The sequence below is a fragment of the Streptomyces sp. NPDC031379 genome (assembly GCF_055569615.1).
In genome coordinates, this window is record NZ_JBVIIT010000003.1 from 168,342 (window position 1) to 278,118 (window position 109,777).

Below are 109,777 nucleotides of genomic sequence, written 5' to 3' on the forward strand. Positions count from 1 at the left end.
CACGGTCTGCAGGAGCAGCGGGGCCGGGCCGCCGGGGCGCACGCGAGCACGGAGGAACGGGCCGTTTTCCATGGGGATCGGGCTTCCTGGGCGGGGAAGGATGGGCCAGCCGCGTCTTGACCGGAGGCATCACTGTGCCCTCGGCGCGCTCCTGTTACAACGACAAGACCTGGGCGTGTCGGGGGCGGCACCGCGGGATCAGGCCGACGTACCGCCGTGCGGGTGATGTCCCGCGCCGCCCGTCCCGTTGCGGCCGGGCGGCGCGGGCCGGCGGGCCGGTCGCGGGTGATGACGGACGGCGACCCGGGGTCGCCTGTGGTGGGGCGGCGGGTGCGGCGGGGGCCTGGTCAGTGGAGGCGGGCCGTCTCGGTTCCGGCCTGCCGGGGGTCGTCGCGGACCGGCCGGAGCAGGGTCAGACAGGCCGCGGCGACGTCGTCGGTGCGGATGCGCAGGAGGCGTGTGTCGGGGGTGCGGCCGTGCGGGTCGCCGGGCGGGCCGGGCTTCCACAGGGCCAGGTGGTGCGGGCTCGGGGGCGGGCCCCACAGGCGTGGGGATATGGGGCCGAACAAGGTCACGGAGCGGGTGCCGTGGGCGACCGCGAGGTGCGCGACGCCGGTGTCGCCGCTGAGCACCAGGGACGCCTCGGCCACCAGCGCGGACAGCTCCCCGGGGGGCAGGCCGCCGGTCAGCACGTCACGCGCGCGCTGTCCGCCGCGCTCGGCGACCGAGCGGACCAGGGCGTCCTCGTCGGGGCCACCGGTGAGCACCACGTGGTGTCCCGCGGCGCGCAGGCACCGTACGACGGCGGCGAACCGCTCCCCCGGCCAGCGGCGCGCGCCCGAGGCCGCTCCCGGGTGCACGACCACCGCGCCCGGCGCCGGAGACGGTGTGCCGGGGCGGGGCAGCCGCAGGTCGAGGGGGTCGGCGGGGATGCCGTAGCCGTGCAGGAAGGCGCACCAGCGGTCCCGTTCGTGGACATGGGCCTGCCAGGGCGGCCCGTCCGGGCAGGCGTGGGCGAGCAGCCGGCGCGGGCGCAGGGCGGCGAGCGCGTCGCGGCTCTCGGGACCGTTCCCGTGCAGGTCGATCGCCACGTCGGGCGGCGGCCCGGTCCAGTGCGCGAGGGACGGCACGGCCCGCCCGGGCGCCTCGGCCGGGAACACCTCGTCGAGCGCACCGGTGGCCAGGGCGAGTCCGGCGAGCCCCGGCGGCTGCGCGAGCACGACCCGGTGGCCCGGAAAGGCCCGCCGGACACCGCGCAGCGCGGGCACTCCGGCCAGCAGATCACCGAGCCCCAGCGCGCGCAGCACCAGGACGGTCGGGGGGTGCGGGGTCAGGTCACCGAGCGGTTCCTCCGGTGGGTACGGGAGCCGGAGCCCCGCGGTCACGGTGTCCGCCCGGAGGGGGACGCGGGGGACAGCGCCGCGCGGCGGGCGAGGACGGTGGTGGAGCGGCCGTCGAGGTAGGGCAGCAGCAGGACCTGTCCGCCCCAGCTCTCCACCAGGGGCTGTTCGGGCAGCCGGGTGCGCGCGTAGTCGCCGCCCTTGGCCCAGATGTGCGGGCGGAGTTCGCCGAGGATGCGTTCGGGTGTGTCCTCGTCGAAGACGGCGACGGCGTCCACGCACTCCAGGGCGCGCAGCACCCGTACCCGGTCGGCGGCCGGGACGAGGGGCCGGCCCTCGCCCTTGCGGCGGCGCACCGAGTGGTCGGAGTTGACGCAGACGATCAGGCAGTCGCCGGCCCGGCGGGCGGCCTGGAGCAGGGCGACGTGGCCGGCGTGCAGCAAGTCGAAGCAGCCGCCCGCGGCGACGACCGTGCCGCCGGCGGCACGCACCCGGGTGGCCGTGCGCACGGCGTCCGCGGTGGTGTCCCCGTCGGACGAGGCCGCGGGCCGGTCGGGTCGCTCCGCGGCGGCGACCGCGCGGGCGCCGCCCTCGGCGACATAGCGGGTGGCGGCGTGCACGGCGGCCTGGACGGCGTCCTCGGTGATCGTGCCGTCGGCGAGCAGGGCGGCGGCGGCCGCGGCGAACCGGTCACCGGCCCCGCACGGGTCGCCCGCCGCGGCAACCGGGGTCGGCACGAGCAGCGGGGTCTCGCCGTGGGAGAGCAGCGCACCGCGCTCGCCGAGGGTCACGGCGACGGCCTGGACCCGCCAGGCCCGGACGAGGGTGCGGGCGTCGCGGGCCGCGGTGCGCAGCCCGGCCTCGTCGCCGGGGCCGTCGCCGTCGGCGATTCGCCGGGCGAAGGCGCGGGCCTCCTGCGCCGAGGGGGTGGCCAGGCGGACGCCGGGGACCGGTGCCCCGCCCCGTACATGGGGGTCCCAGACGACGGGCGCCCGGGTGGCGGCGGTGCTCAGGGCCGCCCTGAGCACGTCGGCGGTGCCGCGGCCGTAGTCGGCGACCAGGATCCCGTCGGCCCTGGTCACGATGGCCTCGGCGGCCTCGGTCGCCGCGCGGGCGCGGCCCTCTCCGTCGTCCAGGCGCAGCAGCGGCCGGTCTCCGGCGAGGATGCGGGTCTTGCTGCTGAGCGTGCCCTCCAACGGCACCTCCACCAGGTCGACGCGGCCGGCCAGCAGTGCGCGCAGGGTGTCGCTGGCCGGGTCGTCGCCGAGGGCGGTGACGAGGGTCACCGGGCGGCCGTCGCAGGCCGCGAGGCAGGCGGCGAGGGCGGCGCCGCCCGGCCGGGAGCTGCGCCGGGTGCCGTGCACCACGGGGACGGGCGCGTCCGGGGCCAGGCGCTCGGCCCGGCCGCACAGATCGTGGTCGAGCAGGGCGTCGCCCACGACGAGCAGGGGCGTGGCGCTCATGTGTGCCCCTTCCTGGGGGCTACGGGCACGTCGGGCGCGGCGCGGCCGACGGTACGGGCCCGGCCGACGAGCCGGCCCACGACGCCGGGCCTGCCGTCGGAGCCGTCACGTCCGGCCCGGTGGGCCTCGCCCCGCCCGACCGCCCGGTCGAAGGTCTCGCAGAGCATGTGCACGGCGACCAGGTGCAGTTCCTGCACGGTGGCGGGGCTCGGGGCGTCCACGCACAGCGACTCGTCCGCGCCGAGCTGCAGCGGGTTGGGGGCCCGCCCCGTCAGCGCCCACACCGTCATGCCGAGGCGGTGAGCGCGCTCGGCGGCGGCCAGCAGGTTGGCGCTCGCGCCGCTGGTGGACAGCAGCATGAGGACGTCTCCGGGGCGGCCGTGGGCGGCGGTCTGGCGGGCGAACACCTCCTGGACGCCGTAGTCGTTGGCGATCGCGGTGGTGGAGGAGGTGTCGGCGTGCAGGGCGACCGCGGAGAACGGCGGCCGGTCGTCCCGGTAGCGGCCCACGAGTTCGGCCGTCAGGTGCTGTGCCTGCGCGGCGCTGCCGCCGTTGCCCGCGACGAGCAGCCGGGAGCCGCCGCCGAGGCGCCGGGCGAGTTCGGTGCCCCAGCGCTCGATGAGCGGGCCGCGGTCGCGGAACCTGTCCAGGGCCCGCGCCAGGTCGTCGCAGTGGGCGGTGCCGGCGACGGGCCCGGTGGCGGTGTGCGTGCCGGTGACGGTCTTCATCGGACGACTCCCGAGAGCGAGCGGACCGAGGACACGGCGCCGTACACCCCGGCGACGCCGTCGGCCACGCGGTCCCAGGTGTAGTGGGCGAGCACCCGCTCGCGGCCGGCGGCGCCGTAGCGGGCGAGCCGGTCCGGGTCGGCGAGGAGGGAACGGACGACCGCGCCGAGGTCGTGGTCGTCGTCGGCCGGGACGAGGACGCCCGTGGTGCCGTCCACGACCGTGTCGAGCTGACCGCCCACCGCGGTGGCCACGACCGGGGTGGCGCAGGCCATGGCCTCCAGCGGGACGATGCCGAACGGCTCGTACAGGGGCAGCGACAGGACGAGGTCGGCGCTGGACATCAGCCGGGGCACCCGGGCCCGGCCGACCCCGCCGAGCAGGGTCACGCGGTCCAGGACGCCGTACTCAGCGGCGAGGGAGCAGAGGCGCCCGGCCTCGGGGTCGCTGCCGAGCAGGTCGGCCTCGGGTCCGCCCGCGACGAGGAGTTCGGCGTCGGGGACGCCGGCCAGGGCGCGGATGGCCCGGTCGAAGCCCTTGCGGGGCACGAGCCGTCCGACGGCCAGCAGCCGGCGGCGCGCGCCGGGCGGCCGGGGCGGGGCGACGGGGGCGAACTGGTCGGGTTCGACGCCGCAGGGCACGACGCTGATCCGGTCCTCCGGCAGGCCCATGGCCTTCAGTTCGGCCACCTCGTCACGGCACGTGGCGATGATCCGGGCGCACTCGTGACCGATGGCCTCCTCGATGGCGAGCCGTTCGGCCGGGCTGGTGTCGGCGGCACCCTGATAGCGCTTCTTCACGGTGCCGAGCGCGTGGTAGGTCTGCACGACGGGGACGCCGAGGCCCCGGCTGCCGGTCAGGGCGGCCAGGCCGGACATCCAGAAGTGGGCGTGCACCACGTCGGGCGGGCTCGTCGTCCACTGCCGGGCCAGGTGGTGGCCGAACTCTGCCATGTGGGGCAGGAGTTCGTCCTTGGGGACGGGTGCGGGCGGCCCGGCGGGCACGTGCACCACCTGCACACCGTCGATCAGGGTCATCCGGTCCGGCAGGGCCGCCGAGTCCCGCCGGGTGTACACCGTGACCCGATATCCCTTCCTGGCGAGCTGCCGGGCGACCTGCGCCACGTACACGTTCTGCCCGCCCGCGTCCGGTCCGCCGAGCGCGGCCAGCGGGCTGGCGTGCTCGGAGACCATGGCGACGCGCCCGGCCGGGTGCGGATTGCGGCTCATCGGATGACCTCCTTGATCAAGCGTTCCCAGTCGTCCAGGAAGCGCCGCTCCCCGTAGCGGGCCTGTGCCGCGGCCCGGGCCGCCTCGCCGGTGCGGCGGGCGTGTTCCGGTACGGCGAGGAACCTCCGCACGGCGTCCTCCAGTACGTCGAGGCGGTTCGAGACCACCCCGGCGCCTTCGGGTATCGCCTCCCGGGCCTCCGTGGTGTCGAGGGCGACCACGGGCATGCCCAGGAACATGGCCTCCAGCAGGGACAGGCCGAGCGAGGTCCAGCGCACGGGGTGCAGATAGACCCGGCAGCGGGCCATCTCCCGGTGCAGTTCGTGCTGCGGCAGGTCCCGGGCCCGGCAGCGCTCGGGCGGCAGGCCCAGGTGTTCGGCGAGGCCTTCGGTGCGCATCCCGAAGACGTCCAGAGGTACGGACCGGGCGAACCGGGGCAGCAGGTCCGTGCCGGTCGTACGGCCCCTGCGCAGGGGCTCGTTGACCACGACGGCCGCGCGTCGTTCGGTGCCGGTCCACAGCGGGCCGGGGTCGAGGATGCCGTGCTCCACGACCTCCGTCGGGGCCTGGCCGTTGTCCCACATCAGCCGGTTGAAGTGGGTGACGTGGACGACCGGGATCCCGGACTGCCCGGACAGCGGGTGCGGTTGCCGCTCCGGAGACCCGTCGGGGCTGTTGTGCTCGACGTACACGGCGGGCACGTCCACGCCGGGACGGCGGCCGGTCCAGCGCAGGGCCAGGTCGAGTTCGTGCGGCCGTTGCAGCACCATGAGGTCGATCTCGGCGTCCCACAGCTCCTTCGGGGTGCGTTCCCGCACGCTACCGGGCCAGTCCCAGGTCACGGCCCGGCCGAGCCCGTCGGGGCCCCGGTCCTCGGTGACGGGGACCAGGTAGGTGTGCGGGCCCTGCACGAAGGCGGTGAGCCAGGATCCGTGCACGTGCCAGACGAGGATGTTCATGAGTGCCGCTCCTGGATGAGCTTGTGGACCGCGCGCACCACGTCCTGCCCGGTGACCTCGTCCAGGCAGGGGTGGCCGGGCACCGGGCAGGTCAGTGCCCTGGTGTCCGCGCACGGCGCCGACTGGTCGCCGAGCAGGATGACCGGGACGCCGTACGGTGCCCAGCGGGCGGCCGGGACCACCGGCGCGAACAGGGAGACCACGGGGGTGCCGACCGCGGCGGCGAGGTGCGCGGGGCCGGTGTTGGCGCTGACCACGACGTCCGCCATGCGCAGCACCCCGGCGAGGGTGCGCGGGCCGGTCCGGCCGCCGAGGTCCACGGCCAGGTCCCCGCTGACGCGCCGGGTGAGGTCCGTCTCCTCCGGACCGCCGGTGACGACCACGCGGTGCCCGGCGTCGGCGAGCAGCGCGACCGCCTCCTCGCAGCGGTGCGGGCTCCAGGCACGGGCCGGGACGCTGGCGCCGGGGTGCACGACGACGTACGGGCCACGGCCGGTCAGGCCGCTGGTGTCCGGGGGCGGCAGCACCCGCAGCCGGCCGTCGTCCCCGGGCGGTGGCGGGAAGCCCAGGGCGGCGGCGGTGTCGAGGGCCGCCTCGGCCTCGTGGCGACCCGCCGGCCGCCGGTGGCGCACGTCCAGCAGCCGCCCGGGGTGGTCGGTGCTGTCGGCGCCGATCCGGCCGACGCCGGCGAGCCGCAGCAGCAGCGCGGTGGGCAGGGGGCTCTGGTGGAACGAGGTGAGGATCAGGGCGGTGTCGAAGGCCCCGGCGCGCAGCCGCCGGACCAGTGCGTCGATGTCCGCCGGGCGTACCGGGGGCGGGTCGAAGCCCTCCCAGGGCGCCTCCCACACCAGTACGTCGTCGACGGCGGGCAGCAGCCGGGCGGCGTCCGCGCCGCGCGGGCCGCACAGCAGGGTGACGTGGGAGGAGCGGGCGGCGACGGCACGTACGGCGGGGCCGGCGAGCAGCACGTCGCCGAAGCTGTCGAGGCGGACGACGAGGGCTTTCATCGCGACCGCCCGCCGACCGGGACCGTCCTGTCCCCGAGGACCGAGCGCACCGCGGTGAGCACATCGGGGGCGCTCCGGTCGGCGAAACGTTCCACCTCTTGTGCCGCCGTGGCCGCGTTCGGGACCAGCACGCCCCGGGCGCCCGCCGCGTCGGCGGCCAGGACGTCGGCGGCGATGTCGCCGATCACCAGGCACTCGGCGGGCCCGACGCCCAGCCGCGCGGCCGCCGTGAGGATCAGCCCCGGCCGGGGCTTGCGGCACCCGCAGCCGGCGTCCGGGGCGTGCGGGCAGAACACCCAGGTGTCCAGTCCGCCGAGCAGCGCGTCGGCGCGCTCGTTGACGCGCCGCACCTGCCCGGCGGTGAGCAGCCCGCGTCCGATGCCCGACTGGTTGCTGACCACCCCGGTGGCCAGGCCGTGGGAGCGCGCCAGCGCGACGGCCGCGGCGGCGCCCGGAAGCGGCCGCACCCGGTCGGGGTCGCCGTTGTACGGCACGTCGGCGACGAGGGTGCCGTCCCGGTCGAACAGGACGGCGGAGACGGTGCTCACCCGGCGCCCCCCAGGGGTTCGGCGTGCCGGTGGCGGACGACTCCGCGCAGCCAGTGCCGGACGGCGAGGGGCGGGATGAGGACGCTGGTGCCGAGCATCCCGGCGATCTCGCGGGCGGTCCGGGGACCGGGCAGGATGCGGGCGAGGGCGAACTCGGCGGTGCCGAGCGTCCACAGGGCAGCGCAGACGGTCGCGGCGCGGCGGCGGCCGGCCAGGGCGCAGGAGGCGGCGGCGAGCGCGGCACCGGTGACCGCCAGGTGGCGGTGCAGCCGGCCCCGGGGCGCCTGGGCGCGGTCCCACCAGTCGCGGCCGTGCAGCCGGTTCATCAGGGCGTCGTCGGCGTTGCCGCGCTGTGCGGGCAGCGAGGCCCACCAGTGGGCGGCGCGGACCGGGTGCCGGGTGACCCGCTTGCCGCGGCGCAGCGACCAGCCGGCCCGCTGCACCCGCAGGGCGAGGTCGGCGTCCTCCCGGAAGGCCCGCGGGAAGCGTTCGTCGAAGCCGCCGGCCCGGGTGAGCGCCTGGGTGCGGTAGGCCATGTCGGCGGTGGCCCAGGCGGCGTTCTCCAGGCCCTTGGTGTTGCGTTCCCAGTCGGTGGGCCGGCGGTCCAGGGGCAGGGGGACACGCAGCTGCCCCTGGATGCCGCCGACGTCCTCGCCGGCCTCCCGCAGGTCCTCGGCGAGCAGCCGGGACCAGTCCGGCAGCACCTGGACGTCGTCGTCCAGGAAGACCGTCCAGGGCGTACGGACGGTCCGCCAGCCGGTGTTACGGGCGGCGGCCGGGCCCTTGCCGTGGGTGCGCAGGGTCCGTACCCGGTCGAGGAGCTGTCCGGCCGTCTGGAGCGGCAGGTCGCCGTCCGGCTCGGGCCGGTCGTCCACGACGACGACCTCGTGCGGGGGGTGCCCCTCGGCGTCGGCGAGCGCGCGCAGGCACTGGGCGAGGCACGGGCGGCCGATCGTCGGGACGACGACGGTGTAGGCGGGGGCGTCGGTCATGCGAACGCCTTTCCTCGGCGGATCGCGAACGGCCCGAGCACCAGCAGGTCGACGGGGGCGGAGCCGAAGCACTCCAGCGCGTCGCGGGGGTCGTCGACCATGGGCCGCCCGGCGGTGTTCAGGCTGGTGTTGACCACCACGGGCAGCCCGGTGCGCCGCTCGAAGCCGTCGATCACGCGGGCCACCAGGGGCTCCTGGGCCCGGTCCACGGTCTGGATGCGGGCCGTGCCGTCGACATGGACCACGGCCGGGATGCGGGCCTTCCAGTCGGCGGCCACATCGTGCACGAAGAGCATGTGGGGGCTGGGCAGCGGTCCGTCGAACAGTTCGGCCGCGCGTTCGGCGAGCACCATGGGCGCCACGGGCCGGAACTCCTCACGGCCCTTGACGGCGTTGAGCCGCTCCACGTTGTCCGCCCTGCCGGGATGGGCGAGCAGCGAGCGATGGCCGAGTGCCCGGGGCCCGTACTCGCTGCGGCCCTGGAACCAGGCCACGATCCCGTCGGCGGCCAGCGCCTCGGCGGCCGTCTCCGCGATGTCGGCGGGCTCCTCGTACGGTACGGCCGCCCGCTCCAGCCACGCGCGCAGCTCGGCGTCGCTCCAGCCACGGCCGAGCGCGGCGGTCCGCATCGGCTCCACGGTGTCCTTCTGGCCGGCGACGTGCGCGGCCGCGCCCAGGGCCGTGCCGGCGTCTCCGGCGGCGGGCTGCACCCACACGTGCCGGAAGCCGCTCTCCCGCCACAGCCGGGTGTTGGCGACGCAGTTCAGGGCGACACCGCCGGCCATGGTCAAGGCGTCCTCTCCGGTGCGCTCGCGCAGCCACCGGGCCAGGGCCAGCATCGCCTCCTCCAGGCACCGCTGGGCGCTGGCCGCGAGGTCGGCGTGGTCCTGGCTCCAGGCTGCGCCGGCGGGGCGCGGCGGGACGAGGTCGGCCCAGGGCACCGGGCGGGCCCGGAAGCCGCCCCGGTTGTCGGCGTGGACGTACTCGCTCAGCCGGCCGGCGAAGCGGGGGGCGCCGTAGGAGGCGAGCGCCATCACCTTGAACTCGTCGCTGCTGCGCAGGAAGCCGAGGTGCTGGGTGAGGTCCTCGTAGAACAGGCCGAGGGAGTCGGGCAGTTCCTGGGTGGCGAGGACGGTCAGCTCGCGGTCGGTGTAGCGGCCGGCCAGGTGGGAGCCGCACTCGCCGCGGCCGTCCAGGACGAGGACGGCGCAGTCGGGGTACGGCGAGACCGGTCCGGCCGAGGCGGCGTGCGCCACGTGGTGCGGGACGAAGCGGACCTTGGCCGGGTCGAGTCCCGGCAGGGCCTCGGCGAGGAAGTCCGGGGCCCGGCGGGCGTACTGCCGGCGCAGGTGGTCCCAGGGGTCGTGCAGGCCCATCCGCTCGGCGGGCCGGGCGAGGGCCGGGTCGTAGGAGTAGGCGACGGCGTCCAGGTCGGACGGGGTGAGCCCGGCCTGCTCCAGGCACCAGCGGGCCGACTGCTCGGGCAGCTCCCAGGCGGAGAAGGGCACGGGCCGCTTTCCGTGCTTGCGGCGCGAGAACCGCTCCTCCTCCGCCGCCGCCATGACCCTGCCGTCGGTGATCAGGGCCGCGGCGGGGTCGTGGAAGAGTGCGTTGATACCGAGGACGTGCATGCGCTGTCTCCAGGGCGGCGGACGGACGGGGGTCTGGTCAGGAACGCGACGGGGCCTGCTCGCCGTCCGGGGACAGGGCCGCGAAGTAGGCGATGGTCTGCTTCAGGCCCTCCTCCCAGGGGATCTGGGGCGACCAGCCGAGCAGCTCGTGGGCGAGGGTGGTGTCGGGGCGGCGCCGGGCGGGGTCGTCGACGGGCCGGTCGACGAACGCGATCGGTGAGCGGGAGCCGGTGAGGGCGACCACCCGGCGGGCCAGGTCCGCGACGGTGATCTCGTCGCTGCCGCCGATGTTCACCGGCCGCACGGACCGGCTCGCCGCCACCCGCAGGACGCCGTCGACGGTGTCGTCCACGTAGCACAGCGAGCGGGTCTGGCTGCCGTCGCCGGTGACGGTGAGCGGGTCCCCGGCCAGGGCCTGGCAGATGAACGTCGGCACCGCCCGGCCGTCGTGGGCGCGCATCCGCGGCCCGTAGGTGTTGAACAGCCGCACGATCCCGGCGTTCGTGCGCCGGGTCCCGGCGTGCGCGGTGACGAGGGCCTCGGCGAACCGCTTGGACTCGTCGTAGACGCTGCGCGGCCCGACGGGGTTCACGTTGCCCCAGTAGCCCTCGTGCTGCGGGTGTACCAGCGGGTCTCCGTACACCTCGGAGGTGGAGGCGAGCAGGAAGCGGGCGCCGTCGCGTTCGGTGATCCCCAGGGCGTTGCGGGTGCCGAGGCTGCCCACGTCCAGGGTCTGCAGGGGCATGCGCAGGTAGTCGGCCGGCGAGGCCGGACAGGCGAAGTGGAGAACCAGGTCGTACGGGCCGGGCAGCAGCCGTGGGCAATCGGGGGCGCAGACGTCGCAGTGCACGTGGCGGAAACCGGGCCGGCCCTCGAGGTGCGCGACGTTCTCACGGCGGCCGCAGGCCAGGTTGTCGGCGCAGTCGACTTCGACACCTGAATCCAGCAGCCGTTCGCACAGGTGGGAGCCGAGGAAGCCGGCGCCGCCGGTCACGAGGGCGCGCCGCCAGGAGAACGGAGTGTCACCAGTCATGGAGGGCTATTCCTTCGTCCACGTCGTCCGCGCCCCAGAAACGCTTCTGGTCTGGGCGTTCGGCGCGTACCGCGTCCGCCGGCTCCGGCGTCGTCGGCCCGTTTCGGGAAAGAAAGGACAGGGCCCGGGTCCCGCTGATCCGGAGGACCGCCCTGGTCGGCCGCCGCTGGCTGGACGGCACTGGCTGGCTGAGTTCCCCTGCCAGTCGTCTTCACACGTTGATTCCTATTGTCCGGATCGCCGGGTATCCGCGCGACTCCGGTGAGGGCGTACCACGGTGCAGAGGGCTCCGCACGCCGACACTGCCGCCGCCCGCACGACGCCTTCAGAACCTGTCGCCGACCCGCCACCGCTGCCCGCTGCCCGCTGCCGTGGTCGTCACCGCCCGGCTGTGCAGCCTGGTGCCCGCGCGGCGCACCGGCGGGCCGGCCGTCGCCGCCACGGCACTGTTTCCGGGCCGGATGGCCGCCGCCCGCCACTCGATGCGCTGACCGGGCGCGGGTGGGCCGTGTAACGCACGGCGGCCGGGGCACTCGGCGCGGCGACGGCCGGCCGCTCACGGCCGCCGCGATTCTCGCAGGAGGTAACGGACATGGGTCACGGCGGAAACGTCATCCAGGAGCTGACGACCGATCACCGCGAGGTCGAGGAGTTCTTCGGCCGTATCGAGGCGCTGCCGCCCGGCTCCGCGGAACGCAAGAACCTCGCCGACCAGGCCACGATCGAGCTGGTACGCCACTCGGTCGCGGAGGAGGCCTACCTGTACCCGGCGGTGCGCGAGCACCTTGCGGGCGGGGACGCCCTGGCCGACAAGGAACTCGAGGATCACGCCAAGGCCGAGCAGATCATGAAGGACCTGGAGGGCTGTCAGGCGGACGATCCGCGGTTCGACACGCTCATGACGCAGCTGATGAGCGAGATCCGGTCCCATGTGGCCGACGAGGAGCAGAACCTCTTCCCGCAGCTGGAGGCGGCCTGCCCCGCGGACGCGCTGATGGAACTCGGCGACAAGGTCCGGCGCGCGAAAAAAACGGCTCCCACCCGTCCGCACCCGTCGGCGCCGGACACGCCCCCGGCCAACAAGCTGCTGGCACCGGGCACGGGTCTGGTGGACCGGCTGCGCGACGCGATGTCGGGGCGGGGCAAGGAGAGCTGAGCGCACGGCGGTTCGCACGGCCTCCCGGTGCCCGCCCGCCTCGACGGCGGGCACCGGGAGGCCGTGCGCGTGGCGGGAGCCGCCGGCGCGGGCTCAGAGCCAGGGGCCGACCCGGGCGCCCTGCCGGGGCCGGTCGCGGACCGCCCGGCACAGCAGCCGGAACGCCTGGAAGAGGGTCAGCGGCCACAGCAGCGCGAAACACCACAGCAGCGCCACATCCGAGGTACGCATGCCCATGACGGCCACGAACACCGACGCGACCGCGAACAGCAGCACCGCCACCGGCAGCCAGACCCCTCGGCGCGCCGCGGCCATGCGGCGGGCGAACCCGCGGTCCTGCCGGAGATTCGCCTCGATCTGCAGCAGCGCGAGGCGTTCGCGCGGCGACAGCCGGACCTCGTCGTGCATCTCCCACATCTCCCAGTCGTCCACGGCTACGGCACCTCCTCCGCCGGGTCGGCGGCCTCCGTGTCCCCGGGCGCCCGAGTTCCCCCGACGGCCCGGCCGATGCGGTTCGTGCGCCGGACCGGGGGTGCGACGGCGACACCCTTCACATTCCGTAGCGTCGGTGGACGGCCCAGGCGCACCGGCTGCGCCTTCGACGTGCCGCGCTCATCGCGGACCGTGACGAGAAGCGCTTGCACGTGACCTCACCTGGTCCAAGGTCGATACTGCCATTAGCTCTATCGGCGAACCCGGCCCGACGTCGGACCGCGCGGCCCACCCGCAAGGCTCACTAGGAGATACCGATGAGGATGCTGATCAACGTGCCGGAGACGGTCGTGGCGGACGCGCTGCGTGGCATGGCGGCCGCCTATCCCGATCTGAACGTGGACGTGGAGAACCGGGTGATCGTCCGCCGGGACGCGCCCGTGGTCGGGCAGGTCGGGCTCGTGTCGGGCGGTGGATCGGGGCACGAGCCGCTGCACGGCGGGTTCGTCGGCCCGGGCATGCTGTCCGCCGCCTGCCCCGGAGAGGTGTTCACCTCGCCCGTGCCGGACCAGATGGCGCGCGCCGCGGCCGCCGTGGACAGCGGTGCCGGAGTGCTGTTCATCGTGAAGAACTACACCGGCGACGTGCTCAACTTCGACATGGCGGCCGAGCTGGCCGAGGACGAGGGAGTCCAGGTCGCCAAGGTGCTCGTCAACGACGACGTGGCGGTCACCGACAGCCTCTACACGGCCGGGCGGCGCGGTACCGGCGCGACGCTGTTCGTGGAGAAGATCGCGGGCGCAGCCGCGGCTGAGGGGCAGCCGCTGGAGCGGGTGGAGGCCGTCGGCCGCCAGGTGAACGAGAACTCCCGCAGCTTCGGTGTGGCGCTCAGCGCCTGTACGACACCGGCGAAGGGCAGTCCCACCTTCGATCTGCCGGACGGCGAGCTGGAGTTGGGCATCGGCATCCACGGCGAACCCGGCCGGGAGCGGCGCCCGATGATGACCTCCGGGGAGATCGCCGACTTCGCGGTGAACGCGATCCTGGAGGACATGCCCCCGCGCAGCCCCGTGCTCGTGCTGGTCAACGGCATGGGTGCCACCCCGCTGCTGGAGCTGTTCGGCTTCAACGCCGAGGTGCAGCGGGTGCTGAGCGAGCGGGGTGTCGCCGTGGCCCGCACCCTCGTGGGCAACTACGTCACCTCCCTGGACATGGCGGGCGCCTCGGTGACGCTGTGCCAGGTCGACGAGGAACTGCTCAGGCTCTGGGACGCGCCGGTGAGGACCCCGGCGCTGCGCTGGGGGATGTGAGGGCGGACGAGGCGATCACCCTGCCCACCGCGCCGGTCAACAGCCCTACCACGCAAGGAGATCCAGTGCTCGACGCCGATTTCTTCCGCCGTTGGATGACGACGACGGCCGCGTCCGTCGAACGCGAGGCGGACCGGCTCACCGCTCTCGACTCGGCCATCGGCGACGCCGACCACGGCAGCAACCTGCAACGCGGGTTCCGGGCCGTGAAGGCCACCCTGGAGAAGGAGGCGCCGGACACGCCGGGTGCCGTCCTGACCCTGGCCGGGCGGCAGTTGATCTCGACGGTCGGCGGCGCCTCCGGGCCTCTGTACGGCACCCTGCTGCGCCGGACCGGGAAGGCGCTCGGTGACGCCGCCGAGGTCGGCGAGCAGGAGCTGGCAGAGGCGTTGCGCGCGGGCGTGGAGGGGGTGATGGCCCTCGGTGGGGCGGCACCCGGTGACAAGACCATGCTGGACGCCCTGGTGCCGGCCGTGGACGCGCTCAGGGACGGCTTCGCCGCGGCACGGGCCGCCGCCGAGGAGGGCGCGGTGGCCACCACCCCGCTGCAGGCCCGCAAGGGCCGGGCGAGCTATCTCGGCGAACGCAGCATCGGTCACCAGGATCCGGGGGCGACCTCGTCGGCGCTGCTGATCGCCGCGCTCGAAGAAGCGGCAGTGGCGGCGGAGGGCTGACCGTGAGCGCCGACAAGCTGGTCGGGATCGTACTGGTGTCGCACAGCGCGGAGGTCGCCGCCTCGGTGGCCGAGCTGGCGAAGGGTCTGGCGGGCGGGGCCACGGCGGTGCCCGTGGCCCCCGCGGGCGGTACGGAGGGCGGGGGGCTCGGCACCAGCGCCGAGCTGATCTCGGCCGCGGCCGCCGCGGTCGACCGGGGGGCCGGGGTGGCACTGCTCACGGACCTCGGCAGCGCCGTGCTGACCGTGAAGGCGCTTCTCGCCGAGGGCGACGAACTGCCGGACGGGGCGCGGCTGGTGGACGCCCCGTTCGTCGAGGGCGCGGTGGCGGCGGTGGTCACCGCGGCCGCGGGTGGCGACCTGGACGCGGTCGTGGCCGCGGCCACGGAGGCCTACGGCTACCGGAAGGTGTGACGCCTCGGGGTGCCCGCCTCGACGGCCCGGGAAGCGTGGCCCCCTCGGGTGCCGTTCCCGTCGACGCGGGCGGCATGGCCCCTCCGGGTCCCGTTCCCGTCGGTGCGGGCGGTGTGCCCCCTCCGGGTGCCGTTCCCATGGGTGCGGCCGGTCATCTGTTCACCAGGAACAGCCTGGCCAGCCGCTGCCCCGCCGCCACCGCCGCCGCATGGTCCTCGATGGGGTGCACACGGGAGTCCTTGAAGACGATGTAGGTGACTCCGGAGGCCACGCCGCCGTCGCTCGGGTCGGGCCGGATGCCGAGGGCCCGCGCGGTGGCGTAGGAGGCCTCGCCGATGATGTCGCGCGGACCGGTGTCGCCGACGACGGCGTACCGCACCTGTCCCCGGTAGACGACCGCGGCGACCGAACCGCCCCGGACGCCGGACGCGTGGGGGTTCCAGATGCGGCTCGGGGGCGGGACGACGATGTAGGGCAGCTTCTCGGCCTTCAGATGGCGGCCGTCCGACTGCTGGAAGGCGGTGGTGGCGGCGAACAGCGGGTCGGTACGGCGATTGCAGCGGGCGGTGGACTGCCCGTCGCAGTCGATGTCCATGTCGGCCTTCCAGTAGACGGCGTCCCGGGTGCCGCACACGGGCACGGTCGCGGGGCCGTCGGCGTCGGTGCGGTACCGGCCGCGGGAGACCTGGGTGCACTCGCCCAGTCCGGCCAGCAGGTCGGCGGCGGCGACAGCGCCCTCGCCGCGGGCCGCTGGCTCTTCCCGGGGCGGGAGGGCGGCGGCCGGGGCGGGCAGCCCCGCCGGCGCGAGCAGGACGGCACCGGCCGCGGCCAGCATCAACGTCGGAACACGCACAGGCACGATGAGGGACCTCTCCTCGGGGACGCGGGAACAACCAGGCCACTGTGGTGCGCGTCGGGTCACCCGGCCATCAGGCCCGCACCGAAGGGGCCGGATGGAGCACGTTTCTGACACCCCATGAGGGGACGCGGTGCCTGGCCGGGACGAGGAGGGGACAACAGGGGCCGGGGATCCGGGCCGCTCTCGGCCCGGATCCCCCGGCCGCCCGCGTCGGCGCGGGTTCGGCGACGACAGCGTGTCCGCGCCACAGGCGTGAACTCCCCTGCCTTCTCGGGTAGTTCAGCCGTAGGGAGGCCCAGCATACGTAAGGCTCCCGGTGGCCACCAACGGGCCCCCTCGCACGGGCACCGGCACCTGCGGGCCGGCCGCCCTCGACGCCGGCCCGCCGGAGCCGTGCACGCAGCCCTCTTGATGAGCCGGCATCGGCCGGGCCATATTGGTCCGGACCTTTGCCGTGATGCCGATGCCGTCCCCGGGGAGGCAGAACCGTGCGACGCGCTCCCCTTCCGCTCGTGCTGGTCTGCGCGGCTCTGCTGCTGGTCGCGTCCTGCGGCTGGGGCCGGGCCGCCGACGGCGACGAGGGCCGGGCACCCGGTGCCCCGACCGGGGTCACCGCGGCTGCGGGCAGCGCCACCAGCGTGCACGTGATGTGGAACGCGGTCCCGGACGGCCCCGGTGTCCGCTCCTACGAGGTATATCGCGGCACCACGAAGGTGAAGGAAGTCCCGGGTTCGCAGCACATGGTGGACGTCACCAGGCTCAGGCCGTCCACCATGTATGCCTTCACCGTCCGGGCCCGGGATACGGACGGGCGTCTCGGTCCGCCGAGCCTGGCGGTCCGGGCGCGGACACCGGCCGCCGCGGCGGCGGACCACTCGGCGCCGACCCGGCCGCCGCAGCCCGCCGGGCGCGCCGTCGGCAGCCGTGCCGCCCAGTTGTCCTGGGGCGCGTCCCGGGACGACCGGGGCGTGGTGTCGTACGAGGTCTACCAGGGCGGGGCGAAGATCCACAGCGTCGGCGGGAACCAGACCGCCACCGTGGTCACCGGGCTGCGCCCCGGCACCGCATACGTCTTCACGGTGCGGGCCCGGGACGCCGCCGACAACCTCTCCCCCGCGAGCGGCCCGGTCCGGCTCACGACCCCGGGCACCGACGACGGCCGGGACACCGCGCCCACCGGCTTCACCGCCACGACCCACCGGGCCGACGGGGCCCACTACATCGATCTGTCCTGGGTTCCGCCGCGCACGGACGGCGTGATCACCGAGTACCAGATCCGCCTGGACGGCGCCGCGGCGACCTCGCTGGTGTGGGGCGGCACCCCGCCGCGCGGCCGGGCCCGCTACAGCTTCTACGCGGGCGAGGTCGCCGGGGAGGAACACCGGGTGCGGCTGCGGGCGCGGCTGCCGGACGGGACATGGGGCGGCTGGTCGGCGGAGCGTACGGTGACCACGGGCGGCTGACGGACGCATCACGTCGGCGTGTCGCCTTGCGCCGGACGAAGGAATCCGTCACCTGTCCGGGTGCCTCCCGGGTGCGGCCGAGCCCGGGACCGCGTTGGCTGCGGTGGAGGCAGCACGGACGTTTCCCGACCCTTGGCGGCGCATGGGACGTACCGCCGACCGTGCCGCCGGAGGCCAGCCCATGCACACCTCGCGACTCCTCCTCCGTTCCGGCCTTACCCTGGCGGCCGCCGCCACGCTCCCGGCCGCGCTCGCCGGGCCGTCCGCCGCGGTCTCGGGCATCTCCGTCAGCACGACCGGGTCCACCGTCTCGGTGGTCACGAGCGCGTGCAGCCAGATCAACGGCGCCTGGGGCACCGCGGCCCTGCTCACCAGCCGTCAGGCGAGCTTCGCCCAGGGCCGGCAGGTCGCCCTGTCGGGCACGACCGTCAGCCAGTCCGCGGCCTGGACCGGGGTGAGCCCGGGGACCTACACCGTGGCCGTGCTCTGCTCCAGCGGGGTCACGGCGGGCAGCCAGTCGGTGATCGTCTCGGCGCCCGCGACGACCCCGAGGGCCCCGACGATCTCGGCGACGTCCACGGCCGCGCCCTCGCGGGGCGTGGCGGGCGGGCTGGGTGGTGCCGTCCGCGACTACGGCCCGCTGACGCTGGGCGTCGGCGCGGCCCTGGTCGGCGCCGGTGTCGTTGCCACGGGCTGGTTCCTGCGCCGCCGCTCGAAGCCGTACCGGCTCTGAGCGGCCGCCGCACCGGCCGCGGGCGGCGGCCGTTCGGCCCCGGCCGTGCCGCCGGCGGCGACACGCCCCTGCCGCCCCGTGCCGTCCCGGCCGGCCCCTCAGCCCCCGGCCGGGTCGCTGCCCGCCGCTTCCCCGTCGGGCAGTTCGGCGAACTCCGTCAGGGCGTGCGTGAGCCACCGGGTCCAGAAGGTCTCCAGATCGATGCCCGCCCGCAGGACCAGATGGCGCAGCCGGTCCTGCGGGGCGTCCCGGCCCGGCGGGAAGTCGCGCTCCTCGATCTCCTGATACTCGGCCAGCTGCCGCCGGTGCAGCTCCAGATGGCGGCGCAGATCGCTCTCCAGGCCCGCGGTGCCGACCACGGCCGCCGCGCGCAGCCGCAGCAGCAGCACGTCCCGCTGGGGCTTGGGATCCTGCCCGGCGGCGGTCCACCGGGCCAGTTCGGCGCGGCCCGCGGGCAGGACCTCGTAGCTCTTCTTCTGCCCACGGGCCGGCTGCTCGGCCGAGAGCGCGCGGATGAAGCCCTCGGCCTCCAGCTTTCCCAGCTCGCGATAGATCTGCTGATGCGTCGCGGACCAGAAGTACCCGATCGACTTGTCGAACCGGCGGGTCAGCTCCAGCCCCGACGACGGCTTTTCCAGCAGGGCGGTGAGGATCGCGTGCGGGAGTGACATGGACTCATCCTAGGGACGCGCGCCCCGGCCCTACAGCGCCGCCGCCAGCTCGGTGCCCTGCTTGATGGCCCGCTTGGCGTCCAGCTCGGCCGCCACGTCGGCGCCGCCGATCAGATGGGCGCTGCGCCCGGCGGCGACCAGCTCCTCGTAGAGGTCGCGGCGCGGCTCCTGGCCGGTGCACAGCACCACGGTGTCGACCTCCAGGACCGTGCTCTCCTCGCCGACGGTGATGTGCAGGCCGGCGTCGTCGATCCGGTCGTAGCGCACCCCGGGGACCATGGTGACGCCCCGGTGCTTCAGCTCGGCGCGGTGGATCCAGCCCGTGGTCTTGCCGAGCCCGGCGCCGACCTTGGTGGTCTTGCGCTGGAGCAGGTGGACGGTGCGCGGCGGGGCCGGCCGCCGCGGGGCTGCGAGGCCGCCCGGCTCCCGGTAGTCCATGTCGACGCCCCAGTGCCGGAAGTAGGTCTCCGGGTCCTCGCTCGCCTTGTCGCCGCCGTCGGTGAGGAACTCGGCGACGTCGAAGCCGATGCCGCCGGCGCCGAGGACGGCGACGCGGTCGCCGACGGGGGCACCGTCGCGCAGGACGTCGAGGTAGCCGAGGACGCGGGGGTGGTCGGCGCCGGGGATGTCGGGGGTGCGCGGGGTGACGCCGGTGGCGACGACGACCTCGTCGTAGTCCGCCAGGTCGCCGGCCCCCACCCAGGTGTCCAGGCGTACGTCCACGCCGTGCGCGTCGAGCTGGTGGCGGAAGTAGCGCAGGGTCTCGTCGAACTCCTGCTTGCCGGGGACCTTGCGGGCGACGTTGAGCTGGCCGCCGATCTCGCTCGCGGCGTCGAACAGGGTGACGGCGTGGCCGCGCTCCGCGGCGGAGACCGCGCAGGCGAGTCCGGCCGGGCCCGCGCCGACGACCGCGACGCGCTTGCGCAGCCGGGTCGGGGAGAGCACCAGCTCGGTCTCGTGGCAGGCGCGCGGGTTGACCAGGCAGGAGGTGATCTGCCCGCTGAAGGTGTGGTCGAGACAGGCCTGGTTGCAGCCGATGCAGGTGTTGATGGCCTCGGGCGTCCCCGCGGCGGCCTTGGCGACGAAGTCGGGGTCGGCGAGCATCGGGCGGGCCATGGAGACCATGTCGGCGTGCCCCTCGGCGAGCAACTGCTCCGCCACCTCGGGGGTGTTGATCCGGTTGGTGGTCACCAGCGGGACGGACACCTCGCCCATGAGCTTGCGGGTGACCCAGGTGTAGGCGCCGCGCGGCACGGAGGTGGCGATGGTGGGGATGCGGGCCTCGTGCCAGCCGATGCCGGTGTTGATGATCGTCGCCCCGGCGGCCTCGACGGCCTTGGCGAGGGTGACGACCTCTTCCAGGGAGGAGCCGCCCGGGACCAGGTCCAGCATGGACAGGCGGTAGACGATGATGAAGTCCTCGCCGACGGCCTCGCGCACCCGCCGGACGATCTCGACCGGGAAGCGCATGCGGTTCTCGTAGGAGCCGCCCCAGCGGTCCTCGCGCCGGTTGGTCTGCGCGGCGATGAACTCGTTGATGAGGTAGCCCTCGGAGCCCATGATCTCGACGCCGTCGTAGCCGGCCTGCCGGGCGAGGCGGGCGGCACGGGCGTAGTCGTCGATGGTCCGCTCGACCTCGGCGTCGGTCAGCTCGCGGGGGACGAAGGGGCTGATCGGGGCCTGCAGCGCGCTCGGGGCTACCAGGCCCTGGTGGTAGGCGTACCGCCCGAAGTGCAGGATCTGCAGGGCGATGCGGCCGCCCTCGCGGTGCACGGCCTCGGTGACGGTCCGGTGCTGCGCGGCCTCCGCCTCGGTGGTGAGCTTGGCGCCGCCCTCGTACGGCCGGCCCTCGTCGTTGGGCGCGATGCCGCCGGTGACGATGAGCCCGACCCCGCCGCGGGCGCGGGCCGCGTAGAACGCCGCCATCCGCTCGAAGCCGTGCTCGGCCTCTTCCAGGCCGACGTGCATCGAGCCCATGAGCACGCGGTTGGGCAGCGTGGTGAAGCCCAGGTCGAGCGGGGTCATCAGGTGCGGGTAACGGCTCATCGGGCCCTCCGTGCGCGGTGTCGTCGCCTCTTGTTGTAGAGGAAGCCCGACGCTTTATGCAACTAGTTGCACAACCGCGCGGGGGTGACTCCAGCCACTCCCTGCCTACTGGTCGGCCACGGCCTGACGCGGTACGCCCCGGCCGGCGGGGAGCCGGCCGGGGCGTACCGCCCTTCCACCGCGCGGTCAGCGGCTGTCCAGGAGGAGGTGCAGATCCCTCTCCTGGTCGCCGGAGGCCGCGCAGGTCTCCTGCACGGTGAACATCGAGTCCAGGGTGGTGCGGAACCGGTTGACGGCCCAGTAGCCGCCCTGGATGTCGGCCTGAACGGACGAGCCGAGGTGGACCGGCGGGCAGCCCTGCCCATGGGCGTCCGCGACGTCGTACGTGCCGAGCCACACCATAGGGCGCGTCGCGTGGAGCTGCTGGGGCTCCTCGTCCGCGCCCCGGTCGGAGGCGAAGCAGGACCCGAGGGCGTCGAAGACGAGGCGGGCATCCTCCTTGGAGCCGCTGATCTCCACCGTGACGGTTTCCGGATGCGACCGCTCCGTGTGTGCCATTGATCGCTCCTTTCGTGGCCGCGCTGCGGTGGAACGGGGTACCCCGCCGAACCGCGTCCATCCTCAGGAAAGCACCACCGGCGGACGAGCACACCTCAGCTGCGGGTGAACTTGTACGTCTTGCTGTCCGTCAGCACGCAGAAGCCGGGCGACACCACGATGACCCGCAGGACGCCCGTGCGCCGGTCGTAGTCGATGCCCTCCGCCTCGAAGCCGCCCGAGCACGAACTGCGCAGCGGCAGCTGGCGCAGGGCCGTGACGTGCCCGGAGACGTTCGCGGAGCCGTTCGGGGCCGCCGAGAGGTCGATCTGGAGCAGCGGCTTGGTGATGCCGAAGAGGCTGCCGTCGGGGTCGTCCGAGGAACACAGCAGGGTCGTGGGGCCGGAGAAGTCGCAGCCCTGGACGTCGCGGACGGCATGGTCGAGGTCGACGGCCGAGGCCTGCGGGAGGTCGGCCGCGGGCGAGGTGCCCGGATGGACCCCGGGGGTCGGGAAGACCAGCAGCCGGGTCATCGTGCCCCATTCCCCCGCGAGCATCCACTGGCCGTCGGGCGAGACGGCGACCCAGGAGTTGTTCAGGGCCTCACCGGGACCGAGCGTGTGGACGTACTCCGACCAGGTACCGCCGGGCGCCTGCACACGGAACATCTTCGCGTTGCCGGAGTCCCGCTGATAGGGCTCGATGTAGTAGCCGTCGTACGAGGCGTCGGGGTCGCCGACGTGGTTCCAGCCGCGGCTGGAGACCCCGAGGGGGATGGTGCCGATGCCGGTGTAGTGGTTGGGGCTGCCGGCCGGCACCTCCACCGAGGTCAGGCCCTGGCTCTCGGTGAGCGGGTCGGCGCGGTCGGAGCCGGTCTCGCTCCACGCGTCGGCCGCCGAGGCGGGCGTGGGTGCGGCGAGGGACACGACGGCGAGGGTGACGAGTCCGGCGAGGACTGCGTGACAACGTTGCCGGGCGGGCGCGGGCATGGCCGACTCCTCGGAGGGGGGCGGGGGCACTCGGTCGGCGGACAGTCTGGCGTGGCGCGATAGTCATGTACAGGCCAATGCAGCAACATGAGCGTGAACTCTCACGGCCCACGGGACCGGCCGGTACGGTCTGCGCGGGAGGACCCCGCACCGGATGCTCCACCCGTGGGGCTTCGGCGGACGTCCGCCGCCGTGTTGAGGGATGGTGGAGGTAGACGGCCAAGGCCTCGGAGAGTCGGTGTGAGCGCGGTAGAACAAGGGGAGTCGGCACGGGGGACGGCGTGCCGTGCGGACGGGCGAAGGCGGTGCGTGGCATGAGTGCAGCCGAGGCTCCGGTGGCCGAGGGCGGCGAGCCCGCGCGCGGACCGGTGCGGCCGGGCGGCCTGCTGGACGTGCTGGGCGTCGCGTCGGTGGTGCTGGACACCGACGGGCGGATCGTGCTGTGGAGCCCGCAGGCGGAGGAGCTGTTCGGATACACCGCGCAGGAGGCCCTGGGCCAGTACGCCGCCCGGCTGATGGTGCACGAGCGGCACATCCAGCTGGTGGGCAGGCTCTTCTCCGACGTCATGCGCACCGGCCAGAGCTGGGCCGGCGGCTTCCCGGTCCGGCACAAGGACGGCAGCACCCGCCTGGTGGAGTTCCGCAACATGCGGCTGCTGGACGACCGCGGCGACGTGTACGCGCTCGGGCTCGCGGCCGACCAGTCGACCGTACGGCGGCTGGAGCAGGACGTGGCGCTGTCCGAGCGCATGGTGAAGCAGTCACCGATCGGATACGGCGTCCTGGACACGCGACTGCGGTTCGTCTCGGTCAACCTGGCGCTGGAGAAGATCAACGGCGTGCCGGTCGCGGAACACGTGGGCCGGACGCTGCGCGAGGCGCTGCCACTGGTGGACGCCGACGCCCTGGAGGCCGCCGCCCGGCGGGTACTGGAGACGGGCGTGCCCGTGATCGACGACACGCTCGTCGGCCGTACCCACGCCGACCCCGACGAGGAGCGCACCTGGTCGCACTCGCTGTACCGGCTCGAGGACGCCATGGGCAACGTGCTCGGGGTGGCGGTCTCACTCGTCGACATCACCGAGCAGTACCGGGCCTCCGTGGAGGCGGAGGCCGCCAGGCGCCGGCTCGCGGTCATCGCCGACGCCTCCGCCCGGATCGGTACGACGCTCGAACTGGAGCGCACCGCCAGCGAGCTGGCCGAGGTCGCCGTACCGGAACTGGCGGACGTGGCGGCCGTGGACCTGCTGGACGCCGTGGTGGAGGGCCGGCCCAGCACGCTCGGCCCCACGGAGCCCGCGGTGATCCGGGCACTCGCCCTGCGCCCGGAGGAGGACACGGAAGCCGTACGGGCCGCCGACCCGCCCGGCCGGATCGCCCGGTACGCGCCCGACCGATTGGTCACCGAGTGCGTGCGTACGGGCGAGGCGGTGCTGGTGCCGCAGGTGAAGGACGACGACCTGCCGCGCATCGCCCGCTCGCCCGACGCGGCCGTGCTGCTGGGCCGGGCGGGCCTGCACTCGTACCTCGCGGTCCCGCTGATCGCGCGCGGCGAGGTGCTGGGGGCGCTCGACCTCAAACGCACCCGCAATCCGGCGCCGTTCGGCGAGGACGACGTGCTGCTGGCGCGGGAACTGGCGGCCCGCGCGGCCGTGCAGATCGACAACGCGCGCTGGTACCAGAACGCCCGCAACACCGCCCTCACCCTGCAGCGCAGCCTGCTGCCCAGTCATCCGCCGGTCACCACCGGACTCGAGGTGGCCTCCCGCTACCAGCCGGCGGGCGCCACCAGCGAGGTCGGCGGCGACTGGTTCGACGTCATCCCGCTGGAGGGCGGGAAGACCGCGCTCGTGGTGGGCGACGTGATGGGCAGCGGCATCAGCGCGGCCGCCACGATGGGCCGGCTGCGTACCGCGACCACCACGCTGGCCGCGCTCGACCTCGACCCGGCCCTGCTGCTGGAGCACCTGGACAAGACGACCTCGGCCCTGGACCACTCCATCGCGACCTGCGTGTACGCCGTCCACGACCCGCATCTGCGCCAGTGCCGGATCGCCAACGCCGGGCACCTGCCGCCGGCCCGGGTCCGGCCCGGCCGCCCGGCCGAGCTGCTCGACCTGCCGACCGGGGTGCCCCTCGGCGTGGGCGGGATCGAGTTCCGCACCGTCACCGTCGACTTCGAGCCCGGCGACGAGCTGGTGTTCTACACCGACGGCCTGGTGGAGACCCGTCGTCACTCGCTGGACGAGCGCCTGGACTTCCTGCTGTCCCTGCTCGACGACCCTCAGCGCCCGCTGGAGGAGGCCTGCGACCTGCTCCTGCGCACGCTGCACCACCCCGACAACCACGACGACGTGGCCCTGCTCATCGCCCGCGCGCAGCAGCTGCCGTAGGGCATCTACTGCCGAACGCCGATCACCACGTGCGCGTACAGCTCCTCCGACACCGCCAGACGGGTCGTCAGACCCGCCTGGGTGAACACCTCCACGGCGGTCGCCGCCTGGTGCTCGCTCGTCTCGCTCAGGAGGCAGCCGCCGGGCGCCAGCCAGCCGGCGGCCCCGGCGGCCACCCTGCGCAGCACGTCGAGGCCGTCCGCGCCGCCGTCCAGGGCGGCCCGCGGCTCATGCTCGCGGGCCTCGGCCGGCAGCAGGGGCACCTCATCGGTGGGGACGTAGGGCACGTTGGCCGTCAGGATGTCGACGCGGCCGCGCAGACCGGCGGGCAGGGCGTCGTACAGGTCGCCCCGGTGGGCTCGGCCGCCGAAGGCGGCGAGATTGCGGCGGGCACAGCGTACGGCGGCGGGGTCGATGTCGGCCGCGTGCACCTCGGCACCGTCCAGGGCAGCGGCCAGGGCCGCGCCGAGTGCGCCGGAACCACAGCACAGGTCCACGACCACCCCCGCCCGCGGCGCCGTGGCCAGCGCCTGGTCGACGAGGAACTCGGTACGGCGGCGGGGAACGAACACCCCGGGTTCCACGGTGATGCGCAGGTCGTGGAACCGGGCCCAGCCGAGAACCTGTTCGAGGGGAAGCCCGGCGACGCGCCGATCCACCATAGAGGTGAGTTCCTCCACGGTCTCGGCGGTCGCGAGCAGCAACTCCGCCTCGTCCTCGGCGAAGACGCACCCGGCGGCGCGCAGCGCGGCCACGACGGCAGCGGGAGAAACGGGGAAGACCGAGGAATCGGCGGGCGGAAAGGACGGAGGGGGCAGGGAGGGCATGGAGGCCGGAAGCCTTTCGGGAGCGCGAGGACCGAGGGCGCTCCCGCGGTGTCACCGCTGCCGGTGTACCGCGCCGTCACGAGGAGAGAGCACCCCAGCTGACACAGCGGTGATGGGTCTCACCTCCTCGCCGTCGGGGCCGCGGGAGTCCGCGACCGGACGGCCAGCATACCCCAACGGCCCCAACGGCCCCAACGGCCCCAACGGCCCCAACAGCCCCAACAGCCCGTCGGCCGCGTGCAGGACGGCATCACGGCACGCCGAGGAGTGTACGAACGTACCTTCAGAGCGTACGATCGTACGCATGGCGTCGGACTACTTCGCGGACGACCCCCGCACCCACCTGGAGCGCATGCTCGCGGGCGACCTCTACATCGCCGACGACCCCGAGATCGCCGGCAGACAGCAGCGCGCCAGGCGGCTCGCCGCGCGCTACCAGGCCGCCTACCTCGAGGACCCCGCCACGGCCCGGCCGGTCCTCGAGGAACTGCTCGGCTCCGCGGGCGAGAACGTCGACGTGCGCCCGCCGCTGTACGTCGACTACGGCAGCAACATCACCATCGGTGCCCGCACCTTCGTCAACTACCATCTGACCGCCCTGGACGTCGCCCGGATCAGCATCGGCGAGGACTGCCAGATCGGCCCCAACGTCCAACTGCTCACCCCCACCCACCCCGTGGAGCCCCGGCCCCGGCGCGACAAGCTGGAGGCCGCCCTGCCCATCACCGTCGGGGACAACGTCTGGCTCGGCGGAGGCGTCATCGTCTGTCCCGGTGTGACCATCGGCGACAACAGCGTCATCGGCGCCGGCTCGGTGGTGACCAGGGACATCCCCGCGAACGTCGTCGCCGTCGGCAACCCCGCCCGGCCGGTCCGCGACCTCTGAGGCACTGAGGCGCGTCACCGATGGCCACCGGACACACCGACCCGCAGCGGCGCGAGCGCATCCTCGCCGCCACCCTCGACCACATCGCCGAAGAAGGCGTCGCGGGTGTCTCCCACCGCAAGATCGCCACGCGGGCCGGTGTCCCGCTCGGCTCGATGACCTATCACTTCACCGGCATCGACGAGCTGCTCCGCGAAGCCTTCACCCGCTTCGCGGACCACATCGTGACCGTCTTCGAGCAGCACCTGGACCGCGCCGCCGGCGCCGACGAGGCGCGCGAGGCCGTCACCGACCTCGTCCACACGCTCTCCGAAGGTCCCCAACGCGACCTGATCCTCACTCAGGAGCTGTACACCCTCGCCGCCCGGCGCCCGGAGTACCGGGAGCTGACCCAGGCGTGGATGCTCCGCAGCCGGCACCTCCTGGAGCGGCACTTCGACCCCGGCACCGCCCGCCAGCTCGACGCGCTCATCGAAGGGCTCACCCTCCACCGAGCCCTCGACGGCGCACCGCACAGCCGGGCACTCACCCGCGAGGCGGTCAGGCGCGTCACCACCCCCGCCCGGCGGCGGCCTGCGCGCGGCCCGTAGGGGCACGGTCAGACGCCGACCGTCTCCTCGACCTCTTCCTCGGCGTCCTCCTCGGCCGCCCGCTCGGCGTCCCGCTCGGGCCTTGCCTCGGTCTCGGTCGCGGGCTCGGGACGGGCGGTGGCCGGCCGGGCCCGACGGGTGCCCTCGTACAGGGCCGCTAGCGCGGTCACGACGAGGCCGGCGAGCAGCCAGACCACGAGGGTCCACGCGTTGCGCGCCAGGCCGTCGTTGTCGAAGTACAGCAGGCTGCGGATGCCCTCGACGAAGCCTGCGCCGTTCCAGAATGCGTGCAGGGTGCCGAAGAAGCCGTTCTGCAGCTCGGGCCGGAACAGGCCGCCGGAGCTGGTGAAGTTCAGCATCACGAACAGCACCATCATGGTCAGCGTGGTCCAGCGCTTGAGGAAGGTGTGCAGGCCGACGCCGACGAAGAGGACGCCCGCCGAGTACAGCCAGGCCATGCCCCACACGCCCGCGAGGTCGTGGTGCGCGAGATGGAACACCGGACCGGCGAGCAGCACGCCGATGCCGCTGACCACGGCGGAGACGCCGAGGGCGAGCAGCGCCCGCACCCGCATCGCGAGGGCGGCACCCGCGGCGCCGAGGGCGGCGACCGAGGCGTAGGAGCCGATGCTGAGCGCGATCAGCAGGAAGAACAGACCCTGGCCGGTGGGGTCGTCGGCGACCGGCGGCGCCACGTCGGTGACCTTCAGCGGGTCGCCCTGCTGCTCGGCGACCGGTGTGAACACCTTCTCGACGGCCATCGCGCCCATGTCGGAGGCGGCGCGGGCCACGAGCAGCTCGGGCGCCTTGGCGCTCGGCACATAGGCGCCGGTCACCTCCCGGGACTCGAGCAGGTCGACGGCCTCGGCGCGGGTGGCGACCGTCCGCACGTCGAGCTTGTCCCCCGCGGTGTCCTTCACCGTCTGTGCGAAGACCTTGGCCTGCGGGGCGGTGCCCACGACGGCGACGGGCAGGTGGTGCGGCTCGGGGGTGACGAAGGCCCCCATGTACGCGAGCCCCATGCCTATGCACATCAGCAGCGGGGTGATCAGGTGCGTGAGCACGTGGCGCAACGCCGGTGACCTCATCGCGCACGACCTCCAATGGTTGGCTTATACAACTTTCAGTTCAAGTTGTACTATACAACTAGAACGCCGGAGGAGGTAATCCCGTGAGTGCAGCGCAGTCGGCCGTCGAGACGATCCAGCGCGAGATGACGATCTTCGCCCGCCGGGCCCGCGCCTCGGCGGGACGCATGCATCCCGAACTGTCGCTGGTGTCGTACACCCTGCTCGGACACCTGGAGGAGCAGGGCGGCTGCCGGGCGACGGACCTGGCGGCCCACTACGCCCTGGACAAGTCCACGGTGAGCCGGCAGGTCGCCGCACTGGAGCGGGCCGGGCTGATCGAGCGGCGGCAGGACCCGGAGGACCACCGGGTCCAGGTGCTGCATCTCACGGAGGCCGGCCAGGAGATCCTCGCCCAGGTCACCCGCAGCCGCCGCACCGCCTTCCAGGAGCGGCTCGCGGACTGGCCGGAGGAGGACCTGGTGCGCTTCGCGGCCTACCTGGAGCGCTACAACGCGGGACCGGCCTCCCCCGACTCGGACTGAGCTTCCGGGACGGCGGGCGGGGGGAGGGTGCGGTCCCCCCCCGCCGGAGGAGCGAGACGCCACCGGCTGCGGCGCACCATCGGAAGCGCGGGTGCGGTGTGGCGCCGGATGTGCAGGTGCCGGGCCCCAGGGGCGTTTCGCATGGTGTGGTCCCGGGCAGCGAGGAACGCCCGGTGGCGGCCCAGCCGGAAACCCAGACAACGGAGCGGCCGGAGCCACTAGAGGAGCGGGGCGCCCCCCCACCGGAGGCCCAGCCCGCGACGCACCACCGGAACCACCGGACGCTCAGGTGCGCTGGACCACCCCAGGCACTCGCCCGGCACCGCACCCGGACTGCCGGGCGCAGCCGGAAGCCGAGGGAAGGGTGCGGCCTGGGCCGGCAGGGGAGCGGGAGATTCTCCGCCGCGGGCCCGGGCTGCGAGAGGGGACCGCGGACGCCGGTGCGGTGCGCCGCCCGAGGCATGCGTTGCGATCCCCCGCCCAAGGCGGTCACGTGGCGGGGTGCCCGGGGTGTGCGACCGCGGTGCGAGGGGCGTTACGGCACCGGTACCGCGGGGCGGCCGTCCGGCAGACGTTCGGGTGCCCGGGCCGCCAGGAACGCCGTGTGGCGGCGCAGCCGGAAGCCGAGGGACTCGTACAGCCGGATGGCGGTGCCGTTCTCGGCGCTCGTGTGCAGGAACGGCGTCTCGCCACGCTCCCGGACGCCGTGGGCGACCGCGAGGATCAGGCGGGTGGCCAGCCCCTCACCGCGGAACGCGGGGTCGGTGCAGACGGCGCTGATCTCGGTCCAGCCCGGCGGGTGCAGCCGCTCCCCCGCCATGGCGATCAGCCGGCCGTCCCGGCGGATGCCGAGGTAGGTGCCGAGTTCGACCGTGCGCTGCAGGAACGGCCCCGGCCGGGTGCGCGCCACGAGGTCCAGCATGTCGGGTACGTCCGCCGGGCCGAGACGGACCGCCTCCGCGTCCGGCGCCGCGGCCAGGCCGTCGTCCACGAACTGCACGCCGGTCATCCGGAAGGTGATCTCCCAGCCCTCCGGCACCTCCCCACGGAAACCGGGCAGCGGAACCTCGGTTCCGGGACCGGCCAGCGCGGCGAGGTCCGCCCAGTCCTGCGCGTCCGGTTCGTCGGGCAGCGCGAGCCATGGGGAGACGTCGACCGGGTAACGCAGCACCCGGCCGCGCCGCTCGGCGAAGTGGGCGTGCGGGCCGGTCAGGGAGGCGAGGGCCGGGTTGTCGAGGACGTGCGGGGCGGCGGCGGCCGGGCCGCGGGCGCCGGAACTGCTCGTGAGGCTCACGCGGCCACCTCGATCACGGTCCTGCGGGCGTTGGCCTTGGGCATCCTCTTCCCTCACTTCTCTCGCGCTGTCACCGGCGCACCGGAGCCGGCACTGAGCGCCAAGGAGGAGCACCGGGCCGGTATTCCCCCTCCCTCGGAGTGTTCATACGGCCGCAACGATCGGGCTGATGACCAGGGACAGAGCACCCGGAACGACAGCGTACGGTTGAAGCATGAACGTCACGCGAGGCTTCACGGGCCGCCCGCGCGTCCACAACCCGGGGCTGCCGCCCGGGCAGTACGACGCGGGCGAGGACTGGCCCGTCCTGTCCGCCGAGGTCACCCCCGACCTCGCGCCCACCGACTGGTCCTTCCGTATCGACGGCCTGGTCGAGCGGCCGCACACCTGGGACTGGGACGCGGCCCACGCGCTGCCGGCGTCGGCGTACGAGGGTGACATCCACTGTGTGACCGGCTGGTCGAAATTCGGCGTGCGGTTCGGCGGCGTCTCGCTGGACGCCTTCTTCGATGTGGTGCGGCCCCATGGCTCCGCCACACATGTCCTCGCCCGCTCCCACACGGGTTACACCACCGACCTGCCGCTCGCCGACCTCACCGGCGGCCGGGCCTGGATCGCCTGGGAGTACGACGGCGCGCCGCTGCCGCCCGAGCACGGCGGCCCGGCGCGGCTGCTGGTACCCCACCTGTACTTCTGGAAGAGCGCCAAGTGGATCGCCGGCCTCACGCTCCTCGACCACGACGAGCCGGGCTTCTGGGAGCAGAACGGCTACCACGCGCGGGGCAACCCCTGGGAGGAGCAGCGGTACTCCGGTGACTGACACGGTGACGACGAACACGGCCTCCACCGCGCCCGGCGTTCCCGGGGCGCGGTTCGCGGTGCCCGGACGCATCGCCGTGAGCCAGCAGGCGGCGGCTCTCTGGCAGACCGCCACGCTGACGGAGATCCGGCGCGAGACGCCGTACGCGGCCACGTTCCGGCTGGCGGTGCCGTACTGGGCGGGGCATCTGCCCGGGCAGCACCTGATGCTGCGGCTGACCGCGCACGACGGTTACGTGGCGCAGCGCCACTACTCCATCGCGTCGGCGCCGGACGAGTCCGGGCACATCGAGCTGACCTTGGACCATGTGCCGGGCGGCGAGGTGTCCGGCTGGTTCCACACGGAGGCCCGGCCCGGTGACACGGTCGAGGTGCGCGGCCCGCTGAGCGGCTTCTTCGCCTGGCCCGGCGACCGGCCCGCGCTGCTGCTCGGCGCCGGCTCCGGGGTGGTGCCGCTGATGTCGATGGTGCGGCACCACCGGGCGCGCGGTCTCACCGTGCCGCTGCGGATGCTGGTGTCCGCGCGCAGCCCCGGGGAGCTGATCTACGCACGGGAACTGGACGCGGAGACGACGCCCGTGTTCACCCGCAGCGCGCCGGCTGGGGTGCCGGTGGGACGTATGACGGCCGCACATGTGGCTCCGCTCCTGGCCGAGCAGCCTCCTGGTGGGTGGGAGGCCTATGTGTGCGGGTCCAACGGCTTCGCCGAGCACGCCTCCCGGCTGCTGGTCGAGGCGGGCCAGCCGGTGGACCGCATCCGCATCGAGCGCTTCGGCTGACCGCTCGGGTCGCGTGCCGGGCCCGGCAGCGCGATCGTGGGGCGCATGGCGCGTTCCGCGCTTCATGTGGGCTTGAACTCGCGGGTCCATCGCATGCGCGAGGTGCGCTGTACGGGGTACGAGAGGGGTGTGGACGCTCGTGTGCGCGAGCGGAGGGGGGACGGGCCGTGGAGCGGCCCGTCCGGCTCTTCGGCTCCGGCGGTGGCGAGGAGGTGCACATGCGTACGCGGGTGCGGGGTTGGCGCTGGCGGCGCAATCCGCTGCGGCGCAGGTCCGACGTCGTGGAGGCCTGGACGGTGCTGGTCGTCGCCGTCCTGCTCTTCGTGGTCGTCCCTCTGGTCGGGATCGCGGCGGGTCTGCACGCCCACGGCGAGGCCCGTACACTCGCCGCGGCCCAGCGGGCCGAACGCCACCGGGTGCGCGCCACGGTGATCGGCGACCCGCCGAAGCGGCGGCCGGTCACCCAGGGCGACCGCGAGCACCCTTACCGCGCCCAGGTCCGCTGGACCGAGCCCGGCAAGGGCGCCCGCACCACGTGGGCCCGGGTACCGGCGGGAACCCGGACCGGCGACGTGGTCTCCGTGTGGCTCGACCGGAGGGGGCGCGGCGTGGCCCCGCCACCGGACGCCGCGGCGGTCTGGCAGCACGCGGTCACCGTCGGCCTGTGCGCGGCGGGCGGTGCCACGGGCGTGGTGGTCCTCGGGCACGCCGTCGCGCGCCGGATCGCGCTCCGCCACCGGCTGGCCGAGTGGGAGCGGGAGTGGGCCCGGACGGGACCGAGGTGGACCCAGCCGAGGGCGTGACGGTGACCCGATCACTGCGCGGTGTCGTTTGATCCAGCCCGCCCCCTCATGCAAGCGCTTACTCAGTCGCTGACCAGCATCGCCGCCACGGAGCAAGGCTGCCAGATCGCCGCAGAACCCTGGTCAGCCATCGGATCACCCACGTACGGTGTGCTGACGCGATCCCCCTTCGCTAAGGCGGTTGTTGATGGCCCTGTTCGACCTTTCCCTCGACGAACTCCGCGCGTACCGCAGCGAGTCGGCCGAGCCCGAGGACTTCGACGCCTTCTGGGGCAAGACGCTCCAGGAGGCGCGCGAGCACGAACTGGACGCCCGCTTCGAGCCGGTGGAGACCGGGCTGTCCACGGTCGAGGTGTACGACGTGACGTTCGCCGGGTTCGGCGGCCACCCCGTCAAGGGCTGGCTGCGGCTGCCGGCCGGCACGACCGAACCGCTGCCGCTGGTCGTGGAGTTCATCGGCTACGGCGGCGGGCGCGGACTGCCGCACGAGAACCTGCTGTGGGCCTCGACGGGCCGTGCGCACTTCATGATGGACACCCGGGGCCAGGGCAGCGCCTGGGGCGCCGGCGGTGGCACGGCGGACCCGGTGGGGGCGGCGCCGGCGTACCCGGGGTTCATGACGCGGGGCATCGACGCACCCGAGAACTACTACTACCGGCGGGTGTTCACGGACGCCGTGCGCGCGGTCGAGGCCGCCCGTTCGCACCCGCTGACCGACGCGGCGCGGACCGTGGCGATCGGCGCGAGCCAGGGCGGCGGCATCACGCTCGCCGTCGGCGGCCTGGTCCCCGACCTGGTCGCCGTCGCGCCGGACGTGCCGTTCCTGTGCGACTTCCCGCGCGCCGCGACCCTGACGGACCGCCACCCCTACCGGGAGATCGGTCTGTTCCTGAAGACGCACCGGGGCCGTTCGGCGGACGTGCTGCGCACACTGTCCTACTTCGACGGGGTGCATTTCGCGGCCCGGGGCCGGGCCCCGGCCCTGTTCTCGGCGGCCCTGGAGGACCAGACCTGCCCCCCGTCGACCGTGTTCGCGGCGTTCAACGCCTGGGCGCGCCAGGACAAGGCGATCGAGGTGTACCACTTCAACGACCACGAGGGCGGCGGCCCCTTCCAGGAGGCCGCGAAGGTGAACTGGCTGCGGTCGTACGCCTGAGGCGAGCGGCACCGGAGGCAGGGGAGGGAACCCGGCGAGCGGTACCGCCGACCCGGCCGCGTCGCGGACTTCCCTCCAGTCCGACCAGTCGGTACGTTCGGGTGGCCCCGGTCGCGGCGCCGCGACCGGGGCTCCCCGGCGACCACGGAGGTGACATGTCCGCGCACGAGACGCAGCAGAGACGACAGCCCCAGGTGCACGGCCACTGCGACGCGCGGTTCGCCGCGGTGCGCGAGGCCTTCGAGGACAACTTCCGCGAGCGGGGCGAACTCGGTGCCGCGGTGGCGGTCACCGTCGACGGGGAGACGGTGGTGGACCTGTGGGGCGGCTGGGCGGACGTGGCCCGCTCCCGGCCCTGGCAGCGGGACACGGTGGTGAACGTGTGGTCGACCACCAAGGGTCCGGTGGCGCTGTGCGCGCACATCCTCGCCGACCGGGGACTGCTCGACCTCGACGCGCCGGTGGCCGGGTACTGGCCGCAATTCACGGCCTTCGGCAAGGAGCGGGTGCTCGTACGGCATCTGCTGTCGCACCGCGCCGGGCTGCCCGGCCTGCGGGAACCGCACTCCCTGGACGACCTGTACGACTGGGAACTGACCACCGCCCGGCTCGCTGCCACCGAGCCCTGGTGGGAGCCGGGCACCCGGTCCGGCTACCACGCGCTGACGTACGGCTTCCTGGTCGGCGAGGTGGTCCGGCGCGTCTCGGGGCTGCGGCCGGGGGCCTTCCTGGAACGCGAGGTGACCGGCCCGCTCGGGATCGACTTCACGATCGGCCTGCCGGCGCGGGAGTCCCACCGGGCGGCCGAGCTGGTGCACGCACCCGCCGCGCCGACCAGTGAACAGGCGGCGGCTTCCGGCCGGTTGGCGCCGGCGGCGCTCGCGGCGCTGGCCAATCCCGTCGTCGGCGCGACGGAGGCGAACTCACCGCGGTGGCGGGCGGCGGAGATCCCCGCCGCGAACGGCCACGGCACCGCTCGGGCCGTCGCGGCGCTGTACGGGGTCTTCGCCGGGCGCGGCTCCCACGCGGGCCGGCGGATCCTGTCGCCGCGGGCGGCGGAGCGGGTGCGCGAGGGCCAGGGCAGCTGCCGCGATCTGGTGCTCGGGGCCGGCTTCGAGGGCGAGACCGAGATCGGGCTCGGCCTGTGGCTGAGCGGCACCCGGGGCTCGTACGGTCCGAATGCGCGGGCTTTCGGTCATGACGGGTTCGGCGGTTCGTGCGGGCTGGCCGACCCCGACGCCGGGGTGTCGCTGGGCTATGTCATGAACCGGATGGGGCCGCGCATCGCCGACGATCCGCGGAAGACGGCACTGGTCGAGGCCCTCTACGGCGCCCTGTGACACGCCGGGCGGCACCCCGGTCGCGCGGGTGGGTTTCGGCCGAACCGGCAGGCGGCTCTTCCCTCGTGGTTTAGACCAATGCTAATTGTGGTCGCGCAATGAGCCCGTACGGCTACGTCTTGTGACCAACAGGAGGGCGCGGCATGGCCCGCACCACCACCCCGCACCAGCCCCCGCAGAGCGACGACCGGCCTCTGTACGCGCGCGTCGCGTGGCAGTTGCTCGAGGCACTACGCGACGGCACCATCCCGCCGGGCGAACGCCTGCCGGGCGAGCGGCACCTGGCCGCGCACTTCGAGGTCAGCCGGGAGACCGTCCGGCAGGCGCTGGAGGTGCTGCGCCGCAGCGGTCTGGTCGCCACCGACCGCAGGGGCAGTCATGCCACGCTGGCAGGACGGCCGGTCGAAGCGCCGGAGTCCCTCACCTTCCCGGTGGGCGCCCGCTCGGCGGACCCCTGTGCGGTCGACCGGGCCACGGTGGTCTGGGAGACGCCCCCGCCGGAGCACGCGCAGGCGCTGGGCCTGGCCCCGCACCGGGCGACGCTGGTGCACCGCTACCGGTCGGTCGCACCGGACGGCCGGTCGCTGCGGACGGCGGTGACCTCGTTCTCCGCGGTGGCGCTGGCCGAGGTCGCGGAGCTGGCCCGCTACCGGGACCGGGCCGACGGCGCCACTCCCGCGCAGCTGCGGCGGGCGTACGACTGGATGCGCAGGGCCGGCCTGACCCTGCACCACCGGGACTCCATCACCCAGGTCGGCGACGCCTCCTCGGTCCGGGTGACCCGGCGGGTGCACGACCAGTACGCCCGCCCGCTGGAGATCACCGACCTGGTGGTGAACGCCGAACGGGACGCCCTGGTCTACGAGTTCACGCTTCCGGCCGCGGGGTGACGCGCCGGGCGACCACCAGGCGGGCCCGCGGAGCGCCGTCGCCGCGGCGCCCGAACGCGGGCAGGGCGGACAGCTCGACGGTGAATCCGGCGCGTCCCAGTTCCCCCAGCACCTCGCCGAGCCGGAAGGCCCGGTAGTACATGACGAACGGCGGCCGCCACAGCGCGTTGCGCACCCGCATCACCGTGTCGAAGCCGAGCAGCATCCAGAAGGCGGGCTGTGCCGGGCGCGGCGGGGCGAGCACGGGGAAGGCGAAACGACCCCCGGGCCGCAGGACCGAGTGGACCTGGCGGAAGAGCACCGGCAGTTCCCGGGGCAGGAAGTGCCCGAACGCCCCGAAGGACACGACGAGATCGAAGGCCGCCGCGAAGGGCAGGGCCCGGGCGTCGCCGCGCACCCAGGCAGGCTCGGGACCCTCGCCCGACCACGTCCGGCGCCGGGCGACACCGAGCATCCCCGCGCTGAAGTCGATCCCGGTGACGCTCCGACGGCACAACCCGGCGAGGACCTCCGCCCCGGCACCCGTACCGCAGCACAGGTCGAGCCCGTCCTCGAACGGGCCGGCCGGGGCGAGGGCCTTCGCCACGGAGTCCAGCACCGCGTCGGGCGTACGGAAGGGAGTGTGGTCGAACTTCGGGGCCAGCAGGTCGTAGCCGTGCTCGACGGACGACAGCGCCTGCACGGCGAGTTCACGCAGCGTGGGACCTCCGGGACCGAACATCACGTCACCCCAGGGCCACGCGCTGCCGCACGATCGCCAGGGCGTGCTCGCACCAGCGCAGGTTCTGCTCCTCGAAGCCGATTCCGGCCATGAGGGTGAGATACGGCCCGACGCGGTCGGAGGTGCGCAGGTACTCCTCCTCGGTGCGTCCGTCGAGGAGGCGGTCGCGCATCCGCCGGTAGCGTTCGAGTTTCCCGCGCACCCAGCCCATGCGCTCCTCGATCAGCGCCCGGGTGACCTCGGGGTCGCCGCCGTCCATCGCCTGGATCTTGATGAGGAGTTCGTCGCGCACGGCGGTGGGCCGCTTCGGTTCTTCGGCCGCGAACGCGCTCAGCTCGGCCCGGCCCGCCTCGGTGAGCGTGAACATCCGCTTGTTGGGCCGGCGTTCCTGCTGCACCGCGCGGGCCTGGACGAGACCGTCCTGCGCGAGGCGCTCCAGCTCCCGGTAGAGCTGCTGCGGAGTGGCGGGCCAGAAGTTCGCGAGCGAGACGTCGAACGACTTCGACAGCTCGTAGCCCGAGGCCTCGCCCTCCAGCAGGGCGGCCAGGACGGCGTACTTGAGCGACATGTGGACAGGCTAGCAGCCGTTGATTAATCTCATCCGCACCTATTCAAGAAATTGACTATGCGAGGTGATCCGATGCGCGCGTTCCGCGAGGCGGTCGAGGCCCGGGACCTGGAGGCCGTCGAGGCGCTGCTGGCCGAGGACGTGGTGTTCACCAGCCCGGTCGTCTTCAAGCCGTACCCGGGCAAGGCGATCACCGCGGCGATCCTGCGCGCGGTCATCGAGGTCTTCGAGGACTTCCGCTACGTCCGTGAGATCGGCGACCCGGCCGGGTCGGACAGCGCGCTGGTCTTCACCGCCCGGGTGGGCGACCGCCGGCTGACCGGCTGCGACTTCCTGCACGTGAACGACGACGGCCTGATCGACGACTTCATGGTCATGGTCCGTCCGCTGTCGGGCGCCCAGGCCCTGGCCGAGGCCATGGGCGCGCGGTTCGAGCAGATCGTGAAGGAGGCGGAGGCACGCTCCGCCTGAGCGGCGCGCCCGAGGCCCTCGCGTCGGTCGCGCCGGCCGGGCGTCAGTCCTTGAGCTGTCCCAGGGTGGCCTTGGCGTCCGTCTTCAGCCACTCCGACACATCGGCGAGCGCGGGCGGGTCCTTGTCCTTGTCGTACGAGCTGAGGTAGGCGCTGTAGCTCATCGTGTACGTCACCCAGCCGTCGCGGACGGCGAGCGTGGCGTACCGGGAGCCGCTGGAGGAGCCGCCGGTGGTGTCCTGGCTGACCAGGTAGGCCTCGTCGCCGATGCCCTTGACCGGGTCGACGTCGTAGTCCTTGTGGCTGTCACCGTAGTTCTTCCAGGTGGCGGTGAACTCGGGCCCGGGGTCGGTCTCCTTGTGCAGGTCCAGCTGCATGGAGAGGTAGGCGTCGGCATACGTGGAGCCGGACTTCTTCAGGCTCAGGCTGCAGTAACTCTCGTCCAGGGCCTCGTCCTTGAGCGCGGTCCGGGTCGGCGAGGAGTCGTCCTGGGTGTATTCGTCCTTGAAGGACGAGTAGTCGGCGCTGGAGCACATGTTGCCGGGCGCCGAGTAGCCGCGCAGGTCCGCACTGTCGCCGTTGCCGCCGAGCAGAAAGACACCGCCCGCCCACGCGGCGGACGCGACGACCGCGCCGACGACGGCCCACAGCACCGCTTTCCCGGCCCCGCCACCTCCGCCGCCACCGGCCGGAGGGGCGGGCACGGGGCCGAACTGCGGCGCCTGGGCATAGGGGTTGCCCGGCTGCGGCTGCCCAGGCTGCGGTTGGCCCGGCTGAGGCTGGGCAGCGGGCTGGCCGATCAGGGTGGGCTGTGCGTAGAAGTTCCCCGGTGGGGGCGACTGCGGGTTCGGGTAAGGGTAGGCCGTCGGCTGCGGCGGGACGGCCGGCTGCTGCGCGGGCGGCTGGTCGGCCGGCTGCGGGGGCTGTGGTGGCGTGGACATGTCCTGAACATAAGGGACGGTTACCGGTCAAGTCCTCCGAGGTCGGGGATCGTTATGCTCTGGGGACATCTGGTGCGGTTCCCTGACACGGCGGTCGGTGACCGGATCGGCGCCCGGGAGGTGCGAGCCGGACCGGCAGGCCGCGCACGCTGTTGCCGACGAAACCGGCGTGCGGCGCCAGATCGCCTGCCGGTACGGCGAGTTGGAGCGCGGGGAAGCGGGTGAACAGCCGCTCCCTCGCGACCGTGGCCTCCAGCCGGGCCGGCGGGGCACCCAGGCAGTGGTGGGCGCCGTGCCCGAGGGAGAGGTGGCGTACCGCGTCGGTACGGGACGGACGGATGACATCGAAGAGGTCGGCGTCGGGGCCGGGGTGGGCGCACAGGACGCGGACGGCGTTCGTGATCAGGTTGAGCGTGGTCACCGATGACGTCCATCGGCAGCCGCGGGGCGAAGCGCCGCCGCAGTCGGCGACTCCGCCGCCCGCGACGGCGGCTCGCTCCAGGCCGTCGAGCAGGCAGGCGGTCAACTGCTCCGTGCGCGGCCGCAGTTCTCCGACGCGTCGAGGCGTGAAGGCGCCGCCGACCAGCGACCGCAGCCGCCGGTGACCGTCACCGTCGGCGGTGGTCATGCCCTGCAGGTCGGAGGCTCTGGCGTGGCGCACGCTCGGGGTACTCATGCGCGGCCCGAAGGGCACATCAGCCCCCAGCGTCGTCTCCCGGTGCGGTACGCTCTCGCGGCCCACGGCCGGCGACGGCGTCCGCGAGGGTCGCAGCCAGGTCTCCGTTGTATGTAGTGTGCGGAAATGACAAGGAGTGAGCGAATCGCGGACCAGCTGGACCGGCACTGGCACAAGAACCTGCGGCCGCGGCTGCACGGTCTTGCCGATGAGGAGTACTTCTGGGAGCCGGTGCGTGGCTGCTGGAGCATCCGCCCACGTGGCACGTCGGCCGCACCGATGTCGGCAGGTTCGGGGGAATGGACGATGGACTCCGCGTCCCCTGACCCGGTACCGGCGCCGGTGACCACGATTGCCTGGCGGCTGGCGCACATCATCGTCTCCTGCCTGGGCTATCGGGTCGGATGGCACTTCGGCGGCCAGGACGTCGACTCCCAGACCTTCGCCTACGCGGGGACCGCTGACGAGGCGCTGAAACAGCTCGATGAGATGTATGGGAGATGGAACGCGGGGGTCCGCGAGCTCTCGGACGCTGACCTGGAGAATCCGCCCACGGTGGGTCCCGAGCGGTTTCCCATGGAGGGCATCGTCCTGCACGTCAACAGGGAGCTGATCCATCACGGCGCCGAGATTTCCCTGCTGCGCGACCTCTACCGCTGGCAGGACGGAGCCGTACCGCGCCGAATATGACTTTCCGGTAACCGGCGATCGAGCTTCGGAAACCTACGTGGACTCCGTGACGCTCCGTGGCTGCGAGCTTCAGTGAAGCTGCGCCCTCTTGAAGGAGCTGGCCGGGGTGGTGGCGTGAGGGTCGTTCGGGGTGGTCATGCTGGTGTTGGGCGGAGGTCTCGGGGATAGATCATCTGTCAGCGGGCACCTTCGAGGTTCGTCAGGACGAACAGGGCGACGCAGCAGGCCGGTCGCGCGGGCGGGATCGGTGCGGAGTGAGGATCCGCCGGTCGTTCCCGCCGGCCATGTCGGTGCCCCCGGCATGCTTATTGCTTTTCGTCACGCAATTCCAACAGCCGCCAGGGGTACCTTGGTTACGCCCTGCCGTCCGTGCGGGCCGGTCACGGGCGGACGGTGAACTTCCCGTCGGGCCGTTTGTGCAGCCAGCCGCGGTCGGCCGGCTTCGTCAGTTTCCCGCGCGGCGGCTCCCGCTTGCCCCGCACCCCGGTGTCCACGCCCAGCGCCTCGCCGATCTGCCGGGTAGCGACCGGACTGCCGGCTGCCCGCACGGCAGCCAGGATGCGCTGATACTCCGCCGGCAACGCGGACTCCAAAACTCCCGGTCCACGCTCCGGGACCACCCTCACGGTCCATCATGCGCCGGAGCGTACGAGCGGCGCCGATCCCGGCGGACGCGAACCCGCACAACCAACCCTGCCAGACGATCTACACCTCAGACTGCCGCCCACCACCGGGAACAACCCGGTACGGCGAGTTGTTGACACGGTCACGGACAAAGTGCCCCGACGAGTGGTACCGTGCCGTCAGCACCCGTGCACGCCCGCTCTGGGCCCCGGTGCCAGTCTCTCTTTCTCACGCTGATCCGCTCCTCGTCTTCCCGGATTTCCGGCTGCCGGCGCGTCAGCTTCTCAGCACCGCCTCGCGATCAGGCCTTCCACGCCCTGCCCGAGGTGCCGTTCCCGCCGCCCGGAGGCGGTGTGCAGCCTCCCGCTCGCGGCCCTCTCCCTCTTCCCTCTCTCGCGTCCGTGAAAGGACAACCATCCATGACCACCACGATCGAACACCCTGTCGTGGCCCAGCAGGCCCCGGCAGCCCGGCTCGTCACCGGCGTGCTCGACATCGACACGCACGGAAAGGGGCACCTGAGGGCCGCGAGCCTCCTGCCCTCCCCCGCCGACCCGCAGGTCCCCGCCGCGCTGATCCGCCGGTACGGACTGCGCAAGGGCGACCTGGTCGAGGGCGTGCGGGGTGCCCAGCGCGCTGTGACCGAGGTCGCACGCGTCGACGGCCGCGCCCCCGCGGACCTCCGCTCGCGCCGGCACTTCCGCGACCTCACCCCCCTCCACCCGCATGAGCGCATCCGCCTCGAGCACCCCGCGTCCGGACTCGCCGGCCGCGTCACCGACCTCTTCGCGCCGGTCGGCAAGGGTCAGCGCGGCCTCATCGTGGCCCCACCCAAGAGCGGCAAGACCGTACTGCTCCAGCAGCTGGCCGCCGCCGTGGCCGGCAACCACCCGGAGTGCCGTCTGATGGTCCTCCTGCTGGACGAGCGCCCCGAGGAGGTCACCGAGATGCGCCGCTCGGTGCGCGGCGAGGTGTACGCCTCCACCTTCGACCGGCCGGCCAAGGAGCACATCGCCCTCGCCGAACTCGTCGTCGAGCGGGCGAAGCGCCTGGTGGAGGCCGGTGAGGACGTCGTCGTCCTGCTGGACTCGCTGACCCGGCTGTGCCGGGCGCACAACAACGCCTCCGCCGCCGGTGGCCGCACCCTGAGCGGTGGCGTCGACGCGGGCGCGCTGCTCGGCCCCAAGCGGTTCTTCGGCGCCGCCCGTCAGGCCGAGGAGGGCGGCTCGCTCACCATCCTCGCCAGCGCCCTGGTGGACACCGGCTCCCGTGCCGACGGCTACTTCTTCGAGGAGCTGAAGAGCACGGGCAACATGGAGTTCCGGCTGGACCGGGAACTCGCCGGCCGTCGTGTCTTCCCCGCCGTGGACATCGACGCCTCCGGCACCCGCCGCGAGGAACTCCTGCTCACCCCTGCCGAGTTGACGGCCATTCACGGTCTGCGCCGTGTCCTTCGCTCCCGGGACGGCGCGCCGAACGGCCTGGACACCCTGCTGGAGCGGCTGCGGAACACCCCCGACAACGCCACGTTCCTGCGGCAGATCCGGCCCACCCTGCCGACGGGCTGATCACCGGCCCCGGGGCGGCCGGGGTCCGGCATCCGGGTTGCTCGCGTGGGCCGAACGGCCCGCCGACGCGGCGCGGAGGGACTCTCGTTCGTACGTTAAATCATATGATCACCGGACTTTCTTATCGGACGGCTGTGTCGGCCTGTTCCCTGTGTGTGGCGGGCGTGCTGGCACTCACGCCGGCCACGGCAGCCGCCGGGCACCGGGCCGGGGACCCCGCGCCGCCGCCCCGGGCGGCGATGCCCGGGCCGTCCCTGCTCTACCGCGAGGGCACCCAGGTCCGGCCGCACCGGGGCGTGCCCGAGGTGCCGGACGTCTCGGCACTGTCCTGGCTGGTGGCCGACGCCGACAGCGGGGATGTACTGGCAGCGAGCGAGGCGCACCGCAAGCTGCCGCCCGCCAGCACCCTGAAGACCCTGTTCGCCCTCACCGTGCTGCCGGTCCTGCCCAGCGGCCTGCAGCACACCGTGCGCTACGAGGAGCTGGCGGACGTCGGCGAGGGCAGCAGCCTGGTCGGCGTCGAGGAGGGGCACACCTACCGGGTGGCCGACCTGTGGCACGGGGTGTTCCTCAACTCCGGGAACGACGCCGTGCACGTGCTCGCCGCGCTGGACGGCGGCTGGCAGGCCACGAGCGAACGGATGCAGGCGAAGGCCCGCTCGCTCGGTGCCCTGGACACCCATGTCGTCTCCCCCGACGGCTACGACACGCCCGGCCAGGTCTCCTCCGCCTATGACCTGGCGGTCTTCGGCCGGGCGGGGCTGCGCAACCCCGACTTCGCGCGGTACTGCGCCACCGCGGAGGCCAGCTTCCCCGGTGACGGGTCGCCGTACCCCATCGAGAACACCAACCGGCTGCTGACCGGCGAGGACGGCGTGGCGCCGTATCCCGGGCTGATCGGCATCAAGAACGGCTACACCAGCAACGCGGGCAACACCCTCGTGGCCGCGGCCCGGCGGGGCGGGCGCACGCTCGTGGTGACCGTGATGAACCCTCAGGCGGGCGGCGGGTTCGCGGTGTACGAGGAGGCCCGCCGACTGCTCGACTGGGGCTTCGCGGCGGCCGGGCGGGTGGATCCGGTCGGCTCGCTGGACGGCCTGCTGGAGAAGTCCCCGTCGGCGACGGCCGTTCCCGTGGCTGCGAGCACGTCGGGGTCGCCGGACGACGACTCCGGCTGGTCCGGCACCGCCGTCGTCGCCGGGCTCTCGGGGCTCGGCGCGGGGGCCCTGGCGCTGCGGATGCGGGCCAAGGGCGCGCGGTCCGCACGCGGCTGACCGGTCGGCAGGGCGAGCAGCAGGACCAGTGTGATCCAGGTGTAGGCATTGCTGCCGAGGAAGCCGTCGAGGCCGGAGGCGTCATCGAACCACAGCCACACCACGCTGGTGCACAGCGCCGCGTACAGGGCGGCCGCGATCCTCGGGTGCCCGGCGCGCAGGAGCACGGCGAAGGAGGGCAGCAGCCAGACCAGGTGGTGCACCCAGGTGACGGGGCTGACCAGGCAGGCCGCCGCACCGGTGAGCGCGAAGGCCGCCGTCGGGTCGCCGGCCTCGACCGCCCGGCGGGTCCGCCAGGCCCACACGCACAGGGTCAGCAGGACCGCCGTCGCCCACAGGGGGCGGCCCGGCTCGCCGAGCCGGGCCAGCACGCCTTGCAGGGACTGGTTCGACACATAGTCGAGCCGGCCCACCCGGCCGGTGTCCCACAGCGCTTCGGTCCAGTAGAACCGGGACGCCCCCGGGTCCGCCCAGGCCGCCAGCGCGGTCGCCGCGACGGCGACGGCCGTCGCGGTCCCGGCCGCCCGCCGGCGTCCGGCGATCAGCAGCAGCCCGACGAAGAGAGCCGGCGTGAGCTTGACGGCGGCGGCGAGCCCGATCCCGGCGCCCGCCCAGCGCCCCCGGCCGGTCGCCGGCAGCCAGAGGTCGCCGAGGACCAGGGCGAGGAGGACGAGGTTCACCTGGCCGAAGCTGAAGGTGTCGCGCAGCGGCTCGAACAGGGCGAGCAGACACAGCGCCGCCGACCAGCGGTACCAGCCGTGCCGGCGCCAGTCGGGACCGGCCAGGACGCGCAGGATCACCCCCAGCGCCGCCAGGTTCACCAGCACGGAGAGCGCGACCGCGGCGGTCCGGCCCAGCACGGCCAGCGGCAGCATGGCGACGGCGGCGAACGGCGGATAGGTGAAGCCGTACGAGGTGCCGGGCACCCGGTAGTCGTAGATCCGGCCGCCGTGCACCCAGGTGTGCACGGTGCCGTAGTAGACGCGCAGGTCGAAGAAGTCGCGCAGCAGCGGCACGGTGGCCGTGAAGACCATGACGGCCGCGGCGAGGGCGAGCACGAGCGGCAACCGGCCCCGGCCGCCGCCCGGCCCGGGCGGCCCGGCCGGGCCGGGAGCCCCCGGCCGTCCCAGCGACCGGATCATGCCGTGCGTCCCGGAGCCGGAGCCCCGGCCGCCTGCTGCGCCTGCCACAGGACGACCACGCCGAGCATGCCGCCGCAGACCGCGAGCAGCAGCTGCCCGAGGTCGGCCGGGCCGCCGCTGGGCAGGACCGCGAGGGCGAGCACGCCCGCCAGGGCGGCCACCCGGTGCCGGACGGAGGTGCTGGGCGCGCCGGCGGCGATGAGGAACAGGCCCCACGACAGGTACCACGGGCGGATGGCCGGGCCGAACACGGCGACGGCCAGCAGGCTCAGGCCGAGCGCGTACACCGGTCCGGTGCGCAGCCGGCGCCATATCAGCAGGACGACGCCAGCGGTGGCCGCGAGGCCGAGCAGATGCCAGGCCGGCACGGCCAGCGGTGCCAGGCTGCTGCCGAGGTGTTCGAGCAGGGCGCCGGTGGCCCGGCCGAGCAGGCTGGTCAGCGCCCAGTTGTGCGGGGAGACCGGGGTGTCCAGGGCGGCGAGCCAGCCGTAGCCGGTGCCGGCGACGGCCGTGGCGGCGACCGTGGTCGCGGCGGAGGTCGCCGCCGTGGTCAGGACGGCCCGCAGCGGCCGCCGGCCGGGGCGGACCCGGAGGGCCACGACCGCGAGGAGGCCGAGCGCCGCCGGTGCCTTGACCAGGGCGGCGAGGGTGACGAGTACGGCACCGGCAGCGGGTACGCGACGGCCGCACGCGGCGACCAGACCGACCCCGAGCAGGCCGAGCATGAGGGCGTCGTTGTGGGCGCCCGCGACCAGGTGCAGCAGCACGAGCGGGTTGAGGGCACCGAGCCACAGGGCGGCGGCGGGGTCGGCGCCGCTGTACCGGGCGAGCCGGGGCAGCGCCACCGCCATGAGGGCCACGCCGAGCAGGGCCATGAGCCGCATGCCGAACAGGCCGGCGGGCAGCTCGCCACGAGTGAGGCCGGACAGCACGGAGGCCGGCGCGAGGAAGGCGGGGCCGTACGGGGCGCCGGTGTGCCGCCACATCGGGGCGACCTCGTCGGCGAGCGGGCCGCCGAGCCGGGCGGGGCCCTGGCCGTACACGTCCATGTGGGCGTGGGCCATGGCACCCTGCGCTAGGTAGCTGTAGACGTCCCGGCTGAACAGCGGCGGGGCCATCAGCAGCGGGGCCGTCCACACGGCCAGCACCGGCAGCAGGGCGTGCGGGCCGGGCGGTCGCGGGCCGCGGACCAGGCGCCCGAGGAGGACCCAGGCCGCGATCAGCAGGACGACGCCGAAATACACCCCGACCAGGCCGAGGGCGGCCTGTGCCGAGGCCGGGGACAGGAGGTCCCGCTCGGGCAGGGCGCCGGCCGTCTCACCGCCCAGCGCGAGGCAGGCGGTGCCGGCCAGTCCCAGCAGCCGGCAGCGGCGGAGATCGACGGGGAACGCCATGGCCAACACCGGATCAGCGTGCCGCCGCCGGATGGCGGGAAAGCGACGCTGCGCCCTCCGGGCGGAAGCCGGGGTGTGACCGGTGGGGGTGGGGCGTGGTCCGTCGCCGGCCGCAGGCGCGTGGTGGCTTCTCGCGCCGCTCCCCGCGCCCCCGGGTCGGTCGCCCGGCCCTGGGCCGGAGGGTGCCGCCCTTCAGAAAACCGACAGGCCCGTCAGTGTCGTGAACCGGTCCAGGGCCGCCACGCCGGCCACCGAGTTGCCGCGCTCGTCCAGGCCCGGGCTCCACACGCACAGCGTGCACCGGCCCGGTACGACGGCGATGATCCCGCCGCCGACCCCGCTCTTGCCGGGCAGGCCCACCCGGTAGGCGAAGTCCCCGGCCGCGTCGTACGTGCCGCAGGTCAGCATGACCGCGTTGACCTGCTTGGCCTGGCTGCGGGTGAGCAGCCGGGAGCCGTCGGCGCGGATGCCGTGCCGGGCGAGGAAGCCGGTGGCCAGTGCCAGGTCGGCGCAGGAGGCGGCGATGGAGCACTGCCGGAAGTACTGGTCGAGCAGGACCGGCACGTCGTTGTCGATGTTGCCGTAGGACGCCATGAAGTGGGCGAGGGCGGCGTTGCGGTCGCCGTGCGCGGTCTCGGAGGCGGCGACCTCCTTGTCGAAGTCCAGGGCGGGGTTGCCGCTCTCGGTGCGCAGGAAGGCCAGCAATTCGCCGGCCGCGTCTCCGGTACGGGTCTGCAGACGGTCGGTGACGACGAGCGCGCCCGCGTTGATGAAGGGATTCCGCGGGATGCCGTTCTCGTACTCCAGCTGCACCAGGGAGTTGAACGGGTTGCCGGAGGGCTCGCGGCCCACGTGCTCCCAGAGCTCATCGCCCTCGCGGGCCAGATCCAGGGCGAGCGTGAACACCTTGGTGATGGACTGCGCCGAGAACGGCTGCCGCCAGTCCCCCACCCCGTAGACCGTGCCGTCCAGCTCCGCGACGGCCATGCCGAAGCTGCGCGGATCACGGGCCGCGAGGGCCGGGATGTAGTCGGCCGGACGTCCGCGCCCGGGTGTGCGGCTGATCTCCTCGGCGATGCGCTCCAGGACCGGCAGGAAGGCGAAGGACGACGTCGTTGTCATGATCACCATTGTGCCTCCGGCCGGTCCGGGAGCGTCATCGCGTTCGCCGCTCCGGTTTGCGTCGCCGCAGGTCAGGCGGCCGGTGCTCCGCTGCCCGCGACGACTTCGGGGCGCAGCAGGTCGGCCAGCCTGTCGGCCGGCAACAGTCCCTTCTCCAGGACCAGTTCGGCCACGCCGCGGCCCGTGACGAGGGCCTCCTTGGCGATGTCGGTGGCGGCCGTGTAGCCGATGTGCGGGTTGAGGGCGGTGACCAGTCCGATGGAGTTCTCCACGGTCGCCCGCAGCTGCTCGGTGTTGGCGGTGATGCCGGACACGCAGCGCTCGGCCAGGGTGAGGCAGGCGCTCTGCAGATGCGTGATGGACTCCGACAGGGAGTGCAGGATGATCGGCTCGAAGGCGTTGAGCTGGAGCTGCCCGGCCTCGGCGGCCATGGTGATGGCGACGTCGTTGCCGATGACCTCGAAGGCGACCTGGTTGACCACCTCGGGGATCACCGGGTTGACCTTGCCCGGCATGATCGACGAACCGGCCTGCACCGGCGGCAGGTTGATCTCACCGAGGCCCGCGCGCGGACCGGAGGACAGCAGGCGCAGGTCGTTGCAGCTCTTGGAGAGCTTGACCGCGATCCGCTTGAGCACACCGGACATCTGTACGAAGGCACCGCAGTCCTGGGTGGCCTCGACCAGGTTGGCGGCGGTGACCAGGGGCAGTCCGGTCAGGACGGAGAGATGCCGGCGGGCGGCCTCGGCGTATCCGGCGGGGGCGTTGAGGCCGGTGCCGATGGCCGTGGCGCCCAGGTTGATCTCATGGATCAGCTCGACGGCCTCGGCAAGCCGGCTGCGGTCCTCCTCGATCATGACGGCGAACGCGGAGAACTCCTGGCCGAGCGTCATCGGCACCGCGTCCTGCAACTGTGTACGGCCCATCTTGAGCACGTCACGGAACTCGACGGCCTTGCGGGCGAAGGCGTCCTGGAGTACGGACATGGCCCTGAGCAGTCCATGCACCGCGAACACCGTCGCCGTCTTGACGGCGGTCGGGTAGACGTCGTTGGTGGACTGGCCGAGGTTGACGTCCTCGTTGGGATGCAGATGCGCGTACTGCCCCTTGGCGTGGCCGAGCAGTTCCAGCGCGCGGTTCGCCACGACCTCGTTGGCGTTCATGTTGGTGGACGTGCCGGCGCCGCCCTGGATGACGTCCACGACGAACTGGTCGTGCAGCTTGCCGGCCCGGATCTCCCGGCAGGCGGCGACGATCGCGGCGGCCTTCCGCGGTTCCAGCAGGCCGAGTTCCTCGTTGGCGAGGGCGGCGGCCTCCTTGACGGCGGCCAGGGCGTCGATCAGGTGCGGGTAGGCGGAGATCGGGGTGCCGGTGATGGGGAAGTTCTCCGTCGCGCGCAGGGTGTGGATGCCCCAGTACGCGTCGGCGGGCACGTCGCGGTCGCCGAGCAGATCGTGTTCGCTACGGGTGGCGGCGGTCATGAGGTACGGGTCCTCTTTCTGAGGTACGGAAGCGGGGTGGCGGCGGGCGTTCGGCGGCGTACTACGCGCAGGCGGTGAGCGGAACCGGGTCCAGCGCCCTCACCGGGCGAACGCAGCCCACCGGCTCCCCGCCCCCGAGCAGCGCCTCCCCCGCGAACTCGGTGAGCAGCTCCGGGTCGACGCCCGCCCGCGCGAGCGCCGCCGCCGCGACCGGGATCCGCGCCCGGTTCGCCCCGTCGGCGATCTTCACGGCGATGGCGCGGCCGTCGGGCAGTGCCGCCACCTGGACGCCCTCGAAGCCGTCCTTGGCGAGCAGCCCCGGCACGGCCCGCATCAGTGCCGCGACGTCGCGGCCGGAGCCGGAGGCCATCTCGGCGTGCTCGCGCATCGCGTCGGCGACCCGGGCCTCGGGTGTGCCGGGCGCGGCCGAGGCGATCCGGGAGACGGCGCGGGCGAGGCCGTGCAGGGAGATGGAGAACAGCGGTGCGCCGCAGCCGTCGACGGTGACCCGGGCGACGCGCTGACCGGTCAGGTCCTCGACGATCTCGGCGACGGCCTGCTGGAGCGGGTGCGCCGGGTCGAGGTAGTCCTCCAGCGACCAGCCGTTGAGCCTGGCCGTCCAGAGCATGGCCGCGTGCTTGCCGGAGCAGTTCTGGGCCAGCCTGGAGGGCGACCGGCCCGCACGGACCCAGGCGTCCCGGACGACCGGGTCGAACGGCATGTCGGGCACGTTGCGCAGGTCGTCCTCGGTGAGCCCGGCGAGTTCGAGGATGCGCCGGGTGCCGGCGAGGTGGCGCTCCTCGCCGGAGTGGCTCGCGGCGGCCAGCGACAGCAGTGCGCCGTCGAGGGGCAGTCCGGCCCGCAGCATGGCCACGGCCTGGACCGGCTTGACGGCCGAGCGCGGATAGAAGGCGGCCTCGATGTCGCCGAGCTGGAACTGCACCTGGCCGTCGGCGCCGAGGACGACGACCGAGCCGTAGTGGATGCCCTCGACGACCCCGCCGCGGACGAGGTGGGCGACGGGCGCGTGGAGGGGTTCACGGACGACGGGCGCGTCGGTGAGGGAGCTGCTGTGCATCACTGCCTGAATCATGGGGTCGGGTTCGGCCGGTACGCGGGTCACGCGTCGGCGCCGGTGGACGTGCGCGCTATCCGGCCGCGGATGCCGTACCAGCCCGCGACCAGCGCTGCGACGATCAGCGGCAGACAGAGCACGGTGGTGCGTCCGGCGCCGCCGTCGGCGTACATGAGGACCAGGACGGAGGCGAGGAACGCCAGCGTCACGAGTTCGGTCCAGGGGGAGCCCGGCAGCCGGTACGACGGCCGGGCCAGTGCGCCCTCCTGGGTCTTCCGCCAGAAGAGCAGGTGACAGAGCATGATCATGCCCCAGGTCGCGAGGATGCCGATCGCAGCGAAGTTGAGGACGATCTCGAAGGCGTCGGCGGGGACGACGAAGTTGAGGCCCACGCCGAGGACACAGACACCGCTGGTGAGCAGGATCCCGCCGTACGGGACCTGGCTGCGGCTCATCCGCCCGGTGAACCTCGGCGCCGAGCCGCTCATCGCCATGGAGCGCAGGATGCGGCCGGTGGAGTACAGGCCGGAGTTCAGGGACGACATGGCGGCGGTCAGCACGACCAGGTTCATCACGCCGCCGGCCGCCGGGACGCCGATGTGGGACAGGACCGTCACGAAGGGGCTCTCGCCGGCGGTGTACTTGTTCCAGGGCAGCAGCATCGACAGCAGGACGACCGAGCCGACGTAGAACAGGCCCACGCGCCACATGATCGAGTTGATCGCCTTCGGCATGATCTTCTCGGGGTTCTCGGTCTCCCCGGCGGCGACGCCGACCAGTTCGACGGAGGCGTAGGCGAAGACGACACCCTGGATGATCAGCAGCATGGGCAGCAGACCGCTCGGGAAGACGCCGCCGTTGTCCGTGATGAGGGACGGGCCGGGGTGGTGGCCGTCCACCGGGTGCTGGGTGACCAGCAGGTAGATGCCGATGCACATGAAGACGACCAGCGCGCCGACCTTCACGATCGCGAACCAGAACTCCAGTTCGCCGAAGATCTTCACGGAGATCAGGTTCACGGTGAGCACGACGGCCAGGGCGACGAGCGCGATCACCCACTGCGGGACGTCCGAGAACATGCCCCAGTAGTGGGTGTAGGTGGCGACCGCGGTGATGTCGGCGATACCGGTGGTCGCCCAGTTCAGGAAGTACATCCAGCCCGCGGTGTAGGCGCCCTTCTCGCCCAGGAACTCCCGGGCGTAGGAGACGAAGGCGCCGGAGGACGGGCGGTACAGGACGAGTTCGCCGAGGGCGCGGACGACCAGGAAGGCGAAGACGCCGCAGACGGCGTACGCGATGAAGAGGGAGGGTCCGGCGTCGGCGAGCCGGCCGCCCGCGCCGAGGAAGAGGCCGGTGCCGATGGCTCCGCCGATGGCGATCATGTTGACGTGCCGGTGCTTCAGGCCCTTGCTGTAGCCCGCGTCTCCGGCGTCGACATGGGTGGAGGAGGGGCGCGTCTCGTCCTTGAGGTGCTGCTCGCTCACGCCTCGGGTCCGCCTTCCGTGGGGTCCGTGCGCGCGGGGCGCACGATGTCGGTGAGGGTCGTCTCGACTCGGTCCAGGTGGTGGCTCATGGCCTCCACCGCGTCGTGCTCGCAGCCGTCGGTCAGCGCCTCGACGATCGCCCGGTGCTCGCGGTTGGACTGCTCACGGCGTCCGCCCAGCTCGTTGAGGAACGCCGACTGACGCGCCAGTGCGTCGCGGATCTCCTCGATGACCCGGCGGAAGACCGGGTTCTGGGCGGCCTCGGCCACGGCGAGGTGGAAGAGGGTGTCCATCGCGACCCACGCGGTGGTGTCCGTCTCCCGCTCCATGCGGTCGAGCAGGTGGGCCAGGTGGTCCAGGTTCTCCGGGGTGCGGCGCAGGGCCGCGTATCCGGCGACCGGGATCTCGATGTGACGGCGCACCTCGAGCAGGTCGCTGGCCGCGTAGTCGCCGAAGGTGGGGTCCTCGACGGCGTTCGCGACGACGAAGGTGCCCTTGCCGGTCCGGGAGACCGTCAGGCCCATCGTCTGCAGGGCGCGCAGCGCTTCGCGCAGGACGGGCCGGGACACCTCGAGGGTGCGGCACAGCTCGGCCTCGGAGGGGAGCTTGTCCCCTATGGCGTACTGACCGCGTTCGATGGCGCCGCGGAGGTGGGCGAGGACCGCTTCCATGGCGCTCACGCGCCGCGGGCCGAGACCACCTGTCTGGCTGTCTGACAGGTTCACGGGAGCGATCCTGCGGGTTGCGGACGGGAACTGTCAAGGCATCCGGGTAAGGAGACATTCACGGGGTGCGGCGCCTGAATACAGGCATCCGCACCCCGTGGGCGATCCGGCGGTCCGCTCAGCTGCTGAGCGTCCCGGTGGCGAGCAGTCCGAGGAGCCCGACGCCGATGACGATCCGGTAGATCACGAAGGCGTTGAAGGAGTGCTTGGCGACGAACTTCAGCAGCCAGGCGATGGAGGCGTAGGCGACCACGAACGACACGATCGTGCCGACGGCCAGGGGGGCGGCGCCGACGCCCGCACCGAGGGCGTCCTTCAGCTCGTACAGACCGGCGCCGGTCAGGGCGGGGATGCCGAGGAAGAACGACAGACGGGTGGCGGCGACGCGGTCCAGGTCGAGGATGAGCGCGGTGGACATGGTGGCGCCGGAGCGGGAGAAGCCGGGGAAGAGCAGGGCGAGGATCTGGGAGCAGCCGACCCACATCGCGTCCTTGAAGGAGGTGTCGTCCTCACCGCGCTTGTGGCGGCCCATCTGGTCGGCGGCCCACATCACGCCCGAGCCGACGATCAGCGAGCCGGCGACCACCCAGAGCGAGGCGAGCGGGCCGTCGATCAGCGGCTTGGCCGCCAGGCCCACCACGACGATCGGGATGGTCGCGGCGATCACCCACCAGGCGAACTTGTAGTCGTGGTGGTACCGCTCCTCGCGGTCGGTCAGCCCGCGGAACCAGGCGGAGACGATCCGCTTGATGTCCTTGAGGAAGTACACGAGCACGGCGGCGATCGCGCCGACCTGGATGACGGCGGAGAACCCGACGACGGACTTGTCGTCGACGGGGATGTCCATGAGCCCCTCGGCGATCTTCAGGTGGCCGGTGGAGGACACCGGGAGGAACTCGGTCACCCCCTCGACTACTCCGAGGACGACGGCCTGACCGACGGAGATGGCGCTCATGGGATCCAGTTCTGACGAGAGTGGGTTGGTCGACAGTGCTGTAGACAGTACTTCCTGTGTCCGGCCGCGCGCCAAGCGCCTAGGCCCACAGGGCACCGGCGAGCGAGACCCCGGCGAAGGCCGCCGCAAGCCCCGCCACCACGCTCGCGACGACGTTGACGGCAGCGTAGAGGCCCGAGCCCGCCTCGGTCAGCCGCAGGGTCTCGTAGGAGAACGTCGAGTACGTCGTCAGCGCCCCGCACAGCCCGGTGCCCAGCAGGAGCTGCAGATGCGGGCCGGCGGCGCCTGCGGAGGCCGCGCCCGTGAGCAGCCCGAGGATCAGGCAGCCGGTGACGTTCACCACGAAGGTGCCCCAGGGGAAGAGCGAGTCGTGGCGGGCCTGCACGGCGCGGTCCGTCAGATAGCGCAAGGGTGCGCCGACCACGGCCCCAGCGATGACCAGGAGCCAGTTCACAACGACTTCTTACCCTTCGGGTCCGCTTTGTCCGGGCTGTCGGCGCGGCCCGTGTACCGGACGACCTCGCACTCCTCCACGGTCACGAGCCCCTCGTCGACCAGTTCGTCCAGCTGCGGCAGGAACGCGCGGACCCGCTCCTCGGTGTCCACGACGACCACCGCGACCGGCAGGTCCTCGCTGAGGGACAGCAGGCGGGAGGTGTGGACGCGGGAGGAGGCGCCGAAGCCCTCGATGCCCCGGAAGACGCTGGCCCCGGCGAGGCCGGCGGCGTGCGCGCGGTGCACGATCTCGGAGTAGAGGGGCTTGTGGTGCCAGGTGTCGTCCTCGCCGATGAAGACGGTCAGCCGGAGGGCACGGCCGGTGAGTGACGTCATCGCTGCCTCCTGGTCAGCACCCGGCGGGCGGCGGCCGAGGCGAGCCACACCGCCGTGAGGGCCGCGAGCAGCGTCGCGGCGAGATAGGCGAGCCCGAGGCCGGGGCGGCCTGCGTCGACCAGCTTGCGGATGTCGACGGCGTAGGTGGAGAAGGTGGTGAAGCCGCCGAGGACACCGGTGCCGAAGAAGGGGCGGACCAGGCGGTGGGCGGCCCACACGTCGGTGATGAGCACCATGAACACGCCGATCACCGCACAACCGGTGACGTTGGTCCAGAAGGTCGCCCAGGGGAATCCGCCGGGTGGCGTGGGCCAGGCGAGGGTGAGCGCGTAACGGCCCGACGCGCCGAGGGCACCGCCCAGCGCGACCACGGCGACGACGGGTGCCTGGGTACGCCACTCCGACCGCCGCCGGGAAGCGGGGCGGACGCGGAGGCTCTCTGCTTCCGGGGCTGTCATGCTCGTACGACTCCTGTTCGGCCCTGCCCCGACGGGTGATCACGGCCAGCCACCAGCGTACCGCCGGCCAGACCCCGTCCCACCCGGCGACGGCCCCCACGGGGACGGCGGTGTCCGGCTTCCGGCTCAGCGGCCGGCGACTCGCGCGGCTCGCCCGCGCACGGCGGAGAGCGGCGTCCGGGTTCCGGCTCAGCGGACTGCGGCTCGCGTACGGCGGGCGGTCGGCATCCGGCCCATCCGACGACAGCCCACGCGCGGACGGCGGTGGCGAAGCCGGCGCATCCGGCGACAGCCCGCGCGCCGAGCAGGCTCCGGCCCCGGCTCCCGGCCTTCGGTGCCAACACCGGCACCGGCACATGCGGCGACAGCCCACCCGCAGACGCCGACACCCGCATCCGGCACAGCCGCCGACAGCTCAGGCGGCACCGGCGGGCGGCCGGCGCCCGGCACACTCGGCAGCGGCTCCCGCAGGCACGGTGGCGCTCGGCGTCCAGCGCACCCGAGGACGGCTCCCGAGCGACCGGCAGGCGCCCCGCCGACAGCCCCCCACACAGACGTCGGCACCCGCGTCCAGCACAGCCGGCGACCCCTCCCATGTGGACAACAGGCGGGCGGAGGGCGGATCAGGTGGGGGGTGCGTACAGGGCGATGCCCGGTTCCCAGAGACTGCCGAGGACCAGGTGGTCGTCGGTCGCGCACACGCTGGTGACCATGCGGAAGCCGGAGCGGCGGCGGCTGAGGTGGTGGACGGTGCGGCCGTGGTCGTCGAACGCCAGCACGCCGATCGTTCCGCCCGGCCGGAACGGCGCGTGGACGGCGGCCCGGGCGGCGGTGGCGCGGACGGCGGGCGGCGTGCGGTGCAGGAGGTCCAGCGGGGCGACGCGCGGGCCGGCGAGGGCGACCCAGATCGGGCCGTCGGGGCCGGCGCGCCAGAGGTTGTCCGGCATGCCGGGGAGGACGGCGAAGAGGTCGGTGTGTCCGGCGCGCGGGCCGGTGAGGTGGTAGCGCGTGAGACGGCGGGCTCCGGTCTCCGCGATGACCAGGAAGGAGCCGTCGGCGGCCACGGCGAGCCCGTTGGCGAACTGCAGTCCCTCCAGCAGGACTTCGGGTTCGCCGCCCTCCGCGGCGAGCCGGAGCAGCCGCCCGGTGCCGGTGTGTTCGACGATGTCGCCGATCCACTGGTCCAGCGGGTAACGGCGGCTGGAGACGGTGAAGTAGACCGTGCCGTCGGGCAGGGCGACGACATTGCTGCAGAACCGCAGCCGCTCCCCCGCCACCGAGTCGGCGAGGACGCGGACGGAGCCGTCGCCGGGCCCGACACGCAGCAGACCGCGTTCGGCGTCGCACACCAACAGGTCGCCGTCCGGCAGGAGTTCGAGCCCCAGAGGCCGGCCGCCGGTCTCGGCCAGCATCTCCACCCGGGGTGCGAGCGAGCCGCCGAGGGGGTGGACGCGCAGGATGCGCCCGTCCTCGACCCCGGTCAGTACGCGCCCGTGCGCGTCGGCCACCACGTCCTCGGGACCACGGGCGCCCAGGGAGACGTAGTGCAGTGGAACGAGTGCCGTCGGTCGGTCCATGTGCGGTGCCCTTCGCCGTCGGGTCGGCCCATCCTGGCACGGAAGCCGTCGGCCCGGTCCGCGTCGGCCGGGTTCGGCGGCTCACCAGCCCTTCTCGAACATCCGGGCCACTTCGGCGATGCGGATCTCGTCGCGCCGGTAGTAGGTGCGACAGCGCACCCGCCGGGTGCGCAGCAGGCCGAGGCGGCTGAGGAACTCCAGGTGCGCGAGGGCGGTCCGGCGGGGGACGCCGAGCTTGACGGCGACGGCCCGGGCGGTGACGCCGGTCTCGGCGGGGCTGCGGCGGCGCGAGGCCGGGAAGTGGACCGAAGGTTCCTTGAGCCACTCCAGAATGGTCTGCCGTGTGCGGCCCGAGGGAGTTCCCATCATCCGTCCGCCCTCCGTCCGGCCTCCTCGTATGCAGTCTGCCCACTGTGGCGCGGGCGACCCCGTCACGTCCGGCACTCGGCGACCGTTGTCCGGTACCGAACGGCAGTACGACCGAGCGGATCCCCGCCGCGCCGGGACGCAGTCGGCCCGAGGCCCGGGAACAAGGGGGAGGGCCCGGCCGCCCCTTACGGCCGGGCCCCCGTCACGGGTGGTTCAGCGGTGGCTGAACCACGTCATGGAGGAGAGCGCCTTGTCGTCGTAGCCGAACAGGGCCTGGTTCTCCCAGCCGTTGCCGGAGGAGGCGTCGGCGGGGTCCCAGCCGTTGCCGGTGACGGCGGTCCAGGTCGCCTCCCAGTAGAAGACACCGAGACCGCGACCGTTCGGGACGGCCTCCACGATGCTCGCCACGTCGTTCATCCACTTGGTCTGGCCGGCCACGGTCGCCGGGTAGCCGGAGACGAGTTCGCCGGTGGTGTCGATCTGGTTGGTGAGCGAGTCGTCGCTGTCGAGGCGGAAGGGATAGGCGGTCTCGGCGACGAACACGGGCTTGCCGTAGCGGGAGGCGGCGTCGTCCAGGGTGGTCTGGAAGTCGGAGAGCGGGCCGTGCCAGTAGCCGTAGTACGACAGCCCGATCGCGTCGAACTTCACGCCCTGGGCCACCGCGTTGTCGAACCACCACTCGGTTCCGGCCTTGTCCCCGCCCTTGGCGAGATGCAGGGCGACCACCGTGGACGAGTCGACCGCCTTGACGGCGTCGTAGCCCGAGTTGAGCAGCCCGGCGAGCTGACTCCAGTTGTCGGTCGACCCCTCGGACCACAGCATGCCGCCGTTGATCTCATTGCCCACCTGGACCATGTCGGCGGTGGTGCCTTGCGCCTTCAAGGCGTTCAGCACGTCGTACGTGTGGTTGTACACGTCCGTCTTGAGCCGGCTGTACGAGTGGCCCGACCAGGCGGCCGGCTTGGTCTGGGCGCCCGGGTCGGCCCAGGTGTCCGAGTAGTGGAAGTCGACCAGCAGCTTCATGCCGGCCGCCTTGACGCGCTTGGCCAGGGCGAGGACGCGCGTCTTGTCGTTGTAGCCGTCGGCCGGATTCACCCAGACCTTCAGGCGCGCGTAGTTCATACCGGCGTTCTTCAGGATGGTGATCGCGTCGCCCGCGCTCCCCGAACTCGTCCTGTATACACCGCCCTTGGCCTCGCTCTTGGCCAGGGAGGAGATGTCGGCGCCGTGGATCGACGTACCGGTGGTGCCCGACGTGAAGGTCAGATCGTCGACATTGATCCAGTTGCCGGCGTTCGCGTCACTGTTGATGCTGACCGTGCACTGGTTGGTGGTCACCTTGATCGGTGTGACGATACGGATCCACCCGCTGGACGAGATCGGCAGATCCGTGCGCTGTTCCGGACTCCCGCAGTTCTTGAGGGCCAGGTAGGCGGAGTTCTGGCCGCCTCCGGAGCGGACCCATGCGGTCAGGGTGTAGGTGCCGTTGGCCAGTCCGGACAGGTACTGGTACGTCTCCACCCTGTAGGCGGACGACGAGTAGTGGGTGAGGCGGTAACTCCCGCCGTGCCCACCGGACTCGGTGTACGAGGCTCCGGTGTCGCCGTACTCGGACCAGCCGGTGGGCGCGGCCACGCCCGAACCGTCGGACTCGAAGCCCCCGTTGGAGAGAGTGCTCGCGGCCTGGGCGGTCTGGGCGGGCAGGGCGGTGAGGGCGAGCCCGGCCGCGAGCGGCGGCAGCAGGGCCCTGATGGTGCGTCTGGGATGGAACTTCATCGTCCGTCGTCCCTTCGACGTAACTGGGGAGAGAAGTCCTCCGGTGGGGCTGGAGGAGAGCCCTCCGCCCGCGGCTCCGACGGCTCGCGCGGGCGGAGGGGGGCCGGCTCAGCCGTCGAGCCGTACGACCCGGACGGCCCCCGCCGGGACCGCGAGGCGGCCCGCGACGCGTTCGCCCGTCAGCAGTTCGGTGCCGGCCGTGTCCAGCGGCACCTTGGTGTCGCCGGCGGTGTGGTTGATCACGAAGAGGAAGGAGCCCGACTCGCCGTCGCGGCGCACGACTTCGACGTCGCGGGGCAGGTCGGCGCGCGGGGCGAGCCGGGCGTCGTCGGCCGCCCGGCCGACGAGCGCGTCCAGGCCCTGGGCGTCCAGGCGGGTGGACACGTACCAGGCGGTGCCCTTGCCGAACCGGTGCCGGGTGACGGCCGGGCGGCCGGCGGTGAGGCCGTCGGCGTACGTCCACACCGTCTCGGCGCCGCGCGGCACGACGAACTCCGTCCACACGTCCCCGGCCGGCTCGGAGCCGTCGGGGCCGGTCAGGTGCACCCGCTCGTCCTTCAGCAGCGGGGAGAACTCCTCCACGGTCAGGCCGAGGACGTCCCGCAGTGTCCCCGGGTAGGCGCCCTCGTGCACCGCGTCGTGCTCGTCGACGATGCCGGAGAAGTACGACACCACGAGCGTGCCGCCGTTGTCGACGTACTCCCGGACGTTGTTCCCGGCGGCCTCCGTCATCAGATACAGGGCCGGTACGACGACAAGGGGATACCTCGACAAGTCGGCTTCCGGGTGGGCGAAGTCGACGGTGAGGTGGCGGTCGTAGAGGGCCTCGTAGAAGGAGTCGGCGCGCTCGCGCGGGTCGTGGTCCTCGGTGGGCCGCCAGGCGAGGTTCTGCGCCCACCAGGACTGCCAGTCCCACAGCAGGGCCACGTCGGCCCGGGTGCGGGTGCCGCGGATCGGGCTCAACGAGTCGACGGCCGCGCCGAGTTCGACCACCTCGCGCCAGACCCGGGTGTCGGTGCCGCCGTGCGGCAGCATCGCCGAGTGGAACTTCTCGGCGCCGCGCCTGGACTGCCGCCACTGGAAGAACATCGCGCCCTCGGAACCGCGGGCCACGTGTGCGAGGGAGTTGCGGGCCATCTGTCCGGGCGCCTTGGCGGGGTTGCGGGGCTGCCAGTTGACGCCCGAGGTGGAGTGCTCCAGCAGCAGCCAGGGAGCGCCCCCGGCGACCGAGCGGGTGATGTCGGCGGCCATCGCGAGGTTGACGTGGGTGCGGCGGCCGTCGGTGATCAGGTAGTGGTCGTTGGTGACGAGGTCGACCTCGCGGCCCCAGGCCCAGTAGTCCATGGAGTCGCACTGGCTGAGCGCGGTCATGAAGTTGGTCGTCACCGGGACGCCCGGCGAGAGGCGGTGCAGGATGTCCCGCTCGGCGCGGAAGTTCTCGCGGATCGTGGCGTCGGCGAACCGCCGGTAGTCGAGGGCCTGGCCCGGGTTGCCGACGGTCGGCGTGGCCCGGGGCGGGTTGATCTGCTCGAACCCGGTGTAGCGCTGGCCCCAGAAGGCCGTGCCCCAGGCCGCGTTGACCGCCTCGACGTCGCCGTAGGTGTCCGCGAGCCAGCGGCGGAAGTGGGCGGCGCAGGAGTCGCAGTAACAGGCCGAGACGGGGACGCCGTACTCGTTGTGGACGTGCCAGAGCGCCAGCGCGGGGTGGTCGCCGTAGCGCTCGGCGAGCCGGGTGGTGATGCTCGCGGCGGCCGCGCGGTAGTCGGCGTTGCTGTGGCAGATCGCTCCGCGCGAGCCGAACTCGTGGCGCACGCCCTCGGCGGTGACCGGGAGCGCCTCGGGGTGCGCCCGGTAGAACCAGGCCGGCGGCACGACGGTGGGCGTGCCGAGGTCGACGCGGATGCCGTTCTCGTGCAGCAGATCGATGACCCGGTCCAGCCAGCCGAAGTCGTACTCCCCGGGCGCCGGCTCCAGCAGGGCCCAGGAGAAGATCCCGACGCTCACCATGGTGACGCCGGCCTCGCGCATCAGCCGGACGTCCTCCTGCCAGACGCTTTCCGGCCACTGCTCGGGGTTGTAGTCCCCGCCGAAGGCGAGCCTGCTGAGGCCCCTGGGGTGGGTGTCCGGCATGGATCTCTCCCGTTGAAATCGATCATTTGGGAACGTACACACACAGCAGCGGCGGTGCGATCCCAACATAACCGCACAGCAACAACCATTGACAAGTGTCCGGGATGTTTCTCTACTGTGAACGCTCACAGAAGCATGGCAGGGGTTCTGCACGATCGGGGGCCCGGGTCATGTGAACGTGCACATCTGCATGGCAGGTCCCCGCAGTGGGCGGGGACCCAGGTCAGGGGAGAAACCATGCCGCACACGAAGCGCCGTCGCCTCGTGACAACCGCCCTCGCCGTCTCGCTCGGCGCCACCGCCCTCGCCGCCTGCGGCTCCGATGACGGCGAGGCCGAATCGGGTCCCGTCTCGCTGACGTACTGGACCTGGACACCCGGCATGGACAAGGTCGTCGACCTGTGGAACAAGGGGCCGGGGAAGAAGGAGAAGATCACCGTCACGGTGAAGAAGCAGGCGTCCGGCGACACGCTGGTCACCAAGATCCTCACCGCGCACAAGGCGAAGAAGGCCCCTGACCTGGTGCAGGCCGAGTACCAGGCGCTGCCGACGCTGGTCAGTAACGACGCGCTGGCCGACATCTCCGAGCAGGTCGGCGATGTCGAGGACAAGTTCGCCGCGGGCGTCTGGCAGCAGACCACGCTCGGCACGGACGCGGTCTACGCGGTGCCGCAGGACATCGGCCCGATGATGTTCTACTACCGCGAGGACCTGTTCAAGAAGTACGGCCTGAAGGTCCCCACCACCTGGGACCAGTTCGCCGAGACCGCTCGCGCGCTGAGGAAGAAGGCGCCGGAGACGTCCCTGACCACGTTCTCCGCCAACGACGCCGGCCTCTTCGCGGGTCTCGCCCAGCAGGCCGGCGCCAAGTGGTGGACCACCTCCGGCGACAAGTGGAAGGTGGCGATCAACGACGCGGCCACCCGGAAGGTCGCCACGTTCTGGGGCGGCCTCGTCAAGGAGGGCGTCGTCGACGACCAGCCGATGTACACCCCGTCCTGGAACAAGGCGCTCAACACCGGCAAGCAGATCGCCTGGGTCAGCGCGGTGTGGGCGCCGGGCACGCTGACCACGGCCGCGCCGGACACCAAGGGCAAGTGGGCCATGGCCCCGCTCCCCCAGTGGTCGCTCGACCAGGACGTCACCGGCAGCTGGGGCGGGTCCTCCACGGCCGTCACCACCGACTCCGCGCACCAGGAGGCCGCCGCGAAGTTCGCGGCCTGGCTCAACACCGACCACGACGCCCTGAACGCGCTGGCCAAGGAGGGCGGGATCTACCCGGCCTCCACCTCCGCCCAGCTCAGCGGCGCCTTCTCCAACCCGCCGGCGTACTTCTCCGACCAGCCGGACTTCTACACGAAGGCCGCCGACATCGCGAAGACCACCGCACCGTCCGCGTGGGGCCCGAACGTGAACGTCGCCTACACGTCGTTCAAGGACGCCTTCGGCACCGCCGCCAAGAACAAGTCGGACTTCGGCGCCGCTCTGGACACGATGCAGGACGCCACGGTCGCCGACATGAAGAAGCAGGGCTTCGGGGTTTCCCGGTGAGCACCTCCACCAGCCGGAAGTCGTACGGGGTCAAGGGGGCCCCGTACGGCTTCCTCCTCCCCGCCACGATCCTGTTCGCCCTCTTCTTCGCGCTGCCCATCGGGTACGCGGTCTGGCTCAGCTTCCGCCAGGTGCACGTCTCCGGACTCGGCCTCGGGTCGGGCGCCCGCAAGGAGGTGTGGGCCGGCTTCGCGAACTACACCGAGGCCTTCCAGGACAGCGAACTGCTGAACGGCGCGCTGCGCGTGATCGGCTACGGCTGCATCGTCGTCCCGGTGATGCTCGGCCTCGCGCTCCTGTTCGCGCTGATGCTGGACTCCGACAAGGTACGTCTCGCCCCGTTCACCCGGCTCGCGATCTTCCTGCCGTACGCCATCCCCGGTGTGGTGGCCGCGCTGCTGTGGGGCTTCCTGTACCTGCCGGACGTGAGCCCCTTCTACTTCGTGCTCGACAAGCTGGGCCTGCCGCAGCCGGACCTGCTGGACGGCGGTCCGCTCTATCTCGCCCTGTCGAACATCGCGGTCTGGGGCGGCACCGGCTTCAACATGATCGTCATCTACACCTCGCTGAGGTCCATCCCGGCCGAGGTGTACGAGGCGGCGAAGCTGGACGGCGCCACCCCGCTGCAGATCGCGTTGCGGATCAAGATCCCGATGGTGGCGCCCTCCCTGGTGCTGACCTTCTTCTTCTCGATCATCGCGACGCTTCAGGTGTTCAACGAGCCGACCACCCTCAAGCCGCTCACCAACTCCGTCAACACGACCTGGAGCCCGTTGATGAAGGTGTACCAGGACGCCTTCGGCCGGAACGACATCTACTCGGCGGCGGCCGAGGCGACCCTGATCGCCCTCGTCACGCTGCTGCTGTCGTTCGGCTTCCTGCGGGCCGCGAACCGCCGCGACAAGCAGGAGGAAGCGCGATGAGTTCTCTTGCCGTCCGCAAGGCCGCCCCGGCCGCGGGCACCACCCCGGGCACGGCACAGGGTCCGCCGCTGCGCCGCCGGATCGCCCTGATCCCGACGGTCACCCTGCTGATCGGCGCCGTCTACACCCTCCTTCCGGTCGCCTGGGTGGTGATCGCGTCCACCAAGTCCGGACACGAGCTGTTCTCCACCTTCACCTTCCTGCCGGGCACCGGTTTCACCGACAACCTCAAGGACCTCAACGCCTACCGGGGCGGCGTCTACTGGAAGTGGATGGGCAACTCCGCCCTGTACGCCGGTCTCGGCGCCCTGCTCTCGACCGCCGTGTCGGCGTTCAGCGGCTACGCGCTGGCGACCTACCGCTTCAAGGGCCGCGAGACGATGTTCAGCATCCTGCTCGCGGGCGTCCTGATGCCGCCGGTGATCCTCGCGATCCCGCAGTACCTGCTGCTGGCGAAGGCGAACCTCACGGACTCCTACCTGTCCGTGCTGCTGCCCCAGATCCTCTCCCCGTACGGCGTCTACCTGGCGCGCATCTACGCGGCCGCCGCCGTCCCCGCCGACGTGGTGGAGGCCGGACGGATGGACGGGGCGAGCGAGTGGCGGATCTTCACCCGGATCGCGCTGCCGATGATGATCCCCGGCATGGTCACCGTGTTCCTGTTCCAGTTCGTCGCGGTCTGGAACAACTTCCTGCTGCCGTACATCATGCTCAGCGACGACGAGAAGTTCCCTCTCACGCTCGGTCTGTACACGCTGCTGGAGCAGGGCTCCAACACGCCGGCGCTGTACACGCTGGTCATCACGGGCGCCTTCCTCGCGGTCCTCCCGCTGATCGCCCTCTTCCTGGTCATTCAGCGCTTCTGGAGCCTGGATCTGCTGTCCGGGGCCGTAAAGTCATGACCATGAGCAATCCGGGGGGCCGGCGCAAACCGCCGACGATCCACGACGTGGCGCGCGAGGCAGGCGTCTCGCGCGGCACCGTCTCACGCGTGCTCAACGGCGGGCACTACGTCAGCCCCGCGGCCCAGGAGGCGGTCGACGCCGCCATCCGCAGGACCGGGTACGTCGTGAACCGGCACGCCCGCTCGCTGATCACCGGACGCTCCGACTCGGTCGGCTTCCTGCTGACCGAGCCGCAGGAGAGGTTCTTCGAGGACCCCAACTTCAATGTCCTGCTGCGGGGTTGCACCCAGGCGCTGGCCGCGCACGACATCCCGCTGCTGCTCATGCTGGCGGGCACCGAGGACGAACGGCGGCGCATCACGCGGTACATCACCGCCGGGCATGTCGACGGGGTGCTGCTGGTCTCCAGTCACTCCGGTGATCCGGTGGCGGAGGAGCTGCGGGAGGCGGGTGTGCCGCTGGTCGCCTGCGGCAAGCCGATCGGGCTCGGCTCGAAGGTGAGTTACGTGGCCGCCGACGACCGGGACGGCGCCCGGGACATGGTGCGGCACCTGCTGTCGCTCGGCCGGCGCCGGATCGGCGTGGTCACCGGTCCGCTGGACACCCCCGGTGGTGTGGAGCGGCTCGCCGGGTACAAGGAGGTACTCGCCGAGGCGGGCGTCGAGACCGACGAGCGGCTCGTCGTCTCCGGTGACTACAGCCGGACCAGTGGTGAGGCGGGCGCGGAGCGGCTGCTGGCTCAGGCCCCGGACATGGACGCCGTGTTCGTCGCCTCCGACCTGATGGCGCAGGGCGTGCTGGCGGCGCTGCACCGGGCCGGGAAGCGGGTGCCGGACGACATCGCTGTCGGCGGTTTCGACGACTCGCCCGCCGCGACCGCCGCCACCCCGGAGCTGACCACGATCCGCCAGCCCTGGGACCGGATCAGCAACGAGATGGTCCGGGTGCTGCTCGCCCAGATCGGCGGCGAGGACCCGGCGGCGGTGATCCTTCCGACGGAGCTGGTGCGGCGCGCTTCCGCGTGAGCCGCTTCGGCGAGCCGCGGGGTACCGGTACACGCCGTCAGGCGTCTGCGGCACCCTCGCGGCGGTCGCGCAGGCCGAGCTTGGCGAAGATGCGGGCCACGGGGGACTTGACCGTGGCCTCGCTCAGGGTCAGCTCGGCGTCCGGCTCGGTGTCGGACAGGCCCCGGCCCATCAGGGTCAGCACCTCCCGCTCGCGGGGCGTGAGGGCGGCCAGGTCGGCGGGCACCGACTCGGCCGCCCGTTCGGCCTCGGCCGCGTAGCGCTCCACCAGCCGCCGGGTGATCTGCGGCGCCAGCAGGGCGTCGCCGGTGCCGACGAGTTCGCCGCCTACCGAGTCGTGCTCCCGCGCATGGCGGCGGGGGTCGACATCACCCTGCCGGCGTACATGACGGACGTCTGGCATGCGCCGGTCCTGGCGCTCCTGGCCCTGGCGGGTGTGCTGATCGCCGTCGTGGGTGCCCTGGTGCCCGCCCGCCGGGAGGCCCGCCTCACCGTCGCGGAGGTGCTGCACGGCGAGTGAGGGCCCCGCCGTGGGAGTCCGCCGCAACCGGTCAGGATCGGAGAAGCCGTGGCGGACTCCCCGGCCCTAGCGTGAGAGCCCCGACGAGGAACCCGTCGGGTCACGCGCCTCAGAAGGAGTGAGCCCTATGACCACCGGCCTGCAGACGATCATCTACCCGGTCAAGGACCCGGAGCGGGCCACGGCCGTCTTCACCGCGCTGCTGGGCGTCGAGCCGTTCGTGGACGAGCCGTACTACATCGGTTTCAAGGCCGCCGGGCAGGATGTCGGCCTCGACCCGAACGGGCACGCGCAGGGCCTGACCGGGCCGGTGCCGTTCTGGCACGTGTCCGATCTCCGGGAGCGGCTCGCGGCTCTGCTGGCGGCGGGTGCCGAACTGCTGCAGGACGTGCGGGACGTCGGCAACGGCAGGCTGATCGCCTCGGTGAAGGACCCCGACGGCAACCTGGTGGGGCTGCTCCAGGACGCGGCGGCCTGAGGCGCGCGCGAACCGCCTGCACAGCACACTAGTTGCGCACTCAACGATTGGCCGGATCGGTGCTACGGTGCGGGTATGGCAGTCAAGACGGCCGACGCCCGGCTCGAGGAACGGTGGCGGGGCATCCTTTCGGTACACGCGCGCACGATGTGCGAGATCGACCGGGCGCTGCACCCGCACGGGCTGGGCGCCAGCGACTTCGAGGTGCTGGACATCCTGGCGTCCGAATCGCCCGGGGAGGGCGACCAGTGCCGGGTGCAGAACCTCGTCGGGCGGGTCCATCTCAGCCAGAGCGCGCTGTCCCGGCTGATCGGCCGGCTGGAGAAGGACGGTCTGGTCGAGCGCTCGGTGTGCGCGGAGGACCGTCGCGGGGTGTGGGTCGCGCTCACCCGCAAGGGCCGCGAGCTGCACACCGAGGTACTGCCGGTGCAGCGGGCGGTGCTCCAGCGCATGCTGGCCGAACAAGAGCGTTAGAGCAGCAGCTCGGTCCCGTCCGGCAGGACCTCGACACCTTCCTCGGCGATCCGCGCGCGTGCCGGTGAGGCGGGGTCGAGGAGCGGGTTCGTGTGGTCGAGGTGGGTGTAGATCCGGCGTACGCCGAGGTGGCGGGCGAGATCCGTGAGGGTGCCGTCCGAGCCCGTGACCGGCGGATGGCCCGGACCACCCGCCGGTACGGCACCGGCCCGCACCGCCCCCACCGTCCGGTCGGCCGTGCAGAACGTGCCGTCCACCAGCACGCAGTCGGCCTCGGCGCACGACTCGTCCAGGGCGGGACTCCAGGCGCCGATGCCGGGGGCGTAGAGCAGTACTCCCCCGCTGGACAGGTCCTCGATGCGGTACGCCGTCACCCACGGCTCCTCGGGCAGCGGCGCCTGCGCCGGGACGTACCTGGGGATCCGCGCGCCCACCGGGTGGGCCGTGACGACCAGTCCGCCGGCCAGTACGAAGCCGCCGTCGGCGACGCTGTCCGCCCACTCCCAGGGGGCGTAGCGGTCCAGCGCGGCCCGCACCGGGGCCAGGACGGCGCGCACCGGCGGGGCCGCGTAGACCTTCAGGCCCGCCGCCCCGCGCAGCTCCGCCAGACCGGTGACGTGATCGGCCTCGGCGTCCGTGAGCAGCACACCGCGCAGCGGGGTGCCCCGGGGGCCGGGCCGGAGCGCGGGGGTGGCCGCGAGCTGGGTACGCAGATCGGGCGAGGCGTTCAGCAGCCACCAGTCGCGGCCGTTGCCGGTGACGGCGGCGCACTCCTGGGTCCGGGGGGCCAGCCGGCCGCTCCGGGCCGCGGTGCACAGCACGCAGGCGCAGTTCCACCGCGGGAAGCCGCCCCCGGCGGCGGTGCCCAGCAGGACGACCCTCACGACCATCGGCTCCTTCACGCTCGCCCGGACCTGCCGCCCGCAGGGATTTTCCCTGCGGAAGGGCCGGTGCTACCCCTCGGCGGGGAGCAGTTCCGGCCGTCCTGCGCCGGGCCGCCTGCCGTGCGTGAGCCGATGATCGGGGAGATCGCCGGAGGGGGCGGGTCGGTGCCGCTCACCCCTGGCGGATCAGCGGGCCAGCAGGGTGCGCACCCCTTGGGAGGTGAGTGTCAGTGCGTGGGACGAGCTGCCGTCGATGGCGAGGGAGAGGTCCTCCTCGGGCCACTGTGAGGCGAGCGCGCCGAGCGGTATCAGGCGGTAGCGCGAGACGAACGGCAGCAGTTCGGCCATCTCGCCCTCCGTGGTGAAGACCGGGACGACCTGATCGCCGCCGGGCTGCTCCAGGACGGGCAGGGCCACCGTCGTCGCGTCGGCGCCCTCTCCGTCGACCGCGTCGTCCGGCACGGGGACGAGCACGTCGGTGTGGGCGAGGGTGTCCAGGGCGGCCTGGTCCTCGGCGTTCACGGTCAGCGCGTCCAGCGCCTGCTGCGCCGGCGTCGGCAGATCGTCGTGTGTGGGTGTCTCCATGGCAGATCCCCTGGTAGCGGCGGTCGTACGGGCCACCCGGGCGGTTGCCGACCGGGCGTGCTCCCGCCTCGCGTACCCGGTGGGGTGCGGGGCATGCGTGGGGATCGGCGGGAGGTCCGGTGGCGGGCCGATGGAGGAGGCGGTGCCGGCGGGGGACCGCGGAGGGTGAAAACCGACCAGCAGTGGTGATCGCCGCCCACGCGCCCCCGCCCGGGTGCGGCCTAGCGTGGCCGCATGCCGATACAACCCTGGTTCCGCGACGCCAAGCTGGGCATCTTCGTCCACTGGGGCATCTACGCGGTGGACGGAGTCCCGGAGTCCTGGTCCTTCTACACCGGTCAGGTGCCCCATGAGCGGTACATGAAGCAGCTGGACGGCTTCACCGCGTCCCGCTACGACCCCCGCGCCTGGGCGGACCTGTTCGCCCGCGCCGGCGCCCGCTACGCCGTGCTCACCGCACGCCACCACGACGGTGTGGCCCTGTGGGACAGCGCCCACGGCGACCTCGACGTGGTCCGCCGGACCCCGGCCGGGCGCGACCTGATCGCCGGGTACGCCGACGCGCTGCGCGAGCGCGGCCTGAAGGTGGGCCTGTACTACTCGCACTCGGACTGGAACCACCCCGACTATGCGAGCACCCGGCATCCCGACCCGGGCGAGGAGCCACCCAACCCCTACGCGCACGCCCGTCCCGGTGCGGAGGACGCGGTGGCCTGGGCGCGGTACCTCGCCTACCGCGACGGCCAGGTCGGTGAGCTGGTCGACCGGTTCCGCCCGGATCTGCTGTGGTTCGACGGCGAGTGGGAGCGCACCGAGGAGCAGTGGGGGCTGGACGCGCTGGCCGCGCGCATCCTGGCCGGGAATCCGGACACGGTCCTGAACGCGCGCATGCTCAGCCACGGCGACTACGCCACGCCGGAGCAGGGGGTGCCGCTCCAGGCTCCGGAAGGGCCCTGGGAGTTGTGCCTGACCGTCAATGACTCCTGGGGCTTCCAGCACCGGGACGACCGTCACAAGTCGGTGCGCCGACTGGTGCGTTACTTCACCGAGACGATCGGCGCGGGCGGGAATCTGCTGCTGGACGTGGGCCCGCGCGAGGACGGCACGATCCCGGCGGAGCAGGCCGAGCGCCTGGAGGGGCTCGGTGCGTGGATCGCGCGACACTCCGAGGCGGTGTACGGCACGGTCGCCGGCCTGCCTCCGGGGCACCACTACGGCCCTGGCACTCTGTCGGCCGACCGGCGCACGCTGTACCTGGTCTGCTTCGACGTGCCGCGCGAGGCGGTGTCCGTGCGCGGGCTGCGCAACCGGGTCCGCAGGGTGACCGTGCTCGGGACGGGGGCGGAGCTGGGCCACGAGGTCACCGGCGGGCTGCACGAGGTGCCGGGTGTGACGTGGCTGGACGCGCCGGCCCCCGCGGACGTGGACGAACACGCCACCGTGCTCGCCGTGGAACTGGACGGGGAGCTGGACCTGTACCGGGGTACGGGGCGCGCGTGACACGAGGACCCGTGGCGTCCGCGGACCGAGAGGTCGGGTACGGCGGGCCCGGTGCGGGGCTCGGGTCAGCGGTCGAACTCCTCGTGGATCGGTGTCTTCGGTTCTTCCCACAGGTGCTGGGAGATCCCGGGTTTGCCGCCGCGCCGCGTCCGCCCCGTCCGCCGCGCGGCGTCGTCGCGGTCGGTGGTGTCCGGGCGCTCCGCCGGTGCCGGAGTCGTGCGCGACGGCTGATCGGCCTGCGCCGCGTCCGCCTCTGGTCCACCCTCCGCCTGAGAAGGGGTGTACTCGCTCATCAGGGCCTCCCGCCCATGCCCCCGCCTGCCGTCGAGCCTCGAGTACCCGTCCTCCCGGGCGCCACCACCGGGGAGGATCCGTCGATCCGCACGCCGGGTGACATCCATCACAGCGATGGCGGCGACTAAGCATGCCGGTTAGTAGATGGCGCTCCCTCGACATATGGGATTTGTCCGGCTTGCCGCCGTCTCGTGCCGTGCCCGGAGCGACGGCACGAGGGTCCCTCGGCACCTCGCCCCAATCGTCGCCGCCCACGCGCTCCTGACGGAACGACAGTGCTCGCGCAAACGTCGCGTACGCGAAGTCGGCATCTCTCGATCCGCCTGGCAAGGGCCGGTGGAGTCTACGAAGCAGAGTAGTAGTAAGAGCCCTTTGCACTCACTGTGAAGCCGTCCCGACAATGAGCGCTCGGCGATCAGCAGTGAGGTTGACGAATGGGACAGCACCGCAAGACCAAGCACTACCGGCGGATAGTCATCGCCGCCGTCGCCATCGGAGCCGTGGGCGTGCCATCGGTCGCCCTGGCCTGTTCCGACTGGCCGTACGGCGCGGAGGAGCAGTCGTACGCCCCCGTGACGAGCGCACCCGTGGCGCAGTGGCAGCACGTCCACAGGCATCACCACCGCAATGTCCCCGTCGCAGGAACACCGCAGACCAGCGTGTCGCCCGAGCCCCGGGCCACCGCTCGTCCCAGTGCCGGGCACAAGGCGACGGCCCACAAGCCGAAGGCCCACAAGCCGCAGAGCACCACCGCTCCCACCACCGCTCCCCGTACTCCCGAGGCTCCCCCCTCCGCGCCCGCCACCCCCCCTGTCGCGCCGAGCACCCCGAAGCCCACCACCACGGCGTCGGGAGTCGCCGCCGAGATCCTGCGGCTCGTGAACGCCGAGCGGGCCAAGGCGGGTTGCCAGGACCTGACCCTGAACTCGACGCTGACCAAGGCCGCGCAGGCCCACAGCGCGGACATGGCGGCCCACCAGAACATGTCGCACACGGGATCCGACGGATCCTCCCCGGGCGACCGCATCACACGGGCCGGGTACGCCTGGAGCAGCTACGGGGAGAACGTCGCCTACGGCTATTCCACGGCGGAGCAGGTCATGGCGGGCTGGATGTCCAGCCCGGGCCACCGGGCCAACATCCTCAACTGTGGGTTCAAGGAGATCGGCGTCGGCCTCGCGCAGCCCAACAGCTACTGGACCCAGGACTTCGGCACGGCCCGGTGACCGAGGGCGGCCGGCGCCGCTGATCATCGCACCGGGCGGCGCCGCCGGACCGGGCCGGGACTCCGGGCCGGTTCGCGGCGGCGCCCGGGGACGGCGGGCTCCGGAAGGGTGCGGAACAGCAGCCAGCTCAGCGCCGGCATCAGGACCAGCGGGGCCAGCGCGGTCCGCAGGGACGTCGCGTCGGCGACACGGCCGATGAGGGGGCTCGCCAGGCCGCCGATGCTGACGGTCAGCCCGAGGGTGATGCCGCCGGCGGTGCCCACCCGTGAGGGCAGGTAGTCCTGGCCGAGCGTGACCTGCAGGGAGAACGGGACGTACAGCCCCGCGGAGGTCAGGGCCACACACGGGTACAGAGCGGGCCCGGGTGCGAACACGACGCCCGCGACCCCCGCCACCGACAGCAGATAGGACCAGCGGCACACCGCGACCCGGGGCCACCGCCCGGCCAGCCGTCCTCCCAGCACGGAACCGACCGCGCCGCCGAGATAGAGCACGAACAGCGCGGCCGTCCCGGCGGCGCCGTCCCCGGTGCGCTGTTCGGCGTACAGCGGCAGGAAGCTGCTCAGCCCGATGAACACGACCGAGCGGCACACCACGGCCAGCGACAGCTTCGCGAACGACGCCCGGTCGTCGGCCTGTTCCGCGGGTGACGCACCGGTACCGGCATCCACCTGCCGCGAACCCCGCGCGCGCAGCACCGGCAGGCACAGCGCGGCACCCGCGAGCGCCGGGAGCACCAGCAGCGGGGTCCGGTGCAGCCCGCCCGTGCGCACGACGGCGGCGACCAGGAGCGGGGCCAGGGCGAAGCCGAGGTTGCCGCCGAGCGAGAACCAGCCCATGGCGCTGTGGCTGCCCCGGCTCACGAGCCGGGCGACCCGGGCCGACTCGGGGTGGTAGGCGGCCACCCCGACGCCGGACAGCGCCACGCATGCCAGGGTGAGCGGGTACGAGCCGCCGATCCCGCTCAGGGCGATACCGAGGCCGGCCAGGAGCGTACTGACCGGGAGCAGCCAGGGGACCGCCCGGCGGTCGGTGAGGGCACCGAACACCGGTTGCGCCACCGACGACAGCACGGAGGCGGCCAGTACGACGCCCGAGGCGGCGGCGTAGCCGTAGGCGCGCTCCGCCACGAGAACGGGGATCAGGGCGGCCACAGTGCCCTGGTAGACGTCGACACAGGCGTGCCCGACGGAGAGCAGGGTGATCGATGCATTCGTTCGCACCTCGTCATGCTCCGGCGCCCGCACCCTGTCGTGCTTTCGATAACCTGCCACACGATGACGCAGATCCGCCATACACCGGCCGCCCCCACACGTACCCAGTGGCTGGCGCCCGGCGCGGCGATAGACGCCCACCGGCACGACGACCACCAGATCGTCTACGCGGGCCGGGGAGTTCTGGCCGTCACCACCGACGCGGGCTCCTGGGTCGCGCCGGCCACCCGCGCCATCTGGGTCCCGGCCGGCACGGTCCATGCCCACCAGGCACACGGTGAGCTGGAACTGCATCTGGTGGGGCTGCCCGCGACCGAGAACCCGCTCGGCCTCGACGCGCCGACCGTGCTCGCCGTGGGCCCGCTGCTGCGGGAGCTGCTCGTCGCGTACACCCGTGGCCCGGACGACGGCAGCCCTGAACGGGCCCGGCTGCGTGCCGTGTTGCTCGACCAGCTGCGGGCCTCGCCCCAGCAGCCGCTGCACCTGCCGACGCCGGCCTCGCCCGTGCTGCGCGCCCTGTGCGCCGTCCTGCGCGCCGATCCGGCCGACGGGCGCACACTCGCCGAGCTGGGGCGGGAGGTCGGGGCGAGCGACCGTACCCTCTCGCGGCTGTTCCGCCACGACCTCGGCATGACGTTCCCGCAGTGGCGCACCCAGTTGCGGCTGCACCACGCCCTGGTCCTGCTGGCCGAGCGGACGCCGGTGACCGCGGTGGCGCACCGGTGCGGCTGGTCGTCGGCGAGCGCGTTCATCGCGGTCTTCAGGCGGACCTTCGGCCACACTCCGGGCAGCCATCCGGCGGATCCGCGGGGTGGGCAGCGCTCCTGACCGGGGCCGGGCTGGTGCCGCGCCCGACCGGGGGCCGGGGTGGGCCGCGCGGGGCTTCAGGCGCCGTTCGGGCGGGCGGCGCGGCGCTGGGAACGCTCGGTGAGCCCGCGGTAGGCCGCGCCTAGCACCGCCGCCTGGAACAGGGCGCTCACCAGGAGCGCCACCCACGGCAGCGGGCCCGGCAGGAAGAGGAACAGCCACGAGGTCGGGGCCGTGACCAGGAACGCCCACACGCCGGCGAAGCCGGGATCCCCGAACAGCACCGCGGCCCCGATCCAGGCGAGGACACCGGCCACCACCGCCAGATAGCCGAGGGCGGCCGGATTGAGCAGGTAGTGGCGCACCGCCGCGCCGAGAGAACGCCGCGCGCCCGTGGAGCCCTGCGAGCTGTCCATGTCCGACCTCCTGTGATGTCCACCGGTGTCCACGGTCCCGCGTTCCGGCGTCGGCGGCCTGAGTAGCCGTACTCACGTTCGCGCGCGTGCCCACCCAGATGCGGGTCCTGCCCGGCCGGCGGGCATCCGCACCCCCGGCCGCGGCACCCGGCGGCGTGGCGCGCTCCGGGCCGGCCCGGTCCCCGGCGAGGATGGCGCTCGGTGTGGACAGACGGCTGGGAGGCGGCAATGACCGTGAACCGTATCGGCCTGGTCGTGCACGGCGGACGCGAAGAGGCCGTGGCCGCCGCGCGGGCCGTGCGCGAGTGGTGCGCCGAGAACGCCGTGGGCTGTACCGACATCGACGTGTGGCAGGAGGGCGAGCGGCACAGCGCCAGCGAAGAGGTGGACGCCGCGGGCGACCCGGACCTCATCGTCACCCTCGGCGGCGACGGCACCTTCCTGCGCGGTGCCCGGCTGGCGGCCGTGCACGACGCCCTGGTGCTCGGGGTCGACCTCGGCCGCGTCGGCTTCCTGACGGAGGTCCCGGTCCCGGCGGTGCGCGAGGCGCTGGACGCGGTGCGCGAGGAGCGGATCACCGTCGAGAGCCGCATGCTCCTGACCATGCGGGCGTCGTGCCGGCTGGAGGTTCCCCCGCAGATGGAGGCGCTGCTGCGGTACGGCCGGGGTCCCATGCTGCCGCCGCCCCGGGTCCGCACGGAGTGCGAGGCGGGCGGTGACTGGGGCGTCGCCCTGAACGTCATGGCGCTGAACGACGTCGTCCTGGAGAAGCTGGCCCGGGACCGGCAGGTGTCGGTCGCGGTCTATCTGGCCGGCCGGCTCCTCGCCTGCTACTCCGCCGACGCGCTGCTGGTGGCCACCCCGACGGGCTCCACCGCGTACAGCTTCGCCGCCGGCGGCCCGGTCGTCTCGCCCCGCGCGGAGGGCCTGATCTTCACGCCGGTCGCCCCGCACATGGTGTTCAACCGTTCGGTCGTGGCCGCCCCGGACGAGCCCGTCGCCCTGCGGGTGCTCGAACGGTCGGGCCAGGCAGCCGTCAGCATCGACGGCCAGCTGCGCGGTGTGCTGAGCCCCGGCGACTGGATCGGCGTGTACGCCGCTCCCCGACGGCTCAAGGCGGTCCGGCTGGGTCCGACGGACTTCTACGGCCGGTTGCGCGAGCGCATGAACCTCACCGACGCGCCGGCCGCGCTCGCCGACGGGAGCGCCGCCCCACTGTGGCCGGTGACCACTCCCCCACCCGGCGACCTCGCGCACCTCGCCCTGCCTCCGGTGCCCGACGGCACCCCACGGCTTTCCTGAGGCGTACGCGGACCGGCCGGGGCGGCACGGTCACCGTGGCCGGCGCTCAGGGCACGGACCGGACGAGGACGAGGGACCCGTCCAGGAAGGGCTGCCGGCGCAGCCGGCCGTAACGCTCGTCCCAGGCGCCGGAGCCGAGATCCTCGCGCAGCCGTTCGGTGTACCGCCGTTCCAGGTCGGCGTCGACGAAGCTCCACGCCGAACAGGAGCGGCGGGCGGCCGGATCGAGCAGCCGTTCCGGCCGGGCGTAGTACGCCTCGTTGAATCCGTCGACGCAGTCGGCGGGGATCGGCACCGAGGCGACCTCGGTCCGCCCGCCCAGCGCGGCGGTGATGTCGTCGAGCGCGGGGAAGCGGCGGGCCTCGGTGTCCAGCACGAGGGGCGCGTAGTCGTAGAGCCAGAAGTCCCGCACCTTCGCGGGGTCGCAGGTGAGGACGGCGACGGGTCCGCGGGCCACCCTGCGCATCTCCCGCAGGCCCGTTTCCGGGTCGCTCCACTGGTGGACGCTGAAGGTGGTCATCGCCGCGTCGAACGAGTCGTCGGGAAAGGGCAGTCGCTCGGCCACCGCGTCGACGGCGGGTGGCAGGTGTGCCGGCCGTTGGGCGCGCATGGACGCCGACGGTTCCACCGGCGTGACGTCGAAGGACGCCGACTCGTACGAGCCGGCGCCGGCGCCCACGTTGACCACCGTGCGGGCTCCGGCCAGCGCCCGCTCGATCAGGGCCGCGATCCGGGGCTCCGGGCGGCGGTGCGCGGCATAACCGCCGCCGATCCGCCCGTAGTCCGCGTCGCCGGCGCTTCCGTCCGTGGTACGCGCAGTCATACGAGTCCGTTCTGTTCCGTGGTCGCGCCCGGGGCCCGCAGGGTCCGCCGGAGCTGCTCGAAGGCGGTGGGGCGGGGCCGCCGCGCCAGGAGGTCCCGGATGCGCAGGGCGCATTCCCGCGGAGACAGCAGGCTGGTGTCGACGTCGAGATCGTGCGGCCCGTGGGCGTGGACCTGGTCGTACTGGAGTGCGGCCAGCCCCGGCTGCCGGTCTCCGCGCTCGCGTTCACGCCGCTCCAGCTCGCTCAGGGGGCAGCGGACGCCGATCAGGACCGTGTCCGCGGGCGGGAGCAGGTCGAGCAGGTCCAGCAGGCGCCAGCGGCGGCTCAACGGGTGGTCCACGACGAGGTTGTTGCCCGCCGCGGCCATCCCGGCGACGGCGCGGTGGAAGCCCTTGACCGTGCGGTCGATCTCGTCCTGCAGGTCCTCGTCGGCGATGGGGTGACCGCAGCGCATGGCGTGGAAGGCGTCGACGGGCATGTGGAACCAGATGCCGTCGAGCACCTCGAGCAGGTCCCGGGCGATGCTGGACTTGCCGGAGCTGGACGTGCCGTTGAGCAGGACGACGGTGCCGCCGGCGGGAGTGCCGGGAATGCGCGCGTGGACGGGGTCGGCCCAAATCCGCTGAGACACCGAGGGGTTCCCTTCCTCACGACTGCATTCCGAAAGGGAACCTACTACGGACCCGCACCGGGTCGGTGCGATCAGGGCGGTGGCGCCGGGCGGAGGGCCGGCAGGGCGACGTCGTCCGTGGTGTCGGTGCCCAGGCCGATGACCAGCTCGTCGCAGAAGACGTCGAGCGGGGAGCGGGCCAGGGACGCGGTGTACTGCCGCAGCCGGGTCATCGCGTCGTCGAGGGGTTCCCCCGGCGCTCGATGAGGCCGTCGGTGAACATCAGCAGCGTGGAGTAGGGCGGCAGCCGGTCACACCCGTGACCCGGGGCAGGCCGGGATCCAGGCCGATCAACGGGCCGGCCCCCGCGTCGAGACAGCGGGTGTCGCCCTCCTGGGTGGTCAGCAGCAGCGGCGGATGCCCGGCCGAGGAGGGGTGGAACTCCCACGGGCGCGTAGGGCAGATCGGTGAAGGTGACCGTCACCGTACGGCCGGACGGCGGCACGGTCTCCCAGGGGGACGACGGCGGCACCGGTGCTCCGGGCCACAGTTCGAACCACACCGTCTTGCGGCTGTCGCCGATGAGGACGCCGTGGCCAAAGGCCGGCTCGCCACCAGGGCCGGGCCCCGTCCGGTACAGGCGTACGGGAGGGACTCGTGCGGGGTCGGTCCGCGCTCCGGCCCCGTGTACCCAGGAATACCGGTCGGAAAGGAGCCGACGTGGCGGGGGTCGGCGGCAGTCACAGCCGGCGGCCCTCCTGCAAATACACCCCGTCGACCGTGACGCGGTCGGTCCGCTCGGAGCCTCCGACGACGCGGATCCAGCTCTCCACGACCAGCTCGCGTCCGGTCAGCTCGATCTTGAAACCCCCGTACATCCCCGGAACGGGGAACCAGCACACCGGGTTGCCGAGTTCGGTCAGCACCTCCACCTCCGGCAGCCGCAGCCCTTGCTGTGTGGCCAGGTCCGTGCCGTCCTCGAGGCCCGCCCGGTGCCGGATGAGGCGGTGCAGGTGACCCTGCAGGCCGGCGATCGCCTCGGCGGGCAGCGCGTGCCTGGGCCGGGGGCGCAGGAGCGCGGCGAGGTGAGGGTGACCGCGCTGTGCGGCGATGTCCGCGGCGCGGCTGCCGTCACTCGCCCGCAGGGTGCGCCAGGCGCCGTACTCCAGGAGACGCCCTGCCGTCTCGTCCGGGACGCCGTGCCACGCGGCCTGGTGCAGCGGCGCGTAGCCGCTACGGCCTTCCAGGCGTGCGGAGTTGGCCCAGGAGGGTCTGTCGTCGAGGATCTGGAAGACCGTCCGCCAGTCCCCGTCCCGGGCGGCGTCGGCAAGCCGGTCCCGCTGCTGCGCGAATCTCTCCTTGAGCGTCGACCGGCGGGTGACACCGTCCCAGTCCGCGACATGTTGATCCATCACGCGGCCGAGTCCAGGAGCCCCCCGCACGGCGTCGCCGCCGTCCTCTGCCTGGCCGGTGCTAGGTTCGCCACGCGGCGGGGCGACGGGGAGGTGCTCGCCGCCGTAGGCGCCCCACCCCGTAGCAGCCGCAGGAGGAACAGCCCCGTGACCAGCCGCGTCACCTTCGTCTCACCTGCGACCAGCCCGTCGCTGCGGCAGGCCCGCTTCTACGACGGCGACTCGCTCGACGACATGGGGGCTGCCCGCGCCCGCTCGGCGGCCGGGGCGCTGCCCGCGTCCGCCCGTGTCGTCACTTCCCCGAGCGTGCGCTGCCGGGAGACGGCGACGGCACTCGGCCTCGACGGCGTGCGGACGCCGGAGCTGGCGGGTCTGGATGTGGGCCGCTGGCGAGGCCGCACCCTCGAGGAGGTGGGGGCCGCCGAGCCGGAGGCGGTGGGCCGTTGGCTCGCCGACGCAGGCTGGTCGGCACACGGCGGGGAGTCGGTACGGGATGTGTGCGAGCGGGTCGGGCGCTGGCTGGACGGCGCGCAGGACACGGACGGGCGTACGGTCGCCGTGGTGGAGCCGGAGGTCGTACGGGCCGCGGTGGTCCATGTCCTGGGCCTGCCCGTGACCGCCTTCTGGCGGCTGGACGTACCGCCGTTGACGGCCACGGAAGTCAGTGGACGGGCCGGACGCTGGAATCTACGGCTCGGGCAGCCCCTGGCCGCGACGGGGACCACCGCGGCGCGCTGAGGCCGTGCGGGCGCCGTGGTTCAGCAGGCCCGGTCCCGGTGTCGGCGCAGCAGCGCCGCGATCGCACAGCGCAGGCAGTCGGTCCCCTCGTCCCACCGCGTCGACCGGACCGTGGGACAGGACGCCGGGCACTTCGGCCGTGCCGCGCCGCCGCCCCGCTCCTGGCCGTCCGCCGGGTCGTTCACCAGCGTTTCCAGCTCCAGCAGGAGCTGTTCGGTCCGCTTCACCTGCTGGGCGAGCACCCGCACCCGGGCGCTCTGGCCGCCGATCTGCCGTCGGCTGGCGATCAGCTGCTCGTACTCCTCGACCGTGAGGGCGACCGCCTCACGGCCCCCGAGGGTGATACGGCGCGGCTGGGGAGGTCTGGCCACTCGGTTCCTCCGCTCCTGGACTCGGCGGTCCCCGACCGGTCGGATGGTGTGCCGTGCCATGCCCGTGATCCGACCGCGCAGGTGCCCCGAGAACGCGAGAGGGCCCCCCGATGGTTCCGAGGGGCCCTTCCGTGTCCCAAAACCGTCAGTTCGGGGCGGGAACTGTCCGCCCGGACGGTGCTGTCACGGGCTTGGGGTTCAGCTGCCGCTCGGCCAACTCACCGAAGAGCAGCCCGAATCCGCCCCACAGGACGCTCTGGATGGCCAGTGCGGACAGGCGGAACCGCCACAGCAGGGTGGCCGGGAAGTGCTCCGGCACCTCGTTGACGGCCGGCAGGAACGCGTAGGCCAGACCGATCGCGGCGGCGAAGGCGGCCACCGCGGCCACGGTCGCCCACCAGGTGCCCAGTCGGGGCGCCAGGCGCTTGCCCAGGATGGTCGCGGCGACCGCGAGGAGGACGCTGAGCAGCATCATCAGGAAGTACAGGGCGGTCCGCTCGCCGATGGTGTCGGGGTCGCCGACCGACGGCGGGTTGGCCGGGTACTTCAGGAACGGGATCACGTACACGGCGAGCAGTGCGCAGCCGGACAGCAGCAGCGCGGTCGCTCGCGGGGAGAAGCGGCCCACGCGGCCCAGCGCGAAGCAGAAGGCCAGCGCCGCGATGCCGCCGAAGGCGACCCCGTAGACGAGGACACCGGTGGCGAGACCGGCGGTGGACTGCAGGGAACGGGAGACGACCTCCATCTCGTGCTCATGGGAGTGGGCGTCCTCGAAGCTGATCGCCTTGTCGACGTTCGGCTCACCGAGGAGGTAGGAGACGATCAGGGCGAGAACGCCGGCGGCCAGGCCGGCGAGCATGCCCCGCACGAGGAGGTTTCTTACCGATGCGGAGTTCATGGGCGTGCGGCGTCCCTCGCGTCAGTGGCAGGGGAAGCCGAGCAGGTGACGGGCGTCGTGCACCCACTCGTGGACGTCCGTGCCGTTGAACACGGAGGTGGCGCCCTGCTCGGCGCCGACGAAGTACAGCAGGATCAGCATCAGGACGCCGAAGAAGACCGCCCAGGGGGCGATGGCCTTCAGCGGCAGCTTGGCGGGGATGGCGGGAGTGGTGGCTGTCGGCTGGGCGACGGTCTGCGCCATGGCAGAACCTCCTCCGGGAGTTCGCGTCCCATGTCGGTGGTGCAGTGGACGACGGCCACGGGTCTGACTCACGAGACGCCCGCAAAGGCGTCTCGCACACAGTGGCGCGACCGTGCCGGATTCCCACCGGCTTCCGTCTCGCCGTCGTCGATATCGGACAGACCGTACCGTGCGGCGGGTACCCCGCCAAGACCGCGCCGGGCGGCGTGATCTTCCTCTCGCGCCGGGCAGCGGCCCGCGAACGGCGCCAGGTCCGGGTTCGGCGTCCCGGTCAGGACCCGCCGGCGGCCGACAGCGGCTGTGCGCGGGCGATGAGCAGGGCGACGTCGTCGTGGTCGGCGGGGTGCCTGAGCCGCTGCAGGAGCCGGTCGCAGGTCTCCTCTGCCGAGCGGTACGGCGGTGACAGCAAACGCAGGAGGTCTTCCAGGCGTTCGTCGATGGGGTCGTGGCGGGTCTCGACCAGTCCGTCGGTGTAGAGGACCAGTTGGTCGCCGGGTCGCAGGTCGAGGGTGGTGGCCTCGAAGGGCACGCCGCCGACTCCCAGCGGAATACCGGTGGGCAGGTCGAGGAGTTCGGCCGGCCGGCCGTCCCGGACCAGCACCGGGGGCAGATGGCCGGCGGACGCCACGTGCAGGCGGCAGCGGTGCGGGTCGTAGACCGCGTAGACGCAGGTGGCGATGTAGGGGTCCAGACCGCGCGTGATCTTGTCGAGGTGCGTGAGGATCCGGGCCGGGTCGAGGTCGAGGTCGGCGAGGGTGGAGGTGGCGGTGCGCAGGCGGCCCATCGCGGTGGCGGCCGGGATACCGCTGCCCATGACGTCGCCCACGGTGAGCGCGGTCCGGTCACCGTCGAGCGGGATGACGTCGTACCAGTCGCCGCCGACCTCGCTGAAGGCCTGGGCGGGCCGGTAGCGGGCGGCGACCTCGAGACCGGGGTGACGCGGCGAGAGTTGCGGAAGCAGGCTGCGCTGGAGGGTTTCGGCGGCGCTGCGGATGTGCTGGTGCAGGACGGCGTTGTCGATGCTCAGCGCGGCGGACGCGGCCAGCTCGCAGGCGAGGGTGAGGTCGTCCTCGTCGAACGGCAGGGGGTTGCGGGCTCTGGCCAGCCCCATGACCCCGATGACCTGTCCGCGGGCGATGAGGGGAACCGCCATGTCGGTGTGGACACCGGCCCGGGCGAGCAGACGGGCGGCGGCGGGGTCGGCGGCGACCCGGGTGAGGTCGCCGCTCTCCAGGTGGGTGATCAGCTGGGGGCGGCCGGTGCGGATGCAGTGGGCCGCCGGGTGGTCGGCGTGGTAGGTGGTGAGGCGGCCGGGCGGAACGATCGCCTGAGCGGCGTCGGTGGGGTAGGCGGTCTTCACGGCCAGGGCGCGGAACATCGCCAGTCCCTCGCCCACGTCCGGGCGCCCCGTCTGCAGCACGGAGTCCAGGAGGTCCACGGCGGCCATGTCGGCCAGGTCGGGCACGAGGACGTCGGCCAGTTCCTGGGCGGTCCGCTCCACCTCCAGGGTGGTGCCGATGCGGGCCGAACCGGTGGCCACCAGGCGCAGGCGCTCCTGGGCCCGGTCGGCCTTTCTCGCCGCCTGGTACCGGTCGGTGACGTCCACCACCACGCTGGCGAGACCCAGCGGCTCCCCGTGGTGGTCCTCCAGCCGGTAGTACGACACCGCCCAGGCGTGGTCATGGTCGGGGTCGGCGCGCGTACGGCCCACCACCTGCTGGTCCACCACGGGGACACCGGTCTCCAGGACCTTGCGCATCGTGCTCTCCGCGTCCAGGAAGCGCGGATTGGGCAGGATCTCGCGGAATGCCCGGCCGACGTGGTCGGTCTCGGCGACGCCGTGCATCGACGCCAGGGCCGGGTTGACGACCACGTACCGCAGGTCGGTGTCCAGGACGGACAGCCCGATCGGGGCCTGGGTGACCAGCCGGGTGGACAGGGCCAGGTTGCGCTCCACCTGCCGCAGCGTGGCCCGGTCGGTGGCCAGCCCCAGCGCGTAGTGGTCGCCGAGGTTGTCGGTCAGCCGCATGTTGCGGAACTCGACCATTCGGGTGCTGCCGTCCTTGTGCCGGACGGGGAACGCCCCCGCCCAGCCGCGTCCGGTCTCCATCACCTCGGCGAACAGCATGATCGCCGCTTCCTGGTGTTCGGGGTGGAGGAGCAGCGGCGCCGCGTACTGCCCGACCGCCTCGCCGCGGGCGTAGCCGAACAGCTCCTCGGCCTGCGGACTCCACATGTCGATCCGACCGTCGGCCTCCAGCAGCACCGCGGCGACTCCCAGCAGGTCCATCAGGCCGCTCGGGCCCGACGCACTGTTCTCCGGCCGGTCCGCCCGTTCCGGACGCTCCTCCGCTCGGCTCATCGCACTCGCTCACCTCAGTGTTCCGGTCATCACTTCACTCCTACCCCGAGCGGGCGCGAACGGCCGGGTGGCGGACGGCTTCACCCGGCCGCCCGGCGGCACGGCGCTCGTCCTCATCGGGTCTCTTCCGTCCGGGCCGGGACCGGGGCGGGTGCGGAGGGGGCCCTCCACCTTGACGAGGAACTCGCCGATGCGCTCGTTCAGCTGCCGGTCGTCGGGGTGGCGGGCCGCGGCCAGGCACAGATCGGCGACGACGATCTCGGCGGCCTCGTCCCAGTTGTCGTACCGCTCGCGGGGGGCCGGGTCGAGGAGCACGAACCGCGCGAAGTCGCGCTCCCGGTACGGCAGCGCGTCGACGTCGGTCGCCCGCCCCCGCCCCGCGGGTTCGAGGCGGGTGTAGCAGTCCGTGCTGACGCCGGCCTGGTGCGCGACCTCCTCCCGCCGGAGCCCGGGGACACGGCGGGCGCCGGGGCCCGGCGGCAGCCCGGCGGTGTCGGGGGTGAGGCGGGCGCGCCGGGAGCGGAGGAAGTCGCCGAGTTCGCTGTTGTGCTCCATACGTCCAGTATTCGAGGGGCGCGGGAACGGCGCGCGGGTCGAGGGTGGTCCAGCTGGACCCAGGTTCGCCCCACGGGGTCGCCACCCCCCGACGTGGCACACCGGAAGAGGGCGCTCGGCGGGGGCGCACGGAGAGTCACGTGCCGTCTGTCCATGGTCGTGCCCGCTGGGGCATCCTGGTCGGCGGGTCCGTGCGGATGGGCAGGGAGGGGGGCGGACGCATGCGTGCGACCGTGCTGGACGTGGTGCGGGACGTCGTCGGCCGCCACGCGCCGGCGGAAAGCCGGTTGATCGAGGATCTGGCGGGTCTGGACTACGGCCTGGTGGTACGGCGGATGCGGCGGGCGTCCTCGGGCGGACGGGCCGACCCGCTGGGCTTCGGCCTCGACGACATCGCGACGCTGATCACGCCCCTGGTGCTGCTGGCCGTCGACGAGGCGTGCCGCGCCGCCGTCACGGACGGAACCGGGCGGCTGATGAACCGGGCCACGGCCGCCCTCGGCCGGCTGCGCCCGTCCGCCCGCCGCCGAGCCACCCCGCCCGAGGTGCCCGACCTCGACCGGGAGCAGCTGGCGGCCGTACGGCGGCGGGTGCGGGAGGCGGCGTTACGGCGCGGCCTCTCCGGCGCCGACGCCGATGCCCTCGCGGACAGCGTGGTCGCACGGCTGGCCTTGGCGGGGGCGGAAGACCCGCAGGACGCCGAGGCCGGTGAGCCGGGCGCGTCGGGTGAGGCTGGTGCGGCCGGCGCGTCGGGCGCGTCGGGTGCGGCCGGTGAGGCAAGCGCGCATGCGGCAGCAGGTGAGGCGCGTGAGTCAGGCGAGTCCGGTGAGCCCGGTACGGACGAGCCCGGTACGCCGGACGAGCCCGGTGAGCCGGGTGGCGGTGGTGGTCGCCAGGAGGACGGAGCGGCCCGGTGAACGGGTTCGCGGAGGCGGCCGAGCCCCGCAAGGCCCCCCTGCCGTCGGCCCCCGTGCCGTCGGCCCCCGACCCGGGCGTGCTGCCCGCCGGGACCACGCTGCGTTTCCTCGTCCTGGTCGTCGCGATGGCGGCGGCCACGCTCGAGATGCTGAGCGGCATCCTGCGGCCGTACCCCGACCAGAACGTCGGGTTCCTCTGCGAGTTCGCGGCGGGCTACGACCCGGGCGGCAACCTCATCGACAACGCGACGCGGAGCAACGCCCAGGCAGAGGCGATCAAGGAGTGCGCCGAGGGCGCCCCCGTGACGCCGGAGTGGTACGGCCTGGCCGGCAGCGCCGCCGTCCTGCTGGCGGCCGCGGCCGTCTACCTGCTGCTGCCGCGCTGGAAGCGGCGGCGGCGCGGTCTGGTACCGCTGCACGGCCGCGACCCGCAGGGCGAGATCCGGGCCGAGGTGGCCCGGCTGGCCGGGATCGCCGGAGTGCGCGCCCTGCCCGACCTCGTGGTCGACCTGGCCGCCCTCGACGCCGGCGCGGTGGTCTTCGGCCGGGCGGGCAGGCGCACCCTCTGCCTCAACAACGGTCTGCTGCACGTCCGCCGGTCCGACCCGGCCCGCTTCCGGGCCGTGGTCCTGCACGAACTGGCCCATCTGCGCCATCGGGACGTGGACATCGCCTACGCCGTGACGGCACTCTGGCGGGCCTTCCTCGTCCTGGCCGCCGTCCCGTTCACCCTCGTGGTCGGCGGGAGCCTCGTCGCGGCGCACTTCGGCTGGTTCATGGGCGCCGACGCCGTGTTCTGGCCGGCGGCCCGGCCGTACATGGTCAGGGAGGTCGCGACCGCCGCCTTCCTGTTCCTGCTGGTCGTCCTGGCCCGCGCCGACACCCTGCGCCACCGCGAGCTGTACGCCGACCGGGCGGCCGTGGCCCTCGGTGCCGATCCCGGCGTCTGGCGAGGGCGGGCCGAGGGCGCCGCGCCCCGGGGCCGCCCGGCGCGGAGCCTCTCGGCGCCGTGGCGCAGTCATCCCTCCTGGGAGGAACGGTGCCGCGTACTCGGAGATCCGGCGGGCCTGTTCGCGCTGACGGACGTACCCTTGTTCCTCCTCGGCGCGGTCACCCTGGTCACCGGGAACGCGCTGAGCGTCCTGTGGGACGTGCGTCCGGCCGCCTGGCTCGTCGGGGGGCTGGCGGCGGCACTCCTGACGGTCTCGGTCTGGCGCGCGGCCCTGTTCGCCGCGCACCGGGGCACCCCCGGCCCCTCGGGTGTACGGGCGGGCCTGGCACTCGGACTCGGCCTGGTCTGCGGGGAGTTGTTGTCCGGGACGGACATCGGCCCCCGCTGGTGGCCCACACATCTGGAACCCCTGCTCTTCCCGTTCCTCGGCGCCGTGGTCTACGTCTGCTGGCTGGCCCAGTGCGCCCGGCTGCGTCTGCGGGACACCCCGGGCACGCCGCCCGCGCTGCGCCGGGCGGTGCTCGTCGCGGCCGCCGCGGGGTGCGTCGTGGCGGCGGCCGGCCTCGGCTGGTGGATGGGCGAGGGCCAGTTGTGGCTGGCCGGTGACCTGTACCAGGCGGGGGGTCTTGAGCAACACGTCCGCGAGTCCCTCCCCGGCCCCTGGGACCGGTACGAGCAGTACGCGTCGGTGCTGCCCTGGATCGCCACGGCTCTCGTGAGCGCGAGCGTCGCGGGTTCGACTCCCTTGATCGCGGCGGCCGCGGTGGTGCTGTGGGTGTATCCGGCAGTGCTGCTGCTGAGGCGGCCACGAGCGACGGGGCTGCGGTCCACGGTCCTCGCCGGGCTGGCCGGGGGCGTGCTCGGCGTCGCGGCCGTGGCGGCGGTGATGGCGTACGTCCACTCCTGGCGCCCTCCGCTCGACGAGCGGGGCGTCGCCTTCGGAGTCGTCTACATGTGGTGGCGGACCGTCGCCCTGTGGGCGGGCGTGGCCGTGACGGCGGCCGTCGTCGCCGCGACCACCCGCACCCACCGGCTGCCTCGCGCTCTGGCCGCCGCCGGCATCGCCCAGATCATCGCGCTGGCAGGGCAGTTCGTGCTCCAGTCCGCAGACGGCTGTCTGGGTCCGCTGCGGGTCATGGGCAACACCTGCCACTGGCTGCCCGACGCCTCGTGGTCGTTGACCGAACTCCTGGTGCAGACGGCCGCACCGGCGCTGTTCGGCGCCGCTCTGGCCGCCACTCCCCTGGCCCGGCTCCCCCGCGCCGCGAGGCCTTCGGTGCCCGCCGAAGCCGTACGAGGGTCGTGGCCGGTCCGGATCGCCGTGGGCGCCGTCGCGGTCCTGGCCGTCGTGTCGTCCGTCGTCGCCGCGCGGTCGGTGACGGGCGACGGTACGGCCCTGGCGGTGCCAGACCGTCCCCCGGCCGCCGGCACCGGTGAGCGGGTGCGCGGCTTCCAGTTGCTGGCCTGGTTCAAGATGAGCGGCCAGGCCGACATCGTCGCCCTGGCCTCTCGCTACACCGAACTCGGCAAGTGGTTCAAGGAGTCGACGGACGCCGAGACCGGTGCCGTCGACGGTGACGCCCTGCGCCCCGTCTGCACCGGCCTCACCCGCGACACGGCCACCGCCCGACGCCACCTGGGCGTACCCGACCCCGAGCTGGGCCGCGCATGGTCCACCTTGCTGGCCAAGAGCCGGGACGCGGCCCGCGAGTGCACGTCCGTGCTCGACTCGAAGACGGACGACGTGCAGCGCAACACGAAGATGGTGGAGCAGCTCTTCGCCGCCTACGAGCAGGCGAGCCATGTCCTCCCACCCCTGACGGACCGCGTCAGCACCGCGCTGGAGCAGTGGCCGCAGTGGAAGGCCGGCTGATCGGCCCGGCCCTCGCGGTCCTGGGTTTCAGGCCTGGGCCCGGGCGATGAGCAGGGCGACGTCGTCCTCGCCGCCGGGCGGCCGCAGGATCTCCAGGACGCGGTCGCAGGTGCGTTCCAGGTCGTGCCCACGTGTCGCGGTGAGGGCGTCCAGGAGGGTGTCCAGGCGGGCGTCGATGGGTTCGCTTCGGGTCTCGACCAGACCGTCGGTGTAGAGAGCCAGCTCGTCGCCGGGGCGGAAGGCGATGGTGGCGGCCTCGAAGGGGACCCCGCCGACACCCAGCGGTGCGCCGGCGGGCAGGTCGATCAGGTGCGCCGCTTGGCCGGCACGCGTCAGGGCCGGGGGCAGATGGCCGGCGCGGCAGATCCGGCACTGGCCCTGGTGAGGGTCGTAGACGCAGTAGATGCAGGTGGTGATGGTCTGCTCGGTGCTCTCGGCCAGGTGGTCGAGGTGTCGCAGGACCTCGGCGGGGGCGAGGTCGAGTTCGGCGAAGGCGCGGGCCGCCGTGCGGAGTTGCCCCATGGTGGCGGCGGCATTGATGCCGCTGCCCATGACGTCCCCGACGACCAGGGCGGTCTTGTCCCCTCGGAGAGGTATGGCGTCGTACCAGTCGCCGCCGATCTCGCTCATGGCGCCCGCGGGCTGGTAGCGGCAGGCGACCTCGAGGCCCGGCAGGTGGGTCGGGGGGTCGGGAAGCAGGCTCCGCTGGAGGGTGAGGGCCGCGTGCCGTTGGGCCTGGTAGCCGCGGGCGTTGTCGATGCAGACCGCGGCTCGGGCGGCCAGCTCCGTGGCGAGCAGGGTGTCGTCGTCGTCGAAGGGCGCGGGGTTCCGGGTGCGGGCGAGGGCGAGGACGCCGAGGATCTCGCCCCGGGCCATGAGCGGTACGGCGAGGTAGGAGTGCACCCCGGCCGTCGCGAGGAGGGAGGCGGCCTCACCGTGCCGGGCGATGCGGCCCAGGTCCCGAGCGCTGGTGTGCGGCACCAGTACCGGTTGGCGGGTGCGTACGCACTGGGTGATCAGGCGGTCGCTGTCGTAGGGGGCGAGTCCTCCCGGCGGGCCGACCGCGCGGACCGCCTCGGTGGAGTGGGCCGCGCTGATGGCGAGGGCGCGGAAGAGGGCCGGGCCCTCGCGGGGCGCGGTCCGGCCGTCGAGGGCGCTGTCGAGTATGTCCACGGCTGCCACGTCGGCCAGGGCCGGTACGACGACGTCGGTGAGTTCGCGCGCCGTCGTCTCCAGGTCGAGGGTGGTCCCCACGGAAACGGAAGCCCCGGCGATCAGTGCCAGCCGTTGCCGGGCCCGTGCCGCCTCGGCGGCGGCTCGATGACGCTCGGTGACGTCGATGACGGAGTAGGCCAGGCCCAGCACCTTCCCACCGGAGTCCTCCAGTCGGTAGTACGAGACGGACCAGGCGTGCTCGTGGTCCGGGTCGGCGGGGGGACGGCAGACGATGTTCCGGTCCACGACCGACTCGCCCGTCTCCAGGACCCGGCGCAGACGTGCCTCGGGGTCCGTGTCCAGGAAGGTCAGGATCTCGCCGACCGACCGGCCGAGACGCTCGGCGGCGGACTGGCCGGTGATGCGTTCGAGGGCCGGATTCATGGCCAGGTACCGCAGGTCCGGGTCCAGGATGGCCAGCCCGACCGGGGACTGGGACACCAGACGCATGGCCAGGGCGGCATTGCGCTCGACCCGCTCCACCGTGGCCTGGTCCGCGGCCAGGCCCAGGGCGTAGACGTCACCGAGGTCGTCCAGCAGCCGCATGTTGCGGAACTCCACCAGGCGGGTGCTGCCGTCCTTGTGCCGGATCGGGAAGGCCCCGGCCCAGTCGGTGCCGGATTCCATGACCTCGGCGAACAGCCTGATCACTTCGTCCTGGTGCTCCTCGTGGACCGTCAGCCGAGCCGCGTCCTGACCCAGCGCCTCCGCCGGGGTGTAGCCGAACAGCTCCTCGGCCTTCGGGCTCCAGAAGACCACCTGTCCCTGCGCGTTCAGCACCACCGCGGCGACGCTGAGAAGGTCGAGCAGGCCACTGGGCGGCGCGGCGGGGCCCGCCACGGACCGGCCGTCGCCTGCTCGGGAGGAGTCCGTCGTGCCCATGCCTCATTTTCCCCCCGCTCGGCGCCTCGGCTCGTGCGGCGGCTGCGGACGTTCCGCCCCTGTCCGTGGCCGTCTCGGAAGAGGGGCGAGCCGCGGGGGCGAACCGTGAACCGCGGGGCCGCCGCGGTACTCGGCCTTCGAAACCACGGTGGCCGGGTCCGCCGTCGTGACGCCGTTCCGAACCCGAAACGTGACCCTCAGTGGCCTTACAGGCATTCCAACCAGTCGGTATCGTGCGCCGCCACACCATTCCCGCACCGTCCACCTCCACGGATCCCAGCTGTAGCGGAAGGCCCTGCAATGACATTCGGCGACGAGAACCGGTACCCGCCCTCAGAAACAGGATGGCCGCCGCCCTACAACGAACCCCAGTGGTACGGACACAACGGCTCTCGGTACGAGTCGTACCGGCAAGCCCCGTGGGACGAACCGTACGCCCAGGGGACCCCCCGGCGCGGTGCCGACCTCGGCGCCCTGCGCTCGGCCTACCGCCTGCTCCGCCGGATCTCCACGCTGACCGCGTTCGGTTCCTTCGTGGTGTACGTCGCGCTGTCCTGCTCCGCGCCCGGCCTGATGGGGACGAAGGTCGCCGGAGAGCTGAGCCTGGGGATGGCCCTGGGGGTGCTCCAGCTCGTCGTCACCTTCGCTGCGGTCTTCTGGTACGGGCGCAGTGCACAACGCTCGGTGGATCCCCTGGCCCGCGTCGTCAGGGAGCAGGCGGCCTCCACCCGCCGGAGCGCGGAGGCGGCGAGATGAACGACTTCAGCTCCGGGACGCAGACCATCGTCCTCCTCCTGTTCACCACACTGGTCACCGTCACACTGCTGATGTGCGTGGTGGCGGGACCGGACCGCGACGACCTGACGAACTTCTACACCGGCTACCGCTCACTCACCCCGCTGAAGAACGGCCTGGCGATCGCCGGCGACTACATCTCGGCGGCCACGGTGCTGAGCACCACCGGCATCGTCGCGCTCGCCGGATACGACGGTTACGTCCTCGCGGTCAGCACCGCCCTGTCCCTGGTGCTGCTGATGTTCCTGCTGGCCGAACCCCTGCGCAACGCCGGCCTGTTCACCATGGGCGACGTCCTGGCGCGCAACATGCCCGGACGGGCCGTGCGTATCGCGGCCTGCGTGGTGACGCTGTCGGCGACCCTGCCCTTCCTGGTCGTCCAGCTCTCCGGGGCCGGATCGCTGCTCACCTTCATCCTGGACATCCCGCAGGTGGCGGGCGCCAGGACGGCGTGCATCGTCATCGTCGGCAGCTTGATGATCATCTACGCGGCGCTCGGCGGCATGCGAGGCACCGCGCTCATCCAGATGATCAAGATCGTGATCCTGCTCGGCACCAGCGCCGTCGTCGCCGCTCTCGTGCTGAACCGCTTCGACTGGAACTTCGGCGAGGTCCTCACGGCGGCCCAGCACGGCAGCGGCGCGGGTCCCGCCTTCCTGCAGCAGGGCCTGCAGTTGGGCACCTCGGCCGTCGACCGGCTGGACTTCGCAAGTCTTCAGATCACCGTGGTGCTCGGCGTGGCCTGTCTGCCCCACATCACGATGCGCCTGTACTCCGCGCAGGACGTGCCGGCCGTGCGGCGCTCCATGTCGTGGGCGGTGGGCACGGTCACCACGTTCTGCCTGCTCGTGATCGTCATGGGTACGGGGGCGGCGGCACTGGTGGGGTCGCGGTACATCACCGCGGCCGACCCGCACGGCAGAACGTCGGTGCTCATGTTGTCGCAGGTGCTCGGCGGAGCCCCCGCCTCGGCGGGCTCGACGATCCTCTACTCGGCCGTGGCGGGCATGGTGTTCATCACCCTGCTGTCGTCGGTCGCGGGGATGACCCTGGCCGCGGCCTCGTCGCTCGCCCACGACCTGTTCGCCCACGCGGCGCGGCGAGGACAGGCCGAGCCGCGTACGGAGATGACGGTGGCGGCGTGGACGAGCGTGGCGGTGGGAACCCTTGCCATCGGGCTCGCCACCCTGGTGCAGAACTGGGACGTCGGCGTGCTGACCACTCTCGCCGTCTGCATGGGGGCGTCCGCGGTGGCGCCCGCGCTCACCTACTCCCTGTTCTGGCGAGGATTCACCCGCACCGGCCTGCTGGCCACCCTCTACGGCGGCGCGGCCTGCGCGCTGCTGCTCACGGTCTTCTCCAAGGCCGTGTCGGGCACACCGTCCGCCGTCTTCCCGGACGCCGACTTCGACCTGTTCCCGATGCAGTCCACCGGACTGGTCTCCATCCCGTTCGGCTACCTGGCGGGGTGGCTGGGCAGCCGGCTGGACCACCGGCGCCGCCCTGCCGACAGCCGCGAGAACCGGCGGCTGTACGAGGAGGGCGAGGCACGGCTGCTCGCCGCGGCCGAATGACCGCGCCGGCACGCCGAGCCGCCTGCCGCTCCGGCACCTGCGAGCGCACGGCGCGTACGGAACCGCAGCCACCACCCCGTTCGCCGACCATCCGAGGAGGTACCCCATGAAGACAGCACGTGCGGCCTGGCGCCGCCTCGAGCCGCTGCACGCCATGATCTACTTCGTCCCCGAGGGGAGGCGACGGTACGCGGACCTGGGACTGAGCGGACGAGCCGGCTACTTCACCTCGCGGAGCGCGGCGCTCGGCCGGGCGTCCGCCGAGCTGATCATCTCGACCTTCTACAACTTCAACCCCGATGTCGTGCGGGGGGCGGTCGACGGGGTCTGGGACGCGACGACGCCGCAGCAGGTGCTGGACGCGCGGTACGCCGCGGCGGACGAAGCCCTGCGGCGGGCGGGAATCCACGAGCTGCCCGACCTGGACGAGGTGCTGGCGCTGGCCCGCCGGGCAGCCGAGGCGGCCTGCGAACACACGCAGGGCCGCCCGCTGTTCGCCGCGCATGCCGCACTGCCCTGGCCGGACGAGCCGGTACCGCAGCTGTGGCACGCCCAGACGCTGCTCCGGGAGTTCCGCGGAGACGGCCATGTCGCCTGCCTGGTGAGCGAGGGCGTCGGGGGCCTGGAGGCCCTGATCCTGCACGCCGCGACCGGTGAGGTTCCCGTCTCCATGCTCAAGGCGACCCGCGCCTGGCCCGAGGAGGAGTGGGCCGGCACCCGGGAGCGTCTGCGCGAGCGGGGCCTGCTCGAGGGCGACTCGCTCAGCCCGGAAGGCGTACGCCTGCGCCGGCACATCGAGGACCGCACCGACCGGCTGGCCCTTCCCGCCTACGCCGCCCTCGGTGACGCCGGCTGTGAGCGTCTCGCGGAACTCGCGAGCCCCTACGGCCGCGCTGTGGTCGACGCCGGCCTTCTCACGTTCGGCTGACCCCTGACAGACCGGTGGCCGGTCCCACGCGGACCGGCCACCGGTGATGCGTACGGCGCGACTACGGGGCCATCTCGTACGCGCCGGACAGCGCCTCGACCCGCTGCCAGACCCGCTCCGTGCGCGCCTCGTCGACGACCGGCCGCCGGACCGAACCCAGCGCCCAGGCCTGCTGCCGCTCCGTCGCCGAGTCCTTGCCGTGCAATTCGACGGCGTGCGCGGAGAAGTCCCGCACGAGGACGGCGAAGAGTTCGTCGAGGACGTCCTCGTCGAGTCCGGTGAGGGCGGCCTGCTCCAGGACGAGCTGCCCGTGCACGACGAGGGCGAAGAGCTGACCGACCGCGAGGAGGAGGTCGAGGTCGCGGCTCTGCTCCGCGTCGGGGGCGGCCGTGGTGACGAACTCGCACAGCGCGTCGGCCTGCTCGCGGAAGCGGACCACGTTGGGCAGGTGGGTGTACGCGTCGAAAGCGGGCCGCCAGTCGTGGAAGCGCACCGAGCCGAGGCCCCGGGCCGGTCCCTGCCGGAACAGGAAGTCGTCGTCGGCCGCGTCGAGGCGGGTCGGCACGGCGGGGTGCTCGACCGGGTCGAGGAGGTGGCTGCGCAGGAACTTCAGGATCAGCGCCAGGTTGACGTGGACCGTGCCCTCGAGCTTCGGCAGACCGCGGATCTCCACGGCGGCCTGGCCGAAGTAGTTGTCCTTCTCGAAGCCCTTGGCCGCGATGACGTCCCACATCAGGTCGATGACCTTCTCGCCCTCCGTGGTCACCTTCATCTTCGTCATCGGGTTGAAGAGCAGGTAGCGGCGGTCGTCCGGGCCGGCGGAGCGGAAGTAGTCGACAGCGCGGTCGCTGAAGGACTTCATGCCGACGAGCCTGACGTACGCGTCGGTCAACTCGCGCCGCACGTGCGGGAAGGCGGTGACCGGGCGGCCGTAGAGGACACGGTTGTGGGCGTGGGTGACGGCCTCGTACATCGCGTGCTCGCAGATGCCGATGGAGGCGGTGCACAGGTTGAACTTGCCGACGTTGACGGTGTTGAGGGCGGCGTCGAAGGCGGCGCGGCCGGTGTGCAGGACGTCCTCGGCCGCTACCGGGTAGTCCTCCAGGCGGAACTCGCTGACGAACTTCGAGGAGTCGACGACGTTCTTGACCAGGTGGTAGGCGGGGTGACGGCTGTCGGCGGCGAAGAACACATAGCCGTCGGGGCCCTCGACGTCGGTCCGGCGGCCGAAGACGGAGACGAGTCCGGCGGCGTTGCCGTTGCCTATGTAGTACTTGGAGCCGGTGGCGCGGAAACCGCCGTCGCCGTCGGGCTCGAGCAGCATGTCGGTGGAGTAGATGTCGGCGCCGTGGGTCTTCTCGGACAGGCCGAACGCGAACACCTCTCCCTGGGCGAGGAGTTCCGCGGCGCGGGTGCGGGCGGCGGCGTTGTCGCTCTGCCAGACCGGGCCGAGGCCGAGGATCGTGACCTGCCAGGCGTACCAGTAGTCGAGGCCGTAGAAGCCCAGGATCTCGTTGAGCGCGGCGATCCGGGCGGTGTCCCACCGCTTGTCCCCTTCCGCCTCCCCCGCGGCGGACGACGGCGTCAGGAAGGTGGCGAAGAGGTTCTCCTTCGCCGCGAAGGCGAGGAAGTCGCCGAGCCATGCTCGGGTCCGGTAGTCCTCGATCAGCCGCCGCTTCCCGCGCTCCTCGAACCAGTCGACGGTGGCACGCAGCAGGCGGCGCGTCTCGGGGTCGAAGTGCGCGGGATCGTACGTGCGCGGGTTGAACAGCAGCTGGTCAGCCATGGGAATGACGCCTTTCGGCTGGTGGACGGGTGGGAATCGGAGATCCGACGGCTGGACGGCCGGATCGGGAGGGTCTGCGGCGTACGGCGGCGATCAGCGGCCCGGACCGAAGCGGGCCAGCGTGGCCAGCACGTCGTCCAGCCAGTCGATCATCATCCGCTCGTACGCGATGCCGCCGCGCAGTACGGCGTGCTGGAGTTCGCGTTCCGCGTCGAGCGGCGCCTGCGGCCCGGCCGCGCTCGCCTCGGGCCCGGTGAAGTCCCGTGCCTCTCCGGCGAGGTAGTGCGCCAGCCGGTCCCGGTGCGCCTGCCGGTGCCGCTCCACTTCGCGGATCAGGCCGGTCGGGTCGTCGAAGGCGGCGCCCCGGATCTTCACGGCCAGGTCGTGGCGGACGCTCTCCGGCTCGATCGGATCGTGCAACCAGGAGGACAGCGCGGCCCGGCCGAGATCGGCGACGGAGTACTCCTTCTTGTCCGGCCGGCCCTGCTGCGGGACATCCCGCACGTCGACCCAGCCATCGTCCTCCATGCGCTTGAGCACGCGGTAGATCTGCTGGTGGGTCGCGGTCCAGAAGTAGCCGATGGACCGATCGAAACGCCGGGCGAGTTCATAACCGGAACCCGGCTTCTCCAGCAGCGACACCAGGATCGCGTGTTCGAGCGCCATGACGCCGATCCTGCTATGCAACTCGTTGCATAGCAAGGTCGCCCGCTCCGATGCGACGCGGCTCACCCCACGCCCGGCCCCACTCCCGGCCCCGCGCCCGGCAGCGGTCCCCTCGTCGTCCTTCGGTCGGGCGCGCGTGCGGTTGTCGTCCGTCGTGCGGCACGGGATGCTGAGGGGGCACGAAGGGAAGCGGTGCCATGGATCGTTTTCCGAATGCGGCCAACGTCGATTTCCGTAGTCCTCTGGACCTCTCCAAGGCCGCCGCCGCGGTACTGGACGCCGAAGGCCGCATCTGCGGGTGGGGATCCTCGGCCCAGCGCCTCCTGGGACACGCGCCCGAGGATGTGCTCGGCCTGCCGGCCGCCCGGCTGCTGGCAGCGGCCCCCGGGCCGCGGCTGTCCACCCTCTGCAGGGCGCACGAGCCCCGCAGCGCGGTGCTGGACCTCCGCTGCGGGGACGGACGTACCCTGCGCGCGGCCGTGACGTTCAGCCCGCTCACGCACCGGGGCGCCGCCGCGACCGTCGTCGTCGCGGCCGACCTGGAGGCGCTGCGCGGCTGGGAGGTGCAGCTGGCGATGCTGCAGGGACTGGCGACCGAGTCGTCCGTGGGCCTGACGATCTTCGACACCGACCGGCGCGTCGTCTGGGGGAACGTCTCCACCGATCTGGAGCTGGCGGGGGTCGCCCAGTACATCGGCCGGCCGGCCGCGGATCTCTTTCCCGAGGGCGAGTTCATCTCCCGTCACCACCCTCCGGACGAAGACCAGATCATGGAGCACGTGATGACGACGGGGGAACCGATCCTGGGCATGCACTATCGCGGGCGCGCCCCCGCCGACCCGGTGCGCGAGCACGTCTGGTCCTGCTCCTACCACCGGCTGGTGGACGCCCGCGGCGAACCGCTGGGACTGTTCGAGGAGTCCCTGGACATCACCGACCGCTACCGCGCCCAGGAACGCCTGTCACTGCTGGTGCGGGCGGGAAAGCGCATCGGCGCCTCGCTGGACGTACGTCGTACGGCCGCAGAACTCGCCGACGTGGCGGTACCGCAGCTGGCCGACGAGGTACTGGTGGACCTGCCGCCGGCGGTCATCGAGGGACGGCAGCCGCCCACGGGTTCGGCGCCGGGGCACAGTCTGCTCCGGATGCACGGCCGGACACCGGAAGAGTTCCGGACCAGTCCCGTCTCCTATCCGCCCTCGTCACCGCAGGCTCTGAGCCTGGTCACCAGCCGCCCCGTCGTCGACGCCTGCCCGCCCGAGGCGCCGGGCGAGAGGGGATCGGCCGCCTCGCACTCCTGTCTCTTCGTCCCGCTGCTCACCCGAGACGCGGTCCTGGGTCTGGCCACCTTCCGGCGCAGCGGCAACCCCGACCCCTTCGGCGCCGAGGAGCAGGCACTCGCCATGGAACTGGCCGAGCGGGCCGCCGTCGGCATCGACAACGCCCGCCGTTACACCAGCCAGCATGCGGCGGCCCTGGTACTGCAGCGAAGCCTGCTGCCGCAGCACCTGCCCGAGCAGAGCGCGGTCGACGTGGCGTACCGCTACCTGCCTGCCGACAGCCGCGTGGGCGTGGGCGGCGACTGGTTCGACGTGATCCCGCTGTCCGGTGCCAGAGTGGGCCTGACCGTCGGCGACGTGGTGGGCCACGGCGTACACGCGGCAGCGGCCATGGGCCGGTTGCGCGCCACCGTACGGACTCTGGCCCTGCTGGACCTGGATCCCGCCGAGCTGCTGACGCGGCTGGACGACCTGGTCGCGCAGGACTCGGAATCCCACGCGGACGACGATCTGAGCAACGAGGCGCTCGGGGTGACCTGCCTCTATGCGATCTACGACCCGGTCAGCGGCCGGTGCGTGTGGGCGAGCGCGGGCCATCCCCCGCCGATCGTGGCCGATGCGAACGGCGCGGTGGCCTTGTCCGCGCTGGCGCCGGGGCCGCCCCTGGGGCTGGGGGGCCTGCCCTACGAGAACGTCGAGCTGAATCTCTCCAGCGGCAGCGTGGTGGCGTTCTTCACCGACGGTGTCGTGGAGGACCGCCGCACCGACATCGACAGCGGAATCGACCGCCTGGCCCAGATCCTCACCTGGCAGCGATGCCCGGTGGAGGAGTTGTGTGACAGGGCGCTGTCGGCCCTGCCACCCGGACCGCAGGCGGACGACGCCACCCTGCTGCTCGTCCGCACCCGGCGTCTCGACGCCGACCGGGTGGCGGACCTGGAGCTGCCACCCGACCCCGCCATGGTGGCTCGTGCCCGCACGCTCACCGAGCGCCAACTGGCGACCTGGGGCCTGTCCGAACTGTCGTTCACCGCCGCGCTCGTGGTGAGCGAGCTGGTCACCAACGGCATCCGGTACGCCACCGGACCCGTCACGCTGCGGCTGATCAAGGATCGCTGCCTGCTGTGCGAAATCTCCGACAACGCGCACACCGCACCTCACCTGCGGCGAGCGCGCCGGGACGACGAGGGGGGCCGCGGCCTGTTCCTCGTCGCCCAGATGTCCCAGCGCTGGGGCACGCGGTACACCGCATCCGGGAAGACGATCTGGGCCGAGCTGGCCATCCCCTAGGAGCATGGTCCGAACAGTCCCTGAGTAGCGGACGGATGGAGGAGTGCAGGGTCCGGATAGGTGAGTGGTCCACAGTGAGCGAGGAGCGCCACCGCTACGGCTCGTGAAGTGCACGGACCGAGGCGTGGTCCGTTCCCTTCCCTCTCCCCATCGCTCACAAGGAGATGTGCGACTTGTCCGCACGTTCGGTCACCACCTTCGCAGCAGCCGCGCTGGCCCTGGGCGCGGTCGTCGGCACCACGTCCTCGGCCCAGGCCGCCACCACGCAGGGCTACATCAACGGATTCGACGTAGTGACGGACGACTGGGCCGACGAGGGGCTGCTGTCCACGTCCCAGCACGCCAACAGCGGTGCGACGGGTACCTGGCAAGCCGTTCTCATCGCGGACGGCTTCCTGAGCCAGGCGGACTTCGACTGCAAGTTCGGGCCCGCGACGGCCGCGGCGACGAAGAAGTGGCAGACGAAGTACCTCGGTGCCGCCGCGGCCGACGGTGTCGTCGGCAACAAGACCTTCGGCAACGCGGCCTCTCGGCTGACGGCGTTCGCCCTGGGCGGCGGCATCGACCAGGTCACCTACCGCGGCGCGGTGGACGGGGCCGTGTTCAGGCGGGACAGGGCCAACGGCCTGTACACGCTGGTCTCGTCACCCAGGGGCTGGGTCGACGCCACCTACAACAGCATGGGCGGCTGCTGAGCCCCGCGTTCGCGGCCGTGGCTCGGTGGACGACCCGTACGGCTCGCTCTTCTCGTTCGACGACTCAAGGAGTTCGCATGTCTTTCAGTAGGACACGGTTCAAGTTCGCGGCCTGTGCGGTGGCCGCGCTGGCCACCGCAGTGCTGGCCGGCAGCACCAGTCCGGCGGTGGCGGTCGGCAGCTACAGCGGCCTGCCCTATGTCTCCGGGGGCGGCACGTACACGGACGACTGGGGTGACGAGGGCATCCTGGAGATCAACGGGCCGGAGGGCAGCCGTGGGTCCAACGCCATCTGCCTGTGGCAGAGGGTCCTGTGGTCGCACAACTTCCTCACGGAGTCGGACATCGACGGGGTGTTCGGGCCGCGCACCCTGGATGCCACCAAGAAGTTGCAGCGGTGGTTCGGCCTCGAGGCCGACGGGTCGGTGGGCAAGGCGACCTGGGGTGCCGTGGACAGGTGGAACGGCAACGGCCTGCAGTACGTGTCCGGCAGTGAGGCCGACGGTCAGGTGCTGCAGCTGAGGTACCAGGGCCCGTACTCGGACGGGGTCTTCTACGTCACTCGCGACCAGTGGGGTCACTACCTGTTCCGGGACCGCAGGGGCAATGAGCGGGCCGCCGGATACGACTACCACTCCTGCAGCTGACACGATTGCCGAAGGCGCCTGGACCGCCCCGGTCCCAGGCTCAGGGCGCAGACCTGGTGTCCTCCTGGAGGGAGGCGAGCCCCTCCTCACTCTCCTCCAGGACCTTCTGCAGCCCGTACTCACGCGCGACCGCCCGCGCCTCCTCCCAGTGAACGCGCGCCTGCTCGAGGTCACCGCTCTCGAGGTGCATCTGCGCGGTGCCGTGCAGACCGTCGGCCACGGCGTCCTGATCATCGATCTTTCGTGCCAGCGCCAACGATTCAGCGTAAGGGCGCTTCTGCGCACTGGGAGTTGACATCATCGCAGATCACAGGGCATGTGCCCTATGAGTCGATACGTTGAGCGACTGGACGCAGCAGACCGGGGTGAGCAGGGGCGGCGAGGCCCGCCAGGGCGTGTCAGCAGCGAGGCACTGGGCGAGGAGATCTATGCAGGCGTGGCAGCGGCAGTCGGCGCGGACCCCCGCGGCGCTCGCCGAGCGCGGCCCGATCCTTGGGTAGTGCCGGGGCACGTGTGGGCCGTCACCTGCCGGGTAGCGGCCCCTTGCGTGTCGAGGTCGGGTTGCGGGGGGGGGTGAGGCCGGGGTGTGCAACAACTTGGCTTCAGAGCTGAGTTGGGCGTACGTGATCATGCCGGTGGGGGAACGATGACGGGTATGACCGGCTGGCAGCGGGCGTGTTGGTGGGGACTCGGCGTCGTGGGCGCGGCTACAGCGGCGGGGCTGGTGTGGTGGGTGACGGCCGCGCACCCGGACGGCGCCGGACAGGCGTGGGGCGCGGTGGGCGCCGTGGCCGGTGTCGCCGCCGTCGTCGTGTCGCTGTGGCAACTGCGCACCACCACACCCACATCCACTCCCCCGGCTCTCCCGGTCCCGCCAGTCGAGCCGATGACCGGAAGCGGCGGGGCGATCGTGGCGGGCGGGGATGTGACCGGCTCCTCGACCTTCGTACACGGCTCGCCCCCCGCCCCGGCTCCCGGGCCCGCCCCTGCCACCGGGATGAACGGCAGCAGCGGTGCCATCGTCGCGCGCGGCAACGTGAAGGACTCCCGGACGAAGTACCGCCCGTGACCTGGTTCTGGAAGAAGACGCCTCAGCAGGACACCGGTGTTGTGCAGGAGCCCGTGGATGCCGGGGAACAGGACGCCGACACCGGCCGGCACGACGCCGACCGCGGGCAGCAGGCAAGCACTGGGCTGCAGGGCAGCACCGGCGCGATCGTCGCGAACGGAGACGTGATCGACTCCGTGGCGTACTCGGTCCATGCCGAGGGCATCGCGTCGGTAGCCGCCGGCGGCAGCATCCACGGTTCGGTGACCATCCGGACCACGGTGCTGCCCGCCAGTGCGGTGCGCGACGCCGCCGACACCGAGGCCCGTGGCGTGGTGTCCCTGCGCGCCCGGAAACACACCTTCACCGGCCGGACGGCCGAGCTGGCCGAGGTGCGGGCCGAGTTGGCCCGGGGCACCGGCACTCCGGCCGTGGTCGTGCACGGCCTGGGCGGGGTCGGCAAGACCGAGCTGGCCCTGCAGTACGCTCACCTGCACAGCGAGTCGTACGACCTGGTCTGGTGGATCGACTCCGCCGCCCCCGGGGCTACCGAGGCGGCCCTTGCCGCGATCGCCGAGCGGCTGAGCCCGCACTGGACGGGCACGGAGCCGTCGCTCTCCGCCCGGGCCGCCTGGGCCAGGGCCTGGCTGCAACAGCACGACAGGTGGCTCCTGGTCCACAACAACGTGGAGGAACCGGCCCTGCTGGGGGACCTCCTGGGCAGCCTCCCGCGCGGACACCATCTGATCACCAGCCGGTACGCCACCGGCTGGCAGCGCCAGGTACGGTTCGTCGGCCTCAGTGTCCTCCCCCGCACCGACTCCGTGGCGCTGATCGGGTCCTGGGTACCGTTCGCCTCCCCGAAGGAGGAGTGGCACGCCGGCCAGCTCGCCGGGGAACTCGGCGACTTGCCACTCGCCCTGGAACAGGCCGGCGCCTACATGGACCAGACGATGACCAGCATCGAGGCGTACCGAAGCAGCCTCCACGAGTTCCTGGACGAGGCCGCCCTCGACCACGCCCGCGACGAGCAGACCGTCGCCGGCGTCTGGGCTCTGACCCTGACCGCGCTGGCCGAGAGCAACCCACTCTCCATCGAGCTGCTCCACACCCTGGCCTGGCTCGACCCCGACGGCCTCCCCCGGGAGCTGCTGGCCGACCTCACCGCCGGTCCGGTCCAAATGAGAACGGCGCTCGGTCTGCTGCGCGCCTACAGCATGGTCACCCTCTCCCTGGAGGAGGTGACCGTCCACCGGCTGGTGCAGAAGGTGCTGCGCGACCGGGCCACCCGCGAAGCGACCACGCGGGCCACCGCAGACGGGCCGCCTCCCGCACCGCGCGGACGGGAGGCCGCCGAGCGCATCCTGCTTGCAGCCGTGTACCCCAACGGGCCGGAGAAGAAGCCCGACACCGTCCAACTCGCCCGGCTCGCAGCACACGCGACCGCTCTCTCCACCACCGACCCCGGCACCTACCACCCCGGGCCTGCCCAGCTCTTCACCGACACCGCGCTGCACCTCCATGAGCGCGGCCAGACCGTCCGGGCGCTCCCGCTCTTCGAGGCCTACGCCCGGCAGGCCGCCGACGGCTTCGGCGCCGACCATCCGTTCACCCTGAACGCCCGCGGCTCGGTCGTCACCTCGCTCATGGCGGCGGGCCGGCTCGAGGCCGCGGCCGACCTCCTGGAGGAGCTCGTGGAACGGGCCACCCGGGTGCTCGGCCGCGGGGACCTCATCACCCTGCACATCCGGGCGAGCCTCGCGGAGGTCCATCTGGCGCGCGGCCAACTGCAGCGCGCGGAAGACGGGTTCGCCGCGGCGGTGGCCGACAGCACCGCACATCTCGGCCCCGATCACCCCCGGACGCTCACGCTGCGGAACAGGTTGGCCACCACCTACGAGAACGGCCACCAGTTCGATCGGGCGATCGAGATCTACGAGGACCTGCTCCGCCACGAGCACGGCGGCCTAGTCCAATGGAAGCAGGAGTACTCGGCGCCCCTGCAGCTCAACGCAGCCACCGTCCGGAACAACCTGGCCGGGGCCTACGAGGGCGCGGGGCGATCCGCGGAGGCCATCGCCACCTACCGCAAGGCGCTGGCCGACACGGTCCGCCAGGTGGGGGCGGACCACCCGAAGGCGCTGGAGTGCCTCAGCAACCTCGGCTACGCCCTGGACGCCGCCGAGCAACGGGAGGAAGCCTCCCGGATCTACCGGAAGGTTGCGGAGAAGCGCGTGCGGATCCTCGGCGAGGACCACCCCGACACCCTGCGGAGCCAGAGCAACCTCGCCTACATGCTCTTCAAGACGGGAGAGCAGGAGGCGGGCCTGGAGCTCTGCCGCAGGACCCTGGTCCAGCGCGAGCAGATCCTGGGCGTGCTGCACGCCGACACCCTGGCAAACCGGAATCTGCTGGCCTCCGCCTACGACTTGACCGGCGACCTCACGACCGCCGCCGAGCTGTTCGAGACCACCCTCCAACAGCGCCGGGAGGTCCTGGGCAGCCGGCACCCCGACACCCTGTCCACTCTCTCCGGCTACGCAACCTGCCTCATGCGGGCCGGGAACGCACCCGGCGCCGTGGCGCTGCTGGAGGAGGCCCTCGCCACCCAGGAGGAGCTCTCCGAGCCAGAGGGCATCGCGGCCATGACCTACCGTCACAACCTGGCCACGGCCCTGCGGGACACGGGTGCTTTCGACCGCTCCGAAGAACTGTTCACCACCGTCCTGGAGCAGCGCACCCGCCGACTGGGCGCTGACCACCCCGACACTCTGATCAGCAGCGGAAGTCTGGCCCGGCTGTACCAGCTGACCGGCGACCTTGACCGGGCCGTCCCGCTCTACGAGTCGGCGCTCACCGGCCTCACCGCCACCTTCGGCACCGACCACTGGACCACCCGCGCCCTGGCCGACTACCTCGCCGAGGCCCGTACGGCCTGAGAGCCGTCCGCAACGGGCACGGCGCCAAGAAGCCACTGTCGTACCGATCGTGGGACGTGTCGATCGAACGGGAGTCTCGTTCAGGTGATCGCCAGTCGGCGGAGGGCGGTGCGGGCGCAGCGCCGGGTGCAGGGAAAGCCGCTGGTGGGGGTTCTGCGGCGTTCCAGTTGGGCGTGGCGGCGTTGCGGCAGTACGCCGAACGGGAGCAACGGGTGATCGTCCCCCGCGGGCATGTGGAGACGCTGGAGGACGGTGTGGAGGTGAAGCTCGGGGTGTGGCTGTCCAACACCAAGAGCCGCCGCGACCGGCTCGATCAGGATCAGCTCGCGGTCCTGGCCGAGGTCGGACTGTCCTGGGCGGTCCGGGTGGCGCAGGTGTGAGGGCACTGTGTCGGTCTTCCGACGGCTGGTTGGCTTCGCCCGCCGGGCGAAGCCGGTTTGGCTGTCGGGTGATGGGGCTCCTTGCATTCGGCCACCCCGTGATCGGACCCGCCTCAGAGTGCTCGGCTTGATTCCTCAGTCTGATCCGCGCTGACCTGCGGCCGGTGGGCGTACGGAATGTGCATGGCTGGTAGAGGAAGCACACCATCTGAGGCCGCCGTCCGTCGTGTGATGTCAACACAGTGTCCGGTCTTACCTGGCTGGTGCGGCCAGGCGGAAGCCCACGCCGATCGCTTCGAGATCCGCCTCGTAGGCGCCGTGCCGACGGGCGCACCGGGCCAAATCCCGATCGTGGCAGAAGGCGCCGCCTCGGGTGATGTGCCGGTCAAAGGCCCAGTGCTCGGTGCTCGGCACCTCGGCGGGCGCGCCGGGGTAGGGAGCGTAGAGGGTGGAGGTCCATTCATCGGCGTTGCCCGCCATGTCCAACACCCCGAACGGGCTGGCGCCCTCGGGGAACGAACCGACCGGCATCGTAGTACCGGTACCGAGGTCCACCAGATTGGCCAGGCCGGGGCGGTACTCCTCGCCCCAAGGGAACTCCCGGCCATCGTCTCCCCGCGCGGCGCGCTCCCACTCGTCCTCCGTGGGCAGCCGCACCCCGAGGCCAAGCCGGTCCCCGAGCCACAGGCAGTAGGCCGTCGCCGCCTCCCAAGTGATCCCGGTGAGCGGGTGGTCCGCAGGCGCCTGGGAGGCAGATCGGCCGGTGGCCGCCGCGAAGAGTGCCCACTGGCCGACCGTGACCGGTGTACGGGCGATCCGTAAGGCCGGGACGTGGATGTCCGCGCGCGGGGCTTCCTTCATGTACCACTCCACTGGTACCCCGGTGTCGGCGTAGCGGCGGGCAACCGCCGCCATCTCGTCGACCGGAGTTCCCCGACGCAGCACCCCGGCCGGGATGTCGACCCAGTCCACCTGCTCCACCCGCATGTCTCCTCCTCGGCTCGTCGAGTGACAACTCACATGATCACCTCGGAGGCCTGGGCGCGCGTCGGCCGATGGACCCACCTCCACAGCGGCTTTGGGACCAGGAGATAAGGCCGGGCGACGCGGCCCGGGATCAGAACGAGCGGGCGGCCCCAGCCTCACCCCAGCCCCGGCGCTCACCGCACCTCCCCACTCGCTTGCAGACTTGATCAAGTGATGTGAGGAGCAGCCCTGGTCGTTTCCAAGAATCGCCATCACGGGGTCGCTACGTGCTGGCCGTCGGCTGCAACCGGAAGGTCGACACGGTGGACGGCGCGGTGCGCGTGGACACGCTCGCCGCCGGGCTGCCGCCGCGAGCATGGCGAACCCTGTCGTGCGGCGACGGCGCGAAGGGACGCCGGCTCTACCGCTGGGCGCTGGTCCGGCTGCCGCAGCGGCACGCCGACAGCAGCGGACATCGGGCAGTTCTCGTGCGCAAGAACCGCACCACCGGAGAGCTGGCGTTCTACCGCTGCTGGTCGCGCCGGCGCATCCCCCTGACGGTCCTGGTGCGGGTCGCGGGGACGAGGTGGACAGTGGAGGAGGGATTCCAGCAGGCCAAGGAGCTGACCGGGCTGGATGAACACCAGGTCCGCCGATGGGACTCATGGCACCGGTGGGTCACCCTGGCACTGGCGACGCTGGCCGTCCTGGCAGTCGCGGCAGCCATCGCGGGCCGCACCCCGCCGCCCGAGGGCCTTATCCCGCTAACGGTCAGCGAAGTCCGCCGCCTGCTCGTACTGCTGGTATTTCCACTAGTCGTCGACGTCATACATCGCTTGGCCTGGTCGAAGTGGCGGCGGCGACATCAAGCCCGGTCCCACACGCCGATTTTCCGGTCGCCTCCGCAGCCCTCAGGAGTGATTCACGGCTGGGGACGGTGCGCCCTCAGGGGCGCAGAGCTTTGAGGATCCACCCGCACCGCAGTCGGGGGGCAGGCGTCAGTGGCGTCGGCCGGGCTGGAGTCACCGTTGCCCCCCCTGGGCTGGTCCTGGAATATCTGCCGCGATCAGTCGGCTGTTCTCGACCATCAGCCGCTGGTTGACGTTGCGGAGTGCCTGCATGGCGGTCTCTGCTTGGCGGCTGGCTGCGAGCGCTGCGTCTCGTTGCTCGCGCAGTTCCTCCATTTCCGTGTCGCGCAGCGAGCGGACGTTCAGGCCGTCGCGGAGGCGGGCGCCCAGTTCGTTGGCGCGTACTGTGCGCAGCTCGTTCTGGACTTCTTGAAGGGTCCGTTGCAGGGCGGCGTTCTGTTCCAGGAGCATGCGGTTCTCGACTTCGAGGGCCGCTTCTTTGCGGGCGGTCGCTGCTGCCGCCGCCCGCGGCCCGTTTTGGGCGAGGTGAGCGCGGATGGTCTCGGCTTCTGCTTTGAGGTCGCGGTGGCGTTGGAGGTACTGCGGGTTGACAGCGGCCCGCCGGGTGATCTCCGCGTCGGACAGGGCCTGGCGGCTCCTGCGCATCGCGGCCAGGACGGTGAGAACCCGCTGTCGGCACTGTTCGCTGTCGGCACGGCGTCGATTGTCACCTGGCCTGGCTGCTTGTGCGGGGCGGGCGGGCGCGTCATCCGGTTGTCCTTTCAGTGACGATCGGGTCGACGGTCGGCTGGTCCAGACGCTGCCGTCCGGCCAGAACCGCCGCTACTGGGATGACGGTGAGGAATCGGTCCTTGGTATGGAGCCAGGACTCCACCATGGTTCGTTCCTCGGGGGTGAGGGAGCCGATGTCGGCTTCGCATTTGCCGACGAGTTCGTCGATCTGCTGGATCTCCTGGCGGAGCAGCTCCAGGTTCGCCGCGCTCAAGGGTCCTGCGGTGAGCACGCTGCCGTAGGCGCTCTCCAGCGCGGCGAGCTGTTCCGCTTTCCCGGCGCGTAGTTGGCGCAGCTCGGGCAGGTGGGTGAAGTCGGTGGTGTAGAACGTGCAGGAGAAGCAGCGGCTGTACACCGGGCAGCCGTGTCCGTCGGCGCGGACGTTGTTCATCTCGTGGCAGCGTCCCGCGGGGACGGGCACCGAGCCGACGCCCGCGCGGATCCGGTCGGCAAGGTCGTCGCCGGGGGTGCGGGCGCGGATCCGGCCGCCGGTGAGGTCGAACTGGTACTTGGCGGCGATAGCGCGCACCGCTTCCACCCGCCGGGGGTGCGAGGGCCGGTAGTAGACCTGCGTGGTGGAGGGGTCTTGATGGGCCATGAGGACTTGCAGGATGTCCAGCGGGACGCCGGCGTCGGCGCGGAGCTGGGCGTAGGTGTGCCGGAAGGCATAGGGGAACACCCGGGCCGAGTCGAAGGGCTTCCCGTGCTCGTCGGTTACGGCGAACTGGTCGAGCCAGGTCTCCAGCCAGTAGCCGATCGTGCCGCTGTCGTACGGCCGCTCGCCGAGCGCGTTGGCACGGGAGCGGCGAGGGGTGGGGAACAGCACCATGCGGGTGGAGCGGGGCCGGCCGTCTTCGTGGAACAGTTGCGGGGATTCGCGCCGCAGGTAGTCCTGCTGGCGGGTGATGACCTCGGCATCGCTGGGATGGAGCGGGAGTTTGTGCCGTCGGCGGACCTTCTGCATCCAGTATGCGAGGAAGGGGTAGGACCGGCGACGCACCGTCCCGTCCGGGTCCTCCACGTCGATGTCGTGCCACTGAAGGCAGTCGAATTCCAGGTGGCGGAGCTCCCAGGGCCGCCGGCCCACGCGCATGGCCAGCTCGACGCAGTTGCGGCGGGTACCGGCCGGCAGCAGGGCGAGATTGCGTTCGTCCATGAGCTGGAGGAAGACCTGTTCGGGCAGGGCGTCCTGGGAGCGGCCCTCCAGCTCGCTGGCCGTGTCGTCCCGCTCTGGATACGGCGGCACGTCCATCTCCAGCAGATGGACGTCCGCAGCATGGTTGTCCGCGAGCCATGCCCTGCCATGCTCGAGGACCTCACGCAGCACCTTCACTAGCTCGTAGTGGCGCACCGGGGTGACCAGCAAAGGCTCGGCGCCTCGGCGGGATGGCAGGAGGCGCTCGACGATGACCTGCCGTACCGGGTCGTCGTCGCTGAGGACCTGGTAGTCGCTGGTGTCGCGGGCTCGGTGCGTCAGCCAGCGCAGGTAGGCAAGCATGCCGTCACGGCCGACGTCGCCCGGCCTTCGGCCCTCGCCGGGCAGGGTGCGAAGGAACATCGCGAACCACCGTGCCGCGTAGCCGACAAGCATCAACCGTGCCGACGAGGCGCCGCCGGCGGCGAGGCGTAGCAGGTACTGCTGGGCGAGGTGCGTGACCCAGGGCGCGTGGACGTCCCGCAGATCGACGCTCCCGCCCTTGTAGCGGGGGTTGAGGATGTGCAGCCTGACGAGGGTCCGGGTGTGCTCCGTGGCCGGGTCGGCCTCAAGGAGCGGCAGGGTCCGCTGCCACAGCCGCAGATACGTCGTCTTCGCGCCCTTGGCCGGCAGTGCCGCGGCGGCCAGGTCGTCGACCGCGTGGTCACACAGCCAGCGCACCGCCGACTTGACCTGTGCGGGGCTGATCCGGCCGCCCTGGCGGAGCTGGGCCTCATACCCGCGCAGCACCTGCACCACGACCGCCGGCGCAAGATCGGTGAGCGGGACCACGTCGACGGACGTGTAGATGGCGGCTGCCGTCAGCGCCCACGCCTCGCGGTCGGGCGTCCCCGAGTTGGACCACTGCCGCTGGTGCGGCAGGCACAGCCGGCTCCGCCGCACTACGGCCATGCGCGGGCACACGCGGACCAGGCACTTCCCGAAGCCCGGACGAGGGGCGCGGCCCCGGGCGAGGTACTCCTCGACGGTCAGCCCGGGCACCCGGCGCTCGGAGGCACAGCTCTTGCACAGGCCGCTGGCCTCCGCGGCGCGGTCGCAACCCACCCGGCACCGATGCTCGGCGTAGGTGCGGCGGGCGAACGGGACGGGCGTGCTTGCGCACCAGTTGTCGATGTCGCCGGGGGCGCCGGCCTCCCGCCAGTCGGACGCGCAGCGGTGGCACAGCCACGGCCAGCTCGTGGCCGGCCGGTCGCACCCGGTGTGCCGGCAGCGGCGCAGCAAGTGCCAGTCGGCGCCCAGGGGGAAGCACAGCTGGAGCGGGAAGCGGTCGAGGCCGTGCCGGGCCAGGTAGTCCCAGTCCGGTTCCCACTCGGTCGCGGGGGCTGGAGCGGGCAGAGGCGCAGAAGTCGTCATGCTGGTCCGAAGATCTTGTCGTTCACGGCCTGGGCGGCGTGAGCGACCCGGGCGTCGGACGGGTTGCGGTACACCTTCTGGCTAGCGACGTCACGGTGGCCGAGCAGGCGCTGAAGGACGTCGCACGCGACGTCGAGGTCGGCTGCGGTCTCGCCGAAGGTATGCCGCAGCATGTGCGGATGGATGTGCCGGATGCCGGCGTCCCCGGCGAGATCCGACACAAGGTCCTGAACCCGCCGCGTGCCGAGGACCTGCCCGCCCAGCTCTCCCGTGGGACCCGGGAACGACACGAAGGCCCAAATAGCCTTGCCCGCCCGGGGGATGGTGAGGCGCTCGCGCATCCAGTCGGCGTAGAGCATCACCACGGGGCCGGGCACGGGAACGACGACGGTGCCGCGGTTCTTGTTCGCCGCCCCGCGCGGGTGACTGTCACGCTTCTTCAGGTGCAGGTGAGGGCCCAGGCTGTAGGGACAGCCCGGTACGGTACTGCCGGCCGGGACGAGGTGAATGTCCTCGCGGAGCAGACCGACGACCTGGCCGACGCGCAGTGCGCACGCGCCGAGCAGGGCGACCATGCAGCGGTCGCGGGCGGTCTTCGTAGTGCGCAGGAGCGCGGCGAACTCCTCGTGGCTGGCCGCCGGTGCCCGGCCGGAAGCGTGACTCGGCCGTGGATCGACGCGGATGCGTGGCTCCAGGACAAGTTTCCCTGTCGCCGGGTGCGGAGCGGTGACGAACAGGGCATCGACCGCCTTCGCGCTGATCCGGCGGAGGTCGGCCAGGTGCAGGTAGAAGCCGTGGATTGCGGCCAGGGCGGGGGCGAGCGTGGAGTCCTGCGGGAGCCGCCCTTGGCCACGGCCGTTCGTCAGCCGGGGCGTGGTCCTCAGCTTCATCAGATAGTGCGAGAGTTCGGCGGCCGCGTGTTCCCGTGACAGGTCGTGCTCGCCGCACCATGCATGGAAGCGCTTGAGGTGACCTGCGTACGTCTTCGTGGTCGATTCCGCGCGGGCCCGGCCGAAGCGCAGGTGGCAGAGGAAGCCGTCCACGTCCTCGACGACCGTCAAGGTGGGCCCCGCACGAACCGTCCAGTAGGCCAGCGTGTCAGTCACCTCGACCCGCAGGATCTCGGCAGTTGGCCTATCCACAGCGATCATAAGCGGAACGTAGCTGGTCGATCACACAGCGAGACAACCGATGTTGGGACTGTGCGCAAGTGCATCAAAGAGCGCATGGACGACTCGCCTCACTGGAACGCCTGCCCGTGAACGGTACGAGTTAGTCGAAGCTCAGCCCCGGTTCGCAGAAGCCGCGAAGGCCTCCGTCGAGCGTCCGAGGGCACGGAGGCACTCTGCGGTGTTGAAGAGCCCTCCGGCGACGAACTTATCCAACCCCTGGCTGCGGAAGATCTCCAGAGCCTGAGCGTGGGCGTCCAGGGCCGCCGCGACCTCGCCGCTGGCGTGGAGAAGAAATCCCCTGCCCGACAGGACGACGGCGGAATCCTTCGTGTGGCCGAGTCGCAGGCGCAACAGCTGCGACTCGTCAAGAGCGTCGATCGCCTCCCGCAGCCGGCCCGCCTGACGATGCACCAGGGCGATGTTGCCCAGCACGGTCGCCTGCCCATCGCGGTTTTCCGTCTCTCTGTGCAGAGCGAGGGCCGCCTGCAGGTGAACCAGGCATTCTTCGTTGCGATACGCCAAACCGTTGGCCGCTCCGAGGGCGTTGTGCAGGTACGCCTGGCCCATGAGGTCACCGTGCCTGCGGGCCCAGGCCATCGCCTCCATGAGGCACTGCGTCCACTCACCGGCCCACCAGTAGGCGTGTCCATAGCCGAGCATCGCGGTCGCGGTCCGCCAGGCCATCTCCGGTCGGGAAGTGCGGCCTGCCAGTTCGATGACCGCCCTGAGAGCGGGCATCTCCCTCACGAACCAGGCGAGCGCGTCGCGTCCGTCCTGCAAGTCCGGCAAGGGTGCGGCGGCCTGCGGAGGGCTGAAATGCACCACAGGTGCGGTCAGACTGTTCGCCTGGTGGGCGGCGGCGCTGTACCAGATCACCAGACGCAGGAGCGCGGCCTCGCGGTCGGCTTCGGTCTCCTCCGCCAGGGCGCACTGCTCGGCGAATTCCCCGAGGAGGTCGTGAAAGCGGTAGGCGCCCGTGTCGGTGGCCTGGAGCAGATGCGCATCGGCCAGGAGGTCCAGCAGGTCGACGGTGTCTTCCAGCGACTCACCGAGCAACGCCGCCGCGGCCTCGGGGGGCAAGGGGTGGCACGGCCACAGACCCAGGGCCCTGAAGGCGCGGGCGGCTTCCCGTTCCGTCTGCTTCCGGCTGTCGCGCAAGCCGTTGTAGCTCAGGACGAACGTGTCACGCACCGCGAGGTGGTCGACCGCGAGCGCGCGCAGACGGCTGCCACTTCCGGACAGGCGCCGAGCCAGCGTGCCCAGGGTCCAGGTGGGGCGCGTGGCCAGCTGTGCGGCGGCGATGCGCAAGGCCAGCGGGAGGCCGGCACACGCGTCGAGGACGAGCGAGGCCGATGCGGGGTCGGTGCGTAGCGCATCCTCCCCGCAGAATCGTTCCAGCAGCCGTCGTTGCTCGTCCTCGGCCATCGGGTGCAGGACGACGCGTGAGGTCCCGTACGGTCCGGCGAGCGCTCGGCGGCTCGTGACCACGACGGCGCTGTTGCCGTTTCCGGGCAGCAGAGGGTCGAACTGCCGGGTGTCGCGGGCATTGTCGAGGACGATCAGGACGCGCCGGTCGGCGAGGGCCGCGCGGTAGAGTGCCGCACGGTCGTCCACGTGTTCCGGCAGTGTCCTTCCGCTGACGCCCAGGTCCATCAGGAAGCGCCCCAGGACGTCGAACGGAGTCCGCGGCTCACCCGCCCCGAATCCCCGGAGATCGGCGTACAGCTGACCGTCGGGGAGGGCGGCGGCGAGGCTGTGGGCGGCGTGCAGCACGAGCGCCGTCTTACCGACGC

109 protein-coding genes, 1 pseudogene and 1 riboswitch (2 of these 111 only partly in view) are annotated in these 109,777 nt (G+C 72.7%); of the genes and pseudogenes, 45 read left to right on the forward strand and 65 right to left on the reverse strand.

Going from position 1 to position 109,777, the window contains the following annotated elements; translation table 11 throughout:
• From ACZ5CW_RS05625 to ACZ5CW_RS05675, 11 genes are all read right to left on the reverse strand, one after another.
• On the reverse strand, positions 1-72 hold the 5' end (the start) of the coding sequence (locus ACZ5CW_RS05625; protein WP_468598660.1) for an STAS domain-containing protein. Its footprint begins 378 nt before the window's first position; the window shows 72 of its 450 coding nt (coding positions 1-72); the start codon lies at positions 70-72; its stop codon lies beyond the left edge, outside the window.
• A 275-nt stretch (positions 73-347) separates the two neighbouring features.
• Positions 348-1,385: a glycosyltransferase family 9 protein gene (locus ACZ5CW_RS05630; RefSeq protein ID WP_468598662.1), complete on the reverse strand. Its 1,038-nt coding sequence runs from the start codon at positions 1,383-1,385 to the stop codon at positions 348-350.
• On the reverse strand, positions 1,382-2,803 hold the full coding sequence (locus tag ACZ5CW_RS05635; RefSeq protein WP_468598664.1) for a PfkB family carbohydrate kinase: 1,422 nt from the start codon (positions 2,801-2,803) through the stop codon (positions 1,382-1,384). Before ACZ5CW_RS05635 ends, ACZ5CW_RS05630 begins: the two co-directional genes overlap by 4 nt.
• Entirely contained in the window at positions 2,800-3,531 is a 732-nt protein-coding gene (locus ACZ5CW_RS05640; RefSeq protein ID WP_468598665.1) for a D-sedoheptulose-7-phosphate isomerase, read from the reverse strand. Before ACZ5CW_RS05640 ends, ACZ5CW_RS05635 begins: the two co-directional genes overlap by 4 nt.
• A complete protein-coding gene (locus ACZ5CW_RS05645) occupies positions 3,528-4,760 on the reverse strand; it encodes a glycosyltransferase (RefSeq protein ID WP_468598667.1) in 1,233 nt (410 codons plus the stop codon). The genes ACZ5CW_RS05640 and ACZ5CW_RS05645 overlap by 4 nt, the downstream gene beginning before the upstream one ends.
• Entirely contained in the window at positions 4,757-5,719 is a 963-nt protein-coding gene (locus tag ACZ5CW_RS05650) for a glycosyltransferase (protein WP_468598669.1), read from the reverse strand. The genes ACZ5CW_RS05645 and ACZ5CW_RS05650 overlap by 4 nt, the downstream gene beginning before the upstream one ends.
• Positions 5,716-6,726 carry a glycosyltransferase family 9 protein gene (locus tag ACZ5CW_RS05655; RefSeq protein ID WP_468598671.1) on the reverse strand — a complete coding sequence of 337 codons (1,011 nt, stop codon included), beginning with the start codon at positions 6,724-6,726 and terminating at the stop codon, positions 5,716-5,718. Before ACZ5CW_RS05655 ends, ACZ5CW_RS05650 begins: the two co-directional genes overlap by 4 nt.
• Complete coding sequence (locus ACZ5CW_RS05660; RefSeq protein WP_468598673.1) at positions 6,723-7,274, reverse strand: HAD-IIIA family hydrolase; 552 nt, start codon at positions 7,272-7,274, stop codon at positions 6,723-6,725. Before ACZ5CW_RS05660 ends, ACZ5CW_RS05655 begins: the two co-directional genes overlap by 4 nt.
• Positions 7,271-8,266: a glycosyltransferase family 2 protein gene (locus tag ACZ5CW_RS05665; RefSeq protein WP_468598675.1), complete on the reverse strand. Its 996-nt coding sequence runs from the start codon at positions 8,264-8,266 to the stop codon at positions 7,271-7,273. The genes ACZ5CW_RS05660 and ACZ5CW_RS05665 overlap by 4 nt, the downstream gene beginning before the upstream one ends.
• Positions 8,263-9,897, reverse strand: coding sequence for a carbamoyltransferase family protein (locus tag ACZ5CW_RS05670; protein WP_468598677.1), 1,635 nt, complete (start codon positions 9,895-9,897; stop codon positions 8,263-8,265). The genes ACZ5CW_RS05665 and ACZ5CW_RS05670 overlap by 4 nt, the downstream gene beginning before the upstream one ends.
• A gap of 37 nt (positions 9,898-9,934) precedes the next feature.
• Complete coding sequence (locus ACZ5CW_RS05675) at positions 9,935-10,930, reverse strand: NAD-dependent epimerase/dehydratase family protein (RefSeq protein ID WP_468598679.1); 996 nt, start codon at positions 10,928-10,930, stop codon at positions 9,935-9,937.
• A gap of 218 nt (positions 10,931-11,148) precedes the next feature.
• Between ACZ5CW_RS05675 and ACZ5CW_RS05680 the strand changes: the two genes are divergently transcribed.
• Both ACZ5CW_RS05680 and ACZ5CW_RS05685 read left to right on the forward strand, forming a co-directional pair.
• Positions 11,149-11,421, forward strand: coding sequence for a hypothetical protein (locus ACZ5CW_RS05680; protein ID WP_468598680.1), 273 nt, complete (start codon positions 11,149-11,151; stop codon positions 11,419-11,421).
• Positions 11,422-11,522: 101 nt separating this feature from the next.
• Positions 11,523-12,086 carry a hemerythrin domain-containing protein gene (locus tag ACZ5CW_RS05685; protein WP_468598681.1) on the forward strand — a complete coding sequence of 188 codons (564 nt, stop codon included), beginning with the start codon at positions 11,523-11,525 and terminating at the stop codon, positions 12,084-12,086.
• A gap of 93 nt (positions 12,087-12,179) precedes the next feature.
• Here the strand turns inward: ACZ5CW_RS05685 and ACZ5CW_RS05690 are convergent, their stop codons facing one another.
• On the reverse strand, positions 12,180-12,518 hold the full coding sequence (locus tag ACZ5CW_RS05690) for a DUF3040 domain-containing protein (protein WP_468598683.1): 339 nt from the start codon (positions 12,516-12,518) through the stop codon (positions 12,180-12,182).
• Between the two features lie 317 nt (positions 12,519-12,835).
• On the opposite strand from ACZ5CW_RS05690, the gene dhaK reads away from it, so the two are divergent.
• The 3 genes from dhaK (at position 12,836) to ACZ5CW_RS05705 (ending at position 14,915) form a co-directional block, all read left to right on the forward strand.
• The gene (dhaK, locus tag ACZ5CW_RS05695; protein WP_468598685.1) at positions 12,836-13,828 is read left to right on the forward strand and encodes a dihydroxyacetone kinase subunit DhaK; all 993 of its coding nucleotides are present in this window, start codon (positions 12,836-12,838) and stop codon (positions 13,826-13,828) included.
• Positions 13,829-13,893: 65 nt separating this feature from the next.
• A complete protein-coding gene (gene dhaL, locus ACZ5CW_RS05700) occupies positions 13,894-14,502 on the forward strand; it encodes a dihydroxyacetone kinase subunit DhaL (protein WP_468598687.1) in 609 nt (202 codons plus the stop codon).
• 2 nt (positions 14,503-14,504) lie between these two features.
• Positions 14,505-14,915 carry a PTS-dependent dihydroxyacetone kinase phosphotransferase subunit DhaM gene (locus tag ACZ5CW_RS05705; RefSeq protein WP_468598689.1) on the forward strand — a complete coding sequence of 137 codons (411 nt, stop codon included), beginning with the start codon at positions 14,505-14,507 and terminating at the stop codon, positions 14,913-14,915.
• Positions 14,916-15,066: 151 nt separating this feature from the next.
• On the opposite strand, the gene ACZ5CW_RS05710 is transcribed toward ACZ5CW_RS05705, so the two are convergent.
• Entirely contained in the window at positions 15,067-15,768 is a 702-nt protein-coding gene (locus tag ACZ5CW_RS05710) for a glycoside hydrolase family 75 protein (RefSeq protein WP_468599045.1), read from the reverse strand.
• Positions 15,769-16,262: 494 nt separating this feature from the next.
• On the opposite strand from ACZ5CW_RS05710, the gene ACZ5CW_RS05715 reads away from it, so the two are divergent.
• Complete coding sequence (locus tag ACZ5CW_RS05715) at positions 16,263-17,237, forward strand: fibronectin type III domain-containing protein (protein ID WP_468598691.1); 975 nt, start codon at positions 16,263-16,265, stop codon at positions 17,235-17,237.
• A 181-nt stretch (positions 17,238-17,418) separates the two neighbouring features.
• Complete coding sequence (locus ACZ5CW_RS05720) at positions 17,419-17,970, forward strand: hypothetical protein (RefSeq protein ID WP_468599047.1); 552 nt, start codon at positions 17,419-17,421, stop codon at positions 17,968-17,970.
• A gap of 98 nt (positions 17,971-18,068) precedes the next feature.
• Here ACZ5CW_RS05720 and ACZ5CW_RS05725 read toward each other — a convergent pair whose 3' ends face one another.
• The 4 genes from ACZ5CW_RS05725 to ACZ5CW_RS05740 all read right to left on the reverse strand — a co-directional run bounded on the left by ACZ5CW_RS05725 (position 18,069) and on the right by ACZ5CW_RS05740 (position 22,213).
• Entirely contained in the window at positions 18,069-18,641 is a 573-nt protein-coding gene (locus tag ACZ5CW_RS05725; RefSeq protein ID WP_468598693.1) for a PadR family transcriptional regulator, read from the reverse strand.
• A gap of 30 nt (positions 18,642-18,671) precedes the next feature.
• Entirely contained in the window at positions 18,672-20,687 is a 2,016-nt protein-coding gene (locus ACZ5CW_RS05730; protein WP_468598695.1) for an oxidoreductase, read from the reverse strand.
• Between the two features lie 186 nt (positions 20,688-20,873).
• Complete coding sequence (locus tag ACZ5CW_RS05735) at positions 20,874-21,245, reverse strand: hypothetical protein (RefSeq protein WP_468598697.1); 372 nt, start codon at positions 21,243-21,245, stop codon at positions 20,874-20,876.
• Between the two features lie 95 nt (positions 21,246-21,340).
• The gene (locus ACZ5CW_RS05740) at positions 21,341-22,213 is read right to left on the reverse strand and encodes a hypothetical protein (RefSeq protein WP_468598699.1); all 873 of its coding nucleotides are present in this window, start codon (positions 22,211-22,213) and stop codon (positions 21,341-21,343) included.
• A gap of 314 nt (positions 22,214-22,527) precedes the next feature.
• On the opposite strand from ACZ5CW_RS05740, the gene ACZ5CW_RS05745 reads away from it, so the two are divergent.
• Positions 22,528-24,606, forward strand: coding sequence for a SpoIIE family protein phosphatase (locus ACZ5CW_RS05745; RefSeq protein ID WP_468598701.1), 2,079 nt, complete (start codon positions 22,528-22,530; stop codon positions 24,604-24,606).
• Positions 24,607-24,611: 5 nt separating this feature from the next.
• Here the strand turns inward: ACZ5CW_RS05745 and ACZ5CW_RS05750 are convergent, their stop codons facing one another.
• Positions 24,612-25,433, reverse strand: a complete 822-nt coding sequence (locus ACZ5CW_RS05750) for a putative protein N(5)-glutamine methyltransferase (RefSeq protein WP_468598702.1) — start codon at positions 25,431-25,433, stop codon at positions 24,612-24,614.
• A gap of 304 nt (positions 25,434-25,737) precedes the next feature.
• Between ACZ5CW_RS05750 and ACZ5CW_RS05755 the strand changes: the two genes are divergently transcribed.
• Both ACZ5CW_RS05755 and ACZ5CW_RS05760 read left to right on the forward strand, forming a co-directional pair.
• Positions 25,738-26,319 carry a sugar O-acetyltransferase gene (locus ACZ5CW_RS05755; protein WP_468598703.1) on the forward strand — a complete coding sequence of 194 codons (582 nt, stop codon included), beginning with the start codon at positions 25,738-25,740 and terminating at the stop codon, positions 26,317-26,319.
• A 20-nt stretch (positions 26,320-26,339) separates the two neighbouring features.
• Positions 26,340-26,909: a TetR/AcrR family transcriptional regulator gene (locus ACZ5CW_RS05760; RefSeq protein ID WP_468598705.1), complete on the forward strand. Its 570-nt coding sequence runs from the start codon at positions 26,340-26,342 to the stop codon at positions 26,907-26,909.
• An 8-nt stretch (positions 26,910-26,917) separates the two neighbouring features.
• Here the strand turns inward: ACZ5CW_RS05760 and ACZ5CW_RS05765 are convergent, their stop codons facing one another.
• Positions 26,918-27,997, reverse strand: a complete 1,080-nt coding sequence (locus ACZ5CW_RS05765; RefSeq protein WP_468598706.1) for an ABC-2 transporter permease — start codon at positions 27,995-27,997, stop codon at positions 26,918-26,920.
• A gap of 125 nt (positions 27,998-28,122) precedes the next feature.
• On the opposite strand from ACZ5CW_RS05765, the gene ACZ5CW_RS05770 reads away from it, so the two are divergent.
• Positions 28,123-28,521 carry a MarR family winged helix-turn-helix transcriptional regulator gene (locus tag ACZ5CW_RS05770; protein WP_468599049.1) on the forward strand — a complete coding sequence of 133 codons (399 nt, stop codon included), beginning with the start codon at positions 28,123-28,125 and terminating at the stop codon, positions 28,519-28,521.
• Positions 28,522-29,056: 535 nt separating this feature from the next.
• On the opposite strand, the gene ACZ5CW_RS05775 is transcribed toward ACZ5CW_RS05770, so the two are convergent.
• Complete coding sequence (locus ACZ5CW_RS05775) at positions 29,057-29,815, reverse strand: GNAT family N-acetyltransferase (protein ID WP_468598708.1); 759 nt, start codon at positions 29,813-29,815, stop codon at positions 29,057-29,059.
• Positions 29,816-30,029: 214 nt separating this feature from the next.
• On the opposite strand from ACZ5CW_RS05775, the gene ACZ5CW_RS05780 reads away from it, so the two are divergent.
• The 6 genes from ACZ5CW_RS05780 (at position 30,030) to ACZ5CW_RS05805 (ending at position 35,602) form a co-directional block, all read left to right on the forward strand.
• Positions 30,030-30,635, forward strand: a complete 606-nt coding sequence (locus tag ACZ5CW_RS05780) for a sulfite oxidase-like oxidoreductase (RefSeq protein ID WP_468598709.1) — start codon at positions 30,030-30,032, stop codon at positions 30,633-30,635.
• Entirely contained in the window at positions 30,628-31,413 is a 786-nt protein-coding gene (locus ACZ5CW_RS05785; RefSeq protein ID WP_468598711.1) for a ferredoxin reductase, read from the forward strand. Before ACZ5CW_RS05780 ends, ACZ5CW_RS05785 begins: the two co-directional genes overlap by 8 nt.
• Before the next feature lie 218 nt (positions 31,414-31,631).
• On the forward strand, positions 31,632-32,216 hold the full coding sequence (locus ACZ5CW_RS05790) for an Rv1733c family protein (protein ID WP_468599051.1): 585 nt from the start codon (positions 31,632-31,634) through the stop codon (positions 32,214-32,216).
• Between the two features lie 187 nt (positions 32,217-32,403).
• The gene (locus tag ACZ5CW_RS05795) at positions 32,404-33,372 is read left to right on the forward strand and encodes an acetylxylan esterase (protein ID WP_468598713.1); all 969 of its coding nucleotides are present in this window, start codon (positions 32,404-32,406) and stop codon (positions 33,370-33,372) included.
• Positions 33,373-33,527: 155 nt separating this feature from the next.
• Positions 33,528-34,712 (forward strand): serine hydrolase domain-containing protein, encoded by a 1,185-nt coding sequence (locus ACZ5CW_RS05800; protein WP_468598714.1) that lies wholly within the window; start codon positions 33,528-33,530, stop codon positions 34,710-34,712.
• A gap of 143 nt (positions 34,713-34,855) precedes the next feature.
• The gene (locus ACZ5CW_RS05805; RefSeq protein WP_468598715.1) at positions 34,856-35,602 is read left to right on the forward strand and encodes a GntR family transcriptional regulator; all 747 of its coding nucleotides are present in this window, start codon (positions 34,856-34,858) and stop codon (positions 35,600-35,602) included.
• On the opposite strand, the gene ACZ5CW_RS05810 is transcribed toward ACZ5CW_RS05805, so the two are convergent.
• Complete coding sequence (locus ACZ5CW_RS05810) at positions 35,580-36,323, reverse strand: class I SAM-dependent methyltransferase (protein WP_468598716.1); 744 nt, start codon at positions 36,321-36,323, stop codon at positions 35,580-35,582. The two genes, ACZ5CW_RS05805 and ACZ5CW_RS05810, sit on opposite strands and share 23 nt — an antisense overlap.
• Before the next feature lie 4 nt (positions 36,324-36,327).
• On the reverse strand, positions 36,328-36,891 hold the full coding sequence (locus tag ACZ5CW_RS05815; protein ID WP_468598718.1) for a PadR family transcriptional regulator: 564 nt from the start codon (positions 36,889-36,891) through the stop codon (positions 36,328-36,330).
• Between the two features lie 72 nt (positions 36,892-36,963).
• Between ACZ5CW_RS05815 and ACZ5CW_RS05820 the strand changes: the two genes are divergently transcribed.
• Entirely contained in the window at positions 36,964-37,362 is a 399-nt protein-coding gene (locus ACZ5CW_RS05820; protein ID WP_468598720.1) for a nuclear transport factor 2 family protein, read from the forward strand.
• A 43-nt stretch (positions 37,363-37,405) separates the two neighbouring features.
• On the opposite strand, the gene ACZ5CW_RS05825 is transcribed toward ACZ5CW_RS05820, so the two are convergent.
• On the reverse strand, positions 37,406-38,302 hold the full coding sequence (locus ACZ5CW_RS05825; protein ID WP_468598721.1) for a hypothetical protein: 897 nt from the start codon (positions 38,300-38,302) through the stop codon (positions 37,406-37,408).
• A 52-nt stretch (positions 38,303-38,354) separates the two neighbouring features.
• On the reverse strand, positions 38,355-38,963 hold the full coding sequence (locus tag ACZ5CW_RS05830) for a cytochrome P450 family protein (protein WP_468598722.1): 609 nt from the start codon (positions 38,961-38,963) through the stop codon (positions 38,355-38,357).
• Between the two features lie 141 nt (positions 38,964-39,104).
• Between ACZ5CW_RS05830 and ACZ5CW_RS05835 the strand changes: the two genes are divergently transcribed.
• A complete protein-coding gene (locus ACZ5CW_RS05835) occupies positions 39,105-39,668 on the forward strand; it encodes a DinB family protein (RefSeq protein WP_468598724.1) in 564 nt (187 codons plus the stop codon).
• A gap of 380 nt (positions 39,669-40,048) precedes the next feature.
• Here the strand turns inward: ACZ5CW_RS05835 and ACZ5CW_RS05840 are convergent, their stop codons facing one another.
• Positions 40,049-40,216, reverse strand: a complete 168-nt coding sequence (locus tag ACZ5CW_RS05840) for a hypothetical protein (protein ID WP_468598726.1) — start codon at positions 40,214-40,216, stop codon at positions 40,049-40,051.
• A 495-nt stretch (positions 40,217-40,711) separates the two neighbouring features.
• Here ACZ5CW_RS05840 and rho point away from each other — a divergent pair, with 495 nt between their 5' ends.
• A complete protein-coding gene (gene rho / locus ACZ5CW_RS05845) occupies positions 40,712-41,860 on the forward strand; it encodes a transcription termination factor Rho (protein ID WP_468598728.1) in 1,149 nt (382 codons plus the stop codon).
• A gap of 239 nt (positions 41,861-42,099) precedes the next feature.
• Positions 42,100-42,795, forward strand: a pseudogene (locus ACZ5CW_RS05850) (D-alanyl-D-alanine carboxypeptidase family protein); the annotation flags it as partial.
• Positions 42,796-42,854: 59 nt separating this feature from the next.
• On the opposite strand, the gene ACZ5CW_RS05855 reads toward ACZ5CW_RS05850, so the two are convergent.
• The 15 genes from ACZ5CW_RS05855 to ACZ5CW_RS05925 form a co-directional block, all read right to left on the reverse strand.
• Complete coding sequence (locus ACZ5CW_RS05855; protein ID WP_468599053.1) at positions 42,855-44,276, reverse strand: glycosyltransferase 87 family protein; 1,422 nt, start codon at positions 44,274-44,276, stop codon at positions 42,855-42,857.
• On the reverse strand, positions 44,273-45,670 hold the full coding sequence (mptB, locus tag ACZ5CW_RS05860) for a polyprenol phosphomannose-dependent alpha 1,6 mannosyltransferase MptB (protein ID WP_468598730.1): 1,398 nt from the start codon (positions 45,668-45,670) through the stop codon (positions 44,273-44,275). Before mptB ends, ACZ5CW_RS05855 begins: the two co-directional genes overlap by 4 nt.
• Positions 45,671-45,862: 192 nt before the next feature.
• Positions 45,863-46,801 carry a glutaminase gene (locus tag ACZ5CW_RS05865; RefSeq protein ID WP_468598731.1) on the reverse strand — a complete coding sequence of 313 codons (939 nt, stop codon included), beginning with the start codon at positions 46,799-46,801 and terminating at the stop codon, positions 45,863-45,865.
• Between the two features lie 62 nt (positions 46,802-46,863).
• Complete coding sequence (aspA, locus tag ACZ5CW_RS05870; RefSeq protein WP_468598733.1) at positions 46,864-48,273, reverse strand: aspartate ammonia-lyase; 1,410 nt, start codon at positions 48,271-48,273, stop codon at positions 46,864-46,866.
• Positions 48,274-48,334: 61 nt separating this feature from the next.
• Positions 48,335-49,351: an asparaginase gene (locus ACZ5CW_RS05875; RefSeq protein WP_468598735.1), complete on the reverse strand. Its 1,017-nt coding sequence runs from the start codon at positions 49,349-49,351 to the stop codon at positions 48,335-48,337.
• 41 nt (positions 49,352-49,392) lie between these two features.
• Positions 49,393-50,832, reverse strand: a complete 1,440-nt coding sequence (locus ACZ5CW_RS05880) for an amino acid permease (protein ID WP_468598737.1) — start codon at positions 50,830-50,832, stop codon at positions 49,393-49,395.
• Complete coding sequence (locus ACZ5CW_RS05885) at positions 50,829-51,503, reverse strand: FadR/GntR family transcriptional regulator (protein WP_468599055.1); 675 nt, start codon at positions 51,501-51,503, stop codon at positions 50,829-50,831. Before ACZ5CW_RS05885 ends, ACZ5CW_RS05880 begins: the two co-directional genes overlap by 4 nt.
• 172 nt (positions 51,504-51,675) lie before the next feature.
• Positions 51,676-52,512, reverse strand: coding sequence for an undecaprenyl-diphosphate phosphatase (locus ACZ5CW_RS05890; RefSeq protein WP_468598739.1), 837 nt, complete (start codon positions 52,510-52,512; stop codon positions 51,676-51,678).
• A gap of 79 nt (positions 52,513-52,591) precedes the next feature.
• On the reverse strand, positions 52,592-52,966 hold the full coding sequence (gene crcB / locus ACZ5CW_RS05895; protein ID WP_468598740.1) for a fluoride efflux transporter CrcB: 375 nt from the start codon (positions 52,964-52,966) through the stop codon (positions 52,592-52,594).
• On the reverse strand, positions 52,963-53,343 hold the full coding sequence (locus tag ACZ5CW_RS05900; RefSeq protein WP_468598741.1) for a DUF190 domain-containing protein: 381 nt from the start codon (positions 53,341-53,343) through the stop codon (positions 52,963-52,965). The genes crcB (ACZ5CW_RS05895) and ACZ5CW_RS05900 overlap by 4 nt, the downstream gene beginning before the upstream one ends.
• Positions 53,340-53,801 (reverse strand): fluoride efflux transporter CrcB, encoded by a 462-nt coding sequence (gene crcB / locus ACZ5CW_RS05905; protein WP_468598742.1) that lies wholly within the window; start codon positions 53,799-53,801, stop codon positions 53,340-53,342. The genes ACZ5CW_RS05900 and crcB (ACZ5CW_RS05905) overlap by 4 nt, the downstream gene beginning before the upstream one ends.
• Before the next feature lie 623 nt (positions 53,802-54,424).
• A complete protein-coding gene (locus ACZ5CW_RS05910) occupies positions 54,425-55,378 on the reverse strand; it encodes an SMP-30/gluconolactonase/LRE family protein (protein WP_468598744.1) in 954 nt (317 codons plus the stop codon).
• A gap of 81 nt (positions 55,379-55,459) precedes the next feature.
• Complete coding sequence (locus ACZ5CW_RS05915; RefSeq protein WP_468598746.1) at positions 55,460-55,747, reverse strand: helix-turn-helix domain-containing protein; 288 nt, start codon at positions 55,745-55,747, stop codon at positions 55,460-55,462.
• 213 nt (positions 55,748-55,960) lie between these two features.
• On the reverse strand, positions 55,961-57,523 hold the full coding sequence (locus tag ACZ5CW_RS05920) for a glycosyl hydrolase 53 family protein (RefSeq protein ID WP_468598748.1): 1,563 nt from the start codon (positions 57,521-57,523) through the stop codon (positions 55,961-55,963).
• A gap of 108 nt (positions 57,524-57,631) precedes the next feature.
• Positions 57,632-59,653, reverse strand: a complete 2,022-nt coding sequence (locus tag ACZ5CW_RS05925; protein ID WP_468598749.1) for a beta-galactosidase — start codon at positions 59,651-59,653, stop codon at positions 57,632-57,634.
• Between the two features lie 237 nt (positions 59,654-59,890).
• On the opposite strand from ACZ5CW_RS05925, the gene ACZ5CW_RS05930 reads away from it, so the two are divergent.
• Genes ACZ5CW_RS05930 through ACZ5CW_RS05945 form a run of 4 tightly spaced genes read left to right on the forward strand, consistent with a single transcriptional unit; the run spans position 59,891 to position 64,057 of the window.
• Positions 59,891-61,204: an ABC transporter substrate-binding protein gene (locus ACZ5CW_RS05930; RefSeq protein ID WP_468598751.1), complete on the forward strand. Its 1,314-nt coding sequence runs from the start codon at positions 59,891-59,893 to the stop codon at positions 61,202-61,204.
• On the forward strand, positions 61,201-62,127 hold the full coding sequence (locus ACZ5CW_RS05935; protein ID WP_468598752.1) for a carbohydrate ABC transporter permease: 927 nt from the start codon (positions 61,201-61,203) through the stop codon (positions 62,125-62,127). The genes ACZ5CW_RS05930 and ACZ5CW_RS05935 overlap by 4 nt, the downstream gene beginning before the upstream one ends.
• Positions 62,124-63,029 (forward strand): carbohydrate ABC transporter permease, encoded by a 906-nt coding sequence (locus ACZ5CW_RS05940; RefSeq protein ID WP_468598754.1) that lies wholly within the window; start codon positions 62,124-62,126, stop codon positions 63,027-63,029. Before ACZ5CW_RS05935 ends, ACZ5CW_RS05940 begins: the two co-directional genes overlap by 4 nt.
• A complete protein-coding gene (locus tag ACZ5CW_RS05945) occupies positions 63,026-64,057 on the forward strand; it encodes a LacI family DNA-binding transcriptional regulator (RefSeq protein WP_468598756.1) in 1,032 nt (343 codons plus the stop codon). The genes ACZ5CW_RS05940 and ACZ5CW_RS05945 overlap by 4 nt, the downstream gene beginning before the upstream one ends.
• A 37-nt stretch (positions 64,058-64,094) precedes the next feature.
• Here ACZ5CW_RS05945 and ACZ5CW_RS05950 read toward each other — a convergent pair whose 3' ends face one another.
• A complete protein-coding gene (locus ACZ5CW_RS05950) occupies positions 64,095-64,460 on the reverse strand; it encodes a helix-turn-helix transcriptional regulator (protein ID WP_468598757.1) in 366 nt (121 codons plus the stop codon).
• On the opposite strand from ACZ5CW_RS05950, the gene ACZ5CW_RS05955 reads away from it, so the two are divergent.
• From ACZ5CW_RS05955 to ACZ5CW_RS05965, 3 genes are all read left to right on the forward strand, one after another.
• The gene (locus ACZ5CW_RS05955) at positions 64,443-64,577 is read left to right on the forward strand and encodes a hypothetical protein (protein ID WP_468598759.1); all 135 of its coding nucleotides are present in this window, start codon (positions 64,443-64,445) and stop codon (positions 64,575-64,577) included. The two genes, ACZ5CW_RS05950 and ACZ5CW_RS05955, sit on opposite strands and share 18 nt — an antisense overlap.
• A gap of 127 nt (positions 64,578-64,704) precedes the next feature.
• Entirely contained in the window at positions 64,705-65,055 is a 351-nt protein-coding gene (locus ACZ5CW_RS05960) for a VOC family protein (RefSeq protein WP_468598761.1), read from the forward strand.
• 75 nt (positions 65,056-65,130) lie between these two features.
• Positions 65,131-65,529 carry a MarR family winged helix-turn-helix transcriptional regulator gene (locus ACZ5CW_RS05965; protein ID WP_468598763.1) on the forward strand — a complete coding sequence of 133 codons (399 nt, stop codon included), beginning with the start codon at positions 65,131-65,133 and terminating at the stop codon, positions 65,527-65,529.
• Here the strand turns inward: ACZ5CW_RS05965 and pqqB are convergent.
• Both pqqB and ACZ5CW_RS05975 read right to left on the reverse strand, forming a co-directional pair.
• Positions 65,526-66,413, reverse strand: coding sequence for a pyrroloquinoline quinone biosynthesis protein PqqB (pqqB, locus tag ACZ5CW_RS05970; RefSeq protein WP_468598764.1), 888 nt, complete (start codon positions 66,411-66,413; stop codon positions 65,526-65,528). The two genes, ACZ5CW_RS05965 and pqqB, sit on opposite strands and share 4 nt — an antisense overlap.
• A 186-nt stretch (positions 66,414-66,599) precedes the next feature.
• Entirely contained in the window at positions 66,600-66,998 is a 399-nt protein-coding gene (locus ACZ5CW_RS05975) for an SseB family protein (RefSeq protein WP_468598766.1), read from the reverse strand.
• Between the two features lie 234 nt (positions 66,999-67,232).
• Here ACZ5CW_RS05975 and ACZ5CW_RS05980 point away from each other — a divergent pair, with 234 nt between their 5' ends.
• Positions 67,233-68,498 (forward strand): alpha-L-fucosidase, encoded by a 1,266-nt coding sequence (locus ACZ5CW_RS05980; RefSeq protein WP_468598768.1) that lies wholly within the window; start codon positions 67,233-67,235, stop codon positions 68,496-68,498.
• A gap of 65 nt (positions 68,499-68,563) precedes the next feature.
• Here ACZ5CW_RS05980 and ACZ5CW_RS05985 read toward each other — a convergent pair whose 3' ends face one another.
• A complete protein-coding gene (locus ACZ5CW_RS05985; protein ID WP_468598769.1) occupies positions 68,564-68,791 on the reverse strand; it encodes a hypothetical protein in 228 nt (75 codons plus the stop codon).
• Between the two features lie 435 nt (positions 68,792-69,226).
• Between ACZ5CW_RS05985 and ACZ5CW_RS05990 the strand changes: the two genes are divergently transcribed.
• Positions 69,227-70,018: a CAP domain-containing protein gene (locus ACZ5CW_RS05990; protein ID WP_468598771.1), complete on the forward strand. Its 792-nt coding sequence runs from the start codon at positions 69,227-69,229 to the stop codon at positions 70,016-70,018.
• Positions 70,019-70,041: 23 nt separating this feature from the next.
• Here the strand turns inward: ACZ5CW_RS05990 and ACZ5CW_RS05995 are convergent, their stop codons facing one another.
• Positions 70,042-71,241 carry an MFS transporter gene (locus ACZ5CW_RS05995; protein WP_468598773.1) on the reverse strand — a complete coding sequence of 400 codons (1,200 nt, stop codon included), beginning with the start codon at positions 71,239-71,241 and terminating at the stop codon, positions 70,042-70,044.
• 54 nt (positions 71,242-71,295) lie between these two features.
• On the opposite strand from ACZ5CW_RS05995, the gene ACZ5CW_RS06000 reads away from it, so the two are divergent.
• Positions 71,296-72,060: an AraC family transcriptional regulator gene (locus ACZ5CW_RS06000; RefSeq protein ID WP_468598775.1), complete on the forward strand. Its 765-nt coding sequence runs from the start codon at positions 71,296-71,298 to the stop codon at positions 72,058-72,060.
• Between the two features lie 56 nt (positions 72,061-72,116).
• Here the strand turns inward: ACZ5CW_RS06000 and ACZ5CW_RS06005 are convergent, their stop codons facing one another.
• Positions 72,117-72,455, reverse strand: coding sequence for an SCO4225 family membrane protein (locus ACZ5CW_RS06005; RefSeq protein ID WP_468598777.1), 339 nt, complete (start codon positions 72,453-72,455; stop codon positions 72,117-72,119).
• Positions 72,456-72,683: 228 nt separating this feature from the next.
• On the opposite strand from ACZ5CW_RS06005, the gene ACZ5CW_RS06010 reads away from it, so the two are divergent.
• Positions 72,684-73,757 carry an NAD(+)/NADH kinase gene (locus ACZ5CW_RS06010; protein ID WP_468598779.1) on the forward strand — a complete coding sequence of 358 codons (1,074 nt, stop codon included), beginning with the start codon at positions 72,684-72,686 and terminating at the stop codon, positions 73,755-73,757.
• A gap of 46 nt (positions 73,758-73,803) precedes the next feature.
• Here ACZ5CW_RS06010 and ACZ5CW_RS06015 read toward each other — a convergent pair whose 3' ends face one another.
• The 5 genes from ACZ5CW_RS06015 to ACZ5CW_RS06035 form a co-directional block, all read right to left on the reverse strand.
• Positions 73,804-74,580: a class I SAM-dependent methyltransferase gene (locus ACZ5CW_RS06015; RefSeq protein WP_468598781.1), complete on the reverse strand. Its 777-nt coding sequence runs from the start codon at positions 74,578-74,580 to the stop codon at positions 73,804-73,806.
• Positions 74,577-75,212 carry a chloramphenicol phosphotransferase CPT family protein gene (locus tag ACZ5CW_RS06020; protein WP_468598782.1) on the reverse strand — a complete coding sequence of 212 codons (636 nt, stop codon included), beginning with the start codon at positions 75,210-75,212 and terminating at the stop codon, positions 74,577-74,579. Before ACZ5CW_RS06020 ends, ACZ5CW_RS06015 begins: the two co-directional genes overlap by 4 nt.
• 71 nt (positions 75,213-75,283) lie before the next feature.
• Positions 75,284-75,424 carry a hypothetical protein gene (locus ACZ5CW_RS06025; RefSeq protein ID WP_468598784.1) on the reverse strand — a complete coding sequence of 47 codons (141 nt, stop codon included), beginning with the start codon at positions 75,422-75,424 and terminating at the stop codon, positions 75,284-75,286.
• 49 nt (positions 75,425-75,473) lie between these two features.
• Complete coding sequence (locus ACZ5CW_RS06030) at positions 75,474-75,656, reverse strand: SpoIIE family protein phosphatase (protein WP_468599057.1); 183 nt, start codon at positions 75,654-75,656, stop codon at positions 75,474-75,476.
• Positions 75,657-75,931: 275 nt separating this feature from the next.
• The gene (locus tag ACZ5CW_RS06035; RefSeq protein WP_468598786.1) at positions 75,932-76,606 is read right to left on the reverse strand and encodes an ankyrin repeat domain-containing protein; all 675 of its coding nucleotides are present in this window, start codon (positions 76,604-76,606) and stop codon (positions 75,932-75,934) included.
• 144 nt (positions 76,607-76,750) lie between these two features.
• Here ACZ5CW_RS06035 and ACZ5CW_RS06040 point away from each other — a divergent pair, with 144 nt between their 5' ends.
• A complete protein-coding gene (locus ACZ5CW_RS06040; protein WP_468598788.1) occupies positions 76,751-77,341 on the forward strand; it encodes a histidine phosphatase family protein in 591 nt (196 codons plus the stop codon).
• Between the two features lie 20 nt (positions 77,342-77,361).
• Here the strand turns inward: ACZ5CW_RS06040 and ACZ5CW_RS06045 are convergent, their stop codons facing one another.
• The 5 genes from ACZ5CW_RS06045 to ACZ5CW_RS06065 form a co-directional block, all read right to left on the reverse strand.
• Positions 77,362-77,712, reverse strand: coding sequence for a hypothetical protein (locus tag ACZ5CW_RS06045; RefSeq protein WP_468598790.1), 351 nt, complete (start codon positions 77,710-77,712; stop codon positions 77,362-77,364).
• A gap of 145 nt (positions 77,713-77,857) precedes the next feature.
• Positions 77,858-78,610, reverse strand: a complete 753-nt coding sequence (locus tag ACZ5CW_RS06050) for a CbtA family protein (RefSeq protein WP_468598792.1) — start codon at positions 78,608-78,610, stop codon at positions 77,858-77,860.
• A 21-nt stretch (positions 78,611-78,631) separates the two neighbouring features.
• Positions 78,632-78,853, reverse strand: coding sequence for a CbtB domain-containing protein (locus ACZ5CW_RS06055; RefSeq protein ID WP_468598794.1), 222 nt, complete (start codon positions 78,851-78,853; stop codon positions 78,632-78,634).
• A gap of 36 nt (positions 78,854-78,889) precedes the next feature.
• Positions 78,890-79,035, reverse strand: a riboswitch (cobalamin riboswitch).
• An 89-nt stretch (positions 79,036-79,124) separates the two neighbouring features.
• Positions 79,125-81,215, reverse strand: a complete 2,091-nt coding sequence (locus ACZ5CW_RS06060) for a SpoIIE family protein phosphatase (protein ID WP_468598796.1) — start codon at positions 81,213-81,215, stop codon at positions 79,125-79,127.
• A 9-nt stretch (positions 81,216-81,224) separates the two neighbouring features.
• Positions 81,225-81,770, reverse strand: coding sequence for an MmyB family transcriptional regulator (locus ACZ5CW_RS06065; protein WP_468598797.1), 546 nt, complete (start codon positions 81,768-81,770; stop codon positions 81,225-81,227).
• A gap of 221 nt (positions 81,771-81,991) precedes the next feature.
• Here ACZ5CW_RS06065 and ACZ5CW_RS06070 point away from each other — a divergent pair, with 221 nt between their 5' ends.
• Together ACZ5CW_RS06070 and ACZ5CW_RS06075 are read left to right on the forward strand one after the other, a co-directional pair.
• Positions 81,992-82,687, forward strand: coding sequence for a hypothetical protein (locus ACZ5CW_RS06070; RefSeq protein WP_468598799.1), 696 nt, complete (start codon positions 81,992-81,994; stop codon positions 82,685-82,687).
• Entirely contained in the window at positions 82,684-85,512 is a 2,829-nt protein-coding gene (locus tag ACZ5CW_RS06075; RefSeq protein WP_468598801.1) for a M48 family metalloprotease, read from the forward strand. The genes ACZ5CW_RS06070 and ACZ5CW_RS06075 overlap by 4 nt, the downstream gene beginning before the upstream one ends.
• Before the next feature lie 27 nt (positions 85,513-85,539).
• Here ACZ5CW_RS06075 and ACZ5CW_RS06080 read toward each other — a convergent pair whose 3' ends face one another.
• Positions 85,540-87,609: a SpoIIE family protein phosphatase gene (locus ACZ5CW_RS06080; RefSeq protein WP_468598803.1), complete on the reverse strand. Its 2,070-nt coding sequence runs from the start codon at positions 87,607-87,609 to the stop codon at positions 85,540-85,542.
• Positions 87,610-87,909: 300 nt separating this feature from the next.
• On the opposite strand from ACZ5CW_RS06080, the gene ACZ5CW_RS06085 reads away from it, so the two are divergent.
• From ACZ5CW_RS06085 to ACZ5CW_RS06095, 3 genes are all read left to right on the forward strand, one after another.
• Complete coding sequence (locus ACZ5CW_RS06085) at positions 87,910-88,365, forward strand: DUF485 domain-containing protein (protein ID WP_468598805.1); 456 nt, start codon at positions 87,910-87,912, stop codon at positions 88,363-88,365.
• Positions 88,362-89,978 carry a sodium/solute symporter gene (locus ACZ5CW_RS06090; RefSeq protein ID WP_468598807.1) on the forward strand — a complete coding sequence of 539 codons (1,617 nt, stop codon included), beginning with the start codon at positions 88,362-88,364 and terminating at the stop codon, positions 89,976-89,978. Before ACZ5CW_RS06085 ends, ACZ5CW_RS06090 begins: the two co-directional genes overlap by 4 nt.
• A gap of 106 nt (positions 89,979-90,084) precedes the next feature.
• Positions 90,085-90,906 (forward strand): SCO6745 family protein, encoded by an 822-nt coding sequence (locus ACZ5CW_RS06095; RefSeq protein ID WP_468598809.1) that lies wholly within the window; start codon positions 90,085-90,087, stop codon positions 90,904-90,906.
• A 61-nt stretch (positions 90,907-90,967) separates the two neighbouring features.
• On the opposite strand, the gene ACZ5CW_RS06100 is transcribed toward ACZ5CW_RS06095, so the two are convergent.
• Together ACZ5CW_RS06100 and ACZ5CW_RS06105 are read right to left on the reverse strand one after the other, a co-directional pair.
• Complete coding sequence (locus ACZ5CW_RS06100) at positions 90,968-92,692, reverse strand: acyl-CoA dehydrogenase family protein (protein WP_468598811.1); 1,725 nt, start codon at positions 92,690-92,692, stop codon at positions 90,968-90,970.
• A 93-nt stretch (positions 92,693-92,785) separates the two neighbouring features.
• The gene (locus ACZ5CW_RS06105) at positions 92,786-93,358 is read right to left on the reverse strand and encodes a PadR family transcriptional regulator (protein ID WP_468598813.1); all 573 of its coding nucleotides are present in this window, start codon (positions 93,356-93,358) and stop codon (positions 92,786-92,788) included.
• 197 nt (positions 93,359-93,555) lie between these two features.
• Between ACZ5CW_RS06105 and ACZ5CW_RS06110 the strand changes: the two genes are divergently transcribed.
• The 3 genes from ACZ5CW_RS06110 to ACZ5CW_RS06120 all read left to right on the forward strand — a co-directional run bounded on the left by ACZ5CW_RS06110 (position 93,556) and on the right by ACZ5CW_RS06120 (position 97,270).
• Positions 93,556-95,928 carry a SpoIIE family protein phosphatase gene (locus tag ACZ5CW_RS06110; protein WP_468598814.1) on the forward strand — a complete coding sequence of 791 codons (2,373 nt, stop codon included), beginning with the start codon at positions 93,556-93,558 and terminating at the stop codon, positions 95,926-95,928.
• Positions 95,929-96,101: 173 nt separating this feature from the next.
• A complete protein-coding gene (locus tag ACZ5CW_RS06115) occupies positions 96,102-96,623 on the forward strand; it encodes a peptidoglycan-binding domain-containing protein (protein ID WP_468598816.1) in 522 nt (173 codons plus the stop codon).
• 77 nt (positions 96,624-96,700) lie between these two features.
• Positions 96,701-97,270, forward strand: a complete 570-nt coding sequence (locus ACZ5CW_RS06120; protein ID WP_468598818.1) for a peptidoglycan-binding domain-containing protein — start codon at positions 96,701-96,703, stop codon at positions 97,268-97,270.
• Between the two features lie 40 nt (positions 97,271-97,310).
• Here the strand turns inward: ACZ5CW_RS06120 and ACZ5CW_RS06125 are convergent, their stop codons facing one another.
• On the reverse strand, positions 97,311-97,526 hold the full coding sequence (locus ACZ5CW_RS06125) for a hypothetical protein (protein ID WP_468598820.1): 216 nt from the start codon (positions 97,524-97,526) through the stop codon (positions 97,311-97,313).
• A gap of 399 nt (positions 97,527-97,925) precedes the next feature.
• Between ACZ5CW_RS06125 and ACZ5CW_RS06130 the strand changes: the two genes are divergently transcribed.
• The 3 genes from ACZ5CW_RS06130 to ACZ5CW_RS06140 are packed head-to-tail and all read left to right on the forward strand — an operon-like array spanning position 97,926 to position 101,637.
• Entirely contained in the window at positions 97,926-98,339 is a 414-nt protein-coding gene (locus tag ACZ5CW_RS06130; RefSeq protein ID WP_388935708.1) for a hypothetical protein, read from the forward strand.
• Positions 98,336-101,257: an FxSxx-COOH system tetratricopeptide repeat protein gene (gene fxsT / locus ACZ5CW_RS06135; protein ID WP_388935705.1), complete on the forward strand. Its 2,922-nt coding sequence runs from the start codon at positions 98,336-98,338 to the stop codon at positions 101,255-101,257. Before ACZ5CW_RS06130 ends, fxsT begins: the two co-directional genes overlap by 4 nt.
• Positions 101,258-101,313: 56 nt before the next feature.
• Positions 101,314-101,637, forward strand: coding sequence for a helicase associated domain-containing protein (locus tag ACZ5CW_RS06140; RefSeq protein ID WP_468598822.1), 324 nt, complete (start codon positions 101,314-101,316; stop codon positions 101,635-101,637).
• Between the two features lie 252 nt (positions 101,638-101,889).
• Here ACZ5CW_RS06140 and ACZ5CW_RS06145 read toward each other — a convergent pair whose 3' ends face one another.
• Positions 101,890-102,624, reverse strand: a complete 735-nt coding sequence (locus ACZ5CW_RS06145) for a formylglycine-generating enzyme family protein (protein WP_468598824.1) — start codon at positions 102,622-102,624, stop codon at positions 101,890-101,892.
• A 266-nt stretch (positions 102,625-102,890) separates the two neighbouring features.
• On the opposite strand from ACZ5CW_RS06145, the gene ACZ5CW_RS06150 reads away from it, so the two are divergent.
• A complete protein-coding gene (locus tag ACZ5CW_RS06150; protein ID WP_468598826.1) occupies positions 102,891-103,568 on the forward strand; it encodes a transposase family protein in 678 nt (225 codons plus the stop codon).
• Positions 103,569-103,625: 57 nt separating this feature from the next.
• On the opposite strand, the gene ACZ5CW_RS06155 is transcribed toward ACZ5CW_RS06150, so the two are convergent.
• The 4 genes from ACZ5CW_RS06155 to ACZ5CW_RS06170 all read right to left on the reverse strand — a co-directional run.
• On the reverse strand, positions 103,626-104,117 hold the full coding sequence (locus tag ACZ5CW_RS06155; RefSeq protein WP_468598828.1) for a hypothetical protein: 492 nt from the start codon (positions 104,115-104,117) through the stop codon (positions 103,626-103,628).
• A 100-nt stretch (positions 104,118-104,217) separates the two neighbouring features.
• On the reverse strand, positions 104,218-106,812 hold the full coding sequence (locus ACZ5CW_RS06160; RefSeq protein WP_468598830.1) for a tyrosine-type recombinase/integrase: 2,595 nt from the start codon (positions 106,810-106,812) through the stop codon (positions 104,218-104,220).
• Positions 106,809-107,918 (reverse strand): tyrosine-type recombinase/integrase, encoded by a 1,110-nt coding sequence (locus tag ACZ5CW_RS06165; RefSeq protein ID WP_468598832.1) that lies wholly within the window; start codon positions 107,916-107,918, stop codon positions 106,809-106,811. Before ACZ5CW_RS06165 ends, ACZ5CW_RS06160 begins: the two co-directional genes overlap by 4 nt.
• A 177-nt stretch (positions 107,919-108,095) precedes the next feature.
• Positions 108,096-109,777, reverse strand: partial view of an AfsR/SARP family transcriptional regulator gene (locus ACZ5CW_RS06170; RefSeq protein WP_468598834.1) — the 3' portion only. It continues 607 nt past the right edge of the window; the window shows 1,682 of its 2,289 coding nt (coding positions 608-2,289); the start codon falls outside the window, past its right edge; it ends in the stop codon at positions 108,096-108,098.

Coding starts and splice junctions, on each gene's coding strand:
- crcB (WP_468598742.1), bottom strand. CDS start 53,801: ATGACAGCCCCGGAAGCAGAGAGCCTCCGCGTCCGCCCCGCTTCCCGG.
- ACZ5CW_RS05820 (WP_468598720.1), top strand. CDS start 36,964: ATGCGCGCGTTCCGCGAGGCGGTCGAGGCCCGGGACCTGGAGGCCGTC.
- ACZ5CW_RS05730 (WP_468598695.1), bottom strand. CDS start 20,687: ATGAGCCGTTACCCGCACCTGATGACCCCGCTCGACCTGGGCTTCACC.
- ACZ5CW_RS05810 (WP_468598716.1), bottom strand. CDS start 36,323: ATGTTCGGTCCCGGAGGTCCCACGCTGCGTGAACTCGCCGTGCAGGCG.
- ACZ5CW_RS05865 (WP_468598731.1), bottom strand. CDS start 46,801: ATGGTGATCATGACAACGACGTCGTCCTTCGCCTTCCTGCCGGTCCTG.
- ACZ5CW_RS06095 (WP_468598809.1), top strand. CDS start 90,085: ATGAAGACAGCACGTGCGGCCTGGCGCCGCCTCGAGCCGCTGCACGCC.
- ACZ5CW_RS05790 (WP_468599051.1), top strand. CDS start 31,632: ATGCGTACGCGGGTGCGGGGTTGGCGCTGGCGGCGCAATCCGCTGCGG.
- ACZ5CW_RS05685 (WP_468598681.1), top strand. CDS start 11,523: ATGGGTCACGGCGGAAACGTCATCCAGGAGCTGACGACCGATCACCGC.
- ACZ5CW_RS05965 (WP_468598763.1), top strand. CDS start 65,131: ATGGCAGTCAAGACGGCCGACGCCCGGCTCGAGGAACGGTGGCGGGGC.
- ACZ5CW_RS05900 (WP_468598741.1), bottom strand. CDS start 53,343: ATGACGTCACTCACCGGCCGTGCCCTCCGGCTGACCGTCTTCATCGGC.
- ACZ5CW_RS05760 (WP_468598705.1), top strand. CDS start 26,340: ATGGCCACCGGACACACCGACCCGCAGCGGCGCGAGCGCATCCTCGCC.
- ACZ5CW_RS05805 (WP_468598715.1), top strand. CDS start 34,856: ATGGCCCGCACCACCACCCCGCACCAGCCCCCGCAGAGCGACGACCGG.
- ACZ5CW_RS05990 (WP_468598771.1), top strand. CDS start 69,227: ATGGGACAGCACCGCAAGACCAAGCACTACCGGCGGATAGTCATCGCC.
- ACZ5CW_RS05890 (WP_468598739.1), bottom strand. CDS start 52,512: ATGAGCGCCATCTCCGTCGGTCAGGCCGTCGTCCTCGGAGTAGTCGAG.
- ACZ5CW_RS06015 (WP_468598781.1), bottom strand. CDS start 74,580: ATGACTGCGCGTACCACGGACGGAAGCGCCGGCGACGCGGACTACGGG.
- ACZ5CW_RS05645 (WP_468598667.1), bottom strand. CDS start 4,760: ATGAGCCGCAATCCGCACCCGGCCGGGCGCGTCGCCATGGTCTCCGAG.
- ACZ5CW_RS05815 (WP_468598718.1), bottom strand. CDS start 36,891: ATGTCGCTCAAGTACGCCGTCCTGGCCGCCCTGCTGGAGGGCGAGGCC.
- ACZ5CW_RS06110 (WP_468598814.1), top strand. CDS start 93,556: ATGGATCGTTTTCCGAATGCGGCCAACGTCGATTTCCGTAGTCCTCTG.
- ACZ5CW_RS05765 (WP_468598706.1), bottom strand. CDS start 27,997: ATGAGGTCACCGGCGTTGCGCCACGTGCTCACGCACCTGATCACCCCG.
- ACZ5CW_RS05725 (WP_468598693.1), bottom strand. CDS start 18,641: ATGTCACTCCCGCACGCGATCCTCACCGCCCTGCTGGAAAAGCCGTCG.
- ACZ5CW_RS05885 (WP_468599055.1), bottom strand. CDS start 51,503: ATGGAAGCGGTCCTCGCCCACCTCCGCGGCGCCATCGAACGCGGTCAG.
- ACZ5CW_RS06080 (WP_468598803.1), bottom strand. CDS start 87,609: ATGGGCACGACGGACTCCTCCCGAGCAGGCGACGGCCGGTCCGTGGCG.
- dhaK (WP_468598685.1), top strand. CDS start 12,836: ATGAGGATGCTGATCAACGTGCCGGAGACGGTCGTGGCGGACGCGCTG.
- ACZ5CW_RS05750 (WP_468598702.1), bottom strand. CDS start 25,433: ATGCCCTCCCTGCCCCCTCCGTCCTTTCCGCCCGCCGATTCCTCGGTC.
- ACZ5CW_RS06120 (WP_468598818.1), top strand. CDS start 96,701: ATGTCTTTCAGTAGGACACGGTTCAAGTTCGCGGCCTGTGCGGTGGCC.
- ACZ5CW_RS05675 (WP_468598679.1), bottom strand. CDS start 10,930: ATGACTGGTGACACTCCGTTCTCCTGGCGGCGCGCCCTCGTGACCGGC.
- ACZ5CW_RS06070 (WP_468598799.1), top strand. CDS start 81,992: ATGCGTGCGACCGTGCTGGACGTGGTGCGGGACGTCGTCGGCCGCCAC.
- ACZ5CW_RS06105 (WP_468598813.1), bottom strand. CDS start 93,358: ATGGCGCTCGAACACGCGATCCTGGTGTCGCTGCTGGAGAAGCCGGGT.
- aspA (WP_468598733.1), bottom strand. CDS start 48,273: ATGACCGCCGCCACCCGTAGCGAACACGATCTGCTCGGCGACCGCGAC.
- ACZ5CW_RS06155 (WP_468598828.1), bottom strand. CDS start 104,117: ATGCGCAGGAGCCGCCAGGCCCTGTCCGACGCGGAGATCACCCGGCGG.
- ACZ5CW_RS05650 (WP_468598669.1), bottom strand. CDS start 5,719: ATGAACATCCTCGTCTGGCACGTGCACGGATCCTGGCTCACCGCCTTC.
- ACZ5CW_RS06100 (WP_468598811.1), bottom strand. CDS start 92,692: ATGGCTGACCAGCTGCTGTTCAACCCGCGCACGTACGATCCCGCGCAC.
- ACZ5CW_RS05655 (WP_468598671.1), bottom strand. CDS start 6,726: ATGAAAGCCCTCGTCGTCCGCCTCGACAGCTTCGGCGACGTGCTGCTC.
- ACZ5CW_RS05800 (WP_468598714.1), top strand. CDS start 33,528: ATGTCCGCGCACGAGACGCAGCAGAGACGACAGCCCCAGGTGCACGGC.
- ACZ5CW_RS05740 (WP_468598699.1), bottom strand. CDS start 22,213: ATGCCCGCGCCCGCCCGGCAACGTTGTCACGCAGTCCTCGCCGGACTC.
- ACZ5CW_RS05780 (WP_468598709.1), top strand. CDS start 30,030: ATGAACGTCACGCGAGGCTTCACGGGCCGCCCGCGCGTCCACAACCCG.
- ACZ5CW_RS06050 (WP_468598792.1), bottom strand. CDS start 78,610: ATGAACTCCGCATCGGTAAGAAACCTCCTCGTGCGGGGCATGCTCGCC.
- ACZ5CW_RS05670 (WP_468598677.1), bottom strand. CDS start 9,897: ATGCACGTCCTCGGTATCAACGCACTCTTCCACGACCCCGCCGCGGCC.
- ACZ5CW_RS06130 (WP_388935708.1), top strand. CDS start 97,926: ATGACCGGCTGGCAGCGGGCGTGTTGGTGGGGACTCGGCGTCGTGGGC.
- ACZ5CW_RS05950 (WP_468598757.1), bottom strand. CDS start 64,460: ATGCCAGACGTCCGTCATGTACGCCGGCAGGGTGATGTCGACCCCCGC.
- ACZ5CW_RS05735 (WP_468598697.1), bottom strand. CDS start 21,245: ATGGCACACACGGAGCGGTCGCATCCGGAAACCGTCACGGTGGAGATC.
- ACZ5CW_RS05875 (WP_468598735.1), bottom strand. CDS start 49,351: ATGCACAGCAGCTCCCTCACCGACGCGCCCGTCGTCCGTGAACCCCTC.
- mptB (WP_468598730.1), bottom strand. CDS start 45,670: ATGGCGTTCCCCGTCGATCTCCGCCGCTGCCGGCTGCTGGGACTGGCC.
- ACZ5CW_RS05920 (WP_468598748.1), bottom strand. CDS start 57,523: ATGAAGTTCCATCCCAGACGCACCATCAGGGCCCTGCTGCCGCCGCTC.
- ACZ5CW_RS05915 (WP_468598746.1), bottom strand. CDS start 55,747: ATGATGGGAACTCCCTCGGGCCGCACACGGCAGACCATTCTGGAGTGG.
- ACZ5CW_RS05855 (WP_468599053.1), bottom strand. CDS start 44,276: ATGATCCGGTCGCTGGGACGGCCGGGGGCTCCCGGCCCGGCCGGGCCG.
- ACZ5CW_RS06000 (WP_468598775.1), top strand. CDS start 71,296: ATGACGCAGATCCGCCATACACCGGCCGCCCCCACACGTACCCAGTGG.
- ACZ5CW_RS06145 (WP_468598824.1), bottom strand. CDS start 102,624: ATGCGGGTGGAGCAGGTGGACTGGGTCGACATCCCGGCCGGGGTGCTG.
- ACZ5CW_RS06025 (WP_468598784.1), bottom strand. CDS start 75,424: ATGACCCGGCTGCGGCAGTACACCGCGTCCCTGGCCCGCTCCCCGCTC.
- ACZ5CW_RS05960 (WP_468598761.1), top strand. CDS start 64,705: ATGACCACCGGCCTGCAGACGATCATCTACCCGGTCAAGGACCCGGAG.
- ACZ5CW_RS05770 (WP_468599049.1), top strand. CDS start 28,123: ATGACGATCTTCGCCCGCCGGGCCCGCGCCTCGGCGGGACGCATGCAT.
- ACZ5CW_RS05955 (WP_468598759.1), top strand. CDS start 64,443: ATGACGGACGTCTGGCATGCGCCGGTCCTGGCGCTCCTGGCCCTGGCG.
- ACZ5CW_RS05925 (WP_468598749.1), bottom strand. CDS start 59,653: ATGCCGGACACCCACCCCAGGGGCCTCAGCAGGCTCGCCTTCGGCGGG.
- ACZ5CW_RS05795 (WP_468598713.1), top strand. CDS start 32,404: ATGGCCCTGTTCGACCTTTCCCTCGACGAACTCCGCGCGTACCGCAGC.
- ACZ5CW_RS06160 (WP_468598830.1), bottom strand. CDS start 106,812: ATGACGACTTCTGCGCCTCTGCCCGCTCCAGCCCCCGCGACCGAGTGG.
- rho (WP_468598728.1), top strand. CDS start 40,712: ATGACCACCACGATCGAACACCCTGTCGTGGCCCAGCAGGCCCCGGCA.
- ACZ5CW_RS05665 (WP_468598675.1), bottom strand. CDS start 8,266: ATGACCGACGCCCCCGCCTACACCGTCGTCGTCCCGACGATCGGCCGC.
- ACZ5CW_RS05720 (WP_468599047.1), top strand. CDS start 17,419: ATGCACACCTCGCGACTCCTCCTCCGTTCCGGCCTTACCCTGGCGGCC.
- ACZ5CW_RS06055 (WP_468598794.1), bottom strand. CDS start 78,853: ATGGCGCAGACCGTCGCCCAGCCGACAGCCACCACTCCCGCCATCCCC.
- ACZ5CW_RS05825 (WP_468598721.1), bottom strand. CDS start 38,302: ATGTCCACGCCACCACAGCCCCCGCAGCCGGCCGACCAGCCGCCCGCG.
- ACZ5CW_RS06005 (WP_468598777.1), bottom strand. CDS start 72,455: ATGGACAGCTCGCAGGGCTCCACGGGCGCGCGGCGTTCTCTCGGCGCG.
- ACZ5CW_RS06060 (WP_468598796.1), bottom strand. CDS start 81,215: ATGAGCCGAGCGGAGGAGCGTCCGGAACGGGCGGACCGGCCGGAGAAC.
- ACZ5CW_RS05835 (WP_468598724.1), top strand. CDS start 39,105: ATGACAAGGAGTGAGCGAATCGCGGACCAGCTGGACCGGCACTGGCAC.
- ACZ5CW_RS06065 (WP_468598797.1), bottom strand. CDS start 81,770: ATGGAGCACAACAGCGAACTCGGCGACTTCCTCCGCTCCCGGCGCGCC.
- ACZ5CW_RS06085 (WP_468598805.1), top strand. CDS start 87,910: ATGACATTCGGCGACGAGAACCGGTACCCGCCCTCAGAAACAGGATGG.
- ACZ5CW_RS06010 (WP_468598779.1), top strand. CDS start 72,684: ATGACCGTGAACCGTATCGGCCTGGTCGTGCACGGCGGACGCGAAGAG.
- ACZ5CW_RS05640 (WP_468598665.1), bottom strand. CDS start 3,531: ATGAAGACCGTCACCGGCACGCACACCGCCACCGGGCCCGTCGCCGGC.
- ACZ5CW_RS05635 (WP_468598664.1), bottom strand. CDS start 2,803: ATGAGCGCCACGCCCCTGCTCGTCGTGGGCGACGCCCTGCTCGACCAC.
- ACZ5CW_RS05745 (WP_468598701.1), top strand. CDS start 22,528: ATGAGTGCAGCCGAGGCTCCGGTGGCCGAGGGCGGCGAGCCCGCGCGC.
- ACZ5CW_RS05940 (WP_468598754.1), top strand. CDS start 62,124: ATGAGTTCTCTTGCCGTCCGCAAGGCCGCCCCGGCCGCGGGCACCACC.
- ACZ5CW_RS05930 (WP_468598751.1), top strand. CDS start 59,891: ATGCCGCACACGAAGCGCCGTCGCCTCGTGACAACCGCCCTCGCCGTC.
- ACZ5CW_RS05980 (WP_468598768.1), top strand. CDS start 67,233: ATGCCGATACAACCCTGGTTCCGCGACGCCAAGCTGGGCATCTTCGTC.
- ACZ5CW_RS06090 (WP_468598807.1), top strand. CDS start 88,362: ATGAACGACTTCAGCTCCGGGACGCAGACCATCGTCCTCCTCCTGTTC.
- ACZ5CW_RS05910 (WP_468598744.1), bottom strand. CDS start 55,378: ATGGACCGACCGACGGCACTCGTTCCACTGCACTACGTCTCCCTGGGC.
- ACZ5CW_RS05755 (WP_468598703.1), top strand. CDS start 25,738: ATGGCGTCGGACTACTTCGCGGACGACCCCCGCACCCACCTGGAGCGC.
- ACZ5CW_RS05945 (WP_468598756.1), top strand. CDS start 63,026: ATGACCATGAGCAATCCGGGGGGCCGGCGCAAACCGCCGACGATCCAC.
- ACZ5CW_RS05975 (WP_468598766.1), bottom strand. CDS start 66,998: ATGGAGACACCCACACACGACGATCTGCCGACGCCGGCGCAGCAGGCG.
- ACZ5CW_RS05985 (WP_468598769.1), bottom strand. CDS start 68,791: ATGAGCGAGTACACCCCTTCTCAGGCGGAGGGTGGACCAGAGGCGGAC.